This window comes from Streptomyces sp. Je 1-79 (assembly GCF_025195125.1).
Taxonomy (GTDB): Bacteria; Actinomycetota; Actinomycetes; order Streptomycetales; family Streptomycetaceae; genus Streptomyces.
Genome location: NZ_JAMGSL010000002.1, coordinates 54961 through 169203 on the forward strand (window position 1 = coordinate 54961; position 114243 = coordinate 169203).

General features: G+C 71.3%; 101 protein-coding genes and 3 pseudogenes (2 of these 104 cut by a window edge). 53 read left to right on the forward strand and 51 right to left on the reverse strand.

From position 1 onward, the window contains the following. Window positions 1-192: the 3' end of a TIGR03086 family metal-binding protein gene (locus tag M5362_RS03240; protein WP_260225752.1), read on the forward strand. It extends 396 nt beyond the left edge of the window; the window shows 192 of its 588 coding nt (coding positions 397-588); the start codon falls outside the window, past its left edge; the stop codon is at window positions 190-192. On the opposite strand, the gene M5362_RS03245 is transcribed toward M5362_RS03240, so the two are convergent. The 9 genes from M5362_RS03245 to M5362_RS03285 form a co-directional block, all read right to left on the reverse strand. Next, on the reverse strand, window positions 189-827 hold the full coding sequence (locus tag M5362_RS03245) for an aspartate/glutamate racemase family protein (protein WP_260225753.1): 639 nt from the start codon (window positions 825-827) through the stop codon (window positions 189-191). The genes M5362_RS03240 and M5362_RS03245 overlap by 4 nt on opposite strands. A gap of 423 nt (window positions 828-1250) precedes the next feature. After that, window positions 1251-2600 carry a nucleobase:cation symporter-2 family protein gene (locus M5362_RS03250; RefSeq protein ID WP_260225754.1) on the reverse strand — a complete coding sequence of 450 codons (1350 nt, stop codon included), beginning with the start codon at window positions 2598-2600 and terminating at the stop codon, window positions 1251-1253. Between the two features lie 425 nt (window positions 2601-3025). Further along, window positions 3026-4414, reverse strand: a complete 1389-nt coding sequence (locus M5362_RS03255) for an 8-oxoguanine deaminase (protein ID WP_260225755.1) — start codon at window positions 4412-4414, stop codon at window positions 3026-3028. A gap of 48 nt (window positions 4415-4462) precedes the next feature. Continuing rightward, window positions 4463-5869 carry a nucleobase:cation symporter-2 family protein gene (locus M5362_RS03260; RefSeq protein WP_260225756.1) on the reverse strand — a complete coding sequence of 469 codons (1407 nt, stop codon included), beginning with the start codon at window positions 5867-5869 and terminating at the stop codon, window positions 4463-4465. A 70-nt stretch (window positions 5870-5939) separates the two neighbouring features. After that, on the reverse strand, window positions 5940-6863 hold the full coding sequence (pucL, locus tag M5362_RS03265; protein ID WP_260225757.1) for a factor-independent urate hydroxylase: 924 nt from the start codon (window positions 6861-6863) through the stop codon (window positions 5940-5942). 5 nt (window positions 6864-6868) lie between these two features. After that, window positions 6869-7261: a hydroxyisourate hydrolase gene (uraH, locus tag M5362_RS03270; protein WP_260225758.1), complete on the reverse strand. Its 393-nt coding sequence runs from the start codon at window positions 7259-7261 to the stop codon at window positions 6869-6871. Continuing rightward, window positions 7258-7785, reverse strand: coding sequence for a 2-oxo-4-hydroxy-4-carboxy-5-ureidoimidazoline decarboxylase (gene uraD, locus M5362_RS03275; protein WP_260225759.1), 528 nt, complete (start codon window positions 7783-7785; stop codon window positions 7258-7260). Before uraD ends, uraH begins: the two co-directional genes overlap by 4 nt. A 156-nt stretch (window positions 7786-7941) precedes the next feature. Next, entirely contained in the window at window positions 7942-8280 is a 339-nt protein-coding gene (locus M5362_RS03280; RefSeq protein ID WP_260226153.1) for a helix-turn-helix domain-containing protein, read from the reverse strand. Between the two features lie 44 nt (window positions 8281-8324). Further along, window positions 8325-8573, reverse strand: coding sequence for a thiamine-binding protein (locus M5362_RS03285; protein ID WP_260226154.1), 249 nt, complete (start codon window positions 8571-8573; stop codon window positions 8325-8327). A 141-nt stretch (window positions 8574-8714) separates the two neighbouring features. On the opposite strand from M5362_RS03285, the gene M5362_RS03290 reads away from it, so the two are divergent. The 4 genes from M5362_RS03290 (at window position 8715) to M5362_RS03305 (ending at window position 13362) form a co-directional block, all read left to right on the forward strand. Further along, on the forward strand, window positions 8715-9548 hold the full coding sequence (locus tag M5362_RS03290; RefSeq protein ID WP_260225760.1) for a TIM barrel protein: 834 nt from the start codon (window positions 8715-8717) through the stop codon (window positions 9546-9548). Window positions 9549-9685: 137 nt separating this feature from the next. Then, window positions 9686-10576: a 2-hydroxy-3-oxopropionate reductase gene (locus M5362_RS03295; protein ID WP_260225761.1), complete on the forward strand. Its 891-nt coding sequence runs from the start codon at window positions 9686-9688 to the stop codon at window positions 10574-10576. A gap of 189 nt (window positions 10577-10765) precedes the next feature. Then, entirely contained in the window at window positions 10766-12223 is a 1458-nt protein-coding gene (locus M5362_RS03300; RefSeq protein ID WP_260225762.1) for a catalase, read from the forward strand. Window positions 12224-12696: 473 nt separating this feature from the next. Further along, window positions 12697-13362 carry an HNH endonuclease family protein gene (locus M5362_RS03305; RefSeq protein ID WP_260225763.1) on the forward strand — a complete coding sequence of 222 codons (666 nt, stop codon included), beginning with the start codon at window positions 12697-12699 and terminating at the stop codon, window positions 13360-13362. Here M5362_RS03305 and M5362_RS03310 read toward each other — a convergent pair. Next, on the reverse strand, window positions 13298-14500 hold the full coding sequence (locus tag M5362_RS03310; protein ID WP_260225764.1) for an MFS transporter: 1203 nt from the start codon (window positions 14498-14500) through the stop codon (window positions 13298-13300). The genes M5362_RS03305 and M5362_RS03310 overlap by 65 nt on opposite strands. 58 nt (window positions 14501-14558) lie before the next feature. Here M5362_RS03310 and M5362_RS03315 point away from each other — a divergent pair, with 58 nt between their 5' ends. Beyond that, window positions 14559-15587, forward strand: a complete 1029-nt coding sequence (locus M5362_RS03315) for an ArsR family transcriptional regulator (protein ID WP_260225765.1) — start codon at window positions 14559-14561, stop codon at window positions 15585-15587. Here M5362_RS03315 and gcl read toward each other — a convergent pair whose 3' ends face one another. Further along, complete coding sequence (gcl, locus tag M5362_RS03320) at window positions 15588-17375, reverse strand: glyoxylate carboligase (RefSeq protein WP_260225766.1); 1788 nt, start codon at window positions 17373-17375, stop codon at window positions 15588-15590. An 818-nt stretch (window positions 17376-18193) separates the two neighbouring features. Here gcl and M5362_RS33260 point away from each other — a divergent pair. From M5362_RS33260 to M5362_RS03340, 3 genes are all read left to right on the forward strand, one after another. Then, entirely contained in the window at window positions 18194-18760 is a 567-nt protein-coding gene (locus M5362_RS33260) for a hypothetical protein (RefSeq protein WP_374214409.1), read from the forward strand. Between the two features lie 113 nt (window positions 18761-18873). After that, entirely contained in the window at window positions 18874-19698 is an 825-nt protein-coding gene (locus M5362_RS03335; protein ID WP_260225767.1) for a TIGR04222 domain-containing membrane protein, read from the forward strand. Between the two features lie 22 nt (window positions 19699-19720). Then, on the forward strand, window positions 19721-20302 hold the full coding sequence (locus M5362_RS03340; RefSeq protein WP_260225768.1) for a GNAT family N-acetyltransferase: 582 nt from the start codon (window positions 19721-19723) through the stop codon (window positions 20300-20302). 14 nt (window positions 20303-20316) lie between these two features. Here the strand turns inward: M5362_RS03340 and M5362_RS03345 are convergent, their stop codons facing one another. Beyond that, window positions 20317-21900: an AMP-binding protein gene (locus tag M5362_RS03345; RefSeq protein ID WP_260225769.1), complete on the reverse strand. Its 1584-nt coding sequence runs from the start codon at window positions 21898-21900 to the stop codon at window positions 20317-20319. After that, a complete protein-coding gene (locus M5362_RS03350) occupies window positions 21897-23573 on the reverse strand; it encodes an AMP-binding protein (RefSeq protein ID WP_260225770.1) in 1677 nt (558 codons plus the stop codon). Before M5362_RS03350 ends, M5362_RS03345 begins: the two co-directional genes overlap by 4 nt. 91 nt (window positions 23574-23664) lie before the next feature. Between M5362_RS03350 and M5362_RS03355 the strand changes: the two genes are divergently transcribed. Further along, a complete protein-coding gene (locus M5362_RS03355; RefSeq protein ID WP_260225771.1) occupies window positions 23665-24588 on the forward strand; it encodes a LuxR C-terminal-related transcriptional regulator in 924 nt (307 codons plus the stop codon). Window positions 24589-24683: 95 nt separating this feature from the next. On the opposite strand, the gene M5362_RS03360 is transcribed toward M5362_RS03355, so the two are convergent. After that, the gene (locus M5362_RS03360; RefSeq protein ID WP_260225772.1) at window positions 24684-25805 is read right to left on the reverse strand and encodes a winged helix DNA-binding domain-containing protein; all 1122 of its coding nucleotides are present in this window, start codon (window positions 25803-25805) and stop codon (window positions 24684-24686) included. 147 nt (window positions 25806-25952) lie between these two features. Here M5362_RS03360 and M5362_RS03365 point away from each other — a divergent pair, with 147 nt between their 5' ends. Next, complete coding sequence (locus M5362_RS03365; RefSeq protein ID WP_260225773.1) at window positions 25953-27080, forward strand: magnesium and cobalt transport protein CorA; 1128 nt, start codon at window positions 25953-25955, stop codon at window positions 27078-27080. An 18-nt stretch (window positions 27081-27098) separates the two neighbouring features. Here the strand turns inward: M5362_RS03365 and M5362_RS03370 are convergent. Continuing rightward, window positions 27099-27431 (reverse strand): annotated as a pseudogene (locus tag M5362_RS03370) (transposase); the annotation flags it as partial. Window positions 27432-27598: 167 nt separating this feature from the next. On the opposite strand from M5362_RS03370, the gene M5362_RS03375 reads away from it, so the two are divergent. The 3 genes and pseudogenes from M5362_RS03375 to M5362_RS03390 all read left to right on the forward strand — a co-directional run bounded on the left by M5362_RS03375 (window position 27599) and on the right by M5362_RS03390 (window position 29903). Further along, window positions 27599-28003, forward strand: a complete 405-nt coding sequence (locus M5362_RS03375) for a type II toxin-antitoxin system PemK/MazF family toxin (RefSeq protein WP_260225774.1) — start codon at window positions 27599-27601, stop codon at window positions 28001-28003. A 162-nt stretch (window positions 28004-28165) separates the two neighbouring features. Beyond that, window positions 28166-28873, forward strand: a pseudogene (locus tag M5362_RS33265) (IS5 family transposase). A 496-nt stretch (window positions 28874-29369) separates the two neighbouring features. Then, window positions 29370-29903 carry a hypothetical protein gene (locus M5362_RS03390; RefSeq protein WP_260225776.1) on the forward strand — a complete coding sequence of 178 codons (534 nt, stop codon included), beginning with the start codon at window positions 29370-29372 and terminating at the stop codon, window positions 29901-29903. Between the two features lie 74 nt (window positions 29904-29977). Here the strand turns inward: M5362_RS03390 and M5362_RS33095 are convergent, their stop codons facing one another. The 3 genes and pseudogenes from M5362_RS33095 to M5362_RS03405 all read right to left on the reverse strand — a co-directional run bounded on the left by M5362_RS33095 (window position 29978) and on the right by M5362_RS03405 (window position 32206). Then, the gene (locus M5362_RS33095; RefSeq protein WP_260225777.1) at window positions 29978-30517 is read right to left on the reverse strand and encodes a transposase; all 540 of its coding nucleotides are present in this window, start codon (window positions 30515-30517) and stop codon (window positions 29978-29980) included. Between the two features lie 359 nt (window positions 30518-30876). Further along, window positions 30877-31572: pseudogene (locus tag M5362_RS03400) on the reverse strand (ISL3 family transposase); the annotation flags it as partial. A 223-nt stretch (window positions 31573-31795) separates the two neighbouring features. Beyond that, on the reverse strand, window positions 31796-32206 hold the full coding sequence (locus tag M5362_RS03405) for a hypothetical protein (protein ID WP_260225778.1): 411 nt from the start codon (window positions 32204-32206) through the stop codon (window positions 31796-31798). A 165-nt stretch (window positions 32207-32371) separates the two neighbouring features. On the opposite strand from M5362_RS03405, the gene M5362_RS03410 reads away from it, so the two are divergent. Continuing rightward, a complete protein-coding gene (locus M5362_RS03410) occupies window positions 32372-32554 on the forward strand; it encodes a DUF6381 family protein (RefSeq protein ID WP_374214398.1) in 183 nt (60 codons plus the stop codon). A gap of 143 nt (window positions 32555-32697) precedes the next feature. Here M5362_RS03410 and M5362_RS03415 read toward each other — a convergent pair whose 3' ends face one another. Next, complete coding sequence (locus M5362_RS03415) at window positions 32698-33552, reverse strand: helix-turn-helix transcriptional regulator (RefSeq protein WP_260225779.1); 855 nt, start codon at window positions 33550-33552, stop codon at window positions 32698-32700. 211 nt (window positions 33553-33763) lie between these two features. Then, entirely contained in the window at window positions 33764-34246 is a 483-nt protein-coding gene (locus M5362_RS03420) for a DUF5994 family protein (RefSeq protein ID WP_260225780.1), read from the reverse strand. A 344-nt stretch (window positions 34247-34590) separates the two neighbouring features. Between M5362_RS03420 and M5362_RS03425 the strand changes: the two genes are divergently transcribed. The 4 genes from M5362_RS03425 to M5362_RS03440 all read left to right on the forward strand — a co-directional run bounded on the left by M5362_RS03425 (window position 34591) and on the right by M5362_RS03440 (window position 36074). Then, the gene (locus tag M5362_RS03425) at window positions 34591-35163 is read left to right on the forward strand and encodes a DUF5994 family protein (RefSeq protein WP_260225781.1); all 573 of its coding nucleotides are present in this window, start codon (window positions 34591-34593) and stop codon (window positions 35161-35163) included. Between the two features lie 5 nt (window positions 35164-35168). Next, complete coding sequence (locus tag M5362_RS03430; protein ID WP_260225782.1) at window positions 35169-35378, forward strand: hypothetical protein; 210 nt, start codon at window positions 35169-35171, stop codon at window positions 35376-35378. 115 nt (window positions 35379-35493) lie between these two features. Next, entirely contained in the window at window positions 35494-35760 is a 267-nt protein-coding gene (locus M5362_RS03435; protein ID WP_260225783.1) for a hypothetical protein, read from the forward strand. A gap of 41 nt (window positions 35761-35801) precedes the next feature. Continuing rightward, window positions 35802-36074, forward strand: a complete 273-nt coding sequence (locus tag M5362_RS03440) for a hypothetical protein (RefSeq protein ID WP_260225784.1) — start codon at window positions 35802-35804, stop codon at window positions 36072-36074. A 1029-nt stretch (window positions 36075-37103) separates the two neighbouring features. On the opposite strand, the gene M5362_RS03445 is transcribed toward M5362_RS03440, so the two are convergent. After that, window positions 37104-37448: a hypothetical protein gene (locus M5362_RS03445; RefSeq protein WP_260225785.1), complete on the reverse strand. Its 345-nt coding sequence runs from the start codon at window positions 37446-37448 to the stop codon at window positions 37104-37106. Window positions 37449-38440: 992 nt separating this feature from the next. On the opposite strand from M5362_RS03445, the gene M5362_RS03450 reads away from it, so the two are divergent. The 5 genes from M5362_RS03450 to M5362_RS03470 all read left to right on the forward strand — a co-directional run bounded on the left by M5362_RS03450 (window position 38441) and on the right by M5362_RS03470 (window position 42831). After that, entirely contained in the window at window positions 38441-38797 is a 357-nt protein-coding gene (locus tag M5362_RS03450) for a PRC-barrel domain-containing protein (RefSeq protein WP_260225786.1), read from the forward strand. 24 nt (window positions 38798-38821) lie between these two features. After that, on the forward strand, window positions 38822-38995 hold the full coding sequence (locus M5362_RS03455) for a hypothetical protein (protein ID WP_260226177.1): 174 nt from the start codon (window positions 38822-38824) through the stop codon (window positions 38993-38995). Window positions 38996-39521: 526 nt separating this feature from the next. Next, window positions 39522-40766, forward strand: a complete 1245-nt coding sequence (locus M5362_RS03460) for an ice-binding family protein (RefSeq protein WP_260225787.1) — start codon at window positions 39522-39524, stop codon at window positions 40764-40766. 162 nt (window positions 40767-40928) lie between these two features. Beyond that, a complete protein-coding gene (locus tag M5362_RS03465) occupies window positions 40929-41621 on the forward strand; it encodes a DUF5819 family protein (protein WP_260225788.1) in 693 nt (230 codons plus the stop codon). Continuing rightward, window positions 41611-42831: an HTTM domain-containing protein gene (locus tag M5362_RS03470; protein ID WP_260225789.1), complete on the forward strand. Its 1221-nt coding sequence runs from the start codon at window positions 41611-41613 to the stop codon at window positions 42829-42831. The genes M5362_RS03465 and M5362_RS03470 overlap by 11 nt, the downstream gene beginning before the upstream one ends. 13 nt (window positions 42832-42844) lie before the next feature. On the opposite strand, the gene M5362_RS03475 is transcribed toward M5362_RS03470, so the two are convergent. After that, window positions 42845-43999, reverse strand: coding sequence for a serine hydrolase (locus M5362_RS03475; RefSeq protein WP_260225790.1), 1155 nt, complete (start codon window positions 43997-43999; stop codon window positions 42845-42847). Between the two features lie 319 nt (window positions 44000-44318). On the opposite strand from M5362_RS03475, the gene M5362_RS03480 reads away from it, so the two are divergent. The 4 genes from M5362_RS03480 (at window position 44319) to M5362_RS03495 (ending at window position 52876) form a co-directional block, all read left to right on the forward strand. After that, a complete protein-coding gene (locus M5362_RS03480) occupies window positions 44319-47537 on the forward strand; it encodes a BTAD domain-containing putative transcriptional regulator (protein WP_260225791.1) in 3219 nt (1072 codons plus the stop codon). A gap of 230 nt (window positions 47538-47767) precedes the next feature. Continuing rightward, on the forward strand, window positions 47768-48577 hold the full coding sequence (locus M5362_RS03485) for a DUF6585 family protein (RefSeq protein ID WP_260225792.1): 810 nt from the start codon (window positions 47768-47770) through the stop codon (window positions 48575-48577). Between the two features lie 138 nt (window positions 48578-48715). Further along, window positions 48716-50728, forward strand: a complete 2013-nt coding sequence (locus M5362_RS03490) for a WD40 repeat domain-containing serine/threonine protein kinase (RefSeq protein ID WP_260225793.1) — start codon at window positions 48716-48718, stop codon at window positions 50726-50728. Between the two features lie 90 nt (window positions 50729-50818). After that, complete coding sequence (locus M5362_RS03495; RefSeq protein WP_260225794.1) at window positions 50819-52876, forward strand: WD40 repeat domain-containing serine/threonine protein kinase; 2058 nt, start codon at window positions 50819-50821, stop codon at window positions 52874-52876. Window positions 52877-52966: 90 nt separating this feature from the next. On the opposite strand, the gene M5362_RS03500 is transcribed toward M5362_RS03495, so the two are convergent. Then, window positions 52967-54517, reverse strand: a complete 1551-nt coding sequence (locus tag M5362_RS03500) for a PQQ-like beta-propeller repeat protein (RefSeq protein WP_260225795.1) — start codon at window positions 54515-54517, stop codon at window positions 52967-52969. Window positions 54518-55444: 927 nt separating this feature from the next. On the opposite strand from M5362_RS03500, the gene M5362_RS03505 reads away from it, so the two are divergent. The 13 genes from M5362_RS03505 to M5362_RS03565 all read left to right on the forward strand — a co-directional run bounded on the left by M5362_RS03505 (window position 55445) and on the right by M5362_RS03565 (window position 68212). Beyond that, entirely contained in the window at window positions 55445-56080 is a 636-nt protein-coding gene (locus M5362_RS03505; RefSeq protein ID WP_260225796.1) for a carbonic anhydrase, read from the forward strand. A 36-nt stretch (window positions 56081-56116) separates the two neighbouring features. Beyond that, entirely contained in the window at window positions 56117-56344 is a 228-nt protein-coding gene (locus M5362_RS33270) for a hypothetical protein (protein ID WP_374214399.1), read from the forward strand. Window positions 56345-56554: 210 nt separating this feature from the next. Continuing rightward, entirely contained in the window at window positions 56555-56986 is a 432-nt protein-coding gene (locus M5362_RS03515; RefSeq protein WP_308354843.1) for an SRPBCC family protein, read from the forward strand. 23 nt (window positions 56987-57009) lie between these two features. Then, window positions 57010-57930: a cobalamin-binding protein gene (locus M5362_RS03520; protein WP_260225798.1), complete on the forward strand. Its 921-nt coding sequence runs from the start codon at window positions 57010-57012 to the stop codon at window positions 57928-57930. 456 nt (window positions 57931-58386) lie between these two features. Next, window positions 58387-59673 (forward strand): isocitrate lyase, encoded by a 1287-nt coding sequence (gene aceA, locus M5362_RS03525; RefSeq protein ID WP_260225799.1) that lies wholly within the window; start codon window positions 58387-58389, stop codon window positions 59671-59673. Between the two features lie 149 nt (window positions 59674-59822). After that, on the forward strand, window positions 59823-61409 hold the full coding sequence (gene aceB, locus M5362_RS03530; protein WP_260225800.1) for a malate synthase A: 1587 nt from the start codon (window positions 59823-59825) through the stop codon (window positions 61407-61409). Next, complete coding sequence (locus tag M5362_RS03535) at window positions 61406-62299, forward strand: 3-hydroxybutyryl-CoA dehydrogenase (protein WP_260225801.1); 894 nt, start codon at window positions 61406-61408, stop codon at window positions 62297-62299. The genes aceB and M5362_RS03535 overlap by 4 nt, the downstream gene beginning before the upstream one ends. A gap of 169 nt (window positions 62300-62468) precedes the next feature. Beyond that, window positions 62469-62654, forward strand: a complete 186-nt coding sequence (locus tag M5362_RS03540; protein WP_260225802.1) for a hypothetical protein — start codon at window positions 62469-62471, stop codon at window positions 62652-62654. A 182-nt stretch (window positions 62655-62836) separates the two neighbouring features. After that, a complete protein-coding gene (locus M5362_RS03545; protein ID WP_260225803.1) occupies window positions 62837-64105 on the forward strand; it encodes a hypothetical protein in 1269 nt (422 codons plus the stop codon). A gap of 82 nt (window positions 64106-64187) precedes the next feature. Continuing rightward, a complete protein-coding gene (locus M5362_RS03550; RefSeq protein WP_260226156.1) occupies window positions 64188-64904 on the forward strand; it encodes a response regulator transcription factor in 717 nt (238 codons plus the stop codon). Then, on the forward strand, window positions 64891-66930 hold the full coding sequence (locus M5362_RS03555; protein WP_260225804.1) for a cell wall metabolism sensor histidine kinase WalK: 2040 nt from the start codon (window positions 64891-64893) through the stop codon (window positions 66928-66930). The genes M5362_RS03550 and M5362_RS03555 overlap by 14 nt, the downstream gene beginning before the upstream one ends. 123 nt (window positions 66931-67053) lie before the next feature. After that, window positions 67054-67506: a hypothetical protein gene (locus tag M5362_RS03560; protein WP_260225805.1), complete on the forward strand. Its 453-nt coding sequence runs from the start codon at window positions 67054-67056 to the stop codon at window positions 67504-67506. A 61-nt stretch (window positions 67507-67567) separates the two neighbouring features. After that, entirely contained in the window at window positions 67568-68212 is a 645-nt protein-coding gene (locus tag M5362_RS03565; RefSeq protein ID WP_260225806.1) for a class F sortase, read from the forward strand. Window positions 68213-68279: 67 nt separating this feature from the next. Here the strand turns inward: M5362_RS03565 and M5362_RS03570 are convergent, their stop codons facing one another. Together M5362_RS03570 and M5362_RS03575 are read right to left on the reverse strand one after the other, a co-directional pair. Next, complete coding sequence (locus M5362_RS03570; RefSeq protein ID WP_260225807.1) at window positions 68280-69782, reverse strand: SulP family inorganic anion transporter; 1503 nt, start codon at window positions 69780-69782, stop codon at window positions 68280-68282. 409 nt (window positions 69783-70191) lie between these two features. Then, window positions 70192-70608, reverse strand: a complete 417-nt coding sequence (locus tag M5362_RS03575) for a hypothetical protein (protein WP_260225808.1) — start codon at window positions 70606-70608, stop codon at window positions 70192-70194. A gap of 153 nt (window positions 70609-70761) precedes the next feature. On the opposite strand from M5362_RS03575, the gene M5362_RS03580 reads away from it, so the two are divergent. Next, window positions 70762-71790 (forward strand): alpha/beta hydrolase, encoded by a 1029-nt coding sequence (locus tag M5362_RS03580; protein WP_260225809.1) that lies wholly within the window; start codon window positions 70762-70764, stop codon window positions 71788-71790. An 86-nt stretch (window positions 71791-71876) separates the two neighbouring features. Beyond that, on the forward strand, window positions 71877-72923 hold the full coding sequence (locus M5362_RS03585) for a LacI family DNA-binding transcriptional regulator (protein ID WP_260225810.1): 1047 nt from the start codon (window positions 71877-71879) through the stop codon (window positions 72921-72923). Between the two features lie 167 nt (window positions 72924-73090). On the opposite strand, the gene M5362_RS03590 is transcribed toward M5362_RS03585, so the two are convergent. From M5362_RS03590 to M5362_RS03600, 3 genes are read right to left on the reverse strand one after another with little or no spacing between them, the layout of a single operon-like run. After that, window positions 73091-73801, reverse strand: coding sequence for a sulfite exporter TauE/SafE family protein (locus M5362_RS03590; protein WP_260225811.1), 711 nt, complete (start codon window positions 73799-73801; stop codon window positions 73091-73093). Beyond that, window positions 73798-75210 carry an amidohydrolase family protein gene (locus M5362_RS03595; protein ID WP_260225812.1) on the reverse strand — a complete coding sequence of 471 codons (1413 nt, stop codon included), beginning with the start codon at window positions 75208-75210 and terminating at the stop codon, window positions 73798-73800. Before M5362_RS03595 ends, M5362_RS03590 begins: the two co-directional genes overlap by 4 nt. After that, entirely contained in the window at window positions 75207-76532 is a 1326-nt protein-coding gene (locus M5362_RS03600) for a uracil-xanthine permease family protein (RefSeq protein ID WP_374214410.1), read from the reverse strand. Before M5362_RS03600 ends, M5362_RS03595 begins: the two co-directional genes overlap by 4 nt. A 666-nt stretch (window positions 76533-77198) precedes the next feature. On the opposite strand from M5362_RS03600, the gene M5362_RS03605 reads away from it, so the two are divergent. Beyond that, window positions 77199-78602 (forward strand): short-chain fatty acyl-CoA regulator family protein, encoded by a 1404-nt coding sequence (locus M5362_RS03605; RefSeq protein WP_260225814.1) that lies wholly within the window; start codon window positions 77199-77201, stop codon window positions 78600-78602. A gap of 82 nt (window positions 78603-78684) precedes the next feature. On the opposite strand, the gene M5362_RS03610 is transcribed toward M5362_RS03605, so the two are convergent. The 11 genes from M5362_RS03610 to M5362_RS03660 all read right to left on the reverse strand — a co-directional run bounded on the left by M5362_RS03610 (window position 78685) and on the right by M5362_RS03660 (window position 89896). Further along, entirely contained in the window at window positions 78685-79812 is a 1128-nt protein-coding gene (locus tag M5362_RS03610) for an LLM class flavin-dependent oxidoreductase (RefSeq protein ID WP_260225815.1), read from the reverse strand. A gap of 13 nt (window positions 79813-79825) precedes the next feature. Further along, window positions 79826-80995, reverse strand: a complete 1170-nt coding sequence (locus M5362_RS03615) for an LLM class flavin-dependent oxidoreductase (RefSeq protein WP_260225816.1) — start codon at window positions 80993-80995, stop codon at window positions 79826-79828. Then, the gene (locus M5362_RS03620) at window positions 80992-82425 is read right to left on the reverse strand and encodes an NtaA/DmoA family FMN-dependent monooxygenase (RefSeq protein WP_260225817.1); all 1434 of its coding nucleotides are present in this window, start codon (window positions 82423-82425) and stop codon (window positions 80992-80994) included. The genes M5362_RS03615 and M5362_RS03620 overlap by 4 nt, the downstream gene beginning before the upstream one ends. Next, window positions 82422-83648, reverse strand: a complete 1227-nt coding sequence (locus M5362_RS03625; RefSeq protein ID WP_260225818.1) for an LLM class flavin-dependent oxidoreductase — start codon at window positions 83646-83648, stop codon at window positions 82422-82424. The genes M5362_RS03620 and M5362_RS03625 overlap by 4 nt, the downstream gene beginning before the upstream one ends. Before the next feature lie 47 nt (window positions 83649-83695). Beyond that, window positions 83696-84253 (reverse strand): NADPH-dependent FMN reductase, encoded by a 558-nt coding sequence (gene ssuE, locus M5362_RS03630; RefSeq protein WP_260225819.1) that lies wholly within the window; start codon window positions 84251-84253, stop codon window positions 83696-83698. Between the two features lie 96 nt (window positions 84254-84349). Then, window positions 84350-85339 (reverse strand): ABC transporter substrate-binding protein, encoded by a 990-nt coding sequence (locus M5362_RS03635; RefSeq protein WP_260225820.1) that lies wholly within the window; start codon window positions 85337-85339, stop codon window positions 84350-84352. A gap of 61 nt (window positions 85340-85400) precedes the next feature. After that, on the reverse strand, window positions 85401-86165 hold the full coding sequence (locus tag M5362_RS03640; protein WP_308354844.1) for an amino acid ABC transporter ATP-binding protein: 765 nt from the start codon (window positions 86163-86165) through the stop codon (window positions 85401-85403). Further along, window positions 86162-87217, reverse strand: a complete 1056-nt coding sequence (locus M5362_RS03645) for an amino acid ABC transporter permease (protein WP_260225821.1) — start codon at window positions 87215-87217, stop codon at window positions 86162-86164. The genes M5362_RS03640 and M5362_RS03645 overlap by 4 nt, the downstream gene beginning before the upstream one ends. Before the next feature lie 14 nt (window positions 87218-87231). Next, window positions 87232-88203 carry an ABC transporter substrate-binding protein gene (locus tag M5362_RS03650; RefSeq protein ID WP_260225822.1) on the reverse strand — a complete coding sequence of 324 codons (972 nt, stop codon included), beginning with the start codon at window positions 88201-88203 and terminating at the stop codon, window positions 87232-87234. Then, window positions 88200-88769 carry a GNAT family N-acetyltransferase gene (locus M5362_RS03655; protein WP_260225823.1) on the reverse strand — a complete coding sequence of 190 codons (570 nt, stop codon included), beginning with the start codon at window positions 88767-88769 and terminating at the stop codon, window positions 88200-88202. The genes M5362_RS03650 and M5362_RS03655 overlap by 4 nt, the downstream gene beginning before the upstream one ends. Further along, window positions 88766-89896: an LLM class flavin-dependent oxidoreductase gene (locus M5362_RS03660; protein ID WP_260225824.1), complete on the reverse strand. Its 1131-nt coding sequence runs from the start codon at window positions 89894-89896 to the stop codon at window positions 88766-88768. The genes M5362_RS03655 and M5362_RS03660 overlap by 4 nt, the downstream gene beginning before the upstream one ends. A 726-nt stretch (window positions 89897-90622) precedes the next feature. Here M5362_RS03660 and M5362_RS03665 point away from each other — a divergent pair. From M5362_RS03665 to M5362_RS03675, 3 genes are all read left to right on the forward strand, one after another. Beyond that, window positions 90623-91636 carry an amino acid ABC transporter permease gene (locus M5362_RS03665; RefSeq protein WP_260225825.1) on the forward strand — a complete coding sequence of 338 codons (1014 nt, stop codon included), beginning with the start codon at window positions 90623-90625 and terminating at the stop codon, window positions 91634-91636. 52 nt (window positions 91637-91688) lie between these two features. Continuing rightward, window positions 91689-92147 (forward strand): Rrf2 family transcriptional regulator, encoded by a 459-nt coding sequence (locus M5362_RS03670; RefSeq protein WP_260225826.1) that lies wholly within the window; start codon window positions 91689-91691, stop codon window positions 92145-92147. A gap of 365 nt (window positions 92148-92512) precedes the next feature. Next, window positions 92513-93616: an aliphatic sulfonate ABC transporter substrate-binding protein gene (locus M5362_RS03675; protein ID WP_260225827.1), complete on the forward strand. Its 1104-nt coding sequence runs from the start codon at window positions 92513-92515 to the stop codon at window positions 93614-93616. A gap of 81 nt (window positions 93617-93697) precedes the next feature. Here M5362_RS03675 and M5362_RS03680 read toward each other — a convergent pair whose 3' ends face one another. Further along, complete coding sequence (locus M5362_RS03680) at window positions 93698-94564, reverse strand: AraC family transcriptional regulator (protein WP_260225828.1); 867 nt, start codon at window positions 94562-94564, stop codon at window positions 93698-93700. Window positions 94565-94731: 167 nt separating this feature from the next. Between M5362_RS03680 and M5362_RS03685 the strand changes: the two genes are divergently transcribed. From M5362_RS03685 to M5362_RS03695, 3 genes are read left to right on the forward strand one after another with little or no spacing between them, the layout of a single operon-like run. Continuing rightward, entirely contained in the window at window positions 94732-95883 is a 1152-nt protein-coding gene (locus tag M5362_RS03685) for an acyl-CoA dehydrogenase family protein (RefSeq protein WP_260226158.1), read from the forward strand. Window positions 95884-95923: 40 nt separating this feature from the next. Next, a complete protein-coding gene (locus M5362_RS03690; protein ID WP_260225829.1) occupies window positions 95924-96709 on the forward strand; it encodes an electron transfer flavoprotein subunit beta/FixA family protein in 786 nt (261 codons plus the stop codon). Window positions 96710-96742: 33 nt separating this feature from the next. Further along, the gene (locus M5362_RS03695) at window positions 96743-97699 is read left to right on the forward strand and encodes an electron transfer flavoprotein subunit alpha/FixB family protein (RefSeq protein ID WP_260225830.1); all 957 of its coding nucleotides are present in this window, start codon (window positions 96743-96745) and stop codon (window positions 97697-97699) included. 91 nt (window positions 97700-97790) lie between these two features. Here M5362_RS03695 and M5362_RS03700 read toward each other — a convergent pair whose 3' ends face one another. From M5362_RS03700 to M5362_RS03715, 4 genes are all read right to left on the reverse strand, one after another. Next, a complete protein-coding gene (locus M5362_RS03700; protein WP_260225831.1) occupies window positions 97791-98189 on the reverse strand; it encodes a hypothetical protein in 399 nt (132 codons plus the stop codon). A 142-nt stretch (window positions 98190-98331) separates the two neighbouring features. Then, window positions 98332-99060 (reverse strand): TetR/AcrR family transcriptional regulator, encoded by a 729-nt coding sequence (locus tag M5362_RS03705; protein ID WP_260225832.1) that lies wholly within the window; start codon window positions 99058-99060, stop codon window positions 98332-98334. 108 nt (window positions 99061-99168) lie between these two features. Then, on the reverse strand, window positions 99169-99930 hold the full coding sequence (locus M5362_RS03710) for an SDR family NAD(P)-dependent oxidoreductase (RefSeq protein ID WP_260225833.1): 762 nt from the start codon (window positions 99928-99930) through the stop codon (window positions 99169-99171). A gap of 33 nt (window positions 99931-99963) precedes the next feature. Next, entirely contained in the window at window positions 99964-101115 is a 1152-nt protein-coding gene (locus tag M5362_RS03715) for an acyl-CoA dehydrogenase family protein (protein ID WP_260225834.1), read from the reverse strand. A 124-nt stretch (window positions 101116-101239) separates the two neighbouring features. Between M5362_RS03715 and M5362_RS03720 the strand changes: the two genes are divergently transcribed. Beyond that, on the forward strand, window positions 101240-101845 hold the full coding sequence (locus M5362_RS03720; RefSeq protein ID WP_260225835.1) for a TetR/AcrR family transcriptional regulator: 606 nt from the start codon (window positions 101240-101242) through the stop codon (window positions 101843-101845). Between the two features lie 89 nt (window positions 101846-101934). On the opposite strand, the gene M5362_RS03725 is transcribed toward M5362_RS03720, so the two are convergent. The 6 genes from M5362_RS03725 to M5362_RS03750 all read right to left on the reverse strand — a co-directional run bounded on the left by M5362_RS03725 (window position 101935) and on the right by M5362_RS03750 (window position 110018). Next, complete coding sequence (locus tag M5362_RS03725; protein ID WP_260225836.1) at window positions 101935-103149, reverse strand: GNAT family N-acetyltransferase; 1215 nt, start codon at window positions 103147-103149, stop codon at window positions 101935-101937. 67 nt (window positions 103150-103216) lie between these two features. Continuing rightward, window positions 103217-104353 carry an XdhC/CoxI family protein gene (locus M5362_RS03730; RefSeq protein ID WP_260225837.1) on the reverse strand — a complete coding sequence of 379 codons (1137 nt, stop codon included), beginning with the start codon at window positions 104351-104353 and terminating at the stop codon, window positions 103217-103219. Between the two features lie 43 nt (window positions 104354-104396). After that, entirely contained in the window at window positions 104397-105863 is a 1467-nt protein-coding gene (locus M5362_RS03735; protein WP_260225838.1) for an NCS2 family permease, read from the reverse strand. A gap of 251 nt (window positions 105864-106114) precedes the next feature. Beyond that, window positions 106115-108517, reverse strand: a complete 2403-nt coding sequence (gene pucD / locus M5362_RS03740) for a xanthine dehydrogenase subunit D (protein ID WP_260225839.1) — start codon at window positions 108515-108517, stop codon at window positions 106115-106117. A gap of 2 nt (window positions 108518-108519) precedes the next feature. Further along, the gene (locus M5362_RS03745; RefSeq protein WP_260225840.1) at window positions 108520-109125 is read right to left on the reverse strand and encodes a (2Fe-2S)-binding protein; all 606 of its coding nucleotides are present in this window, start codon (window positions 109123-109125) and stop codon (window positions 108520-108522) included. Between the two features lie 2 nt (window positions 109126-109127). Further along, the gene (locus M5362_RS03750) at window positions 109128-110018 is read right to left on the reverse strand and encodes a xanthine dehydrogenase family protein subunit M (protein WP_260225841.1); all 891 of its coding nucleotides are present in this window, start codon (window positions 110016-110018) and stop codon (window positions 109128-109130) included. A 384-nt stretch (window positions 110019-110402) separates the two neighbouring features. Between M5362_RS03750 and M5362_RS03755 the strand changes: the two genes are divergently transcribed. After that, entirely contained in the window at window positions 110403-112094 is a 1692-nt protein-coding gene (locus M5362_RS03755; RefSeq protein WP_260225842.1) for a PucR family transcriptional regulator, read from the forward strand. Window positions 112095-112492: 398 nt separating this feature from the next. Beyond that, the gene (locus M5362_RS03760) at window positions 112493-113281 is read left to right on the forward strand and encodes a hypothetical protein (RefSeq protein WP_260225843.1); all 789 of its coding nucleotides are present in this window, start codon (window positions 112493-112495) and stop codon (window positions 113279-113281) included. Window positions 113282-113364: 83 nt separating this feature from the next. On the opposite strand, the gene M5362_RS03765 is transcribed toward M5362_RS03760, so the two are convergent. Continuing rightward, window positions 113365-114243, reverse strand: partial view of a WD40 repeat domain-containing protein gene (locus M5362_RS03765; protein ID WP_260225844.1) — the 3' portion only. The gene runs 756 nt beyond the window's last position; the window shows 879 of its 1635 coding nt (coding positions 757-1635); its start codon lies off the right edge, out of view; it ends in the stop codon at window positions 113365-113367.

A 114243-nucleotide genomic window follows, 5' to 3' on the forward strand; every position in this document is an offset into this window, starting at 1 on the left:
GCGCGGGCGACGGCGCAGCCGTACGAGGTGAGCGAGGAGGAGCTGGCCGTGTCCAAGGCCCTGTTGACCCCGGCGGAGGACGCCCCGGCCGAGGACGGCTTCTTCGGCCCGATCGTCCCCGTCCCCGCCGACGCACCCCTCCTCGCCCAGGTGATCGGGTTGTCCGGCCGCCACCCGGACTGGCGGGCCTAGAGCAGTGTCGCGAGGCTGCGGCAGGCCGCCCGGATCGGGGCGATCACCGGGACCGTGAAGCGGGGGCGCAGGGCCTCCGCCGCCTCGCCGAGTGGGCCGCCGCCGATGACGACGGCCCGCGCGCCGTCCCGTACGACGCACTCCTGGACCGCGCGGGCCAGGCTCTCGACGAGCGCCTCCGGGTCGGCGGACAGGGCGTGGGGGTCTCCCTCGGTGAGGCGGAGGCCGGTGAAGCGGTCGCGGACGCCGAGTGCCGCCACGGCGTCGGCGATGGGGCCCGCCAGACGCGGGGTCGTCGTCGCGATGCCGAAGCGGGTGCCCCCGGCGGACGCCTCCAGGAGGGCGGCCTCCCCGATGCCCACGACGGGGACCGGGGCGAGGGCGCGCAGCTCCGCCACGCCCGGGTCGCCGAACGCGGCCACCAGCAGCGCCGCGCAGTCGCCGGAGACGAGGGCCCGTCGGCCGGCGGCGACGACCTCGGGCGCCGCGGCCCGGAGCGCCGCCGGGTCCGTGAGCATCCGCGGACCGCGCGCCACGGTCACCCCGCGGACCCGGGCAGAAGGCCCCAGCGTCCGGCGGGCGATCCCGGTCATCATCGTGGTCGTGGCCGACGACGTGTTGGGGTTGACGAGCACGACCGCCGGAGCCCCACGCCGACGCGGCCGCCCCCGGCCGCGGGGCGACGTCGCGCCGGCGCGCGTCCCGCCGCTCCCCGCGGCGTCAGCGCCCGCCACGCCGCCACCTGTCACTCCACGTGCCCATCACTCCAGCGTCCATCACACCGCCGCCCGCCGTGCCATCGCCCGGCACTCCAGCGCCCCTCACGCCGCCCGCCGCCCGCCGCCCGCCGCGCCCCCGCCAAGCCGCCCGCCGCGTCCGCCCCGCCGCGCCCCCGCCCGGACCGCGCCGGGGTGCGCCGTGGCCACGCCTCCGGGGAGTGGCCGGAGCGAGCCGTGCCGTCCCCCGTACGCCGGAGCGGGCCGTGCCCGTCCCCGTACGCACGACGCCGGTCCCCGCGTCAGACGCGGGGACCGGATCGACGGGCGGCGGGGGCACGCTCAGTGGACGTGCGCCGCCTTCGCCGTGTGGGCCTCGGAGATCTCCTCGCCCGGCTCCATGGGCGCGGTGACCGTATCCTCGTCGCCGCGCTTGCCCAGGTGGTTGAAGACCAGGTTCAGCAGGACCGCCGCGACACAGCCGGTCGAGATGCCGGAGTCCAGGATGATCTTCGCCGTCTCCGGGAAGGCGTGGTAGAACTCCGGCGCCGTGATCGGGATGATGCCGACGGCCAGCGAGACCGCCACGATCAGCACGTTGTTGTCCTTCTCCAGGCCGGCCTTGACCAGGGTCTGGATGCCGCTCGCCGCGACCGAGCCGAAGAGGACCACACCCGCGCCGCCGAGCACCGGCCGCGGGACGACCGAGATGAGCGAGGCGGCGACGGGCGAGAGGCCCATCAGGACCAGGAAGCCGCCGCCGCAGGCGACCACGAACCGGCTGCGGATCCTCGTCATGGCGACGAGCCCGATGTTCTGGGCGAAGGCGCTGCACATGAAGCCGTTGAAGAACGGGCTGATGGCCGAGCCCAGGGTGTCGGCGCGCAGTCCGGCCGCGATGGTCTTCTCGTCGGCGGGCCGGTCGACGATCTCGCCGAGCGCGAGCATGTCGGCGGTCGACTCGGTCATCGAGACGAGCATGACCACGCACATGGAGATGATCGCGGCGAGTGCGAACTGCGGGGCGCCGAAGTGGAACGGCGAGGGGAAGCCGATCACGGACGCCTCGGCCACCGGGCTGAAGTCCGTGACCCCGAACGGGATCGCGATGAGCGTGCCGAGGACGAGACCGACCAGGACCGCGATCTGCTTCAGGAAGCCCCGGGTGAAGCGCCGCAGGAGCAGGACGACCACCAGCGTGATCGCCGCGAGGGTGAGATAGGTCGTCGAACCGTAGTCCTTCGCCGCCGGGTTGGGGCCTTGGGCCCAGCCGAAGGCGACCGGCAGCAGCGAGACACCGATGAGGGTGATCACGGTGCCGGTGACGACCGGCGGGAAGAAGCGGACGAGCTTGGAGAAGTACGGGGCGGCTATGAAGCCGAGCACTCCGGCGACGATGATCGCGCCGAAGATGATCGGGAGTGCGTCGGCCTTGTCGTCCGTGGTGTCGACGATCGCGAGCATCGGGGCGACGCCGGCGAAGGTGACTCCGTTGACGAACGGCAGCCGGGCGCCGATCTTCCAGACGCCGAGCGTCTGGAGGAAGGTGGCGAGCCCCGCGGTGAAGAGGCTGGCTCCGGTGAGGAAGGTCAGTTCGGTGCCGGAGAGACCGACGGCCGCGCCGACGATCAGGGGCGGGGCGACCACACCCGCGTACATGGCGGCCACGTGCTGCAGACCGCTGGTCATCATCTTCAGAGGCGGCAGAGTCTCGTCGACCGGATGCTTCCGGTCCTCCGAGTCGGCGGCGCTTTCATCCTGTGCATCATTGCGAAACCTGGGCGTGGTGGCCACGGCGGTTCCTCCGGTCGGGTAACACGTCGGCGGTGACGTGGGTGTCTTGGAGGTGGTGCAAAGCAGGGCAGGTCGTGCGCCTCACGGTGTGCGGCTCATGAGGAAGGGGCGGGTGTCGCAGGGGCTTCGACGGAGTTCGGCAGGTCGCGCGGTACTGGGGGAACCGCTCGTGTTGGGTGCCCGGGAGGGGGACACGTCGACCGTCCGGAGGGTGCCGTACCTCTTTACGTACGGGCACCCCCCGTCCGGCCGGCCACGGACCCCGCTCGGGTCCGCGGCGACCGACCGAGGGCCGTCCCCCTCGGTCGGACTCCTTGGGGAGGTCAGCCCTGGGCCGTGATCCGGGCCAGGCGCTGCGCCTCCGCGCGCGCGTCGCGGGCGATCGCGTCCTCGTCGGCGAAGAGCAGGCGGTTGTTCTCGACGATCTGCTTGCCGTTGACGAACGAGGCCGTCACCGGGGCCGCCGCGCCGAAGACGATCGCGGTGACCGGGTCGGCGATCGACGAGTGGCCGAGGCCGTCGATCTTCCACAGCACGAAGTCGGCGAGCTTGCCGGCTTCGAGCGAGCCGATCGAGTCGGCGCGGCCGAGGACCTGGGCGCCGCCGAACGTGCCGAGGCGCAGGGCCTGGCGGGCGTTGAGCGCGGCCTCGCGGTGGACGCCGAGGCGGTTGATGAGGAGCGCGTTGCGCAGCTCGGTGTGGAGTTCGCCCGACTCGTTGGAGGCGGTGCCGTCGACACCGAGGCCGACGGGGACGCCCGCCTTGAGCATGTCCGGTACGCGGGCGATGCCGGCGGCCAGACGCGCGTTGGAGGACGGGCAGTGGGCGACACCGGTCTTCGTACGGGCGAAGGCCTCGATGTCGGAGTCGTTCATGTGGACGCAGTGGGCCATCCACACGTCCTCGCCGAGGAAGCCGGTGGACTCGAAGTAGTCCGTCGGGCCCATGCCGAAGAGCTCGTGGCAGAACTTCTCCTCCTCCACGGTCTCCGAGCCGTGGGTGTGCATGCGCACGCCGAGGCGGCGGCCGAGCGCGGCGCCCTCGCGGAGCAGTTCGGTGGAGATGGAGAAGGGGGAGCAGGGGGCGACGGCGACCTGGGTCATCGCGTCGAAGGAGGCGTCGTGGTACTTCTTCACCGTCTCCTCGGTCGCCGCGAGGGCGCCCTCGGTGGTCTCGACGGCGAAGTCCGGCGGCAGACCGCCGTCCTTCTCGCTGCGGTCCATCGAGCCGCGGGCGAGGGTGAAGCGGACGCCCATGTCCTGGGCGGCACCGATGATGGCGCCGGACAGGTCGCCGGAGCCCTTCGGGTAGACGTAGTGGTGGTCCATCGCGGTGGTCACACCACCGCGGGCCATCATGGCCAGCGAACCCTGGGCGGCGACGCGGACCATGGCCTCGTCGATGCGGGCCCAGGTCGGGTAGAGCGCGACCAGCCAGTTGAAGAGGTTGTGGTCGGTGGCGAGGCCCCGGGTGATCCACTGGTAGAAGTGGTGGTGGGTGTTGATCAGACCGGGCGTCACCAGATGACCGGTGGCGTCGATCCGGCGGACCACGTTCTCCAGGCCCTCGGGTGCCTTGCCGGCGCCGATGGACTCGATCTTGTTGCCCGCGACGACGAGGTGGCCGGAGGCGTACTCGGTGTCGTGGGCGTCTACGGTCGCGATCGCACAGTTCTCGATGACGATGCGCTCGACAGTCGAAGGTGCTGCCATGGCGGTGCTTCCTTCATTCCTCGGGGGTGGTGTGGGCACGGCAGGACCCTAGGAGGATTTGAGTGCCGGAGCCGCGTGACCGCTCCGGGTGCCGAGATGGTGGAAGAACAGATTGAGCGTGACCGCGACGAGCGCTCCGGCGCTGATGCCGGAGCCGAGCACGGTCTGTGCCCAGGCCGGGAAGTCGGCGTAGAAGGTGGGCGCGGCGAGCGGGATGATGCCCGCTCCGAGCGCGACGGCCACCAGGATGATGTTGGAGCTGTCGTCGAGTCCGGCTTCCGAGAGGGTACGGATTCCGGAGACGGCGATCGAGCCGAAGAGGACGATACCGGCACCCCCGAGGACCGGCATCGGGACCATCGACACGACCGCTCCGAGGACCGGGAAGGCGCCGAGGACCAGCAGGGCGCCGCCGGCGACGGCGACGACGTAGCGGGAGCGGACCCGGGTCAGCGAGACCACTCCGACGTTCTGGGCGAAGGCCGAGGTGGGGAATCCGCCGAAGACCGGGCCGAGCAGGGTGGCGATCCCGTCGGTCCGCAGGCCCCGGGTGATGGTCTTCCCGTCGCTCCTGCGGTCGCAGATCTCGCCGAGGGCCAGCATGCCGGCGCTCGACTCGGTCATGAGGACCAGCATCACGATGCAGAGCGAGAGGATCGCGGCGGGCTGGAACTCCGGTGCGCCGAAGGAGAACGGGCCGGGGAGTGCGGCGACGGGCGCCTCGCGCAGTGCGGTGAAGTCGGCCATCCCGAACGGGATCGCGGCGAGCGTTCCGATGAACAGGCCGAGCAGCAGGGCGATCTGCTTGACGAAGCCCTTGCCGAAGCGCTGGAAGAGCAGGACGACGACGAGCGTGAAGCCGGCGAGCGCGAGGTACTTCATCGCGCCGAAGTCGGCGGCCTCGCTGTTCCCGCCCTGGGCCCAGCTCACTGGCACGGGCATCAGGGTGACGCCGATCAGGGTGATCACGACGCCGGTGACGAGCGGCGGGAAGAAGCGGAGCAGCCGGCCGAAGAAGGGGCCGACGGCGAGGCAGAAGACTCCGGCGACCATCACCGCGCCGTAGATGGCGGGGAGTTGGTGGCCGGGGGTGCTGGTCTCGGCGATCGCGAGCATCGGGGCGATGCCTGCGGACGAGGCCGCGTTGACGAACGGGAGCCGGTTTCCGGCGAAGCGGCCGGCCCCGAGGGTCTGGAGGATGGTGGCGCAGCCGGCGATGAGCAGGCCGGCGGCGATCAGCCGGGTCATTCCGGCGGCGTCCAGGCCGACCGCCTGGCCGATGATCAGCGGAGGGGTGACGACGCCCGCGTACATCGCGGCGATGTGCTGGAGCGCGGCGGGAACGAGCCGCGAGGCGGGGAGCTTCTCGTCCACCGGGTGGACCTCGGTCGAGGTGGCCGGCGGGGTGGAACAAGGGCCTTCGGCAGGTGCCGGCCCCGTTGCGGGCTGTGCCATGGGTACGTCCCTCCGGTGGTGGCGGCCCCCGCCCGACTGCGGGCGGGCGGGGGCGGCCACGCGGTGCCGCCTAGAGGTTGGTCATGTCGACCGGGATCTGCGCCGTGGCTCCGTCACGCAGCACCGTGGCCTCGATGAGGCCGTACATGCGGTCGGCGGCGTAGTAGACCTCGTTGTCGTTCTTCAGCCCGAAGGGCTCGAGGTCCACCAGGAAGTGGTGCTTGTTCGGGAGCGAGAAGCGGACCTCGTCGATCTCCGAACGGTGGTTGATGATGCGCGAGGCCATCTGGTACAGCGTCTGCTGCAGCGAGAGGGAGTACGTCTCGGCGAAGGCCTGGAGCATGTGCTTCCTGGTCTGCTCGTAGGACTTCTCCCAGTTGGGCATCCGCTGGTCGTCGTCGGTCCAGTTGAACCGCCAGCGACCGGACACCTGCGTGGCCAGGATGCGGTCGTACGCCTCCTGGAGCGTCGTGTACTTGTCCTTGATGTAGCCCCAGAACTCCGAGTTGGTGGAGTTCATCACGACGAGGTCCTTGAGGCCGGAGATGACCTCCCACTTCTCACCGTCGTACGTGATCTGGGTGACGCGGGTCTCCTGGCCCTTGCGGGCGAAGGAGTGGTTCACCTCGTCGGAGCCGATGAACTTGGAGCTGTTGTCCGAGGTCGCGATGCGCTCCCAGGAGTACTCCTCGATCCGGATCCGGGCCCGGTGGATGGGCTCCTGGCTCGTCACGAAGTGACGCGCGAGGTGGATGCCGAACTGCTCGGCCGACTCGATCCCGTACTCCTTCGCGAAGGCGAAGACGGTGTTCTTGGTCGTGTCGGTGGGCAGGCAGTGGGCGTTGGAGCCCGAGAGGTGGACGTCGTCGAGGTCGCCGGAGAGGGCGACGGAGACGTTCAGGTCCTTGATGTGGTGGGTGTCGCCGTCCCGCGTGATCTTGACGACGCGGTTCTCTGCTTTGCCGTACTGGTTCTGGCCGAGAATCGTGGGCATGTCTGCTAGCTCCCTCGGTAAACGGAGTAGCCGAACGGGTTGAGCAGCAGCGGTACGTGGTAGTGCTCGCCCGGAGTCACCGCGAAGGTGATGGTCACTTCCGGGAAGAACGCGCCGCTGTCCCTTACGCGGGGGGCGTCCTGCTGCGCCTCGGCTTGCTTCTTGTTGAAGAAGTACGCCTCGGTCTCGAAGCCGAGACGTACGTGGGTCGTGCCCTCCGGCAGAGCCGGCAGGTCCTTGCAACGCCCGTCCGCGTCGGTGGCGGAGCCACCGAGCGTGATCCACTGCGCGTCGAAGCCGCTGCGGGCCGCGAGCGTGATGGCCACGCCCTCGGCCGGGCGGCCGATGCTGGTGTCCAGGATGTGGGTGGACACCGAGGCGGTGGTGTCGGTGCTCATGCGTTCTCTTCCTCGTTCTCTGCGCGCTCTACGAGACGGGTCAGCCGGATACGGTTGATCTTGCCCAGTTCGGTGCGGACGATCTCCCGCTCCTGCTCGGGCGCGTTCTCGATCCGGTCGCGGACCGCGTCGCGCATCTGCTCACCGGTCTTGCCGGTCGCGCAGATCAGGAAGACATGACCGAACTTGTCCTGGTAGGCCAGGTTGAGTTCGAGCATCTCGGCCTTGAGCTCCTCGGAGGCGCCGGCCATCCCGCTCTGCTCGCGGGAGGAGGTCGGGTCCCCTGCCTTCGGACGACCGATCGGCGGGTGGCCCGCCATCGCCTCGGCCAGGTCCTCCGCGGTCAGTTCGGCCATGGCGGCGTCGCTGGCGAGGAAGAGGGCTTCGACGGTGGCGTACGGGCGCTGGGCGAGAACCTTGCTCCCCCACGCCGAGCTGGAACACACCTCGTGAAGCGCGGCGACAGCGTCGCTGTCCGCCGAGGTGTTGAACCGGGTGAGGCCCGGTGTCGTACCTGAAGTCACGGGAAGCCTCCGTGGCTGTTTTTCGCTGTGCGTCGGACGGGCTGCGGATAGCTAACGCCCTCCCGCAACACCGCGTCAACACTTTGTTGAAAACTCGGTCATACAAAAGCCGCCGTCCCGACATCTGGACGACGGCCTTCGCGCACACATGATCAACTAGCCGTTCTCGGCGGCCTTTTCCCTGCTCAGGGCCGTCTCCCGGTTCAGGTAGTTGTAGACGGTGAAGCGGCTGACACCCAGTGCCCCGGCCACCGTCTCCACTCCGTGCCGGACCGAGAAGGCGCCGCGCGCCTCCAGCATCCGGACCGCCTCCTGCTTGGCCTTGCGGTCCAGCTGGGCGAGCGGCATCCCGTGCCGTCGCTCCATGGCGGCGAGAATGTGGTCCAGCGAGTCCGAGAGCTGCGGCAGCCGTACGGCGATCACGTCCTCCCCCTCCCAGGCGAGCACCACGTCGTCGGGTTCGGCCTGCTCGGGGCCGAGTATCTCCGCGCCCATCGCGTCGACCAGCGGCTTGACCGCGGCCACCAGGGGGTGCTCGCTCACGACTCCTCCCCGATGACGTTCACCTGGAGGGAGACCCGGGTGGCGCCGGCCGCCAGGGATTTGCGCAGCAGCGCGTCGACCGCGGTCAGCACCGCGTCGGAGCCGCCTTCGGCCGTGTTGCCGAACGGACCGACGTCCACCGCGTCCAGTTCGGCCGCCTGGATGACCTCACGGGCCACGACCGCGTGCTCCGGCGCCTCGTCCAGGTCGAACGGCTCGGTCGTGAACTCCACTCTCAAACGCACCATGGCCCCACGCTACTGGCCGGAAGGGCACCGACGGCAGCCCTGAGCTGCCGGACCCCTCTTGACAAGTGCGCGGCTCCCCTTGCAACATTCCGTCAGACAGAAAGTTACTTCCGCAATACGGAAGGAGCGCCGCCCCTCATGGGATACACGGACCAGCGCTTCGATGTGAACCTGTCGATCCTCTTCACGGAACTCCCGCTCCTGGAGCGCCCCGCGGCCGCCGCCGCGGCGGGCTTCACGGCGGTCGAGCTGTGGTGGCCCTGGATCGACACCGCCACCCCCGCCCAGAGCGAGCTCGACGCCCTCAAGAAGGCTCTGGACGACGCCGGCACCCAGCTGGTGGGCCTGAACTTCTACGCCGGGCAGCTGCCCGGTCCCGACCGCGGCGCGCTCTCCGTGCCCGGTGAGGAGTCCGACCGCTTCCGCGCCAACATCGAGGTGGCGGCCGACTTCGCCGCCTCGGTCGGCTGCAAGGCGCTCAACGCGCTCTACGGCAACCGCGTCGAGGGCGTGGACCCGCAGATCCAGGACGCCCTCGCCCTGGAGAACCTGGTCCTGGCGGCCCGCGCGGCCGACCGGATCGGCGCGATCCTGCTCGTCGAGACCCTGAACAAGCCGGAGTCGCCGCTCTACCCGCTGGTGAGCGCCCCCGCCGCGATCGAGGTCGTCGACAAGGTGAACGCGGCCACCGGCCTCGGCAACGCCAAGTTCCTCCTCGACATCTACCACCTGTCGATGAACGGGGAGGACGTCAGCCAGGTCATCGCCCGGTACGCCGACAAGACCGGCCACGTCCAGATCGCCGACAACCCGGGCCGTGGCGCGCCGGGCACCGGCGAGCTCCCCCTGGAGCAGCTGCTCGACGAGCTCGGGAAGGCCGGTTACGACGGCTGGGTCGGCCTGGAGTACAAGGCCGCCGACGCCGCCGCGTCCTTCGAGTGGCTCCCGGCCGAGGCCCGCGCCGCCCGCTGACGCCGGGCGGGGGCCGACACCCCCTTCCGGCCGAGCCCCCCGTGGCCCCGGCCCGGCTCCACCCGCCGGAGTCCGGGCGCCACGACGCGGGGGTCAGCCCCCCCTGACATCGCACAACCCCGAGAGGCACCCTCACCATGAGCACTCTTCCCAAGATCGCGTGGATCGGCCTCGGCATCATGGGCTCCCCCATGTCCGAGAACCTGATCAAGGCCGGCTACTCCGTCACCGGCTTCACCCTGGAGCAGGACAAGCTGGACCGCCTGACCGCGGCCGGCGGCACCGCCGCCGCGTCGATCGCCGAGGCCGTCAAGGACGCCGACGTGATCGTCACGATGGTGCCCGCCTCCCCGCAGGTCGAGGCCATCTCCTACGGCCCCGAGGGCATCCTGGAGAACGCGAAGTCGGGCGCGCTGATCGTCGACATGTCGTCGATCACTCCGCAGACCTCCGTCGACCTCGCCAAGAACGCCGCCGAGAAGGGCCTGCGCGTCCTGGACGCCCCGGTCTCCGGCGGCGAGGCCGGCGCGATCGAGGCCGTGCTCTCGATCATGGTGGGTGGCGAGCAGGCCGACTTCGACGAGGCCCTGCCGATCCTCGAGGCCCTCGGCAAGGTCATCGTGCTGTGCGGTCCGCACGGCTCCGGCCAGACCGTGAAGGCGGCCAACCAGCTCATCGTCGCCGTGAACATCCAGGCGTGCGCCGAGGCCGTGGTCTTCCTGGAGAAGTCCGGCGTGAACCTCCAGGCCGCCCTGGACGTCCTCAACGGCGGTCTGGCCGGCTCCACCGTCCTGACCCGCAAGAAGGACAACTTCCTGAACCGGGACTTCAAGCCCGGCTTCCGGATCGACCTGCACCACAAGGACATGGGCATCGTCACCGACGCCGCCCGCAACGTCGGCGCGGCCCTCCCGGTCGGTGCCGTCGTCGCCCAGCTGGTCGCCTCCCTGCGTGCGCAGGGCGACGGCGGCCTGGACCACTCGGCCCTGCTGCGCGCCGTCGAGCGCCTCTCCGGCCAGCAGGTCTGACCTCCGGTCCGACCCCAGACTTCCGGTCGGCGGCGGCGCTGACAACCTGTCCTGTCGCGCCCAGGCGCCGCCGCCGCCCGGAACACCCCACTTCACTTTCAACAAACTGTTGACGCTGGGTTCGCGGCGAATTTACGCTCCTGAACACCCCGCACAGTCAGCGGTGCAGCTCCCGTACGGAAGGTCACCATGTCGAAGCGCGTGCTTACGACCGAGTCCGGCGCCCCCGTCGCCGACAACCAGAACTCCGCCACCGCCGGCGTCGGTGGCCCCATCCTGCTCCAGGACCAGCACCTCCTGGAGAAGCTCGCGCGCTTCAACCGTGAGCGGATCCCGGAGCGCGTGGTCCACGCCCGCGGCTCCGGTGCGTACGGCTACTTCGAGGTGACCGACGACGTCACCGGCTTCACCAAGGCCGACTTCCTCTCCGAGGTCGGCAAGCGCACCGAGACGTTCCTGCGCTTCTCCACCGTGGCCGACTCGCTCGGTGGCGCGGACGCCGTCCGCGACCCGCGCGGCTTCGCGCTGAAGTTCTACACCGAAGAGGGCAACTACGACCTCGTCGGCAACAACACCCCGGTGTTCTTCATCAAGGACCCGGTCAAGTTCCCCGACTTCATCCACTCCCAGAAGCGCGACCCCTTCACGGGCAAGCAGGAGCCGGACAACGTCTGGGACTTCTGGGCGCACTCCCCCGAGGCGACGCACCAGGTCACCTGGCTCATGGGCGACCGCGGCATCCCCGCCTCGTACCGTCACATGAACGGCTACGGCTCGCACACCTACCAGTGGACCAACGAGGCGGGCGAGGCCTTCTTCGTCAAGTACCACTTCAAGACGAACCAGGGCATCCGCTCCCTCTCCGCCGACCAGGCCGCCGAGCTCGTCGGCAAGGACGCGAACTCGCACCAGACCGACCTGCTGCAGGCCATCGAGCGCGGTGTGAACCCCTCGTGGACCCTGTACGTCCAGGTCATGCCGGCCGCCGAGGCCGCGGAGTACCGTTTCAACCCGTTCGACCTCACCAAGGTGTGGCCGCACGGCGACTACCCGCTCCAGCGCGTGGGCCGTCTGGTCCTCGACCGCAACCCGGACAACGTCTTCGCCGAGGTCGAGCAGGCCGCGTTCTCCCCGAACAACTTCGTCCCGGGCATCGGTCCCTCGCCGGACAAGATGCTCCAGGGCCGCCTCTTCGCCTACGCGGACGCGCACCGCTACCGCCTCGGTGTCAACCACACCCAGCTGCCGGTGAACGCCCCGAAGGCGACCGTGGCCGACAACTACGGCCGCGACGGCCTCATGGCCACCCGCAACGGCCGGCGCACGGACAAGAACTACGAGCCCAACTCGTACTCCGGCCCCTCGCAGACCGACGAGGTGCCCTCGGCCCCGCTGGCGATCCACGGCTGGACCGGCAACCACGCGGCGCCCGAGCACGCCAAGGACGACCACTTCTTCCAGGCCGGTGAGCTCTACCGCCTGATGTCCGAGGACGAGAAGGGCCGTCTGGTCGCCAACATCGCCGGTGGCCTGTCCCAGGTGTCCCGCGAGGACATCATCGAGAAGAACATCGCGCACTTCGCCGCCGCCGACGCGGAGTACGGCAAGCGCGTGGCCGAGGCGGTCCGCGCCCTGCGCGAGGACTGACCCACGGCGGTATCCAGACCGCGTACGGCATGTGACGGGAGGTCAGGTGTCGTACGCCGTCCGGACCGACGGCCCGGATGAGGGGTGGCCGGCGGAACGGACAGCGTGAGGACCGCGGCGGCGCACGAGCCAGTGCGGTGGTAAGGGCGGACCAGGCCCCTTCTTGACCTGAAGGAAGGGATCCCCGGCCCACCCGTCGTCGCCGCCGCGGTCCCAACGCCCCACCTCCCCCGAAGACTCCGCCCGGCGGCGCGAACGTCCTGTCGCGCCAGCCTCGCACCGTCGGGCGGGCACAACGAGAGCGCGGAACCAGGTTTACGGTCCCTGGTTCCGCGCTCTTTCGCGTTCCCCCGGTACGAGAGGTCCACCGGGCGACAGCGCATCGTTTCTGCGGTGAAGATCCACACCCGCACGGGCGAGCGCACCGCGATTCGCCGCCCGTGCGCCCCTCCCCCGCCGCTATCCACTCGTACGTGATCAAGAACCTGGTGCGGGGCCTGGCCCCGCTCGCGCTCATCCTGTCCCCGCTCGCCGTGCCCTCCCCGGCCATGTCGGCGAACGTCGTCCTCTTCCCCGACGCCCTCGCCGACCTCACCGAGGCCTCCGAGGCAACGGCCGGCTTCCAGGTCTCCGCCTTCCGCCACTGGAACAACGGTCTCGACCCGGCCGACGGCTGCGACACCCGCTCCGAGGTCCTCCTGGACGAGGCCGTCGACGCCCCGAAGACCGGGGCCGGCTGCGCCCTGACGGGCGGGAAGTGGACCTCGTACTACGACGGCCAGACCGTCACCGACCCCGCCGCGCTCCGCGTCGACCACGTCGTCCCCCTCGGCGAGGCCTGGGAGTCGGGCGCCTCCGGCTGGACCGCGGCCCGGCGAGAGAAGTACGCCAACGACCAGGGCGCGCCCGGCACCCTCGTCGCCGTCACCGCCCGCAGCCAGAAGGACAAGGCGGGCCGCGACCCCGCCGACTGGGTGCCGTCGGACTCCGCCCAGTACTGCCGCTACGTCGCCGAGTGGGTGGGCACCAAGCTGCGGTGGGGCCTGAGCGCCGACAAGGACGAGGTGGAGGCGCTCAAGCTGTTCGCCGACGGACCGTGCGAGGAGACGGTCGTGGTCCGTTCGAAGGCCCCTGAGTGAGGGCGAGCGTCAGCGTGACGGCGAGCGAGGCGACGGCCAGCGCCACCATCGCCGTACGCGGTGAGGCGTACTGGCCGACGGCGCCGGCCAGCACCGCGCTCAGGCCCTGGAGGGCGAGCATGCCCGAGGTGTGCAGCCCGAGTGCGTGACCGCTCAGCTCGTCCGGCACGAGTGCCAGCAGCCGCTCCTGGTACAGCAGGCTCGCGCCGTAGCCGACCGCGGAGACGGTCACGGCCGCGAGCGCCCACGGCAGCGCCGGATCCAGCGCGAACAGCAGGAACGGGGCCGCGAGGAGGGCCTGGAGGGGAGCGGCGAGCCGGCCGCGCAGCCCGCCCGGGAGGAACCGGCCGACGATCGTGTCACCCGCCAGCATCCCGAGCGCGCCGCAGGCGAACAGCAGCCCGGCGCGCTCGGGGTCGTACGGCACGAAGAGCGACTCGCAGCCCACGATCAGCCCGTTGGGCACCCAGAGCGCGACGTACACCCGGCGGCGGGCGCGGGAGGACCACAGGCGCCGGTTGGTCCGCCAGGTCTCGGCGGCCGAGGCACGGCCGGTGGCGCGCGGGGCGCGCCGGGAGAGGCCCGTACGGGCCAGGAGAGCGGCGGCGAGATGGAGGGCCGCGCCGGTCAGGACGGTGCCGCCGGGCGAGAGGAGGGAGACGAGCAGGCCTCCGGCCGCGAACCCGGCGATCTGGCAGGCGCCGACCGCCATGTTCATCACCGAGCGGCCGAGCAGATATCCCCCGCGGGGCAGGATCTCCCCGAGCAGCCCGTAGCGCACCCCGCCGGCGACGGATCCGACGAGTCCCTGCGCGAACAGGATCGCGAAGACCGCCCCGACCGGCAGGCCCGGCACGGCCGTCGCGGCACCGCCCACGGCGAAGAAGAACGCCATCCCTGCGAGCGCGGCGCGCGGCGGGAGCCGGTCGGCCGCCGAGAGGAGCGTGGCGGCGCCGAGGAGCTGGACGAGCGAGGGCCCGAAGAGGGCGAGGGAGGAGAGCAGCGGGGAGCCGGTCCGCCGGAAGACAAGCGTGGCGAGTCCGAGGCCGGCGACCGTCTGGGCGGCGACCTGGACGGAGCAGGTGAGGAAGAGCGGGGTGAACTCGGGTGTACGGAAGAGCTCGCGGTAGCTGCGCATGCGGCGGAGTCTCCGGGGGCCCCGGGCCGGCCGGTAATGTTTCGCGGGGAGGCGAAACATGGGCTGGTGGCAGATGGACGCGGACGCGCTCGCGGGCAGCCGGTTCGTGATCTCGCCGCTGGCCGAGACCACCGCCGCGCTCCAGACGCTGGACCTGAGGTCGTCCGCCCACCCGGGCGAGCGGGCGTGGCTGGAGGCCCATCTGCCCGCCTACCGTGCCCGGTCGGCCGCCGATCCCGTCGACGCCCTGCTGGTGCGGGCCGCGCTCGGGACCACGTGGAACGCCGACTTCGTGACCCCCACGCCGTCGGCCGACGGCGAGCGGAGCTTCGAGGAGGAGCTGGTCCGGGTCCGTGAGACCCCGACCGCCGAGGCGGTGGCGGACCTGGCGGTGTCGCTGGGCGGCCCGGTCCCCGAGCCGCTGGCCTCGGCGACCGATCTGCCGTACCGGATGGCCGAGTTGCTCGCCTGGGTGTGGCGGGAGACCGTCCTGCCGACGTGGCCGCGGCGCCGGCGGATCCTGGAGGCCGATGTGCTCGCGCGCACGGCGATGCTGACCCGGGGAGGGTGGGCGGCCGCCCTGGACGAGCTGAACCCGGGCCGGACGCGCTGGCTCGGTGGCGGCAGGCTCCAGGTCAACAGCCGTGACTACCCGCCGCGTTCGGTGGCCGGCGGGCAGCTGCTCTTCGTGCCGGTGACGCCGAGCCGGGGGTGGGTGTCGTGGGAGGGGACGGAGCGGTACGCGATCGTCTACCCGTGCACGGGAGCCCTGGCCGACGCGGAGGGCCCGGCCGTCCCGACGGCCCTGGCCGCGCTGCTCGGGAGCGCCCGGGCCGGGGTGCTCGTACGGCTGGAATCCCCGCTGTCCACCAGCCAGTTGGTCGCGCTGACGGGTCAGGGTCTCGGGTCGGTGGGGCGCCATCTGAGGGTGCTGCTGGACGCCCGTCTCGTACGGCGGCGGAGGGCGGGCCGCTCGGTCCTCTACGACTGGACGGAGGCGGGCGCGGCCCTCGTGCGGGCGCAGGGCGCGCGGAAGGGCCCCCGCTCCGGTGCTCTCGGAGCGGGGGCCCGTACCTCTACGGAGTGATCAGACCTTGAGGGCCTTGATCGCGGTCGGCGCGTGGCCGGACTCCGTCGCGAGCTCCTCGAACTCGGTGACGTCGCTCATGTCGACCGTCTTGCTCATCGCGATGTTGGTGATGCGCTCCAGGATGGCCTCGACGACGACCGGGACCTGGAACTCGTCGGCCAGCTTCTTGGCCTCCTCCAGCGCCTCGCCCAGCTTCTCCGGGTCGGTGACGCGGATGGCCTTGACGCCCAGGCCCTCGGCGACCTTGACGTGGTCGACGCCGTAGACGCCGATCTCCGGGGTGTTGATGTTCTCGAACTCGAGGTTGACCTCGAAGTTGATGCCCAGACCGCCCTGCGCCTGACGGATCAGCCCCAGGTAGGCGTTGTTCACGAGGACGTGGACGTAGGGGACCTTGTGCTGGGCGGCGACCGCCAGCTCCTCGATCATGAACTGGAAGTCGTAGTCGCCCGAGAGCGCGACGACCGGGGTCTCCGGGTCCGCGGTGGCGGCGCCGATCGCGGCCGGGATGGTCCAGCCGAGCGGGCCGGCCTGGCCGCAGTTGATCCAGTGGCGCGGCTTGTAGACGTGCAGGAACTGCGCGGCCGCGATCTGGGAGAGACCGATGGTGGTGACGTAGCGCGTGTCCGGGCCGAAGGCCTTGTTCATCTCCTCGTAGACGCGCTGCGGCTTCATGGGGATGTTCTCGAAGTGCGTACGGCGCTGGAGGGTGGCCTTGCGCTCCTGCGCGGAGGCGGCCCAGGCGGAGAAGTCGGGCAGCCTGCCCGCGGCCTTCCACTCCTTGGCGATCTCGACGAAGAGCTCCAGGGCGGCCTTGGCGTCGGAGGCGATGCCGTAGTCCGGGGCGAAGATCTTGCCGATCTGGGTGGGCTCGACGTCGACGTGGACGAACTTCCGGCCCTTGGTGTACGCCTCCATGTTGTAACCGGTGTGGCGGTTGGCCCAGCGGTTGCCGATGCCGAGGACGAAGTCCGACTCCAGGAAGGTCGCGTTGCCGTAGCGGTGCGCGGTCTGGACGCCGACCATGCCGGCGGCCAGCTCGTGGTCGTCCGGGATGGTGCCCCAGCCCATCAGGGTGGAGATGACCGGGATGCCGGTCAGCTCGGCGAACTCGACCAGCAGGTCGGTGGCGTCGGCGTTGATGATGCCGCCACCGGCGACGATCAGCGGGCGCTCGGACTCCAGCAGGAAGGTCAGCGCCTTCTCGGCCTGGGCGCGGGTCGCGCTCGGCTTGTAGACCGGCAGCGGCTCGTACGTCTCCGGGTCGAACTCGATCTCGGTGAGCTGAACGTCGATCGGCAGGTCGATGAGGACCGGGCCGGGGCGGCCGGAGCGCATCAGGTGGAAGGCCTGCTGGAAGACGCCGGGGACCTGCGCGGCCTCCAGGACCGTGGTGGCGGCCTTGGTGACGGGCTTGGCGATCGAGGCGATGTCGACGGCCTGGAAGTCCTCCTTGTGGAGCTTCGAGACCGGGGCCTGGCCGGTGATGCACAGGATCGGGATCGAGTCAGCGATCGCGGAGTACAGGCCGGTGATCATGTCGGTCCCGGCGGGGCCGGAGGTACCGATGCAGACGCCGATGTTGCCGGCCTTGGCACGGGTGTAGCCCTCGGCCATGTGGGACGCGCCCTCGACGTGGCGGGCGAGGGTGTGGGCGACGCCGCCCACGTTCTTGAGCTCGCGGTAGAAGGGGTTGATCGCCGCGCCGGGCACGCCGAACGCGTTGGTGACGCCTTCGCGCTTGAGGATCTCAACGGCCGCTGCGGCGGCGGTCATACGAGGCATGGGAGGGCTCCTGCTTCGGCCAGGCGGAAACGGATGCGCCACCGGCTCGTGGGCTCGTTTCCGTATTGCGGAAGTATTGTTCTACTATGTGGAAGCAATGTAGGTCGGGGGTGCGAGGGCCGTCAAGGGAGGGGCCCCGGACGTTGGCCGAACTCCCTCCCCTCGCGTGGCGGATTGGTGGACGATGGGGGCAGGAAGACAGGGGGTTCGGCGTGGGGTTCGGTCTGGGTGACTCGGTTCCGGTGCGCTGCCCGGAATGCCTCCGTACGCAGCCGTATGCCGCACCGGTCTTCCCGTGCGCGTGCGGCACCCCGGTCGTGCCACCGGTGATCACCGGGGCGACGGGCGAACCGGTCACGCACCGCAACTGGACGGACGAGTGGGTCACGGTCCGCTGCGCCGCCTGCGGCCGCGAGGACGAATGGCCCCACCCGGAGCTGGGCTGCACCTGCGGCACGGTCCTGCGCGTCCCGGTCAGCCCGCCGGACGGCGGACCGGGCGCGGGCCGTACGGGCGGCGGCATGACGGGGCGGGGCGCGGGCGCGGGCGCCGAGGTGAGCACCGGCCCCTGGGGCACCGCGGACCCCCGCACCGGCGACGACGCGCGACCGGGCGCGGCCCTGGACCCCGGCCCGGCCACCGACGCGGGTTCCGCGCCCCCCGGGGACGGGCGTCCCGGGACGGGCCACGGGCGCGCCGCCGAGGCGCACGACGACAGGGACTCCGCACCGGGCGCCGGACCCGCACCCGCACCGGGCGGCTGGTTCACACCCAGGAGCGGCGCCGGGGGCTCCGGGGGCGCGGGCGGGACGGGCGGTGTGCCGGACGGTCCTGGCGGGACGGGCGGGGTGCCGGACGGTCCTGGCGGTCCGTATCCGCTGTCGGGGTCCGCCGAGAACCACGCCCACGCGGCCCCCGCACAGGGCGGGCCTCACCGCGCCTTCGCCGAGCGGTACCCCGCGCACATCCCGCTGCCGCCCACCGCGCCGCATCCCGCGCCGCCGAGGCCCTCGTTCCGCCCCATGACCATCCGGACCGCGCGGGACGCGGTGGCCACCTCCGCCGGGTATCTGCGCTGGCTCGGGTTCCGGGACGTCGTCCAGCCCGAGGAGCGCTCCGCGTCCGGCATAGACCTGCGGGCGCCCGGACTCGTCGCCCAGGTCGATCCGAGCACCCGCCCCGCCGCCCTGCGCGCCGTCGAGTGCCTGTGGCTGAACGGCCTCAGCAGCTCGGCGGTGAGCGTCTTCTTCTCCCTCGCCGGCTACACCCCGGAGGCCCGGTCCCGCGCCGACGAGCTGGGCATCCCGCTCTTCGTCCTGGACCTCACCGGGACGCCCCAGCCGGTCAACACCCCGGCCGACGAACTGATCACCACCGGGGCCTGAGCCGACTGCCGGTCGCCCGCCGGGCCCTCAGCTCAAAATAACCTCAGATTTCGGCCATTCACGCGTGACGATCACACTCCGCCGGGCACAACATCCTCGGGGGGTGGGGCGTCATGGGGGCGGTCATGTGGTGGTTCATCGGTGCGTCCTGCGTACAACTGCTGTGCGCGCTCGCCCTGTTGCGAACGCGCAGCCCAGGGCGGACCGAACTCGCCCCGCAGGCACTGGCGTTGCTGCGGGGCGGGCGACGGGCCGCGGTGGTCGTGGCGCTCGTCGCGCTGCACCAGCGCGGCGCGGTGGCGGCGGGTCGCAAGGGAACGATTCGGGCCAACGGAGGCCCCGGTCGGACCCGTGACCCCGTCCAGCTCGGGGTGCACAGTTCGCTGCGCCGTGCCCTGGGCCTGCGGGTGCTGGCCACGCAGCCCCGGGCGCGGCAGGCCGTGGACGCGCTGCGGGCCGAACTGGGCCGGACCGGTCTGCTCCGCCCGCACGGGCGGGTGCGCATCGCGCGCCCGCTGCTCGTGGGCGCGATGGCCACGGTGGCGGCGGGTCTGCTCGTCACGCGGCCGTCCGGCGCGGGACTCGCACTGGCGCTCGCCCTCGGAGCCGTACCGACCGGCGCGGCGCTCGCGCTCCTGTCCCTGCCGCCGACGACCCGTGCCGCCCGCCACCTGCTCGCCGGGCTCCGCGAACGCCACCCGCTGCCCGCGCACCGGCGTGAGGTGACGGACGGCAATCTGGTGCTGCTGTACGTCGCCCTCTACGGCGACCCCGCGCTCGCCCTCTTCCTCCCCCGCTTCTCGCGCGACGGCGGACTGCTGGGCCAGGGCGGCGGTACGGACGGCTACGCCACAGGCCGCGGCTGGTTCGGTGGCAGCGCCTGGAGCGGGGGCGAGTCCGGCGGGAGCGGAGGCGGCGGAGGGGGCGGCTCGGACTGAGGGCGCGCGCCATACTCGTCGTATGCGCATCCGAGCGGCCGCACCGGCCGAACTCCCGCTGCTCCAGGACATCGAGCGCGCCGCGGGCGAACCCTTCCGTTCCCTCGGCATGGCGGTCATCGCCGACGACGAGCCCCTTCCGCTGGACGTCCTGGACTCCTACCGCCGGGCCGGCCGCGCCTGGGTGGCCGCCGACGAGGCCGACCGCCCGGTCGCGTACCTGCTGATGGACGCCGTCGACGGGGCCGCTCACATCGAGCAGGTCTCCGTCCACCCGGCCGCCGGCCGCCGGGGCGTCGGCCGCGCGCTCATCGAGCACCTGGCGGCGGAGGCGGCCGAGCGCGGGCTGACGGCCCTGACCCTGACGACCTTCACCGAGGTCCCCTGGAACGCGCCGTACTACGCCCGTCTCGGCTTCCGTCCCCTCGCCGAGTCCGACCCGGCGCTCACCACGGGCCTGCGCGCCATCCAGCGGGCCGAGGCCGCCCACGGACTGGCGACCTGGCCCCGGGTCTGCATGCGCCGCGAGCTGGCCGCGGCGCCCGGCCCGCGCTCCGTGACGCCGCCCCCGTTGCGCGCCGCGACGACGGAGCCCGCCCCGTAAGGCCGCGGCCGCCGTCACCCGTAGCGGCGGCGGAGTTCCACCTTCCGTACCTTCCCGCTGACCGTCATCGGGAACTCGGCGAGGATCTCCACCCGGCGCGGGATCTTGTAGTGCGCCAGGCGGTCGCGGCAGTACGCCGTGATGTCGTCGAGGCTCGGCGGGTCCGCGGGGTCGCGCGGGACCACGCAGGCCAGGATCTCCTCGCCGTAGCGGGCGTCGGGGACACCGACGACCTGGACGTCGGCGATCTTCTCGTACCCGTGGAGGAACTCCTCGATCTCGCGCGGGTACACGTTCTCGCCGCCACGGATGATCATGTCCTTGATGCGGCCGACGATCTGGACGTAGCCGTCCTCACGCATCACGGCGAGGTCGCCGGTGTGCATCCAGCGGCCCGCGTCGACGGCCTCCGCGGTCTTCCCGGGCTCGTCCCAGTACCCGAGCATCACGCTGTAGCCGCGGGTGCACAGCTCGCCGGCGGCCCCGCGCTCCACGGTGAGGCCGGTGACCGGGTCGACGATCTTCACCTCGACGTGCGGCATCACCCGGCCGACCGTGCCCGTCCGGCGCTCCAGGTCGTCGTCGCGCCGTGTCTGGGTGGAGACGGGCGAGGTCTCCGTCATGCCGTAACAGATGGACACCTCGGCCATGTTCATCTCGGCGACCACCCGCTTCATCACCTCCACCGGGCAGGGCGAGCCGGCCATGATCCCGGTGCGCAGGGAGGAGAGGTCGTACGAGGCGAAGTCGGGGAGGTCGAGTTCGGCGATGAACATCGTCGGCACGCCGTACAGCGAGGTGCACCGCTCCTGCTGGACCGCGCGGAGGGTGGCCGCGGGGTCGAAGGACGGCGCGGGGATCACCACGCAGGCGCCGTGCGAGGTCGCCGCGAGGTTTCCCATGACCATGCCGAAGCAGTGGTAGAAGGGGACCGGGACACAGATCCGGTCCTGCTCGCTGTAGGCGATCATCTCGCCCACGAAGTAGCCGTTGTTGAGGATGTTGTGGTGGGAGAGGGTCGCCCCCTTGGGGAAGCCCGTGGTGCCCGAGGTGTACTGGATGTTGACCGGTTCGTCGCAGGACAGCGCTGCGGGGCGCAGCTCCCCCGGCGTACGGGCGAGCAGCTCGTCCCAGCTGGCGTCGTCGAAGTAGACGGCCTCCCGCAGCTCCGGGCAGTTTCCGGCGACTTCCTCGACCATCGCGCGGTAGTCGCTCGTCTTGTGGGCGAGGGAGGCGAAGAGCAGGGAGATCCCGGCCTGGCGGAGCACGTACTCCAGCTCGTGGGCGCGGTAGGCCGGGTTGATGGTGACCATGACGGCACCGATGCGGGCGGTGGCGTACTGGACGAGCACCCACTCGGCGCGGTTCACCGCCCAGATGCCCACCCGGTCGCCCTTGGCGACCCCGCTGCCGAGCAGGGCGCCGGCCAGCCTCTCCACGTCCGCGCCGAACTGGGCGTACGTCCAACGGCGACCGGACGGGACGTCGACGAGCGCCTCGCGCTCCGGCCAGGTCGCGACGGCCCGGTCGAGGTTCGCACCGATGGTGTCGCCGAGGAGCGGCGTGGAACTCGCCCCGTGGGCGTAGGACTGGGTCATGCGAGGTCCCCTTCCGCGTACTCCGTGCCCTCGCCCTTGGCCGTGCGCTCGCGCAGCTCGATCCGGCGGATCTTGCCGGAGACCGTCTTCGGCAGCTCGGCGAACTCGATGCGCCGCAGCCGCTTGTACGGGGCGAGCACCGCGCGCGAGTGGGCGAAGAGCGCCCTCGCCGTCTCCTCGTTGGGCTCCCAGCCCTCCGCGAGGACGACGTACGCCTTCGGGACGGCGAGCCGCAACGGGTCGGGGGCCGGGACGACGGCCGCCTCTGCCACCGCCTCGTGTTCCAGGAGCGCGCTCTCCAGCTCGAAGGGGCTGATCTTGTAGTCACTGGCCTTGAAGACGTCGTCGGACCGGCCGACGTAGGTGATGTACCCCTCGGCGTCGCGGGAGCCGATGTCGCCGGTGCGGTAGTAGCCGCCCGCCATCGACTCGGCCGTACGCTCCGGGTCTCCGTGGTAGCCGGTCATCAGGCCGACCGGGTCGGTGGACAGGTCGAGGCAGATCTCGCCCTCCTCGACGTCCGCCTTTCCGCTCACCGGGTCGACGAGGGTGACCCGGAAGCCGGGGCTGGGGCGGCCCATCGAGCCTTCCTTCAGACGCTGGCCGGGGCTGTTGGAGACCTGGACGGCGGTCTCCGTCTGCCCGAAGCCGTCGCGGATGGTGACGCCCCAGGCCCGGCGCACGGACTCGATGACCTCGGGGTTGAGCGGCTCGCCGGCCGCCACGACCTCGCGCGGCGGGCGGGCCATCTGCGTGAGGTCGGCCTGGATCAGCATGCGCCAGACGGTCGGCGGCGCGCAGAAGCTGGTGACGCCGTTCCGCTCCATCTCGGCCATGAGGCGTGCCGGGTCGAAGCGCGTGTAGTTGTGGATGAAGACGGTCGCCTCGGCGTTCCACGGCGCGAAGAGGTTGGACCAGGCGTGCTTTGCCCAGCCGGGCGAGGAGATGTTCAGATGCACGTCGCCGGGTTTGAGCCCGATCCAGTACATGGTGGCGAGATGGCCGATCGGGTACGAGGTGTGGGTGTGCTCGACCAGTTTGGGGCGGGCGGTCGTGCCGGAGGTGAAGTAGAGCATCAGCGGGTCGTCGCCGCGGGTGACGCCGTCGGGCTCGAAGCTCCCGGACGCCTCGTACGCGCCCTGGTAGGAAACCCAGCCGGAGTGCTCGCCGCCGACGACGATCCGGGTGTACTCCCCCGGGACGTCGTCGAACTTGCCGGTGTCCTCGGCGCGCACGATCACGTGCCGGGCCCGGCCACGCTCGACCCGGTCCCGGAGGTCGGCGGGGCCGAGGAGCGGGGTGGCGGGGATGACGACGGCCCGCAGCTTCATCGCGGCGAGCGCGGTCTCCCACAGCTCGGCCTGGTTGCCGAGCATCACGATGATCCGGTCACCAGCCCGTACGCCCTGGGCGCGCAGCCAGTTGGCGGCCCGGTGGGAGCGGGCGGACATCTCGGCGAAGCTGACCCGGGTCTCGGTGCCGTCCTCCTCGACGATGTGGAGGGCGGTCCTGTCGTTGCCGGCCGCGATGACGTCGAACCAGTCGAGGGCCCAGTTGAACCGGTCGGGGCGGGGCCAGGCGAATCCCTCGTAGGCCGTCTCGTAGTCCTCGCGGTGCTGGAGCAGGAAGTCGCGGGCGGCCCGGAACCTCTCCGTCGCGCTGGTAGCCGTCATGTGTCCTCCTCGTTGCGGGACCGGTCACCGACATCGTGTAATCAGTGACCCAGGTCTCACTACCCCCGTTCGGGGGTGAAGGAGTGGTCCCGTGCCTGAGCGGATCGAATCGGTGGAGTTGCGGGCGGCGCTGCTGCGGATGCGCCGCACCACCGGGCTTGAGGTCGTCTTCGGCGGTCTGCTGCACGACGGACGCCGGCTGCGGATCGCGGAGCTGAACGGAGCGCTGACCCCCGCCCTGCGGGGGCTCGCGATCTCGACGGGCAGTGGCCTGGGCGGGAAGTGCCTGGCGCTGTCGCGGCCCTGCGCGGTCGTCGACTATCCGTCGGCGCGGCACATCACGCACGAGTACGACGGTCCGGTGTCGGCGGAGGGGCTCCGTTCGGTGATCGCGGTGCCCGTCGTCGTACGGCGCAAGGTGCGGGGGGTGCTGTACGGCGCCCTGCGGGACGCGCGGCCGCTGGGCGAGCGCGTCCTCGACGCGGCGGTGGCGGCGGCCCGGGACGTGGAACAGGCGCTGGCCGTACGGGACGAGGTACGGGACCTCCTCGCGGCCTCTCCGGGCACGGGGCGCACGGGGCCAGGGCGGGCGGCGGGCCGGGGGGCGGGGCAGGGCGCCGGACCGGGCGGGGGGCCGGGCCACGGACCGGGCGACGGATCGGGACCGGGCGTGGGGCCGTCGTGGGAGGAGGTCCGTCAGGCCCACGGCGAGCTGCGCGAACTGGCCCCGCGGATCGCGGACCCGGAGCTGCGGGCCCGGCTCCTGGCGGTGTGCGGCCGTCTGGAGACGGCCTCGGTGCGGCCGGAGCGCCCACCGGGCGTGTCGCTGACGCCGCGCGAGCTGGACGTCCTGGCGGCGGTGGCGGCGGGGGCGACGAACGCGACGGCGGCGGAGCGCCTGGGGCTGCGTCCGGAGACGGTGAAGGGCTACCTCCGCTCGACGATGCGCAAGCTGGGCGCGCACACGCGGCTCGAGGCGGTGGTGGCGGCGCGGAGGGCGGGGCTGCTGCCGTAGAGGGGGCGGGGGCGGTGGAGGGGGCGGGTGCGGTAGAGGGGGCGGGTGCGGTAGAGGGGGCGGGTGCGGCTTCCCACGCGGGCGGGGCGGCGCCGCTACGCGTCCACCACGCCGAACTCGACGTCGAACGGCACCCCTTCCGCCGCCATCACTCCCGTTCCCGCCATCCGCTCCGCCTCCTCCGTCAGCTCGGCGCGCTGGGCCTTGGTGGTGCGGCCGAAGGGCTGGATGGTCATCGTCGCGCGCTCCTTGGTCTCTTCCAGGCGCCAGAGCCCGGCGACGAGGCCGTCGAGGAGGAAGACGGGGAAGGCGATGTTCACCTTCCAGGAGCGGTTCCTCGCCTCGGCGGAGACGACGCGGCCGCGGTCGGCGTGGGAGAGGAGGAGGTTGTCGTACTCGGGGAGGAAGCGCGGCGGGGCAGGCGTGTCCGCGTCGGGGCGCGGGGCGTCCGGGAGGTCGAAGAGTTCGGTGCCGTGCTCGTCCTGGAAGGTGAGGAGGCGGGGGCGGAGGCGCTCGAAGGCGTCACGGAGGCGGGTGAGGCCGCACCAGGTCTGCATGTCCTTCACGGAGGCGGGTCCGAAGGCGGCGAGGTAGCGCAGCACGGTGTCGTCGGGGGCCGGGGCGGGTTCGGCGGCGCGGCCGAGCCAGGTCTCGGCGGTGGTCAGACGGACCTGCCCGCTCCGCCGCCAGAGGCCGCGCGGGGTGACCTGGACGAGCGGCAGGAGGCAGCGGGCGGCGACCGAGAGCGACTGCGGATCGGCGTCGGGCCAGTGGACGAGGAGGGCCTCCCGGATCTCCTTGGGCGTGCGGGGCTCCTCCTCGACGAGCTCGCGGGAGAGGGCGGCGAGGCGGGCGAGGTCGACGCCGTCGAGACCCGTGCGGAACATCTTGAGTTCGCGGTCGCGGGCGGCCTGGACCAGGGGCCGCAGGGTGAGGACGTCCTCGGCGGTGTGGGTGTGGATCGTGGAGCGCAGGGTGACGATCCGGGCTACCTCGCGGGACTCCATGAGGTCGGAGAGGTGCGCGGGCCGGAAGCCGGCGAGCCGGGCGGCGAGGGCGTGGTACGGCGGTCTGGTGTTCTGCGCCTGGAGCCCGAGGAGGTGGGAGACGGCGTCCTTGGCGGACATCGCGGCGGGCTCCAGGAGGAGCTGCCGGGCCAGCGTGGCACGGCCCAGCGCGCGGGTGGAGAGGACCGGGTTCGTCGTCGTGGAGGCCATGGGGGCACGCTACTCGGGCTTGCGGACAGTTACGGTCCGCAATGCGGCTGGAGGCTGTGGGTCCGAGGCCGCCGCGCCCGCGTGATTCACCCCGTATATCCTGCCCGGGAGGCCTGACCGATCTTGCACACGGAGGTGGACCCCACGATGTCGGAGCGTCGCCCCCGAGCCGCCTGGCGCCGCCAGCCGGAGCCGCCGGCCCCGCCGCGCCCGGAGCCGGAGCCGCCCCGGCCCGGGTCCGTACCGGAGGACCGGCCGAGCGTGGTGCAGGCCACGCTGTACCGGGACGGGCGCAAGGTGTCGTCGCCGGCGACGCTCGCCGAGACGTTCCGGCAGCTGCGGGAACACCCGGACGGCATGGCGTGGATCGGCCTGCACCGCCCGACGGAGTCCGAACTGCACTCGCTGGCGGGCGAGTTCGACCTCCACGAACTGGCGGTGGAGGACGCGCTGGAGGCGCATCAGCGCCCCAAGCTGGAACGGTACGGAGACACTCTCTTCGTCGTCCTGCGGGCCGCCCGCTATCTGGACGCCCAGGAGGAGGTCGACTTCGGCGAGCTCCACATCTTCGTGGGCCAGGACTTCGTGATCACGGTCCGCCACGGCGCCGCCCCGGACCTCTCGGCGGTCCGCCACCGCATGGAGGAGGACCCCGACCTCCTGGCCCTGGGCCCGGAGGCGGTCCTGTACGCGATCCTGGACGCGGTCGTGGACGGTTACGCCCCGGTGGTGGCGGGCGTCCAGAACGACATCGACGAGATCGAGACCGAGGTCTTCGGCGGCGACCCCGCGGTCTCCCGCCGCATCTACGAACTCTCCCGGGAAATGGTCGAGTTCCAACGCGCGACGCGCCCCCTGGTGGGCATGCTGCACGGCCTGATGGCGGGCTTCGCGAAATACGGCACGGACGAGGAACTCCAGCGCTACCTCCGCGACGTGGCGGACCACGTCACCCACACCAGCGAACGCGTGGACGGCTTCCGCCAGGCCCTGACGGAGATCCTGACGGTGAACGCGACGCTGGTGACGCAGCAACAGAACGCGGAGATGCGGGCGTTGGCGGAGGCGGGCTTCGAACAGAACGAGGAGATCAAGAAGATCTCCTCGTGGGCGGCGATCCTGTTCGCCCCGACGCTGGTCGGCACGATCTACGGCATGAACTTCGACAACATGCCGGAGCTGCACTGGGCCGGCGGGTATCCGTTCGCGATCGTGCTGATGGCAGTGGTGTGTACGAGCTTGTACGTGATCTTCAAGAAGCGGGACTGGCTGTAGGCGAGCCCTCCGACATCTTGATCGAATCCTGCCCGCGGTGCCGGTGTCCTGGCGCTGGACGCCGACCGTGCCGGTGCCCTTCTTCACGTCCCCGGTCTCGTCGACCACCAGTACCGCCTGGTCTTCGTGCACGTGGTCCACCACGTAGTCACACACATCGTCGCGGACCCGGTCGGCGTCCCACTTGGCCCGGCCGAGCAGATGCTGCATGCCGTCCGGGGTCCTCTCCCCGGCCCATTCGGCGATGGTCCAGCAGTTCTTGCGCGGCAGGTCCGACAGCAGTCCGAGCACCAACTTCCGGACCCGGAACTGGGGTTCGACCCGTGTGAACCGTCCCGCTATCCGGCTCATCAAGCCCTCGAACGCCTCCTGCCAGCGGGCAGGGTCTACGCTGTGACCTACGACCACCGCGCGATCGTTTGTCTTCACACACCGATGATCAACGGGTGGCCGGCCCCGACTCCACAGCGCGTCGGGGTCGCGCAGCGTCCGCCCGCCGTCCTGTGCCAGGAGGAGATGTGCAACGTGGCGAAGTCTGGTGGGCGGAGTTCGACGAGCGGCGGCCGGTCGTGCTGCTGTCGGGAGACGACGCGTCCGGGATCCGGGTGATGCAGGTCGTCGCTCGCGCGGGTGTCGACATCACCGGTCTGGGCGTCGAAGTGGCGGTAGGCGCCGTGGAAGGACTGCCCTTTGAAGGCGTGCTTCGGTTCGCGTTCCCGCGTCCGGGCTTTACCCCTTGCACGTGGCTGACGACCGTGTCCCGGGACGACCTGATCGAGCGGGCGGGCGCCCTGTCCTCCGCGAAACTCAGCGAGATTGAGAACGCCCTCCGCCTCGGTGAGGAGGCGAAGGAGTGGACCCCGGCGACGACCGCGAAGCTCAGCGAGATGAGGAACGCCCTCCGTCTCGGTGGACTCGGGTAGGCGGAGTAGGAAACGAACGCCCGCGACGGCGTGGTCGGTCTCGTCCAGATGATCGACGCTGCCAGCTGCCTCCTCGGCGCCCCTCACGATCGAGATCACGAACTACGGCTGGAGTGCAAAGGCAGGGTCTTCAAATGATCGTCGCTGGTGGATCATGGTGTCGTGATATGTCGCCGTGAACTGCCCGATGCTGAGTGGGAGTTCGTCCGGCCGTCGCTGCCCGCGTCGTTGCGGGGGGGGGGCGGAAGCGGCTGGACGACCGCAGGGCCCTGAATGGGATTGTGCGGAAGTTCCGCACGGGGACGGCCTGGCGGGACGTGCCCGAGCGATACGGTCCATGGGCCACGCTGCATACGCGCTTTCGCAGATGGGCGGCGGACGGGACGTTCGACCGGACGCTGCGGGCCGCGCAGGCGAAGGCGGACGCGGCGCGGGACACGAGTGGCTGGTGTCCGTCGATTCCACGATCGTCCGGGCTCACCAGCATGCGGCGGGAGTCCGAAAGGGGGCTCCGCGACCCGGCCCCGGCCGGTCCAGAAGCGGTCTGACCGGGGCGGCCCCGCACCCGGCCCGATCACGTCCTGGGCTCCAAGGACTACAGCTCGAAAGCGATCCGCGCCTGGCTCCGCCGTCGGGCATACCGCACACGATTCCCGAGCGGGCCGACCAGGTCATCAACCGGGCCCGGCGAGGCAGCCGCGGTGGCCGCCCGCCGGCCTTCGACCGTGAGGTCTACGAGCACCGCCACGTCGTGGAACGGTGGCTTCAACCGCCTGAAGCAGTGGCGTGGCATCGCCACCCGCTACGAACAAAATCGCCCAGTCCTACGAAGCAGCCGTCACCCTCGCATCACTCCTGATGTGGGCGTGACATTTGACGACAGTACCTAGGGCCTGTGAGCGCCCGCACCCGGTCTCCCTGTTGTTGACCGCGCTTCGGGAGGCTGGGGCGGACGAGCAGGCCGAAGCCCTGACCGCACGGCTTCCCGCGGTGGGCGTGTGAAGCCTTCAGCACGATTCAGTTCAGCAGGATCAGCGGCCGCGCGACATTCCGATTCGGACGTGAACCTGATGGGAGTCGGTCACGCCATGGTCGTGGGAGGACCTGGAATAGCCCTCACGTGCGGGTTGTCGACGGTCATGCAAGACCGGAACGTCACAATCGACTATGAGAACCGCGCACACTGCGACCAAGTGAGGCTGCACCCCAAAGCTCGACGAGCGCGTGAAGCACTGGTTCGGCAAGGTGACGGTCGCGGCCCGGCCGGAATGTTCACGAGTTTCGGTTCTGGCTCACTTTCCGTGGAGGGCTGACTGAGTGTGATGTCAGTGGCGTGTGGTGAGATGGCCGGACTATGTGGTCTGTCGTGAACGACTCTGATCGAGTGCAGTGGCACTACACCCCCTTCGAGAGCGTGGGCCCGCTCCGATTCGGCATGAGTCCCGAGGAAGCCGGCGCCGCGATGGAGTTGCAGGGGTTCACTGGAACTGCCTCCTCCATGCACCAGCGACACGGCGCCCTTGTGCTCCAGGCCGCCTTTCGCGAGATGACCGCCCCGGCGTACGTAAGAGCGGTCACCGTCTACTACAGGGAATCCGGCGGGCTGGCCTTCGTAGTCGTCGACGCACTGTGTGGACCACTGGTCTCGATGGACGGGCTGCAGTTGGTTGGGCGGGTGCCTTCCGAGCTGACGGACCAGTTCCACGATTATCAGGAGGGGCGCGGCATGAGCCCCATGATCTCTGTCGAGGGTGATGCGGCGTCGGACGAACTCGGGATCATGGTGCGCGCGCAACGAGCTGGCGACATCCTCTTGTCACGACCGGTCTTCGCGCGATTCGACGGCTGGGCTCACACCGTGCATGACTGCGTCCCTAGGGACGAGTGGACTGTCCGCTGACAATGCCGCGACTTCAAGCGGCGCACCGGCAGAGGACTGGGTCAGTGACGCCCTATACGCCCTGACTACATGCTTCACGAGTAGAGCAGGACGCGTTTGCGGAGGAGATGAAAGCCAGCCCGGCCGAACATCTGGCGCTTGAGCATCTTGATCCGGTTGACGTGGCCTTCAACGACCCCGGAGCTCCAGGGCAGGGTGAGGCCGGCGATGACCGCATCGCGGTCACGGTCGATGCCTGCGGCCAGGGTGTGGAGGCCGGGGAAGTCGTCGCGCCGGACGGCATCGAGCCACTGCGGCAGCCGTTCGCCCTGGCGCTCAGTAAGCATCTGACCGAAGGAGCGGACGTGGCCGGTGAGAGCGTCCAGTTCAGGACAGTGGACCAGAACGGCCTTGAGCCGAAGGCGCTCCGTCTCGGTGAGGGTCTCCGGCCGGCGGAGGATCCATCCGGCGACGACCCGGGGTGACGGTGGCCGAGCCGTGACGGGGCCTGGCGAGAACCGCTTCTCCCGGAAATAGGCACGAACCCGCTGGTAGCTGCCCTGATAGCCGAGTGGCACGATCTCCTCCCACACGGTCCAGGCGTTCGTGCAGCCCTGGTTCCAGCGGTCATCCACAGGTAGGGCTTGAAGGCGTCGAGTTTGGATGGTCGGCCCTGCCACTGCCCCTGGAACAGGTCCTCCGGGGTGGCTGCGTCGGCGAGGAGCTTGACGGTGCGGGAGGTCATCCGGAGTTGGCGGCCGATCGCCCTCCGGCTGAGCCCGGCGGCCAGCAGTTCGTGGACGATTGCGTGGTTCACACGGGTGCGGTCAGCGAAGCGGTGTCCCCTTGGCCAGGGCCAGCCGGGGAGGTCTTCGAGCTTCTTCTGCTCGGGGGCGGGCTGGGCGGGAGCCGGCGCCAGGACCTGCAGGCATCCTCGGTGGTCTGCGACGCACCGCTCTGCGGCCTCGCTCAGGTTGTGCCAAAGATGCCACCTGTCCGCGACCTGCACCGCTTGTGGTGCCCCGGCCGTGGCGCCTTCGGCGGAGAACGGTGCCCGATCGCGGCAGACCACCTCCACCCCGGGTCGTTTCGCGAGCCAAGCGGCCAGGCTGGACGCCTCCCGGTCAGGCAGTAGGTCCAGTGGACGCCGGCTTTCGACGTCGACCAGGGCCGTCCCGTAGTGACACCCTTTGCGGGTCGCGTACTCATCGACGCCGACCACCCGCGGGGCCGGAACTTCGGGGTCGGGTAACGCTTCGACCAGCCGCAGCACCGTGCTGCGGCTCACGGACACGCCGAAGACGCGCGCCAGGCGGGCCCCGGCCCGACCGGCGAGCGCGAGGCCGACCGCGGCCAGCGTCGACCGCAGGCGTTCGGTTCGCCGGCCGTAGCGACGGGTCAAGCCCGGCAGCTGTTCGGCGAAGGTCCGCCGCCCGCACGAGATGACCGGGCAGAGGAACCGGCGAACGTGCAGACAGAGAGCGACCCGTCTGCCTCCGCTGGGCACATCAGCGGGAAACCGCAGGTAGGAGCTGTGAATCCGCCGTGACCAGATGCCGCATCCGGGACAGATAGCCCCGGGCGCCGTGCTTCGGGCCTGTATGTGTACCGCCTCGTCGTTCACGGCGACAGACAGCACCGCCACGTCGGCGATCGACGGGAACAGCAACTCCTCCAGCCGGAGCACCATTTCTTCCACGGGCCGAACTGTCAGCTACACCGCACCCGGTACGGGCCAGTTCCGGGCAACTTCTCCAGGGCTCACTCGCCCGAAGCCCGTCACTCATCGTGCGTGGTCCACGGAAAGTGAGCCAGAACCCGAGTTTCGACAGCGCCTGGGCCGGCTGAGACGTTCCCCGTTGACCAAGGACGCCGAGCTAGTAGGGGACCGGGCAGGATTGCGCCGCGTTGCGCTACGAGTACACCTGCCACCAGCGGTCCGCCTCAGCGTGAGCCACGGCGGCGTCGTACTGACTCGCGTCGAAGTGGAGTTCCGGCGAGGGGTGGGGCTTGGGAGTGTGCGCCGCCCACGGAACCTCCCAGTCCGACCACAGCACGATCTCCCCGAACCGCTGCACAACCACGGCCAGGTAGCCGCAGCAGCCACCGGTGCAGTCCGGTTCCCCCAGTTCCAGACGGCGCGCCTCGCCGGTCGCCCGGAGAGGGCTGGGGCGGCCGGCCGGCAGCGCGTCAGCTGCGTACGGTCCGCGGCCGCCTTCGCCGACCGCCTCTTCCACCACGTCCTCGCCGTTGACCCAGAAACGCAACTGGGCAGGGTACCGGGGCCCCGGCGGCAACACCTTGATCTCCAAACGATCGAACATCAGACCACCCTACGGGGCGCGCTGACGCCGGCGCGCGGCCCAGATTGCGCGGTACCTCAGCCGCGCGAAACTGTCCGAACGGACGACGCCTCAAGGGTCGGCCTCCGAACCGGTACGGCAGATGACCGCCTGGGATGCGCGCACCCGGGGCGCTGATTGGCCGGTGTGACCCGCCTACCGAGGGATGTCGGACAGCCGAGGGAGTGGATCACGAGCGTCGCGGAGGAGTTTGATGACCGTGTCCGGCAGATGCGCGCCAAGGCGCCGGAGATGGAAGAGGAAGCGGAGCAGGCCACGGACCCGCACGAGCGTCAGCGGTTGAAGGACAAGGCCCGCCGACTCAAGTAGCAGAGCGACCGGGCGAGCAGCGCGGGTACCGACCCCGTGTAGCGGCGCCCTGCTGACCGTGCGGGCGTGCGTGGGCGGCTACCCCGGTTTCTCTCTGGTGCGCGTGGTTGTCGTCGTCACAGCTCGGCTCTTCGGCCCGATGCTCATGATGTATAGAGCTTGATGGTCTCGGCGATGAAGTGCCGGGTCTGGTCGGGGCTGAGGGCCTGGGTCTGCAGGTGTGCGTACGTCACGCTGTAGTGCCGTACGTCGGACGGCTTCTCCAGGTAGAGGTCGCTGGTGAACTTCGCCAGGTACACCACTGCCTCGCGGCTGTCGGGGAACCGCAGGAGGGAGAACTGTCCTGAGAGCCCCGGGTGAGCGCCCGCCGTGTGAGGGAGGGCCTGCACAGTGATGTGAGGCTCGGTGCTCAGTGTGTGCAGGTGTTCCAGTTGCTCGCGCATGATGTCCCGGCTGCCGACGACGCGCCGCAGGGCTGATTCGTCCAGGACCACCCACAGACGAAGGCGATGGGCAGGGTCGTAGATCCGGTGCTGACGGCGAAGCCGCACCTTGAGGCGCGCGGCGGCTTGTTCGACAGTGACCAGGGGGATCGTTTCCTCGATGACCGCGGCCGCGTAGGCGGGAGTCTGTAGAAGATCGGGAATCACCATGGGCTCGCAGGTATGGATGGAGGCGGCGGCCGTCTCCAGATCGACATACACGCTGTGGGGGATGTCGCCGTAGGCGTGCCACCAGCCTTGGCGGCCCGATTCCCTGGCCAGCTCCATCACGGAGTCGACGACATGCTGCTCGGTGACGCCGTAGAGCTTGCACAGGTCGCGCACGTCGCGGGGGCTGACGGCACGCCGGCCGGTCTCCATGTGACTGACCTTGGCCTGGGAAATCAGCAGCTGCGCCGCCACCTGCGTGCCGGTCAGGCCGCTGGCCTTACGGAGCCGGCGCAGCTCCGCTCCCAGTCGTCGTCCTGTGACGGTGGGGTTGTTGTTCGCCGCCACGGGCGGTGTACCTCCGGCTCAAAGCACTACGTGAGCCAGCAGGTTGGCATGCAGCACCGGCTGATGATCATGCGCCGCGCCGCCCGGGCCGGCGCCGGGGAAAACGGATTGTGACGATGTAATTTGCCGTTCGATGGCGCCCCGTGGAGAGCAGAGCTCCGCGCAGATGGCGGCCGTCCTCTCGTAGCGGGTGGCGATGCAGTTCACCGGGTCAACTCGGGGGATTCGGGCCGGGAACGGGGGCGATGAGGATCTGTGCCGCCGAGGTGATGTTCTCGGCGTCGACCGCACGGGCCATCGCCACGCGCGCCGCATCGGCTGTCGTGCGTGGCGGGACGACGAGCAGCGCGAAGTGATCGTTCTCGCCGCGGGTGATGAGCACGGTGTCGTCGTCGACGGGGAAGGAGTCGAGGCGCACGACCCGGTCGTCGACGACCAGGCGGGTGGGGACCTTCTCCCAGGCGCCGGCGTCCAGGCCGACCCGTGTGATGGGGCCGAGGTGCGTGGTGAGCGCCTGGATCAGGGCGGGCAGCTCGGTCGCGATGTTCCGGGAGCGAGGCCACCAAGCGCCGTCGAGGACCCCTTCGCGGGCGGGCGTGGTCTGAAGCCGGAGCAGGGCCGTGCCGGGTTTCACCGCTCGGTGGATCTCGTCCGGAAGGAGCTTCGAGGGGGTGGGGGTGTCGGATTCGGCCATGGTGGTCCGCCTGCCTGCGCGGGGCGCCGACGCCTCTTGGCCGACGAGATACCGCCGTGCTTTCACCGTACTCTGCGCGCCCTCGGTGGTGTCCGGGCGCCCTCGACTCTGCGCGCCCGTCTGCGCGCCCGCGGTGGTGTCGCCCGCGGTGGTGTCCGGGCGCCCTCGGTTCGGGCGCGTCCCGCCCGATCGGAAATCGCCTGGTCAGAACGGCTCGCCCGACCACGGGGCGGAGTACGCTGAAGGTACCGGGAGTACCTCGAGCACCCGCTCCCATGCGGACGTCGTTTCCGGCGATCAAGACACTGGGCCGCCCTCGGGCGGCCCGGGGACGGGTCCGCGACATGACCACGACTGTCGACCGCGGAGCGCCCGGCCTCCTTGCGCCCCCTGCCCCGGTACGGATTTCACTTACCCCCAAGACCACACTTGTCGGCCAGTTGGACGGCGCCTGGTGGCCCCATTCGCGCGGCCTCGAAGCCGAACTCCCGCCGCTCGTCGACGCCCTGGCAGAGCCCTGGGGGCGCATCACACGCGTCACCGTGAACCCCACCCGCTGGCCGGTCATCCCGCACAAGGTGCCCGTCACCGGGCACACCGTGCACGTGGGCTGGTTCACCGAACAGGATCCCGACAAGATGATCCTGCTCTCGTACTCTGTCGGACGCTGGGATCTGCTGGTGATCCCGCCCGAGACCGAGCCCGCCGCCGCGGCCCGGCTGATGTCCGCCTCGACGATCCCCGGAAGCATCCTGACGGCCGAGGGCCTGCTGGCAGCAGACGCCGTCATAGGCGGCGCCGTCGCCGCGAGAAGCCGGGAAGACGCCTGGGAGGCCGAGGGCGGTGCGGGTATGTCACCCCCGGGGCGCCCGATGGGACAGCGGATCAGCACCGCGCACACGGACTCGGCGAGGTGAGAAACGTGGAGACCATCATCCTCATCGCAGTGATCGCCGTCATGATCGCCCTCGGTATGCGCCTGATCCACCTGCTCAACGCCCAGCACGACGCACGCATCGCGGCCTACCACTTCAGCGACCCCCTGCCGGGCATCGGCCGGCGCAGCCGCAAGCACGACAGGCGAGCACCATCGGGCTCCGACCACGGCGACCGCGGAGACGTCGGCTCCTGACACAGACCACTCCTCCGACCGAAGGCCGCGGGTGGGGCACCCGACACCCGGGACAACCCACCCGCCGGCCTCTCGCCTCAACGCTCGACCCTCAACCTGAACGGAACACGCTGCCTTGGCCCCCACCGAGCACGAGACCCTGCCGCAGGCTGGACGCGCTGACATCCGTATCGTTGCCGCCTCCCCCGAAACCGCCCGCACGGTCGCCGCAGTACTACGCCGCTGCTTCGCCGGCACGGAACAGCGCAGTTGCCCGGCGTCCGAAGGCGGCACCCGGCTCCACCTCACCGTCGACACCGAATCCGTCGCCGAACCGTCCCGCTCGTGGCTGCCCACCAGCGGGCCCCTCACCGGCGTCGGCACCCACGCGGACGAAGTCTGAGGAACGTCGGCCCCAGCTCCAGCGCACGAGAGGACGCGGTCATGGCAACACTGCACGAGCGGCAGGCGTACCGCGAACGGGTCCTGGCCGCCCTTTACGAAGCCACCGAAGGCAACCGTCTCCTCGGAGTCCCTGGGCAGAAGCTGCGGAACGACCTGCGCATCCCCGAGGAGGACCTGGCCGCAGCCTGCACCTACCTGGCCGGCGAGGGCTTGGTCACCGTCGACTGGGAACCGGGCAACACACCCGCGATGGTCTCCCTGACCCACCAGGGAATCCGGCGCATGGAGGCAGAAGAGGAAGAGCGCGGCTGAGCACACGGTGACGTCCGCGACCAGTCCCGCCGCGTTTGTCGGTGACGGCGCACTGGAGCCGGCACTGACCTGCGTTGCCCGAGGCGGGATCGCGCCGCGTGTCGTGTGGTTCCAGACTGTCAGGCGGCTGGGGCGGGACCGTGGAGAGTCGGGCGGTGCCGTCGGCCCGGCGCATGCGAACCGCGGTTGCGGCTTGCCTCGACCACTGCGGTCCCCGTGCGCGCCCCGCGTCTCTTCGCTGCTGCCCGCGTCCCTCCCATTTCATCGATCACACTTCGCGGTCCCTTGGTTCTGCAGCCTCAGGCAACCTGCCCCTCAATCGGTAGACATCGTGGCAGGCCCCCCAGACCAGGCGACGTAACAGGGCGGAGAAGCATCCGAGACGAGCAGCCCTCCATCGAGTCCCGGAAGTCGGCAGGCGAGTAAATCTCCGGAGCCTCGCACATGCGCGGCCGCGTACCCTCCTCGCTCCTTCCTTCATTTCGCTGACCGTCCTGGCGCGAGTGCGGGATATACATCCATAGGGGAGAAGAGCGTTCCACGTCCGTCGGGCGGGATGAGCCAGGAAAGCCCGGCCACCCTCCGGCCAGGGTCGGGCACGGCCAACCAGGTCCCGGTTGTCAGATACCGAGCGGCCCGCTCCAACCTCGTTGCGGGGCTGCCTGGAGTCATCAGGAGCACGAGTTCCTGACGTCTGCTGTTGCGAAGCACTGGGCCGGTCGTTGGCTGCCCGCAGCGGGTGACAGCGTTGAGCAGGTGGTGTCCCAGCGTCTCCGGGACGGCCAAGGCGTCCCAGAGTCGCCCCGCAGGCAAGAGCACCACACCCCGTTCGCTCAGTCTCCACTCACGCAGGCACACGGTGGGGTCATCACAGGCAGAAGCCAGCCACCGCGCCGAGCACAAAGAGGGAATCATCTGCTACCTCGTTCCTGGGATCAGCCGACGAAGTGGCTGACTATCCCGGTTCAAGTGCGACCTGGGCAGGGAGGCGGAGCATGGCGGATGCAATCGGCCGACTCTTGTGATGTGTCAGGGGGTGCCAAACCTGTTGAGCCATCGGCGGAGAGTGCTGTGGGTGGTGTCGTCCAGCGTGCACAGGGCCTCGATGGCATCGAGGTCGCCCGGCAGGGGCGCGATACCTGCCGTGGTGAGAGCGGCGTGCAGCTCCAGCCGGCGGCGGTCGGCCGGCTCCAGACGAATGGACAGGCGGCTCGAGGGCTCAGGCGCCGGGAGCGGGCAGTCGCCGAACCCTGCGGAGCCACGAGCCGTCGACGTCTCCTCGTACCGGTCGTCGATGAACACGGGAGGGAAGCGGTACGGGTCAAGATCCAGCAGGGCGGTCGGAGCCGTGGCGAGAGCCTGAATCCCAGTCATGAGTGCCTCCTCAGTCGTCGTACAACTGCGGAGAACGACAGCACGCGGAGTGAGGACGGTTGCGGCACAAGGGGACATCCACTCGGATGTCCCCTACTCCATCTCGTCACAAGAGAGATGACCCGACGGATGCGGCACGGGCTGCGGTCCGTAGAGGCGCTATCCCGGAGCCTGCGGCGGGTTTTTCACGATTCGTGGCAGGAGTAGTTGTGCCGAGGCCGAGGTAGGCGGTCCGTGAGGCGTTGGCGCGTGGTGGCTCCGTGTGACCTGGTGGAGTGGCGCGTACAGGACGGTGACGTCCTCTCCGGCGACCCGGTAGAGGATGCGAGTGCCCGGGTCAGCCGACGCCCTCAACAGCGGGCCCTGTAACGACACGTGCTCCCCCAGCCCAGCCACACCGTCACCACCAGCCGTAGCGACGACCCGACATAGAGGGAGCGGGGCACCCAGCCGCCCATCGTGCATCCCGCGCCCTCGGCCGGGGCTGCGGCATACGCACCCGACCCGGTGCTGCGAGCTGCGGCGGCGTCCCATCTGTGCGGGCACCGGCCCGCCGTTCAACCCGTTCCCGCTGGATCTGTCCCGATCCGGACGTTCTCATGAGCACCACAACCTGCTCCGGCCGCTGCCGTACGGCGGCCTGGAAAGAACGCGACGGGAAGGTCCGCCAGAGAGCTCGCCGCGTAACGGCTATGCGATGTGGTGACCCACCCGCCGACGGGCCCGACGGCTGTCCAGGTTGGGAAGCTCACGCGGCCCCGACACCAGGCGGGAATCGGAGCCGCGGACCGGGCGGGCCCGACGTGGGGGGCCAGACCAGTGCACACGTCCCCCACCAACGCCCCCCACTGCCAGGACACGGTTCGTCAACCGGCGCACGGCCCGCGGGGTCGCCGATGACGCAGGACCTCCAGGCTGGTGCGGGCGGGCTTTGCGAGGCAGGCTGGAGAGTGCACCGGAACCGTCACACCGCCACGCGAAGGGAACCGGGGATGATCCAGATCGCGGATATCCGAGAGTGGCGTACCCACGACGTCGTCGACGCCGGAGGCCACAAGATCGGCGTGCTCGAGGCGGTCTACGTAGACACCAGCACTGACGAGCCCGCCATGGTTACTGTCCAGGTCGGGCTGCCCACCCGCCACCACCTGGTCTTCGTCCCGCTGACCGGCGCGATCGCGGGCCCCGAGTACGTCAAGGTCGACTACGACAAATCGCTGGTGAAGAATTGCCCGGCGATCGGCATGGACGACGTCCTGCCTGCCGAGGACGAGGCTGCGGTCTTCGCACACTACGGCCTGCCCTACCAGCCCGGCGTGAACGGTGAACGACAGCTCGCCCGCCGCTGACCGGCCCATCGAGGAGGTGGCTGCGTGATGACGCTCTTCCTGGTCCTCGTCATCGTGGCGATCGTGCTGGGCATCATCGGCGTCGTCGCCGAAGGACTGCTCTACATGCTCATCATCGGCATCGTGGTGCTCGTCGCGGCCCTGTTCTACCTCGCTCTGCACCTGCGGAGCTCCGGCCGGCGCCGCCCGCTTCGTTGAGACGCGGGGCGCGAGGACGGGACTTGGTTGGGCCACGGCCGGTCTGGCGGGTATAGGCCCCCGCGCCCGGGAGACGATCGAGCACATCGTGCAGGCGGTCCGTGACGTGACGACGCGGCTATCCGCACCCTGCTGACTGATCTCGATATGCACACTCCCCCTCGCACCCTTCCGAAATGTGTTGACCACTGACCGGCACGCCCGCCCTGCGGGTGGTTCGCGAGATCACCTGGCTGGCGGCACTTCCCCACGTAAGGGGGGGCCGGCTCATGGCGGGCGGGCCAGGATGCCTCATCAGGATGAATCGAGCTCTGTCCATTCGGGGGGCATGTCGGATGATCGGCAATATGAATCCAATATCTTCACCGCGCCTTGCATCGCCGAACATCTATTCATTCCCCCTCTGCCTCTGTTCACTGTGGGGGCGCGTATTTTTTCTGCGTAATATGCCGCGGTAGCAAGAAACCCTTCCGGGCGATCGGTAGAGCCCGGTACGCCACGGCTCCCCACAGAAATTGGCCTCTCGATGAAGCGGAAAATCTTTCAAGCGGCTCAGCGTCGCACTTTGTCCGGCTGGTTGGCCTCGGCCGTCGCCGTAACGGTTTCCACCGTGATGGTCGCCGTAACGCCGACGCAGGCACTGGCCATCGCGACACCCGTACCTCTGGGCACCACCGCCAGCTACTCCGTCCTGGCAGGTCAGGGAGTCACCAATACCGGCCCCACGGTGATCGACCACGACCTCGGGACGCACCCGAACCCTGCCATCACCGGATTCCCGCCCGGAATCGTGCTCGGCGCAGTGCACCCTGCGGACGCTCAGGCACTTCAGGCCAAGAGCGATCTCGTCGTGGCGTACAACCAGGCAGCCGGCCAGGCCCAGGACTTCGCGCTTCCGGCAGGAATCGGCGGGGGCCAGGAGCTGCTTCCGGGCGTCCACACGGCAACATCGGGTGTCGGGCTCACCGGTGATCTGGTCCTGAACGCCGGGGGAAACCCCAACGCGGTCTGGGTGTTCCAGATTCCTGAAGCCCTGACGACGGCGTCCAGCAGCCGGATCCTGCTCACGAACGGCGCCTCGCCGTGCAACGTGTACTGGCAGATCGGAAGCTCGGCGACGCTCGGCACCACTTCTACCTTCGTCGGCACCATCATGGCTCTGACCTCGATCTTCGCGAACCAGGGGGCGAGCGTCGAGGGCCGGGCGCTGGCCCGTAACGGCGAGGTGACGCTCAACAACAACAGGATCTTCCTCGGCGGGTGCGCCACCGGTGGAACGACGACCGGCACGACCACGGGAACGACCACCGGCACCACGACCGGGGCGACGACCGGAACGACGACCGGCACCACGACCGGGACGACGACGGGTACGACCCTGGGCCTCATCGGCGGCAGCCTCATCGGCGGACCGAGCGTCGGCCTCGTGAGCGGCGGCACCTCGGGGAACATCTCCGGCAACACCTCCGGGAACACCGCGGGCAACACCGCCGGTAACACCACGGGCGGGGACACGTCGGGCATCACCGCCGGGAACACGACCGGCGGAGCCGTCACCGGCGGGAACGGCGGCAAGCCGGAGCACGGCGGACCGGGTCATGGCGGACCGGAGCACGGCGGACCGGACCAGGGCGCGCCGGGTCACGGTCACGACGAGGGACCCGGTAAGCCGGGCCACGGCCATGACGGCCACGGCGAGAAGCCGGACGGGCACTACGGCTACGGCAACAAGCCCGCGGGCCTCGACGGTCACGAGGACCACGAGGGCTAGGCAGCAGCCTGCACGAAGCCCGTTCATCGGATGACGGCGCACGGCGGAATCCTCACCGAATCCGCCGTGCGCCGTCGGTGAGAGGCGCCGCGACCTCAGGCGCAAGCAACACATACGAGAAAGCCAGGGTGGGCGGTGTCGAGCGGAATTGAATCAGCGGCCGTGAAGGAATTTCAGCAGTCAGATTCCGACCCGGTCTCCCCGCCACGTCCTGACGGAGCGGGCACGCCGGACAGGCCGGCCACGGGTGCCCGCGCCCTGAAGGCGGGGCTGTACACGGCCGTGGTCCTGTGTCTGATGACGACCTTGGTCCATGTCGTCGTGGTGTTCCTGCACGTGGCTCCGTCCAACCCCGTGTCGAAGCGGTACAGCACACAGGTCAACGGCTGGGTCTACCCCCTCTTCGAACAGAATTGGCGGCTCTTCGCCCCGGACCCCGACTCCTTCAACCGGCAAGTCCTGGCGAGAACCGCACACACCGACTCCAATGGATCGCTACGGGTGAGTCCCTGGTTCGATCTCGCCGCCGTGGACAATTCCGCGGTCGAACACAGTGCATTTCCGAGCCACACGGCTCAGAACCTTCTGCGTCGCGCCTGGAGCTCCTATGTCGAAACACATGGCGGGAGCGACACGGCGCGCTCGGAGCGGGCCGTGATGCTGCAGAAGTATCTGAGCAACATCGCCACCGACCGCGTCGCCGCCCACAACGACCGCGGAACCTTCGAATTCATTCAGCTCCGGGTCATCACGCTGCCGATCGCCGCGCCCGGCACACCCGCCGGGAGCCCCCCTCCGGCGCCCACCGAGAACCGACTCCTGCCCTGGTGGAAGGTGACCCCTCATGGGAAATGAGCAGATCCCCCAGCTCTCCTCCACGGGCACACCGCACCGGCCCGCCGGCCACGAGACTTCGCTCGCCGGCACGGCCCGCCGGTGGCTTCTCGACCGGATCGGCGCTCTGTGGGCACTTCTCACCGGCCGGCCGGTCTCCCTGTACGCCGCCTCGGTTCTGCGCATCGGCTACGGGCTGATCTACCTGATCTTCCTGCTCCGCGAATTCCCGCACCGTGCCGAGATCTGGGGCCCCGACTCGCCCTGGACGCCCGGGCTGGCAGCACAGCTCTTCGACCAGACGGGCTGGAACAGCTTCCTGATCCTGTCCGAGAGCCGCGCCTACTTCGAGCTCTGCTACGTGCTGGCTCTCGTCACGTCCACGCTCTTCACGCTGGGCTGGCGGACCCGCGTCATGTCCGTCCTCTTCGCCGTCGTGGTGACCTCGTTCCATGCACGAGCGATCTTCATGACGGACGGGGGCGACAACCTGGTCCTGCTGATGGCCCTGTACCTCGTCCTCACCGCCTGCGGACGCCGCTGGTCCCTGGACGCACGTCGCGACCGGGTCAGGGCGGCACGGGCGGGCAACACGCCGAAGCCGGTGAGGAACGCCTACGCACAGCACCTCCGGGACGCTCGCGTCACCTTGACCACGGTGGTGCACAACTGCGCCATGTTCGTCATCGCGGCGCAGGTCTGCTTCCTCTACGGGTCAGCCGGCCTGTACAAGGTCCAGGGCCAGACGTGGGGCGGCGGCACCGCTCTCCACTACGCGCTGAACCTCGAACTGTTCCAGCCCTGGCCCGCGCTCTCCCACCTCGTGGACGCGTACCCGATGGCGATCGCGATCACCGGCTACGTGACGGTGCTCCTGCAGGTCGCCTTCCCGTTCGTGCTCTTCGGCAGGCTCAAGTATCCCGTTCTGACCGTGCTGCTGGGCATGCACATCGGTATCGCCGTACTCATGGGGCTGCCCCTCTTCTCCGGCGCGATGATCGTTGCGGACGCCGTGTTCCTGCCCGACCGCTTCTACACGTTCCTGCCTCACCTGTGGCGACGCGCAGCGCGGCGGGCAGGCATGTACCGGCCGGCACCCGGGAAAGGAGCAGGACCTGCATCCGTACCCTCGCAAGGCAGGCCCGGCGTTCCCGACCCGAAGCATCGAGCCACTTCGGCAGGGCAGAAGGACACGGCGCTCGCTACCGGGCCCGCGTCCGACCCGGGCTGAGAGACAGCGGACGTCAGAGAGCGCAGAGGGCGTCGATGGCAGCGTTGGTCAGGTTCGCCACTCCGGCCCCCGCAGGGCCGGCCATGTTGTACTGGTTGGTGGCCACAACGGCCTGGGCGCCGTCCTCACGGGTGAGGACGGCGGTGTAGTAGCCGTAGATGGCGCCGCCCTTCGTCCAGACCTTGCCGCAGGTGCCCGGGCTGTTCACCACTTCGTGTGCGAGCCCGAAGGACAGGTTGGACTGGTCGGGGTAGGGGACGAGGGTCTTGAGCTGAGCCATCATCGCCGGGGAGAGCAGGGTGCCGTCGAGCAGCGCTTTGTGGAGAGCCGCCAAGTCGTCCAGGGTGGACACCATCGCGCCCGCCGCACCGGAGAACTGGACGTTCAGGGTGGTGACGTCGACGTAGGGGCGCTCGCCCCAGTGGTAGAGGGGAACGGCGTACCCCCGGACGTGGTTGCCGTACAGCTTCGGATCCGACGTCGGGTAACTCGTGCCGGTGAGGCCCAGTCGGTCGATGATGCGGGTCTGCACCTCGACAGCCGGCTCGTTGCCCGTCACCGACTTGATGATCATCCCGAGCAGGATGAAGTTGGTGTTGCTGTACTTGACACTCGTGCCAGGCGTGAACAGCGGCGCTCGCTGCATGGCCAGCTGCACCAACTGCGCGGGCGGGAAAGCCTTGTTCGGGTTGTTGTACGCGTCGACGGTGACCCTGTCGAGGTACTCGGGCACGCCTGAGGTGTGGTTCAGCAGCTGGCGGATCTTGATCTTCTTGCCGTCGTTGCCGTTCCCGGTCACCACGCCCGGCAGCCACCGGTCCACGGTGTCGTCGAGGGACAGCGAGCCCTGGTCAGCCAACATCATCGTGACGGCGCCGATGAACGGCTTGGTGTTGCTCCCGATGCGCACCTGCGCCTTCGGGTCCGTCGGCGTCCGGGTGGCCCGGTCGCCGACACCCGCTGCCAGGTACTGGCTCGCTCCGTCCTTGCGGAGCAGCGCCGTGGCACCCGGGTACCCGGCAGCGACTGCCGCATTGAGTCCATCCTGCATCACCTGGTCGGCGGTCTGGGCCGGCGCACCGTGAACCGGCCCGGCAGTGGTGACCGTGAGCGCGACCGCCACGGCCACGGCCGCTCCTACCTTGCGAGTGAGCAACGAAACAGCCATGGGAATCTCCTTGGTTATCGGACGAGACCGCGTCAACCTGGCGAGGCACCTACGAGGGCGCAAGCGAAAATCCGGCGCCACCATGAGCCCCCTTACGGCGATCCCACGCCGTGGTCGAGCTGCGGCGCTGACGCCGGTTCTGTCGGATCGGTCGCGGCTCGTGGGCGCCGGGCGGTGAAGGTGCGGGTCCCTGACTGCACGGCTCTCACGGGCCTGACAGACTCTGTCGTGGCACTCTGCTTTTCCGATGAAGTCCTGTTGAAGCAATGGGGCTTCCGCGGCAGGCAGGCACTGTACGGACGGGGCATGGGGATTCGGCGTGAGCGTGGAGTCATCGGGTACGGGTACTGCCGATGCCGGGGGTGAACTGCAGATCGATCTGCTCGGGTCGGTCCGGGCCCGTCGCGGCGGCGCGTCGCTGGTGCTGGGCCCGCTGCGACGGCAGGCGGTGCTCGCCGCTCTGGTCCTGCGCTCGCCCGACTTCGTGACCTACCAGCAGCTCCTGGACGACGTCTGGGGGGCCTCTCCCCCGGGCACCGGACACCGGGTCTTGCCGAGCTATGTCTACGCGCTGCGCAAGACTCTGGACGGGCCGGGCACCGAAGGGGACCGGTCGGTGATCCATGGGCAGCGCGGCGGCTATCGCCTCCTGCCCAGCGGGGTCCGGACCGACACTGCCGAGCTCGCCAGGGAGGCTGGGAGGGCCCAACGGGCGAAGGCCGCCGGCGACCTGGATGCCGCACTCGATCATGGCAGAAGGGCCCTCGGCCTGTTCCGTGGGGAGCCTCTGCCCGGTCTGCCAGGTCCGCTCGCCGTTGCCGAACGACAACGTCTGGTCCGGCAACGGCGCGCGCTGCTCCAGGACCGGGCGGAGTGTCTGGTGTTGCTCGGTGACTACCCGGCTGCCTTGGACACCCTCCTGTCGGCGCCTCTCTCACAGCCGCACGATGAGCCGCTCGCCGCCCTGCGGATGCGTGCCCTGTACGGCAGCGACCGCCAGGCCGAGGCGCTCTCCGTCTACTCCGAGACACGCCGCCGGCTCATCGACGAGCTGGGCGTGGAACCCGGCGAGGAGCTGCGCCGCGTACACCAGGCCGTCCTGCGCCGGGACGATCTGACGTTGCTCGGCCGGACCGTCCACCCGCGCCCAGCCGCAGCCTTCGCCCCTGAACGAACTGCGCCCCAGGACCCCTCGCCCGGGCGCTCGGCCTCCGGTGGCCGAGACGGCCTCCCCGGCGGAACCGACCAGCCTCACGATCCCGCCGGGTCCGATCGCAGTGACCTCCCCGGCGGAACCGACCAGCCTCACGTTCCCGCCGGGTCCGATCGCAGTGACCTCCCCGGCCGGGCCCGCCCTTGGCGCCGTCGCAACGAACTTCCCGGCGACATCGCCTGCCTGGTCGGGCGTGAAAAGGAGCTCGCCCTCCTCACCACCCCCGTGTCGCCGGACGCGGTCTCCGTGATGACGGTCGATGGCACGGCGGGCGTGGGCAAGACCGCCTTGGTGGTGCGTGCCGCCTGGACGCTCGGCGACGCCCACCCCGACGGGTGTCTCTTCGTCGACCTGCACGCACACGGCGCCGCCCACGAGAACGTCACCCCGCAGCGGGCCCTGCGCCGGATGCTGCGTGCGGTTCGCGGCGAGGACGACGCCCTCCCGGACCTTGCGAACGGGACTCACGGACCCGACGACGCCGGAGATGCCACAGACAACCTGGCAGATCTCGTCACGGCCTGGCGCGCCGCCACCAGTGGCCTGCGGCTGCTGCTGGTCGTGGACAACGCACGCAGCGCCGAGCAGGTGCGTCCGCTGTTGCCGACTGGACCGGGCAGTCGGGTTCTGGTCGTCGGCCGTCAGCGTCTGACCGGCCTCGACGCCGACCTGCGGCTCACGGTGGAGCCGCTGGGCACGGGCGCTGCCGTCGGCCTGCTCCGCGAGCTCGTCGGGGAGTTGCGGGCCGACGGGGAGCCTGAGGCGGCGCGTGAACTTGCCCGGCGGTGTGGCGGTCTGCCCTTGGCACTGCGGATCGCGAGTGCCAGGCTGCAGAGCCGCCCGTCCTGGACCCTGGCCTTTCTCGCCCGCCGGATGTCCGACGACGCGCACGGCCTCGCGGAGCTGCGGGCCGAGGATCGCAGCGTGGAGGCCGCCTTCCGGGTCTCGTACGACCAGCTCGGCCCGGAACTGCAGCGAGGCTTCCGCGCGTTGGGAACGAGCCCCACCGCCCGCTTCGACCGGCTCACCCTCGCCTCGATGCTGGGCGGCTCTCACGAGGAGGCCGAGGATGTTCTGGAGGATCTGGTAGACGCCAGCCTGTTGCAGCAGCCGCATCCTGGCCGATACCGGCTGCACGACCTCGTCAAGGCGCATGCGCGGCGCGTGGCCGGCGAGGCCCCCGAAGAAGCCGCCGCCGACCGCGACGCTGTTCTGCACCTCTACACCGCGGCGGGCCGCATGGCCAGCGACTGGGGGCCCGGCGGCTTCCCCGCACTCACCACCGGTTCGGCCGACCCCAGCTCGACCGACGGTTGTTCGCCCTTCGCCGGGTGGCGGGAGGCGTCGGCGTGGCTGAGCTCGATGGGTGGCGAGCTCGTCGATGTCGTGGCCTTCGCAGCCGCAGGCGGCCACGCCGACCACGCGTGTCTGCTCGCAGAAGCACTCGTCGACCACCTGGCCGGACACGGTCACCACCACGAGTGCCGTACCGCCCTGGAACTCGCCCTGGCGTGTGCGGATGCCGCCACCGATCGACGGATGCCCGCGGCGCTGCGCAACTGCGTGGGTCTCCTCGACGTCTACCAGGGGCGGTTCCGGCAGGCAGGAGCATGGTTCGCCGAGGCCCTGCAATACAGCCGCGCGCGGGGCGACCTGCGAGAAGAGGCACGCGCAATCGCCGGGACGGGCATCGTGCTGGGGCAGTCGGGAAACACCGAGGAGGCGCTTTCCGGCCTGTACAAGGCAGTAGAGCTGGCGGCCGGCCTCGCCGACGACTGGCTGACCGGGGTGTCCCACTGCAACATCGGCTCCATCCATCTCCGGCTGGGACGGCACGAAGAGGCGCTCTGGCACTACAGCACCGCCCTGGCACTCGCGGAGAAGAACGGCCGGCCCAGGACGATCAGCAGCACCCTGTGCTTCGTGGCCGAGGTCGAGCTGGCGCTCGGCCGGTACGAGGTGGCCACGAACCTGCTGAGGCGGGCCGCGGGGCTGGCCGGCGAGGTCGAGGACCTGCCGCTGCGCGCGGCGACCCTGTCACGGCTGGCTGCCGCGGAGCACACCCGAGGCGACCTGGGCTCGGCCGTCGACCTCCACCACAAGGCACTGTCGACGCTCACCCCACACACGAGCACATGGCTGGAGATGGGGGTCCGCATCCGGCTCGGCAGCACCTACATGGCAACGGACCGTCACACCGACGCACAGCAGGAGTTCCGGGCCGCCCTTGCCCTGCCCGGAGCCGGCGACCACGCCCACGAATACGAGATGGCACGAGACGGACTGGAAGCCTCCCGTCCGGAGACCCACCGGCCAGGCTCCTGACAGCACGCCTGACGCTTCCGAGAGACGACGTGCCGCGACACGACCACTGACCGGCCGGCAGCCTCGGGCGCCTTGCAGGCGCGGCGAGGGTCCGGCCGCGGGATTCATGCTCCCTGCAGCACGATTTCAGCGCCGGAACATGGGAGTGCCCCAGAGTGACACTCGAGTGCGGAGTTGTGGACCCACCACATCACCGTGGCGACGACGGGACACCCGGGGGTAGGGACGGCATGACCGGATCAGGCACGGCTGCATGGCTCGGCGCGAAGCAGGCCACCTATGTGGCCAGACGCCCGCCGTGGGCCGGGTACGTGCTGGGCGGCATCATCCTCGTCGGCGGAGGCACACCGCTGCTGATCACGATGGCCGTCGCATTCGGCGCTTCGATACCGCTACTGGCCTTCTCACTCATGTACGTGGTGTTCGGATGGATGCTGATCGAAAAGATCAAGCTGGCCCGGCGCGGCAGGAACGCGCGGCTCGACCTCTTCCAGCACGGCGCGGTAGTGACCACCCACGACGGAAACGCCCACACCTTCGGCTGGGACTCCGTCCAGGTCCACCAGGACGTGCTCCACTCTCGGAAGAACGGCATCACCGAATCCAGCTACGTCTACACGCTGATCGGTGAGGACGGCCTGGCCCTCACCATCGGCGATACCCGAAGGACGTCTACCTCCCGCTACGCAGGCATCGTCACCCATGTACAGGGAGCGGAGTTCACCGATCCCAAGAAATGGGGGCCGGCCATCGTGCAGGCGGTCAGCGAGACCCAACTGCGCCGCGCCCTGGAAGACGTGGCGCACGGGCAGGAACTCACCTTCAACACGGTCAGGCTGAGTCTGAACGGGATGGAATTCAAAGGGAAGACCCTCCCGTGGACCCGCATACGCGAAATGCGGCCCGTCAACGGCCGGCTGCATGTCAAGGAGGACGGCCGGCGGCTCCTCGCGATGGACGTCCCGGTGTCATCGATACCGAACTTCCCCGTCTTCTACACCGTGGCCACGAGACTGCACGAAGCCGCACGGCAGTCCTGAGGCCCACAGGCAAGAACATCGCGGCCATCACCGATGGCGGGCAGATGGGCTTCGTCGACCAGGCCAGCGGTTTCGTGCATCCGAGCGTCGTTGAATTCCGCATGTGATCAGACAGATATCTGGGAGATTCGCGTAGCCATGGTGGAGCCTCTGGCCTCTTCGGATCCCCGGCGCATCGGCCCGTACCAGCTCGAAGGGCGACTCGGCGCGGGCGGCATGGGGCAGGTCTTCCTCGGAGCATCGGCGGCCGGACGCAGGGTCGCGGTGAAAGTCATCCGGCCGGAGCTCGCGGCCACCTCTCAGTTCCGCGCGCGATTCGCCCGCGAGGTCGAGGCGGCACGGCGGGTGGGCGGATTCCACACCGCCCAGATCGTCGACGCCGACCCTGAGGCCGCATCGCCCTGGCTGGCCGCCGAGTACATCCCGGGCCCCACGCTCCAGCAGGTCATCGCCGCACAAGGCCCGCTCCCTCCCGATGCCGTGCTCCGCCTTGGCGCCGGAATCGCCGAGGGCTTGGCCGCGGTCCACAACTGCGGTCTTGTGCACCGGGACTTGAAGCCCGGCAACGTCATACTCGCCGCCGACGGCCCGCGCATCATCGACTTCGGGATCGCGCACACCCCCGACGCCGGGCCGATGACACACACGGGCACCGTCATCGGCACCTACGCCTACATGTCGCCGGAGCAGATCCGCGCCCCCGCCCAGGTGACCCCCGCCAGTGACGTCTTCTCACTGGGCTCGGTGCTCACCTTCGCTGCCACCGGCCGGGGCCCGTTCGACGCGTCGACCGTCCTCGCGATCATCCACCGGGTCACGAGCGAGGCGCCCGTACTCACCGACATCGCCGTGGGCAGCCCGCTGCACGCCCTGGTCTGCCACTGCCTCGCCAAGGACCCCGCCGAGCGCCCGCCGACCTCCGAGGTCCTGCGCCGGTTGGCTGTCACAGCCCCCGCCGCACCTCCTGTACCGGCCATGCCTCCGGCGATTCCCCCGCTTCCGGCCACAACTCCCGTCGACGGCCGTCCGATCCGGCGCCGCTCCGTGCTGTTCGGCGGGCTTGCCGCCGCGACGGCCGTGGCCGCCGGGCCCACCGCCTTCGTGCTGTGGCCGAAGGACGCACCACCCGCCGAGCCGAAGGACGAGCCGAAGGCGAGCAAGAGCCCCGACCGAGACATCACCAGGCCCGTCGGCGAACTCAAGGGCCACGAAGGGAACATCGAGAGCCTGGCGGTCAGCCGGGACGGAAAGTTCCTCGCCACGGGCGGCAACGACACGACGCTGAAGCTCTGGGACCTCACTGCGCGCCGCGAGAAGGCAACCTTCGAAGGCCACACCGATGCCGTCTGGGCGGTGGCCTTCAGCCCCGACGGCTCCACCCTGTACTCCGGCGCCCTCATGGAGCTGTTCGCCTGGGACGCGAACAGCGGGGCCGCGAAGAAGAAACTGGCTGCGTACGAGAGCGAGGACGACTTCGTCAAGTGCCTGGCCGTGAGCCCGGACGGCAAGACCCTCGCCGTCGGCGTCGGCGGCCGTATCGAGCTGATGGACCCGAGCACGGGCCGGGTCCGCGAGACGCTTGAAGGGAGGGCGGGGAGCGTCGCCTTCAGCCCGGACGGCAAGACGTTCGCCAGCGTCGCCGGCCAATCCGACAAGAGCGGCATCCGATTGTGGGACACCGCGACCGGGCGCTTGCTGAAGACCCTGGGCGGCGGTGAGGAGGAGAACTACTCCGAGGTGTCGTTCAGCCCCGACGGTGAGACCCTCATCGCCAACGGCCCCGGCGTCCAGCTGTGGGACGTGGCCTCCGGAAGACTTGCCAGAAAGCTCACCGACCAGCACGAGCACCTCGACAGCGCGGCATACCGGCCCGCCGACGCCGGGACTTCGGGCAAGGCGATCGTCGTGGGAGGCGGCCGCTTCGTGGAGACCGAGAAGACCGACACCGTCGGTCGCACGGTCAGCGTCTGGGACGCGGACAGCGGGAATCTCGCCACCACCTTGGTCGTCGGCGATCCGAAGACCCCGATGCGGGCCTACATCGGCCGCCTTGTCTTCACCCCGGACGGCACGACTCTGGCGGGTGTGTGCACCCCGGCGCCCGACGAGGACGGAATCGAGCCGTCGGTCCAGCTCTGGAGGCTGCCGTAAGCAGCAGCGCCAGAGAGACCACTCAAGCCACCGCCTCACTCTGCCCCCTCTGATCCCTTTGATCCTCCTCGCACCGGACGGAACCTGCCCATGGACGCACTCAGGCCCGACGATCCGCAGTGGGTCGGCCCCTACCGCCTGGACGGACGGCTCGGCGAGGGAGGCATGGGATCGGTCTTTCTCGGCACGTCGCCGGGCGGTCGGAAGGTCGCGGTCAAGCTGATCAAGCGAGAGCTCTCGGCGGCCCCGCAGTTCCGGGAGCGGTTCGCCCGCGAGGTGGACGCGGCGCGGCGCGTGGGCGGCTTCCACACCGCGCAGGTGGTCGACGCCGACCCCGAGGCCGCGTCCCCGTGGCTCGTCACGGCGTTCATCCCGGGCCCGACGCTGTATGAAGTCGTCGCCAAGGACGGACCGCTGGATGCCACTGCCGTGCGGCGGCTTGGTGCGGGGCTCGCGGAAGGGCTCGCCGCGATCCACAAGTGCGGCCTTGTGCACCGGGACTTGAAGCCGGGCAACGTGATCATCGCCGGCGACGGGCCGCGCGTCATCGACTTCGGTATCGCCCGCGCCGTGGACGCCAGCTCGCTCACCGCGACGGGCACGGTCATCGGCACCTACTCGTACATGTCACCGGAGCAGATCCGCGCCGACCGGGCGGGAACGGCGAGCGATGTGTTCTCGCTCGGCTCGGTACTCGCGTTCGCCGCGACAGGTCGCGGGCCGTTCGACGCGCCCACGCTGATCGAAATCGTCCAGCGCATCCTGGACGAGGCGCCCGCGCTCGACGGCATCGACGACGGTGCGCTGCGGGAGCTGCTCGCCGCGTGCCTGGCCAAGGCTCCCGAGGCGCGGCCGGCCGTCGATGAGCTGCCCGGGCGGTTCGCGACACGTGCAGCCGCCGGCGGGGGTGGGCCTGTGGGGCCGGGGGCGGTGGGAGCCGGCCCCGTAGACCCTCGTATCTCCATGCTTCCCGCGGGCGCACCCGCGGCTGCCGTGTCCCCACAGGCGACCCACCCGCCGACCGTCACCGCAGCCCCCAGTACGCCGCCACCGGGGTTAGGGCCGGGGAGCACCACCGCCGATGCGGGCGAGCGGCCCCGCCCGGGCGGGCTGTCGCGGCGTACGCTCCTGTTCGCCGGGCTCGGGACGGCGGCAGCCGCCACGGCGGTCGGGGTGCCGATCCTGCTGCGTCACCACGACAAGGCAGGCAGATCGTCCGGCGCCGGCGATAAGCCCGGCCCCGCGCCGGGCACTTCGAAGCCGGACAAAGCCGAAGAGGTCATTCTCCTCAAGGGACTCGAAGACGGGCGGGCGCTCGCCTTCAGCGAGGACGGTCGGCAGCTGTACGGCGCCGACAAAAGCACCATCTGGCGCTGGAGTCCGAGCACTGGGGCAGGCGACGCGGTCCACATCGGCGCCCAGAAGTACCTGCAGGACGTGGTGTTCAGCCGGGATCTCAGCTTCCTGGTCAGAGCGGAGGAGGGCAGGGTCCGCATCTGGGACACGACCACCGGCAGGATTGTGCACACGTTCACGCTGTCCACCCAGAGTGGCACGAGCCAGGAGGGCTGGCCAGGGGGCCTGGCGGTCAGCGCGGACGGTAAGAGGCTGGCCGCGAGCACCGGGGAGGGCCTGCACCTCTGGGAGCTGCCGTCCGGCAAGCACACGGCCGTCTCCCTGAGCGAACCCGGCGGCCCTGTGGCGTTTCGGGGCGACGGTGAAATGCTGGTCAGCGGTTGGAACTCCCTGGAGACCCTGACCTCCGCGGGCAAGTCCACCGGCACGGTCAAGGACGGCCGCAACGCCAAGGTCGCCTTGTTCAGCCCGGACGGGAGCCTCCTCGCCTACGGGCATGGCGGCGGCCATATCGTGCTGTGGAACACCGAATCCCGCTCGGAGGTCATCCGGTTCAAGGATTGGGCCACGACCCTCGCGTTCCATCCGGAGGGGCGCCTCCTGGTCAGCGGCGCCGGCTCGACCGTCCAGGTGTGGGACACGGTCGCGGGGAAAGAAGTCGGCAGCTACGAGTGTCCCGGCCAGGTCAAGGCGGTGGCTGTCAGCCCGGACGGCAAGACCGTGGCGATCGGCCTCAGCATGGCGATCACCATGGAAGCCAAGGACTCGGTCCTGCTCTGGCAGATGCCCTGACGTAGCCGGGGACCGGACTCGGAAGTAGAGGAGCAGTGCGTCGTAGGAGGTGTCGTCCTCGACGACCGCCGGCGGCATGACGCGTCGATGTCAGGGAGCGAAGGACAGCATGCGGGGTTCGTGCTGGGCGTCGTCGCCGTTCAGCCCGGCGGGCGCGATCACGAGCCGCTCACCCACGTAGGCGTTCTCGCCGACGACCCCCATCCCGAACTCGACCCTCGCGGTGGACGCGGGGAGCCGCAGCACGTCCTTGATCGTGTCCACGCCGCCGGGACCGACCCGGAAGACCCGCCCGGCCTTACCGCTCGTGCCGAGCTGGTAGACGATCCCCGTCCTGCCCGGTCCGACGCGCAAGGGGTAGTAGCCGTAGGAGGTCCCGTCGGACTTCACGCCCCAGACCAGTTTTCCGGTGCCGAGGTCGTAGGCGCCGACGCGGTCGGTGCCCCCGAGCAGCACGAGGCCTCCGCCGACGACGGCCTCCCGGCAGGACTGGACGTTGGCGCTGGTGTCCACGGAGTCGCCGCAGTGCTTGAACCCCTTCGGCCGGGGATCGATGGTCCTGCGGGCCTTGCCGTCGGGACCGAGGGCGACGACCCGCCAGTCCTCGGCGTGGGTCTCCCTGTGCGCGGTGGTGATCACGGCCGGTGAGACAGAGAGCACCTGGCCGATCCTCAGGCCCGGCTCCGTCCGGTAGCGCCAGCGAACCTTGCCCGTGGCCGGGTCGATCTCCCGGACCTGGTCGTACGCCTTCTCCAGCGCGCTGATCGCGCAGTGGGCGACCACGAGGAGCTTGCTGCCGCCCGCCATCCTGGCGGGGTAGCACTTTCCGGGGTTCTCCATGGGGATGTCGTACAGCTTCCGTCCGTCGGCTACCTGGTACGCGGCGGCCTTCATGCTCTGGACGATCGCGACGGTGCCACCGCTGATCGCGCTGTCCACGATGATCGTGTCGTCCCCCGCGCCGGTCTCGGTCAGCTTCTTGTGCCAGCCCGCTTTACCGGTGCGCAGGTCGATCATCCGGAGCTGGTTGCACCGGACGCCGCTCCAGGCCTCGACGTTCTGCAGGACGATGACCACTTTGCCGTCGGGGGCCGGGTTGACCGGGGTCTCGCAGACGGGGGTCGGGAGGTCGACGCTCCACAACTGGACGCCGTCGCTGAGCCGGTGGGCGACGACCCTCTTGTAGATCGCCTGGACGGCGGTGTCGCCGACGATCCAGAGGTCCTCGGTCGGGATGTTCCGGCGGGGCAGGTCGGTGCGGTCGTCGACGATCCAGGCGCTCGCCTCGCCCGCCATGCGGCGCTGCGCGATCTCCGCGGTGGTGGGTATGCGGGTGGGCGAGGGGGTGGGGCGGGCACTCGCCGTGGGCGGCGCCGTGGTCGGCGGGGCGCCGCTCTCCGAACCGGCACCGTCCTGCCCGGCGCTGTTCGATCCCGCACGGTCCTGTCCCGAGCGCTCACCGACGGCGTACACGCCGGCGCCGGCGAGCAGCAGCACGGCGAGGGCCACGGCGGTCACCGGCCACCGCCGGCGGCGCGGGCGGGGCGGCGGCGGGCCGTAGCCTTCGGGTGCGTACGGATTGTCCGGTACGGGCCAGGCCGGCGGGCGGTGTTTGTACCAGGGCTCGTGCGACTGCGACATCCGGGTTCCCTATAACGATGCGGGCGGCCTCCCCGTTGGTACTGGCATCCGGGGAGCTGTTCTGAGCAATGGCTGGTGCGGTCTGGTCCGTGGGGGCGGCTGGGTTTGCTTCCTTCCGGCGGGGCCGGCTGCGACCAGTTCGACGAGCCGGGTAAAGCCGAAAGGAGACGACGACGCGCGCAGGAAGACGGCGGAGGTCTGGCCGCCGTCCTGGTCGAGGGTCGATCACGGCTGAGCCGGGCGCGGCATCCGTCCGCCGCTCGCTTCCGTCACCGCGCCATACCGCGGAGCTTGCGCGGGACGGATCGGCGACGACGAGCAGGACGGCGAGGGCCGCGATGCCCGCGAGCGATGCCCATGGGAGCGCCAGATCCCCGGGGGGAGGACGGGTGGGTGGCACGGCAACGTTCCATCGTCCGCCGCCGCGGGTCGGCGAGAGACCGGATGCTCCGCCGGCATGAGACACAGTGACTGACCTTTCTCGATGACAAACCGCCGGGCGAACCACGCTGGGGCGTCCACACCGCACTGGCGCGGCGGGGCCCGAGGCGGGGCGCCCCGGGGCCCCCGGGCCTCGCCGCCGAGTCGGGTTGCCGACCGGGCCCTCCCCGCCCTCGTACGGACCTGGCGGGAAGGCGCAGCAACCTTGTCGTGCAAGGCCGACCACAGGCCTGGCAAACTCTGGTGCAACGCGCTGCTCTTCCGATGAAGTCCTGTTGAAAGGCCGGCGGCTGCGACAGGGGAGCGGCAACTGGTGGGCCTTGGGCCCGCTCCGGCGGCCGGAGCCGGCGAGACCGCAAAGCGCCAGGCACACACAACCCGTTCGTCCGCACTGACCCCGCGTGTCGTGCACGCGGAGCCCCGCCACAGGAAGCCACGCGCGCCCCCTCTGATGCGTGGGCCGGGGCCTCCTCTTAAGCTGCCGTCATGCCGAGAACTTCACCCGCCGTGGCCTTCGACACCCTCCTGTCGGGCAACAAGCGCTTCGTAGCCGGGGCGCCCGAGCACCCCAACCAGGACGCCGCCCGCCGTACGGAGCTCGCTCCTGGGCAGAACCCCTTCGCCGTCGTCCTGGGATGCTCCGACTCGCGCCTGGCCGCCGAGATCATCTTCGACCAGGGGCTCGGGGACCTCTTCGTCATTCGTACGGCCGGTCACGTCCTGGGCTCGGAGGTGCTGGGCAGCGTGGAGTACGCGACCAGTGTGCTCGGCGCCCGCCTGGTCGTCGTTCTGGGACACGACTCCTGCGGCGCTGTCGCGGCCGCCCGCGCGGCCGTGGACGAAGGCTTCTCCGCCCGCGGCTTCGTCCGTGACGTCGTCGAGCGCGTCACCCCGAGCGTCCTCGCCGCCCGCGCGGCCGGTCTGACCTCCGACAGCGACATCGTGGACGAACACATTCGCCACACGGTCGACCTCCTGCTCGACCGCTCACGTCTGCTCTCCGAGCAGGTCGAGGCAGGGGAAGTGGCCGTCGTGGGCCTGGGCTACCAGCTCACCGAAGGTAGCGCACGGGTGGTCACGTCACGGGGCGACGTCATGGGAGGCGACGAAGCAGGCTCCTGACGCAGCACTCCGACCGCTCCGAGCCGACGATCCGCGGTGGCCGACCTCCGCGAAGCCGTCTCGGCGATGCGCCAAGGCCGCCTCGTCGCCCTCCCGACGGACACCGTCCGCGGACTGAGGGCCGACGCCTTCGACCCACGGGACAGGGCGACGGCCCGGCAGATGCTCGGTGATTTCGTCTTCGCCTGCCCCCACGGCGACGAAGGCGGCCTCCTCGCCGACCGTCGGCCTGAGCGGCTCGGCCCTGGGCTTCGTCCGTGCTGATGGCGGTGGTGTGCACGAGTCTGTACGTCGTCTTCAAGCGGAAAGACTGGCTGTAGGAGTCGGGCTCGACGACAGGGAGGGCCCCGGTCCGGCGAGTTCGACGCAGTCGTCCTGCGCGCCCGCATCCGCACGGAGCCCTTCCGGCGAAGAGGTGGGTGGAGTACGCGCGATGCGGCAGGGCCGACGCTGGAGGTAGGCGCAGTGATCACGGTGACACGGAGCATTCTGCTCGCCGCCCCGCTCGACGAGGCGGTCTCCTATCTGGAGGACTTCGAGCACACCGAGGAGTGGGATCCCGGCACGGTGCGCTGTGTCCGGGTCGACGAAGGGCCCCTGCGACCAGGGGCCACCTGGCACAACACCTCACGCTTCCGCGGGCGTACCACCGAGCTCTCCTACAGACTTGAGGTCAGGGAACCCGCACGCCTGGTGTTCGTAGGAACGAACGCGACGGTGACCGCGAGGGACGAGATGCTCTTCGAGCCGGCCTCGGCCGAGGAGACCCTACTGCGCTACCAGGCGTCCTTCCGGTTCAAGGGCCTGGCGAGACTGGCCACACCGTTCCTGAGGAACGAGTGCGAGCGGCTCGCGGACGAGGTCGCCGAGCGTCTGCCGTCCGCTCTCGCGGAGCACAGCCGCTGACGGGCCCGGCGTAGGGTCGGAGTATGCGTATCGTCTCGCTCCTGCCGGCGGCCACGGACCTCGTGGCCGAGCTGGGGCTCGTGGGCCGTCTGGTGGGCCGGACGCACGAATGCGACTGGCCTCCGTCGGTCATGGCGCGGATCCCTTCGGTGACCTCCGCCGGGTTCTCCGACGCGACGCTGACCAGCCGCGAGATCTCCGACGCGGTGGGCGGGTCGCGGCACTCCGGCTCGTCGCTCTACACGCTCGACACCGAGGCGCTGGCCGCCCTGGCCCCCGATGTGATCCTGACTCAGGACCTGTGCGACGTGTGTGCCGTCTCGTACACGGCGGTGTCGCGGGCCGTACGGGTACTCGACGCGGACACCCGGGTCCTGAGCCTGGAGCCGCGCACGCTGGAGGACGTGCTCGACTGTCTGCTGCGGGTGGGACGGCTCCTCGGCGTGGAGGAGACGGCGCTCCGGCGGCACGCCGGGCTCACCGCCCGGCTGTCGGCGGTCCGCCGCCGCACGGCCGGTCTTGAGCGTCCCCGGGTGGTGGCCGTCGAATGGCTCGACCCGCTCTGGCCCGCCGGTCACTGGGTCCCGGAGCAGATCGAGTGCGCGGGCGGGCTCCCGCTGCTCGCCTCGGCCGGTGAACACACCCGGCCGATGGAGTGGGACGCCGTGGTCGAGGCCCGTCCCGATGTGCTCCTCGTCCTGCCGTGCGGGTTCGCCCCGGAACGAACGCTGCGGGAGCGGCATCTGCTGACGGGGCAACCCCGCTGGGCGGAGCTGCCGGCGGTGCGCCGGGGAGCCGTCTGGGTCCTCGACGGTCCCGCCTACTTCAACCGGCCCGGACCTCGCGTGGTCCGGGGCGCGGAGGTTCTGGCGCACGTGCTGCACGGGGAGACGGTGGGGGCTCCCGTCACCCCGGGCGAAGCCCTGCGGCTCACCACGGACTGACCCCGCCGGCCGTCCTGTTCCGGCTCGGGCTCCGGCTCCGGCTCGGGCTCCGGTCCCGGCTCCGGCTCGGGCTCCGGTCCCGGCTGGCGCGTACGCGACGGGGCAGCTCCCGCCCTCTCGGCCGACCGGCCGTTCGCGGGCTTGGCAAGATTCGCAAAATGACGCCTGAAGATGCGCAGATCTTGGCAAGCGTCCACGGTTGATGACACTCAGTGCCGCTGCCAGAGTCTGGGGTGCGGCCCGCCGGACCCGACAGGTCCAGGGCGGATCGGGACCCGATTCACGCCCTGATTACGGTAGTTCCAGTCCATACCCACCCAGGATCGGCGCAGATTGCTCGCTACCGCCCCGTCGCGGCAAAAGCGGGCCGCACTCTACGAAACGACACGCAGTGCCATGCCCTTGGCAGAACTGGCGGCATGGGCAGGCGCAAGGCTGAAGGAGACGGTGACGGTCATGGCAGACACGAACACGACGGCAGCGGCGGCGAAGCTGGCCGAGCGCTGGGCGAGCGACCCCCGCTGGGCCGGGATCGAGCGCACGTACAGCGCGGAGGACGTGGTGCGGCTGTCCGGCAGTGTCCATGAGGAGCACACGCTGGCCCGGCGTGGTGCCCAGCGGCTGTGGCGGCAGCTGCACGAGCGGGACTACGTCCACGCCCTGGGTGCGCTGACCGGCGGCCAGGCCGTGCAGCAGGTGCGGGCGGGCCTTCAGGCCATCTACCTCTCGGGCTGGCAGGTCGCCGCCGACGCCAACCAGGCCGGGCACACCTACCCGGACCAGAGCCTCTACCCGGTCAACTCCGTTCCCCAGGTGGTACGTCGGATCAACAACGCGCTGCTGCGTGCGGACCAGATCGCGACGGCCGAGGGCGGTTCGGACGGCATCGACTGGCTCGCGCCGATCGTCGCCGACGCCGAGGCCGGCTTCGGCGGCCCGCTGAACGCCTTCGAGCTGACCAAGGCGATGATCGCGGCCGGTGCGGCCGGCATCCACTACGAGGACCAGCTGGCCTCGGAGAAGAAGTGCGGCCACCTCGGCGGCAAGGTCCTCGTGCCCACCGCCCAGCACATCCGGACCCTCAACGCGGCCCGCCTCGCCGCCGACATCGCCGACACCCCGACCCTGGTCATCGCCCGTACCGACGCCCTCGCCGCGAACCTGCTGACCAGCGACGTCGACGAGCGGGACGCCCGGTTCGTCACCGGCGAGCGCACGGCCGAGGGCTTCTACCGGGTCCAGAACGGCATGGCCCCCGTCATCGCCCGCGGCCTCGCCTACGCCCCGTACGCCGACCTCATCTGGGTCGAGACCGGCACCCCGGACCTGGCGCAGGCCCGGGAGTTCGCCGAGGCGATCCACGCCGAGCACCCCGACCAGATGCTGGCGTACAACTGCTCGCCGTCCTTCAACTGGAAGGCGGCCCTCGACGACGACCAGATCGCCAAGTTCCAGCGCGAACTCGGCGCGATGGGCTACCGCTTCCAGTTCATCACGCTGGCCGGCTTCCACTCCCTCAACCACGGCATGTTCGACCTCGCCCGCGGCTACGCCGAGCACGGCATGACCGCCTATGTCGACCTCCAGGAGCGGGAGTTCGCCGCCCAGGCCCAGGGCTTCACCGCGGTGAAGCACCAGCGCGAGGTCGGCACCGGCTACTTCGACCTGGTCTCCACCGCCGTCAACCCCGCCTCCTCCACCACGGCGCTCGCCGGGTCCACCGAGGAAGAGCAGTTCCACTAGTCCGCCCCCGCGGCAGCCGCCGATCCGGCCCTCCGGCCGGCCGGCGGTTCCGCCCCCACCGGCATCCGACCGGTTCGCGTCCCGGCCGAACGGGGGCCGGGCGGCCGTCTCCGCCCGCCCCCGTTCACCCCGCAGCTCAGGAGAGTTCGATGACCACCAGCGCCCCGACCCGTCAGGTCCGTGTCCTGGCCGCCCCCGGTGGCCGGCACGACGAGATCCTCACCCCCGCCGCCCTGGACTTCGTCGGCCGGCTCGCCGACGCCTTCGGTGAACGCCGGCAGTGGCTCCTGAAGGAGCGGCGCCGTCAGGCCATCAGGCTCGCCACCGGCTCCCCGCTCGACTTCCCCGTCGCGACCTCGGCCGTACGGAACGACACGTCCTGGCGGGTCGCCCCTCCCGCCCCCGGCCTGACGGACCGCCGGGTCGAGATCACCGGCCCGCCCGACCGGCGCATGGCCGTCAACGCGCTCAACTCCGGTGCCCGGGTGTGGATGGCCGACTTCGAGGACGCCACCTCCCCCACCTGGGGCAACGTCATCGGCGGCCAGCTCACCCTGATCGACGCCATCGAGCGCCGCATCGACTTCACCACACCGGAGGGCAAGGAGTACCGCCTCGGCGAGAACGCCGCCACGATCGTGGTCCGGCCGCGGGGCTGGCACCTCGACGAGGAGCACCTGGAGTTCGACGGCCGCCCGGTCGCCGCCTCCCTCGTCGACTTCGGCCTGTACTTCTTCCACTGCGCGCAGCGCCAGATCGACGCCGGACACGGCCCGTACTTCTACCTCCCCAAGCTGGAGAACCACTACGAGGCGCGGCTCTGGAACGACGTCTTCGTCCTCGCCCAGGAGCTGCTCGGCATCCCCCGCGGGACGGTCCGCGCCACCGTCCTCATCGAGACGATCACCGCCGCCTTCCAGATGGAGGAGATCCTCTACGAGCTCCGCGAGCACAGCTCCGGCCTCAACGCCGGCCGCTGGGACTACCTCTTCAGCCTGATCAAGACCTTCGGCCACCGCACCGACTTCCTGCTGCCCGACCGGGCGAAGGTCACGATGACCGCGCCGTTCATGCGCGCGTACACCGAACTCCTGGTGCGCACCTGTCACACGCGCGGCGCCCATGCCATCGGCGGCATGGCCGCCCAGGTCCCCAGCAAGGACCCGGCCGCGAACGAGGCCGCCCTCGCCAAGGTCCGGCTCGACAAGGAACGCGAGGCCGAGGACGGCTTCGACGGCTCCTGGGTCGCCCACCCCGGGCTCGTCCCCGTCTGCCGCGGCGTGTTCGACGGTGTCCTGGGCGAGCGGCCCGACCAGATCCACCGGACCCGTGGCGAGACGACGGCGGCCGATCTGCTCTCCGTACGGCGGATCAGCGGTCCGCCGACCGAGGACGGCGTGCGCACCAACATCGCCGTCGCGCTGCGCTACTTCGACGCCTGGCTGCGCGGTCAGGGAGCTGTGGCGCTGTACGGGCTGATGGAGGACGCCGCCACCGCCGAGATCGCGCGGGTCCAGGTCTGGCAGTGGCTGCGGCACCGGGTGATCGACCGCGAGACCGTACTGCGGCTGCTGGACGAGGAGTTGGCCGGGCTCGGCGCCGAGCACCCGTGGGCGGCTCTCGACGAGGTGCGCGAGCTGTTCGAGAGGACCGCGCTCTCGGCCGAGCTGCCGCTCTTCTTCGCTCCGGACGCCTACTCCCGCCACCTCGTGCGCGGCACGGAGCCGCTGGCATGAGCGCCGCGGACATCCGGCGCGTCGGTGTCGTGGGCGGCGGTCAGATGGGCGCGGGCATCGCGGAGGTGTGCGCGCGGGCCGGACTCGACACCCTGCTGTGCGAGGCGACCGGTCCCGCGGCGCTCGCGGCGCGCGAGCGGATCGCCGTCTCCCTCGAACGGGCGGCGCAGCGCGGCAAGCTCGACCGTCCGTCCGCCGAGGCCGCGCTCGACCGGGTCACGGTCACCGCGGAGCTCGTGGACCTCGCCGACCGGCAGCTGGTGGTCGAAGCGGTCACCGAGGACGCCGCCGCCAAGACCGAGGTGTTCGCCGCCCTCGACAAGATCGTGGCCGATCCCGAGGCCGTTCTCGCCACCAACACCTCCTCCCTCCCCGTGATGCGCCTGGGCATGGCCACGGGCCGCGCCGACCGGGTGATCGGTCTCCACTTCTTCAATCCCGTGCCGGTCCTGCCGCTCGTCGAGGTCGTCACCACCCTGCACACCGCGCCCGAAGTGGCCTCCGACGTGGTGGAGTTCGCCACCCACACCCTCGGCAAGACCGTCATCAGGTCCGGCGACCGGGCCGGCTTCATCGTCAACGCCCTTCTCGTTCCCTATCTGTTGTCGGCGATCCGGATGACCGAGTCGGGTTTCGCCACGGCCACCGACGTCGACCGGGGCATGGAACGGGGCTGCGCCCACCCGATGGGCCCGCTCAGGCTGGCCGATCTGATCGGGCTCGACACCGTCGCCTCGATCGCCTCGTCGCTCTACGAGGAGTTCAAGGAACCGCTGTACGCCCCTCCCCCGCTGCTGTTGCGGATGGTGGAGGCGGGCCTGCTCGGCCGCAAGAGCGGCCGCGGTTTCCACGCATACGACCGGGTGGAGAGACCCGGTGGCTCGGGCTGAGGACCCGGGAGTCACGGGAAGCACCGGGTGAGGGTCCGGTGCCCCGTACCGGAGGGGCGGGAGGCGCGGAGGGCGCCTCCCGCCCCTCCGTCGGTGCCGGGGAGCGCGGGGGCCTCCCGCCCCTTCCCGTCAGTGGCGGGGAGCGCGGGGGCCTCCCGGCCTTCCGTCGGTGGCGGGAGCCGACCCCGTCACCGTCCAGGGCCCGGACGGCCTGCTCTTCAAGAAGAGGCTCTTCACCTGGGGTCACGACGTCACCCGGAGCATCTCCGTGAACGGGACGCCGACGCCCGTCGGCGGCTGCCAGTTCGAGATCGAGAACGGCGACCAGGTCGCCTTCACCTGGACCTCGTTCTGACCTTCGCTCCCTTAGAGCGGCCCGGCTCTCCGCATCCCGGGCCGCCCGCCGGAGATCGTCGGACCATCGGGCGCACCTGACCGGCGATCACGCGCCAGGGATGACGCACGGGTGCCTTTCGTGACCCGGTGGCCGACTGGTTGAGTCGGAGACAGGTGTCGATCACACGGGGAGCAGAGCCGATGCGCGAGCGCGAGACCAGGGAAGCGGCCGGGGCGAGGCAGGGCCGGGGAGCCGTCCGTCACCCCGTCGAGGACGGGAGTGCGACGCGCGGCCTGGCGGGGCTCCAGGGGAGGATGGGCAACACCGCCGTCGTGCAGTTGCTGCGCCGGTCCGGTCATCCCGGCGCCCGGGACGCCCTCATGCCCGCTCCGGCCCCCTCCCCCGCCATGGACCGCACGGCCTCGGAGTCCCACGCGACGGCATCCCCGCAGGCCGCCCCGCAGACGGCCGTCCAGCGTGCGGTCACCGTCGGCGGCAGCGCGGTCGCCGACCTCGCCGAGCTGATCGCGTCCAACGGACTGGACGACCTCGTCACCGACACCGGCCGACGTGTGCTGGCTTATCTCGGCGATCCGCGGGTCAAGGTCGATCTCGCGGTGCAGGACGCCGACTACCTGGTCCTCGAAGTCGGCCGGATCGCCGCGATGATCGACCTGATCCATTCGATCAACGGCAGCGGGATCCTCGGCCGCAGGACGCTCGTCGGCCAGGACATCGCCCACACCGGGTCGAACGACCTCGGCGACACCACGGCCCTGGCCGTGAACGTCCTCGACAAGAGGGGGACGGAGGATCCCGACCGGATCCGGGGCGTGGTGAACCAGTCTCTGACCCAGCCCGACAACGGCAGCTTCAGCGTCGCGATGGAACGCCCGCGCAAGGAGGACATGATCCTCCGGGAGATCGACGAGCTGACGGAGGGCCGGCTGAGCGAGAGCGAGCGGCAGCAGATCGCGCGGGACGCGATGGGCGACGCCTCGCTGGTCAAGGCGCTCGAGAACATGAAGAAGGGGGAGAAGCTGGAGGAAGCCCGGGCGGAGGTGGTGGCGCGGTTCACGTCCCTGCTCCAGGAGCGGACGCAGAACACCGCGATGGCGATCGTCTCCGCACCCGGCCAGGACGTCGCGAACCTCGCGCCCGGCGCCCGGACCTACGAGTCCGACGTACCCTCCGACCGCCTCGCCCCCGGAGGAGCGGGCGGGTTCACCTCGCTCGTCCTGCCGCAGTGGTTCGAGTCGTACGGTCCGCTCCTGATGGACCGGGACTGGCCGCAGGGCGTCACGCTGGGCTTCGCCGGCAACAAGCAGATCACCGCCCACTACAAGGCCAGGGGCCGGGACTGGCCCGTCACGGTCGACGCTCCGGACTACGCTCCCGAGATCGAACGGCAGCTGCGGCAGTTCCAGGTGATAGCCACGCACATCCTCAAGGCGGCCGGGGGCGCCTAGCCGGTGAGGAGGCCCGGCGGGCTCGCGGCTGATCGAGCGGATGTACGCATCGCCTACGATCGGCGGCGTGTGCGCTGACGTGATGGTTGCAGAGGACGACGAGAAGCAGGCTGAGCTGGTCAGGCGCTATCTCGAACGGGAAGGTCACTCGGTCACGGTCGTGACCGACGGCCGCGCGGCGTTGGACCGGGTGCGGCAGCGCGAGCCCGACCTGCTGGTGCTCGACGTGATGATGCCGCGCACCGACGGGCTCGACGTCGTACGGGTCCTGCGCGGCGAAGCCCGGGACCTGCCCGTCCTGATGCTCACCGCCCGGTCCACCGAGGACGATCTGCTGCTCGGGCTCGACCTCGGCGCCGACGACTACATGACCAAGCCGTACAGCCCGCGCGAGCTGATGGCGCGGGTGCGCACGCTGCTGCGCCGTACCGGCCGAGGGGGAGCGGGAACGCCCGCCGCCGACGACGGCCGGGGACTCTGCGTGGGCGGACTGCGGGTCGACGCCGACCGGCACGAGGTGAGCGTCGACGGGACGCCCGTGGAGTGCACGCCCGGGGAGTTCCGGATCATCGCCGCCCTGGCCGCCGCGCCGGACCGGGTCTTCACCCGGCCGCAGCTCCTCGAGGAGTTGCACGGCTTCGACCGCTACGTCAGCGAGCGCACCGTGGACATGCACGTCATGAACCTGCGCAGGAAGATCGAGCCGAAGCCGCGTACCCCGGCCCGCCTGCTCACCGTCTTCGGCGTCGGATACAAGCTGACCGACCCCGCGAAGGGCGCGCGGCGTGCGACGCCGTAGCCGCGCACCGCGTCCCGCCCGCGGTGGCGCGCGCTCGCGACTGCCCCTGCGCAAGAGCCTGCTGGGGCGCTTCCTCGGTGTCTTCGCCCTGGTCGCGGCGTGCTCCGTCGCCGCGACGGCGTGGATCGCCTCGCAGGCCACGTCGGGAGCTCTCAAGCAGGAGCAGGGGCAGTCCCTGGCCGACGACGCCCGCATCTACGACGCCCTGCTCGGCTACGCGGCGACCCATCCCCGCTGGGACGGCGTGGACGGCACGGTCCAGGAGCTGGCCTCCCGGTTCGGGCGCCGGATCGCCGTCACGACCCAGAACCGCGGGCCGCTCGCCGACTCGGCCGGCGGCTCGGGCCCGCAGCTTCCCACCCGGGCGTCGGCGGTCGTCGACCCGCTGTCCGTGGACAGCGCGCTCGCCGGCGCCCTGAGCGCCCGCGACGACTCGAAGGCGCCGTGGGAGCCCGGATCGGGCGCGGCGGGCCGTATCGACGCACGGGCCGTCGGCCCCTTCCGTCTGCCGCCTGCGGAACGCCGTGAACTGCGCGAGAAGGCCGATCGGGTCGCGGCCTGCCTGCAGCGGCAGGGCGAACGGAACGTCGAGGTGACGGACGGTCCCTCAGGGCGTCCGCGGATCAGCCAAGGCAGCGCGCCCACCGGCCGGGTGGAGTCGTACACATGCTCCTCCATCGGTTTCGACACCCCTACGAAGACGGAGGCCGAGGCCCTCGAAGCCCTGACCAGGCTCGCCAACGCCTGTCTGAGCCGCCAGGACCGCCCGGCCGTCACCCTGAACCCGGACCTGACCTGGCCGGGGAGCGAGCGGGCCGGGCCCGTGGCCACCCCCGTGCCCGGCTATCCGGGCGAGCCGAGCGAGCGGCCCGCAGCCGTGGCCGACGCCTCGGCCACACCCGTACCCGCGCCGACGGAGCTCGACCGGTCCGCCGACGAGGCCATCGGCTCCTGCGTGAACACGGCGCGACGCGAACAGCTCAGCTCGTACGTCGCCCAGCCGGCGTTGCTCTTCATCGGCGACCCGGACCGGGGCAGCGTTCCCGGCTTCGACCTGTCGGCGGCGAACACCGCGCGTATCGCGGGCGCCGCCGCGCTCGTCCTCGCCCTCACCATCGGCGTCTCGGTCCTCACCGGCCGCCGTCTCGTGCGCCCGCTCCGCGCGCTGACCGGTGCGGCGCAGCGGATGAAGGACGGCGCGGAGGCCACTCCGGTACCGGTCCCCGCCGATGACGAGATCGGTCAACTCGCCGCTGCCTTCATGGAGTTGACCGAGCACCGGGCGCGTCTTGAGGCGCAGCGCAAGGCGATGGTCAGCGACGTGGCCCATGAACTCCGTACGCCGTTGAGCAATATCCGGGGCTGGCTGGAGGCCGCGCAGGACGGTGTGGCCGACACCGATCCGGCGCTGATCGCCTCGCTCCTGGAGGAGGCCGTCCAGCTTCAGCACATCATCGACGACCTGCAGGACCTCGCGGAGGCGGACGCCGGAGCGCTGCGCCTGCACCCGGAGCCGGTCGACGTCGCGGACCTCCTCGGCCATGTGGCCGCCGCGCACCAGGCCGAGGCCGAGCGCGCCGGTGTCACGCTGCGCGTCGAGGTGCCCGAGCCCGCGCCCGCGCTGACCGCGGATCCCGTACGGCTACGGCAGGTCGTCGGCAATCTGGTCTCGAACGCGGTCCGTCACACCCCGCGCGGTGGCCGTGTCGATCTGCGCGCGTACGGCGCGGGCGTCGACGGCGCCTGCGACGGGCCGGTCTCCGAGGTCGTCGTGGAGGTCGCCGACACGGGCAGCGGGATCGCCGCCGCCGATCTGCCTCATGTGTTCGAGCGGTTCTGGCGGGCGGAGAGGTCCCGCAGCCGGCGCACCGGCGGCAGCGGTCTGGGCCTCGCGATCGTGCGCAAACTCGCCGAGGCCCACGGCGGTTCGGCCACCGCCGCCTCGGCCGAAGGCCTCGGCTCGACCTTCACGCTGCGCCTTCCGCCGGGCACCCGGGAGGCCGCGGACCGGCACGCGAAGGTCTGACGGCAAAGCCACAGGCTGCTGACAGCTTTCTGACAAGTTCTCGTGAGCATGGCGATCACCGGCCGCCCGGGCGAACCACGGCGCGGGCGCCGGCCGTTTCCGTACCGAAGGGGAGCAACAGCCATGCCGTCCCACCGCAGCCCGTCCCGGCGCCGTCGCAGCCTGCGCGCCGCCGCCCTCACCACCGCCGTGTTCGGCGGGGTGCTTCTGACCTCGACCTCGGCGTTCGCGTCGGAGAAGCCGTCCGCCGCGCCGTCGGAGGCGGCCGCCGCCCCCACCGCGAGCGCCGCCGACGCCACCCCCGCGCCGCGCCCCGACCAGTCGAGCCCGGTCGTCGAGCGGACCCCGTCGGAGCGGGCGGACAGCTCCGCCACTCCCGCGCCGCGCCCCGCCCCGGACCGCACCACGGGCGAGCTGCCGGCTCCCCGTGGCGGTGTCGCCGCCGGTGAGCGCGCCGCCGACCCGAGCGGGGACAGCGCCACCGCCGTCGCCGGCTCGGTCGCCGGCGCGGCGCTCCTCGCGGGCGCCGGCACCGTCCTGCTGCGCCGTCGGGGCGCCGCCCACCGCAACGACTGACCGCATGTGCCGGGGTGCCGTCGGCAGCGTCGGCACCCCGGCCCGGCGCCCGGGGAGCCCCATGACCCGCACGACAGGCCGGCGTTCGCGCGCGTGGCCGACATATGCCCGCCCCTTGCTGCTGTGCCTCGTCGCGACCACGGCCGTCGGCGCCTGCGCGACCGACGGCGCGGGCGGCACGGCGACGACCGGTCCCCCTCCGGCGGCGACGGCAGGACGCACTCCGTCCGGCGATCAGGACACGACCCGGGCCGGGGAGACGGAGACGTCCCCCGCTCGGGTGTCCATCCCGTCCCTCGGTATCGACAGCGATCTGATGAGGCTCGGTCTCCACGACGACGGCACCGTCGAGGTACCGCCGGCGGAGAAGGGGATGACGGCCGGGTGGTACACCGGCAACCCCCGGCCGGGAGAGCCGGGGGCCGCGGTGATCATCGGCCACAACGACACCCGCTTCGGCAAGGCGGTGTTCCACGACCTCAAGCGAATCCGCAAGGGGGCGACCGTCGAGGTACGCGACAGCCGGGGCGGCACCGTGCGCTTCACCGTCACCGCGACCGAGTCCGTCGCCAAGGACGCCTTCCCCACCCGGAAGGTCTACGGCGCCACCAGGGAACGCTCGTTGCGACTGATCACGTGCGACGGCGCTTTCGACGCGGCCGGGCATCCCGTGGACAACCTGATCGTCTACGCCGTCGCACGCTGACCTCGGACCGGGTTACGCGGACGGGCTGCTGCCGGGTCGCGCAGTGGATGCAGCCGCCGCTCTCGGGTCAGTGGCCGGTGAGTTCGCCGGTGAGTCTGCCGTGGAGGTCCGCGCTCGGGTCGTTCAGACCGGTGATCTGCACGGTCTTGCCACGCTGGGCGTACTTCGTCTCGACCGTGTCGAGCACGGCGACGGCCGAGGCGTCCCAGATGTGGGCGGCGGAGAGGTCGATGACGACCCTGTCGGGGTCGCCCGCGTAGTCGAACCGCCCGACGAGTTCGTTGGCGGAGGCGAAGAACAGCTCGCCGGACACCCGGTAGACCACACCCGTACCGTCGTCGTCCCTGACGGCGGTGATCTCGGCGAAGCGGGCGACCCGCCTGGCGAAGATCACCATGGCGGTGACCGAGCCGGCGATCACGCCGACGGCCAGGTTGTGGGTGACCACGACGCACACCACGGTGATCACCATGACGGCGATCTCCCCGAGCGGCATCCGCCTCAGGGTCTTCGGGGCGATGGAGTGCCAGTCGAAGGTCGCGAAGCACACCATGACCATGACGGCGACCAGTGCGGCCATCGGGATCTCGGAGACGACCGGGCCGAAGACGATGCACAGCACCATCAGGAAGACGCCGGCGAGGAACGTGGACAGGCGGGTACGGGCGCCGGAGACCTTCACGTTGATCATCGTCTGGCCGATCATGGCGCAGCCGCCCATGCCGCCGAAGAAGCCGGTCACGATGTTGGCGATGCCCTGGCCGACCGACTCCCGCGTCTTGCTGGAGTGGGTGTCGGTGATGTCGTCGACGAGCTTGGCCGTCATCAGCGACTCCATCAGGCCGACGAGGGCCATCGCGAAGGCGTACGGGGCGACCAGGACGAGGGTGTCCGTCGTGAACGGCACGTCGGGCAGACCGGGCACCGGCAGCGAGGACGGCAGGGCGCCCTTGTCGCCGACCGTCGGCACGGCGATCCCGGCGGCGACCGTGATCGCCGTCAGGATGGCGATGGAGACGAGCGGGGCCGGGATCACGGTCGTGACCTTCGGGAAGAAGACCATCAGGAGCAGGCCGCCGACGACGAGCGGGTAGACCGCCCAGGGCACGTTCCGCATCTCCGGCACCTGGGCCATGAAGACCAGGATGGACAGCGAGTTCACGAAGCCGACCATCACCGAGCGTGGGATGAACCGCATCAGCTTCGCCACTCCGAGCACGCCGAGGATCACCTGGAAGACGCCGGCCAGGATCACGGCCGCCACCAGGTATCCCAGACCGTGCTCGCGGTTGAGCGGCGCGATGACGAGCGCGACGGCGCCGGTGGCGGCGGAGATCATCGCCCGGCGGCCGCCGAAGACCGCGATGGTCACGGCCATGGTGAAGGAGGCGAACAGACCGATCGCCGGATCGACCCCGGCGATGATCGAGAAGGCGATCGCCTCGGGGATCAGCGCCAGACCGACGACCAGCCCGGCCAGCACCTCGGTACGCCAGACCTTCGGGTCGGTCTGCCATTCCGGGCGCAGCGCGCGCGACCAGGCGGCCGGGGACACAGCGGATGAGGACAAGGAAGCGGACACCTGTCGTAGCTCGGGCACACCCACGCGGCGGGGCCGGGCGTACGGGTGGACACGGAGGGGCCGGGGCGGCACCCCGCGGTCGGCCCGCGCGGCGGCGGACCGGAAGTCGAGGAGACGGAGGACGGAGGACGGGCGGAGCCGAGGCGGTGACGAAACCGCGGCGGCCACGGAGCCGGGCGGCTCAGGTCCCGGTGCGGAGCGTCACGGCGGGCAGACGGCGGCGGTCGGCGTCAGGGGCTCGCGCACGCTCTCTCCTGCGGAAGTCGGACCTTCGGCGGGCAGCAGGACGCGCCCTCACGACCGGCGATCCTACCGTGCGGAGCGCGACGGGCCGGTCCGCGAGGCGCGGGGACCGCGGACGCGGACGACAGACCCGCAGGTCAGGAGCGGGAAACCGTCACGATCCGGGCGGCCGGCTCCACGGGGTCAGCCGACGGTGCGCCGCGCGGGCGTGGACGAGCCGGGCGATGACGGTTCCCGTGCTCGCCGCCGTCAGGAGGCACGCCAGGCGGCCGAGATCGTAGGCGGCCTCCCAGGTGAGCTCGCCGATGGGCGCGGTGGCGTAGGCGTTGAGGATCAGCCAGCAGAGCAGGGCGGTGCCCGGGGCGGCCGCGAGCCGGGCGCCCGTGCTGACCGCCGCCACGGCCAGGGAGAGCGCGATCAGGTCGAGGGTGGGGTCGCCGTGACCGTCGAGGAAGTTGAGGGAGAGGACCAGGGCGAAGGCCAGGAGGGCCGACACGGCCCAGATCGAGGGGGTCGCCGCGGGGTCCGGCACGGGGCGCGGACCGGAGCGGATCCGCATCCATTCGATCATGCAGCGCCTCCTCACGCACCGCCCCTCCGTCGGGGCCCTGGAGAATGATGCACCACCGCGGCGAACGCGCCGCCGGCCGGTTCACCCGTGCCCGCGACGCCCGGTACGCGCCGGAGCGGGTGGGCGGCCGCACCGGGTGATTGACTGGGTCGTATGGACCGTGCGCAGGAGTTCTCCGTGCCGTCGGGGCCCGGATCAGACCGGACGACATGGGGTGTGCCGCCCTTCGACCCCGAACTGAGCGTCGTGCTGGAAGCCTTGGGGGACGCGGCGAGGGAGTCGGTCACGCCGGAGAACCTCGCCGCCCGCCAGGAGAGCGCCGCCGTGTCCCGGCCCAGTCCGACCGTCGAGGAGCTCCGGGCGGACGGCCGCTTCGAGGTCGAGGAGCTGCGCGTGCCAGGGGCTCCCGGTGCCCCGGAGGTCACGCTGGTGAGCGCGCGGCCCGCGGGGATCACACGACCGCTGCCGCTGCTGTACTACATGCACGGCGGCGGCATGATCATGGGCAACGCGGGTTCCGTCCTTCCGCAGGTGCTCCGCGACTGGGCGCTCCCGCTGGAGCTGGCCGTCCTCTCCGTCGAGTACCGGACGGCACCGCAGACGCCCTACCCCGGAGCGGTCGAGGACTGCTACGCCGGTTACGTCTGGGCGGTCGAGCACGCGGAGCGTCTCGGCGTCGACGCGGACCGCGTCGTCGTCGGCGGAAAGAGCGCCGGCGGCGGACTCGCGGCCGCCCTCGCCCTGCTCGCCCGGGACCGGGGCGCGCCCGCTCCGATCGGGCAGCTGCTGCTCTGCCCGATGCTCGACGACCGTGGCGAGACCTTCTCCAGCCATCAGCTGGCTGACGCCGTGATCTGGAACCGGACGTCCAACACGACGGCGTGGCACGCCCTGTTGGGAGACCGCTACGGCGCTGCCGACCTGCCGTCGTACGCGGCCCCCGCCCGCGCGGAGGATCTCTCCGGGCTGCCCCCGGCCTACATCGACGTCGGCTCGGCCGAGCTCTACCGGGACGAGGACGTGGCCTACGCCGACGCGATCTGGCGGGCCGGAGGCGAGGCCGAACTGCACGTGTGGCCCGGCGCGTTCCACGGCTTCGACACCTTCGCACCGGATGCCGTGCTCACCCAGGACGCCCGCGCCGCCCGTCTCCACTGGCTCCGGCGCGTCCTCGCCCGGTAGAGACGCCGGACCACCGGCGCCCCTGGCGGCGGCATCGGCGAAGATGGTGGGGTCCCGTCCTCATCACGCGAGGAGCGTCAGCGCAGATGCCCACTTCCGGTGCCGGTCAGCGGCCGCCGACGATCGCCGATGTCGCGCGGGTCGCCGGGGTGTCGCGTACGACGGTCTCGCACGCCCTCAACGGGATCGGCAAGGTCGATCCCCGGACCCGGGAGCGCATCAGGCAGGTCGCCGGCGAGCTCGGTTACCGGCCCAACCTGCGCGCGCAGCGGCTGCGGCGCGGTCAGGCGAAGGCCATCGCGCTCGCCTCGTCGATGCCGTTCGCGGTCGCCGGAGGACCGTCCCGGCTCGGTTTCTACATGGAGGTCGCCGCGGCCGCCGCCGAGAGCGCCCTGGTGCACGACTACGCGCTGGTGCTCGTGCCTCCCGTGCAGTCGGGTTCCGCCCTGTACTCCGTCGACATCGACGGGGCCATCGTCGTGGAGCCGGACGTGGACGACGTGGCCGTGGCCACCCTGAAGGAGCGCGGTCTTCCGTACGTGGCGCTCGGCAGGCCCGTCTCCCCGGACGAGGACGTGCCGTACGTCGACCTGCGCGGCGGGCTCGTCGCCGAACTGCTCCTGGCCCACGTGCGCGAGCAGGGGGCACGGCAGCCCGCCCTGATCGTCGGTTCCGGTTCACGGCACTCGTCGGTGGACGCCCTCGCCGCCCACGCGCGGGTCGCGGAGGAGCAGGGCTGGGCGCCGATCGTGGCGACGGCTCCGGAGTCCGGCGGTGAGCAGGCCGGGTACGAACGGTGCGCGGCCCTGCTCGCCGAGCACCCGGAGATCGACGCGGTCTGCGCGCTGGTGGACGCCTTCGCGGTGGGCGCGGTGCGGGCGGTCCGCGACAGCGGGCGCACGATCCCGGACGACGTCATGGTCGTCACCCGGTACGACGGTCTGCGCGCCCGTACGTGCGAACCGCCGCTGACCGCCGTCGACCTGAACCTGGACCGGGCGGCGGCCGTGGCCGTGGAGCTGCTGCTGGGCCGGCTGCACGGCGACGCCGCCGCCACCGGGGTGGTGGCGACGGTGCCGGAGCCGCGGGTGATCGCCCGCGCGTCGTCGCTGCGGGGCACCGCCGGGCGGTAGCCGGTCGGGACCGCCGTCGCCGAACGGTACGCGGGCCGCCGGCCCGGGTGCCCGGGCGGGACCCGCCGTCGCCGACCCGCACCCGGGCCGCCGCCCTCGGGTGCCCGGGCATCCGAGGGTCCCCCGCCCACCCGCGGGCGCCCGAGTTCCCGGCCCGTACCGGCGGTTCAGATGCCCAGGATGAGGACCACCCCCGAGACGAGGGCGAAGACCAGCACGAACACGCGCATCCGCCGCGCGTCCAGCCGGTGGTGCACCAGGCGGCTCAGCCACGCCCCTACGGCGATCGCGGGGAGCAGCGCGCATGCCCACCCGAGGTCCGCGGGCTCCCCCTCCCCCGTCGCGAACAGCAGGAGGAGCGAGGCGACTTCGCCGACGAGGAAGCACGCGGCGACGGTGGAGCGCAGCTCCGCGGGCGGCCGGTGCTGGTAGACCAGCGCCAGCGGTGGGCCGCCGACCCCCGTCGCGGTCTCCGTGAGGCCGGTCACCGCGCCCGCGCCCACATAGGCGGCCCGGCCGGGTGTGAAGGCGGGGGCGGCCAGGCTCGCGACGGCGGCGAGCACGGTGGCGAGGCCCACGAACAGCCCGAGACTGCGGTCGGGAATCAGCAAGAGCAGCGCCAAGCCGCCCGGCGTGGCGGCGAGCCGCGCGGCGGTGATCCAGCCCGCGCCGCGCAGATCGAGCGAGGTCCGTTCGCGCCAGGTGACGTACGCGTTGAGGGGGATCATCGACGCCAGGACGAACACCGGGAGCAGGCCGGGATCGAGGATGCCGGCCACGGGAGCGACGATCAGGGCGAAGCCGAGCCCGCTGCTGCCCTGGACGAACGCGGCGACGGCGACCGTGACGGCGAGCACCGCCAGTGTCTCGGTGGTCACCGCGCCGTGCTCCCTTCCCGTGCCGCCGTGGAGGTGGGGTGTACGCGGGTGATGGCGGCCCTTTCCACGGCCGCGCGCGCGAGTTCGGCCGCCCGGCTCACGAGGGCGGGGCCGTCCCAGTCGACGGGCCGGCCGTCCCGCATGCGCAGACGTCCGTCGACGAACACGGCGGTGATCTGGTCGCGGTTGCCGCGCCGTACCAGCTCCCAGGGCAGGTCCCAGGAGAGCGCGAGTTCGGGGTTGGTGACGTCGACGAGGAGGAAGTCGGCGGCCATGCCCGGGGCGATCGTGCCGGTCCGCGCGCCGAGCCCGACGGCGTCGGCGCCGCCTCGGGTGGCGTGCTCCAGCCAGGTCCAGCCCGCGCCGCAGGAGGAGTCGCCGGTGGCCAGCCCGTACGCGAGGCGCTGGGCGAACTCCGCCGCCTCGGCGAGCCGGAATCCGTCGCCCCGCGTGCCGTCCGTACCGAGGCCGAAGCGGACGCCGCGCTCGGCCATGGCGGTGGCGGGGGCGACGGCGTTCCCCTTCCAGGCGCTGGCGACGGGGTTGTAGCTGACCGCCGTCCCGGTGTCGGCGAGCAGGGTCAGCTCGCGCGGGGTGAGCAGGGTGGCGTGGGCGGCGAGCAGTTGGGGGCCGAGGGCGCCGATCCTGTGCAGGTGCTCCAGGGGGCGCATGCCGTGCCGTACGAGGGAGCGTTCGACGCCGGCCAGGTGTTCGTTGACGTGGATCTGGACGACGGCCCCCGACTCGGCGGCGAGGCGGGCGGTGCGCCGGAGGGTCTCCTCGGTGGCGGCCTCGGGGATGGAGACGGCGAGGGAGGCGTGGACCAGCGGGTCGCCGTCGTAGCGCGCGAGGTGCTTCGCGGCGCGCTCCAGGACGGACGGTGTCCCGGCTTCGTCGGCTCCGTCCGCGTCGTTGCAGACGAGCCCCAGTACGCAGCGGATGCCGGCGTCGCGGGCGGCGGAGGCGACCACGTCGACGTCCACGTCGGCGCGGGTTCCGGCGTCGGCGACGGTGGTGAAACCACCGCGCAGGGCCTCGTACGCGGCCAGCTTCGCTGCCACGTAGGCCGATTCCTCGTCCAGCGCGCCCTCCAGCGGCACCCAGACCCTGCGGAAGATCTCCGACGGCTCACCGAAGGCGAGCGCGGAGCCGAAGCTCTGCGTCAGGTGGTGGTGGGCGTCGACGAAGCCGGGCATGAGGACGTGGCCGGGAAGGGGTACGGGGGCGAGGTGCGGATGCGTGCGCACCAGCTCCTCGGCGGGACCCACGGCGCGGAAGGCGCCGTCGGCGACGACGACCGCGTGGCCGTCGGCCGGGCCTTCGGGCACCAGGACGGCGTCCGGTACGAGGAGGAGGGGGCCGCCGTCGAGAAGGGGGCCGTGCAGGAGGTCGGGCGTGAGCGGGTTCATCGGTCGCTTTCCGTACGGGTGGTGGCGCTCGGGCTCGTCCTGGTCCGGCCGGCGTCTGCCAGGCGGGCCATGACGCCCGGGCGGACGTGGTGGAAGAGGATGTTGAGGACGGCGGCGACGAACGCGCCGACGGCGACGCCGCTTTCGAGGAGGATGCGGACGTTCGGAGGGAAGCCGCCGTACACGCCGGGGACGAGGATCGGCAGCAGGCCGAGCGCGAGGGCGACCGCGCAGACGAAGGTGCTCGTGTGCTTGTCGAGGTCGGAGCGGCCGAGCATCTGCACGCCGAGCACGGTGATCACGGCGAAGACGACCATCGCGGTGCCGCCGACGACCGCGGACGGGATGACGCTGATCGCGCGGGTCACGGGCGCCAGGAACCCGATGACGACGAGGACGACGCCGGCGGCGGCGGTCACGAAGCGGCTGCGTACGCCGGTGACGCGGACGATCCCGATGTTCTCCCCGCTGGTGACCATCAGGGGCAGTCCGAAGAACCCGCCGAAGAGCGAGGTCAGCGCGTCGCCGCGGACGGTCTTGGGGACGTCGGTGCGCCTGTCGATCTTCTTGCCGACGGCTTCGGCGTTGATGACGGTCTGGCCGGTCGCCTCGGCCATGGAGGCAAGGCTGTAGAGCATCAGCGGCAGCGCGGCGACCAGGTTGAACTGCGGTGAGCCGAAGGGCATCAGCTGCGGCACGCCGAACAGGCCCCCGTCGGCGGCCCGGCCGAGGTCGACGGTGCCGAGGAACGCGGCGAGAGCGGTGCCGGCGAGGAGTCCGAGCATGACGGCGAGTTGGCGCAGGATGCCGCTGAAGAGCAGGTAGAAGGCGACGGTGAAGCCGATGGTGGCCAGGCCGAGACCGAGGTTGACGGGGTCGGCGAAGCCGGGCTGGCCGGGCCGTCCGGTGACGAGCACCGCGCCGACCTTCACGAGGTTGACGCCGACGATGACGATCATCGTGCCGATGACGAGGGCCGGGAAGAAGGCCAGCAGCCGTGAGAAGACCGGCAGGACGACGAAGTAGAAGGCGGCGGTGAGGATCACGGCGCCGGTGGCCGTGCGCAGTCCGTGCTGTTCGGCGATGGCGAGGAAGAGGATGAGCGGCGCGCCTCCGGGCAGCATCACGAACGGCAGCTTCGGCCCGAACTTCCAGGGGCCGAGCGACTGGATCAGGGACCCGACCCCGGAGAGCACGAAGGCCGCGGAGAGCAGGTTGACGGTCAGCGCGGGGTCGAGGCGGAGGGTGGCGCTCATGAGGAAGATCGCCGAGATGGGGGTGGCGGCCATGACGAGGACGTGCTGGACGCCGAAGAGCAGGATCCGGCCGAGGGGGCGGGACTCGTCGACGGGGTGGGGCGACGGCACGGGGTGGGACTCGTCGACGGGGTGGAGCGGCGGCACGGGGTGGGGCGGCGGCACGGGGACGGCTCCCGACGCCGGCGCGGACGCGGGGTCCGCTGTCGGCGCGGACGCGGGGTCCGCTGTCGGCGCGCGTGGGGGGTCGGGCTCAGGTGCGGGTTCCTGCGCGGGTGCGGGTGGTTGCTGTGCGGTGCCGGGCTCGGTCTGGCGGGGACTGGACACGTTCGGGCTCCGTTCGGGCGTTGTGGCACGCTCGGGTTTCAGCCGCGATCCGGCCCTGGACGGAGAGCCAAATCGATTTGGCCAAATCGATTTGGCCGCCAGTATCGAAGCGCGGAGGGGGAGCGTCAAGGGGTACGGCACGAAAGCGCCGCCCGCTGGTGAAGGGCGAGCGGCGCACTGACAGCGGCCACGGCCGCGGCGGCGAACGCCCCTTCCCGTGGCCGTCGTGTCAACGCTGCGACGGACGGGCGGGACGCGTCGGTCCGCGGTACGGCCAGGAGTTATCCGCGTCTCGCGGTCCCGTTCTGCCAAGCCTGCGAACCTTGGCGACCCCGCGGATCCGCGTAGGCTGACCGCCGTGTCCGGCGAAGGGCACTGCGGCTGTCCGGGCGGAGGAGGAGTGCGGTGGCCAAGACGTACGCAGGTGCGCGGCTGCGGCGGTTGCAGGAGGAACGGCGGATGAGCCAGGTCGAGCTGGCCCGCGTCCTCGGCATCTCACCGAGCTACCTCAACCAGATGCAGCACGACTCCCGCCCGCTCACCGTCCCCGTACTCCTGCGGCTGACCGAGGTCTTCGGCGTCGACGCCTCGTTCTTCTCCGAACGCGACACCAGCCGCCTGGTGGCGGACCTGCGCGAGGCACTGGCCGGCGAGATGGCCGAGGCCCGGGTCACCCCCTCCGACCTGACCGAGCTCGCCAACCGGATGCCGGCGGTGGCCTCCGTCCTGCTGGACCTCGGCCGGCGCACGCAGCTGCTCGCCGAGCGGCTCTCCGACGCCACGGACGGCAGGGACCACGAGGCGGCCGCCCCACGCTCGCCGCACGAGGAGATCCGGGAGTTCTTCTACCGGCGCCAGAACTACCTGCACGAGACGGACCTCGCCGCGGAGGGCGTCGCCCGCGAGATCGGCATCCGGCCCGGGGACGTGGTGCGCGCCCTGACCCAGCGGCTCGCCTCGGCCCACGGGGTACGGCTGGCGGTGGACGCCGACCGGCTGCACCGCTTCGACGCAGAGGCACGCGTCCTCCACCTCTCCAACCGGCTCAGGCCCGGCCAGCAGGCCTTCCGGATGGCGACCCAACTGGCCCTGCTCGAATACGACGAGGAGCTCGACCGGCTCGCCTCGGAGGACTTCGCGCCCGACTCCCCCGCGCACGCCCTGGCCCGGATCGGGATCGCCAACTACTTCGCGGCGGCGCTGATCCTCCCGTACGGCGCCTTCCACACGGTCGCCGAGGAGTTCCGCTACGACATCGAACGCCTCACCGACCACTTCGGGCTCGGTTACGAGACGGTCTGCCACCGCCTCAGCACCCTGCAGCGGCCGCGGCTGCGCGGGGTACCGTTCTCCTTCGTCCGGGTCGACCGGGCCGGCAACATGTCCAAGCGGCAGTCCGCCACCGGCTTCCACTTCTCCCGCGCGGGCGGCACGTGTCCGCTGTGGAACGTGTACGAGGCGTTCGCCTCCCCCGGCCGCATCCACGTCCAGGTGGCCGCGATGCCCGACGGACAGCGTCATCTGTGGACCGCCCGCGCCGTCACCCGGCACCGCGGCGGCTGGGGCGAGCCGGGCAAGACCTTCGCGATCGGCCTGGGGTGCGAGATCCGGCACGCCTCGCGCCTGGTGTACTCCGACGGGCTGGACCTCGACAACGCGGCGGCGGCCACACCGATCGGGATGGGCTGCCGGCTCTGCGAGCGCCTGGACTGCCCGCAGCGCGCGGTCCCGCCACTGGGCCGTGCGCTGGCCGTGGACGAGAACAGCAGCACCTTCGTCCCCTACCCCGTCGCCGCCCCCTCCTCCTGAAGCCGCCGCCCTCCCGGAGCAGCCGCCCTCCTGAAGCAGCCGCGCGCCGCTCGCGCGCACGGGCGCCGGAGACGGTGCCCGCTCAGCGGCGGTGCCACTCCTCCGCCAGGAGCCGGTAGGAGCGCACCCGGTCGGCGTGGGCGTGGGTGATGGTGGTGATGATCAGCTCGTCCGCGTCCGTCGCCTCCCGCAGCTGTTCGAGCTGGTCGGCGACCCGTCCCGGGGAACCGACGAACTGCGTGTCGACGCGGTCGGCGACGAGCGTCAGGTCCGCCTCCGTCCAGTCGTGGTCGAGGGCCTCGTCCGGGGTCGGGAAGGGGATGGCGCCCTCGCCCGTGCGGATGCTGCGGACCCACAGGCCGTAGCCGGTGGCCAGTTCGCGGGCCGTCTCGTCGTCCTCGGCCACCACCACGTCCGCGGAGACGCTGACGTACGGCTTCTCCAGGTCGTCGGAGGGCTGGAACGCGGCGCGATAGGCCTCGGCCGCCTCCAGTACGGTCGCCGGGCTGACGTGGTAGTTGGTCGCGAACCGCAGCCCGTGGCGGCCGGCGGTGTCGGCGCTCGTGCCCCCGCTGCTGCCGAGGATCCAGACCTGCACGTCGGCGCCCTCACCGGGGACGGCGTGCGCCTCGATCCCGTCCGCCGAGCGGTAGTCGCCGCGCAGGAGCGCGAGGATGTCGTCCACCTGCTCGCCGTACTCCTGCGGCCGGGCGCCGGGCTGGTGCAGCAGCTCGTGCTGGACACGGAAGCGCGGCGAACCGATCAGGTGCTCGAAGGAGAACCGCGGCGGGATCCTGAGCCCGTTGGGGGTCCGTCCGCCCACGACCGGCGTGGTGGTCGGCCGGGGACCTTGCGCCGCTCCGGAGGGACGCCCCCCCGACCGGCCGAGCCCCAGGTCGAGTCGGCCGGGGTGCAGGGCGTCGACCAGCCCGAACTCCTCGACCGTGGACAGGGCGGTGCGGTGACCGAGCAGCACCGCCCCGGATCCGATTCTGATCGTGGAGGTCGCGGAGGCGGTCAGGGCCAGGACGACCGCGGGAGAGGCTCCGGCCACGCCCGGGTTCAGGTGGTGCTCGGCGAACCAGTACCGGCTGTAGCCGAACCGCTCGGTCTGCCGGGCGAGATCGACGGTGTTGCGGAGCGCCTCGGCCGCCGTGGAGCCGGACGAGATCGGGACGAGGTCGAGGACCCCGAGCGGGATGGCGGGCATGATCGGGTGCTCCTCAGCGGTCGGTGGGCGGTGGTACGGGGACGGCTACGGGCGGCGCCGGGGGTTCGGTCGCGGGGTCGCGGTCGGACGCGGGGCCCGGGCCGGACGCGGGATCGGGGTCGGGGTCTGCGAGGACCGGGGCCCAGGGGAACGGCGGGTCGGGATAGGCGCGTCGGAGCACGGGCGCGATGTCCGACTGGAAGCGCTCCAGCGAGGCACGGTGCTGGCGCTCCGTCAGCCCACCCGCGTCGGCCTGGAGATGGAGCACGCTGTGGCCGAACGCCTCGTGGTACCGGCCCACTTTGTCGATCACCTGCTGCGGGCTGCCGATGAGCGCCGAACTCCGCTCGACGAAGTCCTCCAGGGTCGAGAAGACCGGCTCGACGCCCAGCTGCTTCTGGAACGCGAGGTTCGCCTGGAACACCGGGCGGTACGCGGCGACCGCCTCCTGCGAGGTGCGGGCCGTGTGGAAGCCGGCCGTCCCCGCGCCGACCACGGCCCGGGCCGGGTCGTGACCGTAGTGCTCCCAGCGCTCCCGGTAGTGGCGGACGAGCGCGGCGTACGGCTCGATCGGGTGGGTGACGTTGGCCGAGAAGAGCGGATCGCCGTAGCGGGCGGCGAGATCGACGGACTCCCGGCTGGTCGCGCTGCCGTGCCAGACACGGACGGGGCGCTGGAGCGGTCTCGGCCACACCTCGGCGTCCGTCAGCCCGGGCCGGAAGCGCGGGGCGGCGGTCACCCTGTCTTCCCGCCAGATCCGGCGGAAGAGCTCGTACCCCTCGGCGTTGCGCTCCCACTGGTCCTCGGGGGTGACGTGGAACAGCTCCCGCTGGGCGGTGCCGTTGCCCTTCCCGATGATCAGGTCGAGCCGTCCGGCGGACAGATGGTCCAGGGTCGCGTAGTCCTCGTACGCGCGCACCGGGTCGAGCAGGCTGAGCGTGGTGACGGCGGTGAAGAGCCGGATCCGCGAGGTGAGCGCGGCGATGTGGCTGAGCACGACCGGGGGCGAGGAGGAGATGAACGGGCGCTCATGGCGCTCGCCGACGCCGAAGCCGTCGAATCCGAGCTCCTCGGCCAGCAGCGCGTTGTCGATCACCTCGCGGAAGCGCTCGTACGTGGGCTTCCTGACGCCGGTCACCGGGTCCGGGGCGTGCACGATGAGGGTGATGGCGAGGAACTTCACGACGCGGCCCGCCGGTTCTCCGCCTTCCGGCGGCTGTCGGGGTGCGCGAGGCCGAGGTGGTCGCGGAGCGTGGTGCCCGTGTAGTCGTGGCGGAAGACGCCGCGCTCCTGGAGCAGCGGGACGACCGTGTCGGCGAACCCGTCCAGGCCGCCGGGGGTGATGTGCGGGACGAGGATGAAGCCGTCGGCGGCGTCCGCCTGGACGAAGGCGTCGATGGAGTCGGCGACGGTGGCCGGTGAGCCGACGAACGACTGGCGGCCGGTGGTCTCGATGACCAGTTCACGGATCGACAGGTTCTCCGCGACGGCGCGTTCGCGCCACTGCCTGGCGACCGCGATCGGGTCGCGGTACATCCGTACGCTCGCCCGGCCGCGGGCGATGGTGTGCTCGCCGGGATCCGGGTCGATGTCCGGGAGCGGACCGTCCGGGTCGTAGCCGGAGAGGTCGCGGTTCCAGACCTGTTCCAGGTACGCGATGGCGGTCTGCCCGCTGACCTGCTGACGTCGTACCTCGTGCGCCAGCTCCCGCGCCTCGGCGTCGGTGTCGCCGAGGACGAACGTGGCCGCCGGGAGGATCAGCAGCTGGTCGTGGGTGCGACCGTGGCGGGCCAGGCGCCCCTTGACGTCGGCATAGAAGGCGCGCCCCGCGTCGAGGGTGCTGTGGCGGCTGAAGATCGCGTCCGCGTCGGCCGCGGCGAACTCGCGTCCCTCCTCGGAGTCGCCGGCCTGGAAGATCACGGGGCGGCCCTGCGGGCCGCGGGGGACGTTGAACCGGCCGGCGATGTCGAAGTGTTCTCCCTGGTGGACGAAGGCCCCGGCCCGCGCCTCCTTCAGGAAGATTCCGGCCTCCGGGTCGGCGACGATCTCGTCGCCGCGCCAGGAGTCGAACAGCTCGTTGGCCGTGGCCAGGAACTCCTTCGCCCTGGAGTAGCGCTGCTCCTGCGGGAGGAAGCCGCCGCGCCGGAAGTTCTCGCCGGTGAAGGCGTCCCAGGAGGTGACGACGTTCCAGGCGGCGCGCCCGCCGGACAGGTGATCCAGGCTGGCGAACTGCCGGGCCACCTCGTAGGGCTCGTTGAAGGTGGAGTTGATGGTCCCGGCCAGACCGAGCCGTTCGGTGACGGCGGCGAGCGCGGACAGGACGGTGAAGGTGTCGGGGCGTCCGACGACGTCCAGGTCGTAGATCCGTCCTCCCTGTTCGCGCAGCCGCAGTCCTTCGGCGAGGAACAGGAAGTCGAACTTGGCGCGTTCGGCGGTCCGGGCGAAGTGGACGAAGGAGCTGAAGTCGATGTGGCTGCCGGCCCTCGGGTCGCTCCACACGGTGGTGTTGTTGACGCCGGGGAAGTGGGCGGCCAGATGGATCTGCTTGGGAGGCCTGCCCGAACCACCCTTCGTGGTACCGCTCTTCGTGCTGCTCGTCGTCGTGCTGCTCATCGTCGTGCTGCTCCCGCGAGTCGGACGGAGGTATGGCGGTCGACGGGGCGGGCGAGCCCGAGCAGCCCGCGCAGGGTGTCCGCCTCGTAGGCGCGGCGGAAGGCGCCGCGGCGCTGGAGCTCCGGCACCAGGCCCCGGGTGATCCGCTCCAGGTCCTGGGGGATCGCACCGGGGCGCAGCCGGAAGCCGGTCAGGCCGGCCTCGCGCCACTCCAGGAGCAGCTCCGCCAGCTGCCGGGGCGTACCGGCGAACACCGTGGCGTCACTGGTGTACGGCTCGCCCGCGAGGGCGTCGAGGCGGGCCCTGCGGTCCTCGGCCGCCGCGCTGTCGGTGTCCAGGAAGACGACGAGGTCGCCGAAGACGTGCACCGTCTCCTCCGCCCGCCCGGCCTCGGCCTGGGCGGTACGGATCTCGGCGACGGCGGCCCGGGCGTGGCCGGTGTCGCGCGGGGTGACGTACCCGACGTCGGCCGAGCCGCCCACGAGCCGGTACGGGACGCTCCCGTGGGCCAGCGCGCTCACGACCGGCTGTCCCTGCGGCGGACGGGGGGTGATCGACGGTCCTCTGACCTTGAAGTGCCTGCCCTCGAAGTCGATGGGGTGGAGCTTGTCGCGGTCGACGAAGCGCCCGGTGGCGGCGTCCCGGATCTCCGCGTCGTCCTCCCAGCTGTCCCACAGCCGGCGGACCACCTCCACGTGGTCGGCGGCCTCTTCGAAGAGCTCGGCGATCAACTCCCGTCCCGCCGGGGTGTCGTGGTCCTCGGGGCGGAGCGGTGGGAACGAACGGCGGCCGAAGTGCGCCGCCTCGTCCGGCCGCCCGGACACCTGGATCCGCAGGCCCGCGCGGCCGTTGCTGACGTGGTCCAGGGTGGCGACGGCCTTGGACACGTGGAACGGCTCGGTGTGGGTGGCGATCACGGTCGGCACGAGCCCGATGTGCCGGGTGAGCGGTGCCACCCGGGCGGCGACGAGCACCGCGTCGAGTCGGCCTCGGACCTGGTCGGTGCGGTCGTCCGGCTCGGTGGGGTCGGAGGACTGCGGGCCGAGGGCGTCCTCGATCGTCACGAAGTCGAGCAGGCCGCGCTCGGCTTCGTGCACGAGGTCGGCCCAGTAGCCGGGGGTGAGCAGGTCCTGGGGCCGGGCGCCGGGCTCGCGCCACGCGGCCGGATGCCAGCCGGCTCCGTCGAGCGCGACGGCGAGATGGAGTGGAGAGGGTGCGGACACGACGAGGGTGCCTTCCTGATCGACGGTACGGGGCGTGCTCCCGGCGCTCAGCCGGCGGCCGCCAGGAGTGCCGTACGGCTGCCGAGGGCTGCGGAGAACCGGTCGACGACCTGCGCGAGGCCCTCGGCCGCGCCCGGCGCGACGGTCAGGGTGCCGTCGGCCCCGGCCGCGATGTCCTTGTCGAGCGTGAACCAGCCCTGGACGATGTGCCCGGCCCCCATGGAGCTGAGGACGGGGCGGAGCGCGTAGTCGATCGCCAGGACGTGCGCCGTCGTCCCGCCGGTGGCCAGCGGCAGCACCGTCTTGCCCTCCAGGGCGTACTGCGGCAGCAGGTCGAGCAGGGACTTCAGCAGACCGGAGTAGGCGGCCTTGTAGACGGGCGTGCCGATCACGACCCCGTCGGCGCGGGCGAAGAGCGCGGTCGCCTCGACGATCGCCGGGTGTCCGAAGTCGGCGCCGAGCAGCGCCTCGGCGGGGAGGCTACGGACGTCCAGCGGGACGACCTCGTGCCCGTGGGCGGCCAGGCGCGTGTCAAGGTGGCGCAGCAGTCGGGCGGTACGGGAGGTGGCGGAGGGGCTTCCGGAGACGGAGAGGACGGTGGCCATGGCGGACCCTTCGGGGGCGTGGGATTGCGTCGGGCCGGTGGGGGTGTGCGGGGCGCCGGGCCGCTGGAACGCGCCCGGCCCCCGCACACCACGGGGCTACTTGTTGGTCCTGGGCAGGCCGGGCGGGTTGATCTCGGAGCTGGTCACGGCCTCCTCGGAGAGGCCCCAGCGCTCCAGGACCTTGGCGTACGTGCCGTTCTCGATGACCTCGTCGAGCGCGGCGGCGAGCGGCTCTGCCAGGCCGCTGCCCTTCTTGGTCGTGGCGGCGATGAGGCCCTGGAGGGTGGCGCCGGCGCCGGAGTACGTGCCCACGACCTCCGTCTTCCCGGTGGTGGCCGCATGGTAGGCGGCGGTCGGGTTGGGGCCGAGGTAGATGTCGATCCGGCCGGACTGGAGGGCGAGGTAGGTGTCGCTGTCGTTCTGGTAGTACTTGATGTCGACCGGCTTGCGGCCTGCCTTCTCGTTCTCCTTGCTCCACTCCACGAGCAGCTTCTCCTGGTTGGTGCCGCTGCTCACGGCGACGGTCCTGCCCGCCACGTCCTCGGGTCCGTCGACCTTCAGGCCGCTGCCCTTCTTCGCCTCGAAGCCCAGGTTGTCCTCGCGGTAGGTGGCGAAGTCGTACTTCTCCTTGCGCTCCTCGGTGACGGTGATGTTGCTGAAGCCGACGTCGTACTTGGCGCTGTCCAGGCCGACGAAGATGTTCTCCCAGGAGACGGTGTTGATCTTCAGTTCGAGACCGAGCACGTCGGCGACGAGCGAGGCGATGTCGGTCTCGACCCCGATGACGGTCTTGTTGTCGGTGGCGTAGAAGGTCAGCGGCGCCGCGGAGCCGGACGAGTCGACGATCTCCAGGGTGCCTCTCTCGCGGATCTTCTCCGGGACCTTGGCCGCTATGGAGTCGACCTTGGCGGTGGAGACGCGGTTCTGGTCCGGGCTCAGGTTGATCTTCGTCGTGCCGCCCGACGCGGCCGCGACCTCGGTCGTGCCGCCGTCGGAGGGGTTGCCGCAGGCGGTGAGGCCGAGCGTGAGGGTCAGGCCCAGCGCGGCGGCGGTGGCGGTGCGGCGGCTGAGCGAGGTGGTGGACACGGTGGTGCTCCTTGCGTCTGGAAGGGGTCGGAGGTGGAAGGCGATCGGGAAGCGGCGGGGGTCAGAGGACCTTGGAGAGGAAGGCGCGCGTGCGCTCGTGCCGTGGATCGTCGAGTACGGCGGCGGGCGGGCCCTGCTCCACGACGAGACCGTCGTCCATGAAGACCACGGTGTCGGCGACCTCGCGGGCGAAGCCGATCTCGTGGGTCACGACGATCATGGTGGTGCCGGTGCGGGCCAGGTCCTTGATGACGTCCAGGACTTCACCGACCAGCTCGGGGTCGAGCGCGGAGGTGGGCTCGTCGAAGAGCAGCACCTTGGGTTCGAGGGCGAGCGCGCGGGCGATGGCCACCCGCTGCTGCTGGCCTCCGGAGAGCTGGCGCGGGTAGGCGTCGGCCTTGTCGGCGAGGCCGACCCGGTCGAGGAGTCGTCGCGCGGTCTCCTCGGCCTCCTTGCGCGACCGGCGCAGCGCGGAGACGGGCGCCTCGACGAGGTTGCCCAGGACGGTCAGGTGCGGGAAGAGGTTGAAGTTCTGGAAGACGAACCCGATGTGGGTGCGCTGCTTCAGAACGTCCTTCTCCTTCAGCTCGTACAGCTTTCCGCCGGAGCGGCGGTAGCCGATGAGCTCGCCGTCGATGGCGATCCAGCCGCGGTTGACCTTCTCCAGGTGGTTGACGGTGCGCAGCAGCGTGGACTTCCCCGAGCCGGACGGCCCGAGGATCACGGTCACCTCGCCGGCCCGCACCTGGAGGTCGACGCCGCGCAGCACCTCCAGCGGACCGAAACTCTTGTGGACGCCGTGGACGTCCACCATCACCTCACTCATCGGCTGCCTCCCAGGGGCTTCAGGGGTACGACGGGCTGGTCGCGCCGGGCGGCCGCCGTCCGCAGGTCGCGGACGAAGCGCCGGGCTCGCTGGAGCGGCGTGGGCGGCGGGGTGCGGTTGCTCCCCCGGGCGAAGCGGCGCTCCACGTAGTACTGGGCGACCGACAACAGGGAGGTGAGGACCACGTACCAGGCGGTGGCGACGAGCAGCAGTGGGATGACCCGTCCGTTGCGGCCGTAGACCACCTGCACCTGGTAGAACAGCTCGCCGATCGCCATCACGTAGACCACCGACGTGCCCTTGAGCAGGCCGATGATCTCGTTGCCCGCGGTGGGCAGGATGGCGCGCATGGCCTGCGGGAGCACGATCCGCCGGATCTGCCGCAGCCGGGGGATGCCGAGCGCGGCGGCGGCCTCCAGCTGTCCGTGGTCGACGGCGATGACGCCGCCCCGGACGATCTCGGCGGCGTACGCGGCCTGGTGCAGCGTCAGTCCGATGATCGCGGCGCCGATGGTGCCGATCAGGCTGTTGCTGTCGACGGACCAGAACACCGGCCCGAACGGGATGCCGACGCCCAGCCGCTCGTACAGGGCGCTCAGGTTGAACCAGAACACCAGCTGGACGATCATCGGGATGGACCGGAAGATCCAGATGTAGGTCCATGCGACGGTCTGGAGCACCGGGCTGCGCGAGAGGCGCATGAAGGCGAGGACGGTGCCGAGGAGGAAGCCGAGGACGGTGGCGTAGGCGGTGAGCTGGAGCGTGACCCAGACGGCCTGGACGATCGTCTCGGACAGGACGTAGGCGCGGAACACCTCCCATTCCCAGACCGGGTTGGTGGCGAGGCCGTGGATGAACTGGGCGACCAGCACGGCCACGGCGACGGCCGCCGCCCAGCGCGCGTAGTGGCGGGCGGGGACGACCTTGAGCGCGTCGGTGTCGTCCTTGGCGGGCGGTGTGAGGGAGCCCGCGCGGGCGTCCGTTACGGCGGTGGCGGAGGCGGAGGCGACCGCCGTGGCGGGGTGGGTCGCGGGGTCGGTGGTGAGTCCCATCGTGGCGGTCCTGCTCAACTCTTCACGTGTTCGGGTGGGTTGATCCGCGAGGTGTCGATCGCGGACTCGGTGGTGCCCCACTTCTCCAGGATCCGGGCGTACGTCCCGTCCTTGATCAGCTCGTTGACCGCGGCCTGGAAGGCCTGGGTGAGCGGGGAGCCCTTCTTGAAGGCGAAGCCGACGTCGAGGCGGTGGAACTCGCCGAGGAACGTGGTCCTGGACGCCGGCTGCGCCGCCTGGTGACGCAGCCCGTTGATGGTCGACATGATCACGTCGATCCGGCCCTGCTGGAGCGCGGTGAGGGTGGCCCCGTTCTCCGCGTACACCTGCACGTCGTACGGCTTCCTGCCCGCCTTCGCGCACTCCCCCTTCCGCGCGGTGAGGGTCGCCTCGAAGGTGGTGCCCGCGCCGGTTCCGATGTTCAGCCCGCAGAGCTGGGTGAGGTCGGTGACCTTCGTGCCGAGCGCGGTGTTGCCGGTCTTGACCGCGAAACCCTGGCCGTCGTTGATGTAGGTGACGAAGTCGATGGTCCGGAGGCGTTCGGTGGTGACGCCGAAGTTCCCGGTGCCGACGTCGTACTTGCCGCTGCCGAGGGCCGGCAGGATCGTCTCGAACGAGGCGTCCTGCCGCTCCAGCTTCAGCCCGAGGACCTTGGCCACCGCGTCGGCGAGGTCGATGTCCTGGCCCGCGGGCGCCTTGTCGGCGCCGTTCGGGTAGTACGCGCCCGGCGGGAACCCGACGGAGGTGCCGACCCTCAGCGTGCCCGCCGCACGGACCTCGTCGGGCAGCAGGGCGGCGGCGGTGTCCACCTTGCGCACGGCGGCGACCGGGTCGTCGGTCGGCGCGGCGGACGCCCGGCCGCCGACGGCGGTGGCGTCAGCGGTGGAGCCGGAACCGCAGGCCGTCACCGCCAGCACGGGCAGCAGGGCCAGCGGGACGGCGATGCGCAGACGGGTGCCGGTCGCGCGTATCGCGGGGAGGTTCACAGGACGGCGGCCTTTCCGGTGTGGTGCGGCGGGAGGTCGTTCTGGGGGTGGTTCTGGAGGTCCTTCTGGAGGTGTTTCTCGAAGGGCAGCAGGCGGAGGGTCTCCGGCTCGGCCTCCGTGTCGAAGAGCGGCGTGTAACCGGTGGCCAGGTAGAGGCCGCGGGCCTCCGGCTGGCGCGGGCCGGTGGTGAGGAAGATCCGTCGGTAGCCGCGGGCGCCCGCCTCTCGCTCCAGTTCGGCGACGACTCGGCGGGCCAGTCCGCGCCGCCGGTGGGCGGAGTGCGTCCAGATCCGCTTCAGCTCCGCCGTGTCCGGGCCGTGGCGGCGGAAGGCGCCGCCCGCGACGGGCTCGCCGCGCTCCAGGAGCAGGAGCAGGAGACCGCCGTGCGGCTCGGTGAACTCCTCGTCCGGGTAGCGGGAGAGTTCGGTGTGGGCGTCCGTTCCGTAGCGCGTGGAGTACTCGTCGCCCAGTTCGCGCAGCAGCGGCTGCACCCTCGGGTCGGAGACGGCCACATGAGCGACCGCCAGTTCACTGTCGGTGACGGGTGGTTGGGTGACGGCGGTCATCCGTTCACCGCCGCCAGGGTCTGATGCGCGCCTCGGGCCGCGCGTTCGGCGTCCCGCTTGGCGACCTCCTCGCGGACGATCGGGATCACGTACCGGCCGAAGTCGATCGCGTCGTCCAGAAGGTCGTAGCCGCGGGCCGAGAGGATGTCGACACCGAGGTCGTAGTAGTCGAGCAGCGCCTGGGCGACCGTCTCCGGGGTGCCGACCAGGGCGTTGGAGTTGCCCGCGCCGCCGGTCGCGGCGGCCGTCGGGGTCCACAGCGCCCGGTCGTAGCGCTCCCCCGCCTCGGCGATGGCGATCAGCCGCTGCGAGCCGGTGTTCTGCGGCGCGTCGCTGCGGTGGTGCCGTACGAGACCGGACTCGCGCCGCGCCCTGATGGCGCCGACCGTGCGGTGGGCCTTCTCCCAGGCCAGCTCCTCCGTCGGGGCGATGATCGGGCGGAACGCGACCTGGACGCGCGGTACGTCGGTCCGGCCGGCGGCCTTCGCGGCGGCCTTCACCTCCTCGATCTGGGCGGCGGTCTCCGCCAGCGGCTCGCCCCAGAGGCAGTAGATGTCGGCCTCGGCGCCGCCCGCCGCGTACGCGGCGGGCGAGGAGCCTCCGAACGACACGTCGGGGCGGGGCTGTTGGACGGGGAAGACGTCGCTGACGAAGTCGTGGAAGCGGTAGTGCTCGCCCTCGTGGTCGAAGGGCTCGTGGGTGGTCCAGATCTTCTTGACGATGCCGATGTACTCACGGGTGCGTGCGTAGCGCTCGTCCTTGGTGAGGGTGTCGCCCTCGCGGCCCTGCTCGTGGTCGCTGCCTCCGGTGATGAAGTGCACGGTCAGCCGGCCGCCGCTGATCTGGTCGAGGGTGGCGAAGGTCTTCGCGGCGAAGGTCGGGTAGGAGACGTTGGGCCGGTGGGCCAGCAGGATCTGGAGCCGGTCGAGTCTGCTCGCGATGTACGCCGCGGCCGGCGCGGGATCCGGCGAACCGGAGCCGTAGGCGAACAGCACCCGGTCCCAGCCGTGGTCCTCGTGCGCCCGGGCGAGCCGGAGCGTGTACTCCTTGTCGAAGGCGTCGCCGGAGCGCGGGGTGGTTTCCGAGCCGTCGTGCGTGGCGGCGATGCCAAGGAACTCCACTGGCATGGGAGATGGCCTTTCCTCAGGTCTTCGGGGCCCGGGCCGCTGGGCCGCCGCGTGGACTGCACACGGGCACGCCGGGGCGGCCCTCGGTGCGGCCGGGTGCGGCGGCGCTTCAGGGTGCGGGAGAGCGGGAGGATGGAGAGGTGTGATGACGCCGGGGCAGGGGCCTCGGCCGAGGTGGGGCGGCGGCAGCGCGCGTCACGTCACGCAGGACCCCCGCTACGCGACCGCACCCGCGGGCGCGGCGAGCGTGAACGGCGGTGCTACGAAAGGGGAGAACGGCCCGCGACGGGGGCACCGAAGGAGGGAAGGGCCGGTCGGACGGCCCGCTGCCGCGTCAGGCGCGACACGCTGCGGACCACACGCGACCGAAGTCGATGTGGTCGCGGGTGACCAGGCGCTGATCGGCATCCATGCGACCCATTGAGCAGTACATCTCGCTCCTCGTCAACCATGTACCGGCCTCCGGAGCGGAGTTGGGCGGTTCCTTTGCGTGGTTGACACAATCGCGCCGCGGACGCCTACGATCGGTCCCGGACCGGCTCCGCCTCGCGCGGCCGCCGCCCCCGCCGCGTTGAGGGACGCGGCGCGTGTGTTGACGTCGTCACCGAGGCCCACCCGACCCGCCCGTGACCGCCCCGTGCCCGTGCGCGGTCCACGAACGACCTCCGCCGCCCCGCCCGGGCGATCTCCGTCGCGCCCGCGCCTCCCTCTCCAGGAGACCCTCTGATGGTCCCACCGTCCGGCACCGCCGACCCAGCCGTCGCGTCCGTCGACCCCGCCGGCTCCGCGATCTCCTCCTCCGCCCCGCCCGAGCGACGCCCGAAGGCCCCCGACGGCGTGGGCAGGGGCGACGACCGTGATCTGCCGCCGATCGTGCCGCGCCGTCGCGTCGGCCGATGGCTCACCGCCGCCGCCGCGCTGCTCGTCTTCGCGATGGTGGTCCACTCCGTCGTACGCAACCCCGCCTTCCAGTGGGACGTGGTCGGGCGGTACTTCACCACCGCCGCCGTGCTCGACGGGCTGCTGCTCACGCTGTGGCTGACGGCCGCCGTGATGGTGCTCGGCTTCCTCCTCGGCATCCCGCTCGCCGTCATGCGGCTCTCCGGCAACCCGGTCCTGGGGAGCCTGAGCTGGGGGTTCGTATGGATCTTCCGGTCCACCCCGCTGCTGGTGCAGCTGCTGTTCTGGTTCAACATCGGCGCGCTGTACCCGACGCTCGGCCTGGGCATCCCGTTCGGACCGCAGTTCTTCACCGTCCAGACGGTGAACCTGTTCGGCCCGACGCTCACGGCGGTCATCGGACTGACGCTGCACGAGGCCGCGTACGCCGCCGAGGTGGTCCGCGGCGGCATCCTCTCCGTGGACGCGGGACAGACGGAGGCCGCCCAGGCGCTCGGCATCGGCAGACGGCGCACCCTGCGGAAGATCGTCATTCCGCAGGCGATGCGCTCCATCGTGCCGACGGCCGGGAACATGCTGATCGGCACGTTGAAGGGCACGAGCATCGTCAGCGTCCTGGCCGTGCACGACCTGCTGTACTCGGTGCAGCTGGTCTACAACCAGACCTACCAGGTCATCCCGCTGCTGATGGTCGCCACCCTCTGGTACGTCGCGGTCACGACCGTCCTCAGCACGGCCCAGTTCTACGTCGAACGCCACTACGCGCGCGGCGCCGCCCGCGCCCTGCCGCCGACGCCGTCGCAGCGGCTCCGGACCCGGCTGGCGCGAGCACGCGCGTGAGCGGGGCGCACGCGGCGGCTTCCGGGCCGGAGCCGTACGGGATACTGACCCCATGCGGATCTCAGCCAGGGCGGACTACGCGGTACGCGCCGCACTGCAACTCGCCGCGTCACGGTCCGACGACCCCCTGAAGACGGAGGCCATCGCCGAGGCCCAGGACATCCCGCACAAGTTCCTCGAAGGCATCCTCAACGACATGCGCCGGGGCGGTCTCGTCGTCAGCCGGCGGGGCGGCAACGGCGGCTACCGCCTGGCCAGGCCGGCCGGGGCCATCAGCATCGCGGACGTCATCCGCGTGGTGGACGGGCCGCTCGTCTCGGTGCGCGGGGTCCGCCCTCCGGACCTGTCCTACACGGGCCCCGCCGAGTCACTGCTCCCGCTGTGGGTCGCCCTGCGCTCCAACGTGCGCGAGATCCTCGACGGCGTCTCGCTCGCCGATGTCGCGTCGGCCGAACTCCCCGCCGGGGTGTCCGCGTTGGCCACCGCCCCGGACGCCTGGGTCAATCCCTGACCCCTCCCACCAGGGTGTTCTCAAAGAGCGAGACAATCTCGTCCAGCATATGAAATCCCTCTTGGGGTGTCCGCGACCTTCTGCCACGATCCCTATCAACCAGGTAGGAGAACTAGGGATCCGCGAGGGGGTGGCCACCATGCGAAAGCTCGACAGCACAGACCGCCGGTCGCTCCTGCTGACCTCCCGTCGCCACATCGACCTCGGCCACGCGTCCAGCGCCATCTGTCGGCCCGCCTGAGACCGTCCGCCCTGCCTGCACCGCAGCTTCGGCGCCTCCACCCGCGAAGGCCTTCCCGCCCGCGGGCTTCACGTCCCGTACGTCGTCACGTTCCCGCTCACCCAGCCTCCGAGAGGACACCTCCGTGTCTGCCGCAAGACCGCTCACCACCACCCTGCGCAACGTCGTCGCCATCGCGGCGCTCCCCCTCCTGATCGCTTCGTGCGGCTACGGCTCCGACGCCAAGAGCGACGAGAAGAAGGTGGCCGCCGAGGGGAAGAAGCTCTCGGCCGACACGGTCCGGCTCGGCTACTTCCCGAACCTGACGCACGCCACCGCCCTGGTGGGCGACCAGGAAGGCATCCTCCAGAAGGAGCTCGGCGGCACCCAGCTGAAGGTCTCCACCTTCAACGCCGGCCCCTCCGAGATCGAGGCGCTGAACGCCGACTCCATCGACATCGGCTTCATCGGCCCCTCCCCCTCGATCAACGGCTACACCAAGTCCAAGGGCAAGAACCTCCGCATCATCGCCGGTTCCGCCTCGGGCGGTGTGAAGCTGGTCGTGAACCCGGCGAAGATCAAGACCCTTGACGACGTCAAGGGCAAGCGGATCGCGACGCCGCAGCTCGGCAACACCCAGGACGTGGCCTTCCTCAACTGGATCTCCGAGAAGGGCTGGAAGGTCGACGCCCAGAGCGGCAAGGGCGACGTCTCCGTGCTCCGTACGGACAACAAGGTCACCCCGGACGCCTACAAGTCGGGCTCCATCGACGGCGCCTGGGTCCCCGAGCCCACCGCCTCCAAGCTCGTCAGCGAGGGCGCCAAGGTCCTCCTCGACGAGTCGACGCTCTGGCCCGACAACAAGTTCGTCATCACGAACATCATCGTGTCCCAGAAGTTCCTCACCGAGCACCCCGACGTCGTCGAGGCCGTGCTGCGCGGCTCGGTGAACACCAACAAGTGGATCAACGCCAACCCCGAGAAGGCCAAGGCCTCGGCCAACGCCAAGCTCAAGGAACTCACCGGAAAGCCGCTCGGCGCGAAGGTCATCGACGGCGCCTGGCCCTCGATCCGGTTCACCAACGACCCGCTCGCCTCGACCCTCCAGGCCCAGGCCGACCACGCCGTCAAGGCCGGACTCCTCAAGCAGCCCGACCTGGTCGGCATCTACGACCTGAAGCCCCTCAACAAGATCCTCAAGGCCGCGGGCGAGCCCGAGGTCTCCGACGCCGGCCTCAGCGTCAAGTAGCTCCCCGGCCGTCCGGCCCGGCCGGCCGTCCACGGGTCCACCGCGACCCGAGGGCGGCCGGCCGCCGTGCTCCCCGCCCCGCTACGAGGCCGTGCGCTCCACGGGGATCCAGAGCTCCGCCTCCGCCGTCGCCCCGTCCCGCGCCACCTCGACGCGCAGGATCTCGGGGCCCGGCCTGCTCCGGTACGGGTTCGAGGGGAACCACTGGGTGAAGACGTCCCGCCACAGGTACTGGAGCGCCTGCGGGAACGGGCCGGAGTTCTCGAAGACCGCCCATGTCCCCGCCGGGACGTCCAGGGCGTCCAGGTCGTCGGGCACCTCCGCGCTCGTCACCACGCCGTGGTAGTAGTCCAGTTCGGTGCCCTCCGCGCGGCTCGGGTCGAGCTGGTCGCTGACCCCGACGATCCCGGCCGGCTCCTGGTCGGACAGGGCCGCGACGCGCCGCAGGGTCTCCGGGCCGATGCCCCGGATGAGGTCGGCGATCGCGGGATTGATCCCCTCGTGGACGAGCGGGACGCGTGCCGTCCTGCCCGCCACCCGGAACGCCTGCTTCTCCACGATCCGGTACTCCATGGTGCTGCTCCCTTCGACGACGAGTCGGAAGGACATCCGTGGCTGGGAGCGCAGAGCCGCCCCGGTCCGCCGCGCCTCGCCCGGCCCCACGCCGTGGACGGCGCGGAACGCGCGGGCGAAGGCCTCGCCCGAGCCGTAGCCGAACCGCGTCGCGACGTCCAGCAGCGTCCGCCCGCCGGCGAGCACCTCCGCACCCGCGACCGTCATCCGCCTGCGCCGGACGTACTCCGACAGCGGCATTCCGGCCAGCGCGGAGAACATCCGCCGCAGGTGGTACTCCGACGTGACCGCGATCCTGGCGAGATCGGCGGAATCGATCGGCCCGTCGAGATGCGCCTCGATGTGCTCCATCGCCTGGTTCAGCCGCTCCAGCACCACGGACTCCTTCCCTTTCGCCCACCACGCTAGGAAGGCCCCACCCTGCCGCACCCGACTTCTCGTGCCCGAATCGGTCGGGTCGCGCGGCGCCACTGGCGCCTGTGGCACTGAGTGTGTTTTGCTGAGGGTACTCAGTGCCACAAGCCTTAGGGGAGCTCGCCATCATGGGCAAGGACTTCGACCTGTATCGCCTGTCCGAGGAGCACGACATGCTCCGGGAGACGGTCCGCGCGCTGGCGGAGGCGAAGATCACGCCGTTCGCGGCGGCGGTCGACGAGGAGGCCCGGTTCCCGCGCGAGGCGCTCGACGCGCTGGTCGCGGCGGATCTGCACGCGGTGCACGTGCCGGAGTCCTACGGCGGTGCCGGCGCGGACGCGCTGGCGACGGTGATCGTGATCGAGGAGGTCGCCCGCGCGTGCGGTTCGTCCTCGCTGATCCCGGCCGTGAACAAGCTCGGCTCGCTCCCGGTGATCCTGTCGGGCTCGGAGGAGCTGAAGCAGAAGTACCTGGGGCCGCTGGCCCGCGGCGAGGCGATGTTCTCCTACTGCCTCTCCGAGCCGGACGCCGGTTCGGACGCGGCCGGGATGAAGACCCGCGCGGTCCGCGACGGGGACTCCTGGGTCCTCAACGGTGTGAAGCGCTGGATCACCAACGCCGGCGAGTCGGAGTACTACACGGTGATGGCCGTGACCGACCCGGAGAAGCGGTCCAAGGGCATCTCCGCGTTCGTGGTGGAGAAGAGCGACGAGGGCGTCTCCTTCGGCGCTCCGGAGAAGAAGCTCGGCATCAAGGGCTCCCCGACCCGCGAGGTCTACCTCGACAACGTCCGCATCCCCGCCGACCGGATGATCGGCGCGGAGGGCACCGGCTTCGCCACCGCGATGAAGACCCTGGACCACACCCGGATCACCATCGCCGCCCAGGCCCTCGGCATCGCCCAGGGCGCCCTCGACTACGCCAAGGGCTACGTCAAGGAGCGCAAGCAGTTCGGCAAGCCGATCGCCGACTTCCAGGGCGTGCAGTTCATGCTCGCCGACATGGCCATGAAGCTGGAGGCCGCCCGCCAGCTCACCTACGCCGCCGCCGCCAAGTCCGAGCGCGTCGACGGTGATCTGACCTTCTTCGGCGCGGCCGCCAAGTGCTTCGCCTCCGACGTCGCGATGGAGGTCACCACCGACGCCGTCCAGCTCCTCGGCGGCTACGGCTACACCCGCGACTACCCGGTCGAGCGCATGATGCGCGATGCCAAGATCACCCAGATCTACGAAGGCACCAACCAGGTCCAGCGCATCGTCATGGCCCGCAACCTCCCGTAACCGTCCGCCACCCGCTTGACCGCTTGAAAGGAGCCAGGCCGTGACCCTGAGGATCGCTGTCTGTGTGAAGTACGTACCCGACGCGACCGGCGACCGCGGTTTCGCCGACGACCTGACGGTCGACCGCGACGAGGTCGACGGCCTGCTGTCGGAGCTGGACGAGTACGCCGTCGAGCAGGCGCTGCGGATCTCCGAGGAGTCCGACGACGCCGAGGTCACGGTCGTCACCGTCGGCCCGGACGACGCCAAGGACGCACTGCGCAAGGCGCTGTCGATGGGCGCCGACAAGGCCGTCCACGTCAACGACGACGACATCCACGGCACCGACGTCATCGGCACCTCCGCCATCCTCGCCAAGGCCCTGGAGAAGACCGGTTTCGACCTGGTCCTCTGCGGCATGGCGTCGACCGACGGCACCATGGGTGTGCTGCCGGCGCTGCTCGCCGAGCGGCTGAGCCTTCCCCAGGTCACCCTGCTCTCCGAGGTCACGGTCGAGGGCGCCCTGGTCAAGGGCCGCCGGGACGGCGACGCCGCCACCGAGCTGCTCGAGGCACCGCTGCCCGCCGTCGTCTCGGTCACCGACCAGTCCGGCGAGGCCCGCTACCCCTCCTTCAAGGGGATCATGGCCGCCAAGAAGAAGCCGGTCGAGGAGCTGGACCTGGACGACCTCGACATCGACGCCGACGAGGTCGGTCTGGCCGGGTCCTGGACCCTGGTCGAGTCGGCCACGGCGCGCCCGGCGCGCACCGCGGGCACGATCGTCACCGACGAGGGCGACGGCGGCAAGCAGCTCGCCGCGTTCCTGTCCTCCCAGAAGTTCATCTGACCCGCCGTCACTATCGTTCAGGAGCAAGGAATCATGGCTGAGATCCTGGTTCTCGTGGACCACGCCGACGGTGCGGTCCGCAAGCCGGCGCTCGAACTGCTCACCCTGGCCCGCCGGATCGGCGAGCCGACGGCCGTCGTGCTGGGCGCCGGCGAGGCCGCGGCGTCGATCGCCGCCACGGCCGGTGAGTACGGCGCGGCCACCGTGTACGTCGCGGACGGCGCCGAGTTCGCCGAGCAGCTCGTCGTACCGAAGGTCGACGCGCTCACCCAGATCGCGAAGGACAAGGGCGTCGCCGCCGTCCTCGTGACCTCCTCGGGCGAGGGCAAGGAGGTCGCCGCGCGCGTCGCGCTGCGCCTCGGCTCCGGCCTGATCACGGACGCCGTGGAGCTGGAGGCGGGTGACGAGGGCCCGGTCGCGACCCAGTCCGTCTTCGCCGCCTCCTACCAGGTCAAGTCGCGGGTCTCGCACGGCGTGCCGGTCATCACCGTCAAGCCGAACTCCGCCGCCCCGGAGGCCGCCCCGGCCGCCGGTACGGTCGAGGACGTCACCGTCGCCTTCACCGGCAACGCGGCCACCGTCGTCTCGCGCACCCCGCGCGTCTCCACCGGCCGCCCCGAGCTGACCGAGTCCGCGATCGTGGTCTCCGGCGGCCGCGGTGTCGGCGCGGCCGAGGGCTTCGCGGTCGTCGAGAAGCTCGCGGACTCGCTCGGTGCGGCCGTCGGCGCCTCGCGCGCCGCCGTCGACGCCGGCTGGTACCCGCACTCCAACCAGGTCGGCCAGACCGGCAAGCAGGTCTCGCCGCAGCTGTACGTCGCGGCGGGCATCTCCGGCGCGATCCAGCACCGCGCGGGCATGCAGACCTCGAAGACGATCGTGGCCGTGAACAAGGACGCCGAGGCCCCGATCTTCGACCTGGTGGACTACGGCGTGGTCGGCGACCTCTTCGAGGTCCTGCCGCAGCTGACGGACGAGATCGGCGCGCGCTAGCCGCTCCGGGCTCTCGCCCGTACGGACGAAGAAACCGGCCCGGTGGCACTCTGTGCCACCGGGCCGGTTTCCTGTGTCGCCCCCGCGGGGGTCAGATCCAGCCGTCGAGGGGGACCTCTTCGCAGAGCCGGACGACCGGCTCGTGACCGGTCAGGACGCCGTGGGCGGAGAGCCTGACGCGTACGCCGGGGCGTACCGCGTGCGGGGGCCCGTCGACCCGGCACCGTACGACGAAGCCCTCGGTCATGTGCACCGGCCACAGGTCGTTGTCGGCCGCGGCGACCCCGCGGCGTACGGAGATCACGCCCTCGCCCTCGCTGCGTTCGGGAGCGAGGTCGGTCGACCCGCAGGTCGGACAGAGCAGGCGCTGGAAGGTCGTGGTGTGGCACCAGCGGCAGAGCTGGTAGTAGAGCTCGGCGTCCTCGGCCGATTCCTCGGCCCGGACGGCTGTGCTCCCGTTCCTCAGTGCTACGGACCCGGTGTGGAACACGATGCGTTCTCCTTGCACTCGGCGGCTCGACCGTGCATGGAGCAAAGATATGGCACTGAGTGCCATCAAATAAAGACCTGAGTTCCCTGAATTGACGATACTGAGATCCCCTTGAGATCAGCGGAGATCGTCACGGCGTCTCTCAGCTCTCGCCGAGGCTCGACTCCACCTCGCGCACCACGCGCCACATCGGCGTGGACCGCTTGGTGATCACCACCACGACGTCCTCGGCCTCCTCGCTCCGGGCGGCTCCGGAGCCGGCGGCGCCGCCGTCGCCGTTCCCCTCGCTCCAGGTGCTCCGCACGAAGTCGAGGGCCCGGTCCACCTCGGCCAGCGGGTCGCCCTCGCCGCCGGAGCGCAGCCAGTGGCGCAGCGTGTGGTTGTGCGCGGCGACCACGGCGGCCGCGACCACGTTGGCCCGCAGGGTGCCGTCGCGGCGGTCCGCGTAGCGGGTCCGCAGATAGTCGCCGAGCGTCTTCTCGTACCGCCAGACGACCGAGAGTTCGTACGTCCGAAGGCCCGTCACCTCGCGGGTGAGGCGGTAGCGCTGGACGGAGAACGTGGGGTTCTCGGCGTACATCCGCATGACGAGGCGGGTGGCGTCGCAGACCCTGACCAGCGGGTCGTCGGTGTCCGCGCTCGCGGCGAGGAACTGGGTCATGTCGGCGAGGCTCTGCTCGTGGTCGGGGAAGACCACGTCCTCCTTCGACGGGAAGTACCGGAAGAAGGACCGCCGGCCGACCCCGGCGAGGGCGACGATGTCGTCGACGGTCGTCTGCTCGTACCCCCGCTCCAGGAAGAGCTGGAAGGCCGCGGCGATGAGGGAGTCCCGCATCGCGGGCTTCGCGGAGTTCGTCGAGGCTGTTCCCATGGCCCGAACCTAACATCCGCCGGGCGAGGCCGCGGCACTTGGTGCCAGCAAAATCCGGCACCAAGTGCTCTCTCGCGCTACGGGAGGCCGCTCAGGGGGTACGGGAGGTCAGCGGGCCGCCATCCGCAGCGCGCCGTCCATCCGGATCGTCTCGCCGTTCAGGTAGTCGTGCTCGGTGACCATCGTGACGAGCCTCGCGTACTCCTCCGGGCGGGCCAGGCGCTGCGGGAAGGTGACGCTCGCGCCGAGCCCGGCGCGGATCTCCTCGCTGAATCCGGCCATCATCGGGGTGTCGACGATGCCGGGCGCGATCGTGACGACCCGGATGCCGAACTGCGCGAGGTCGCGGGCGGCCGTGACGGTCATCCCGGCGACGCCCGCCTTGGAGGCGGCGTACGCGATCTGTCCGACCTGGCCCTCGAAGGCGGCGATCGACGCGGTGTTGACGACGAGGCCGCGCTGTCCGTTCTCGTCCGGCTCCTGACGGGCGATGGCCTCGGCGGCCAGCCGCATGACGTTGAACGTCCCCAGCAGGTTGACGTTCAGGACCGCGCGGAACAGGTCGAGGTCGTGCGGGCCCTTGCGGCCCAGGACGCGGGCGGAGGGGGCGATGCCCGCGCAGTTGACGGCGAGTCGCAGCTCCGCCCCGTCGGCCTCGATCCGGGCGAGCGCCTCGCGGACCGGCGCCTCCTCGGTGACGTCGGCCGCGAGCAGCGTGACGCCCTCGGGCAGCGGACCGGCGGCGGCGACCGCCTTGTCCAGGTCCAGGCCGTAGACCGTGGCGCCGCGGGCGGCGAGTGCGGCGGCGGTGGCGGCGCCGAGACCGGATGCGGCGCCGGTGACGAGCGCGGCGGAGCCGGCGATGTCCATGGAACTCCTCGAAACGTCAGCGGGAAGGGGGCGTCAGCGGGCGAGCTGGCGGCTGATGACCAGCCGCTGGATCTGGTTCGTGCCTTCGAAGATCTGCATGATCTTGGCCTCGCGCATGTAGCGCTCGACCGGGAAGTCGCGGGTGTAGCCATACCCGCCGAGGACCTGGACGGCGTCCGTGGTCACCTTCATGGCCGCGTCGGTGGCGGTCAGCTTGGCCACGCTGGCCTGGCGGCTGAAGGGGCGGCCGAGGTCGCGCCGGCGGGCCGCGTCGAGGTAGGTGGCGCGGGCCGAGTCGACGGCGGCGGCCATGTCCGCGAGGAGGAAGCCGAGCCCCTGGTGGTCGACGATCTTCCGGCCGAAGGTGGAGCGCTCGTTGGCGTACGCGACGGCGGTGTCGAGCGCGGCCTGGGCGAGGCCCGTGGCGCAGGCGGCGATGCCCAGCCGCCCGGAGTCGAGCGCGCTGAACGCGATCTGGAGGCCCTGGCCCTCGTCCCCGATGAGCCGGTCGGCGTCGAGGAGGGCGCCGTCCCAGTGGGCGGAGGTCGTGGGGACGGCCTGGAGCCCCATCTTCCGCTCGGGGAGGCCGAAGGTGAGGCCCTCGGTCTCGCCGGGGGCGAGGAAGCAGGAGATGCCGTGGCCGCCGGGGGCGGTGCGGGCGAAGAGGGCGTAGAACCCGGCCTTGCCGCCGTGGGTGATCCACGCCTTGTTGCCGGTGACGCGGTACGCGCCGCCGTCCGGGCCGTCCACGCGCTCGGCCTTGCAGGACAGGGCGGCCGCGTCGGAGCCCGCCTGGGGCTCGGAGAGGCTGTAGCCGCCGATGGTCTCGCCGGCGAGCATCGCGGGGAGCCAGCGCTCCTTCTGCTCCGGGGTGCCGAAGGAGTGCAGGGGGTGGCACGCGAGGGTGTGGACGCTGGTGGCGACGGCGACGGCCGCCCAGCGCGCCGCCAGCTCCTCCAGGACCTGGAGGTACACCTCGTACGGCTGGCCTCCGCCGCCGAACTCCTCGGGGTAGGCCAGGCCGAGCAGCCCGGCCCGGCCGAGCGTGGCGAACAGACCCTCGGGATAGGTCTCGGCGGCCTCGTGCTCGTCCACGCGGGGAGAGAGCTCCTTGTCGGCGATCTCCCGGGTGAGGGCGATGAGGTCCGCCGCCTCGGGGGTGGGAAGCAGGCGGTCGACATCCATGGCGACTCCAGTGACACTCAGCACCGTTGTAACGGTACTGGGGGCGGTACGGCAGTACCGTTGAGAGTAGCGCAGAAGGGTGACGCCGTAACCCCCGGAACGGGCCGACCGGCATACTGTTCGGGTGATCGAGACTCCTGTCACCGGCGCCCCCAGGCAGTCGGGCCGCGGCGCGGCCCGCCGTTCCGCCCTCTTCGAGGAGCTGGTCGCCCTCCTGGTCGGCGAGGGGTTCGCCCAGCTGACACTGGACGATCTGGCCGCCCGGCTGCGCTGTTCCAAGCGCACGCTCTACGGCCTGGCGGACAGCAAGGAGCAGCTCGTCAGGGCGGCCGTCGTCCACTTCTTCCGGCGCGCGACCACCCGCGTCGAGGCGGTCCTCGCGGCGGAGCAGGACCCGGCGGAGCGGCTCGCCGCGTACCTGCGGGCCGTCGCGGCCGAGCTGGCCCCGGTCTCCCCGCAGTTCTTCGACGACGTCGCGGCGTTCGAGCCGGCCGCCGAGGTCTACGAGCGCAACACGCGCGCGGCGGCCGGACGGGTGCAGCAGCTCATCGAGGAGGGCGTCCGCGCGGGCGTCTTCCGCGAGGTCCACGTGACCTTCGCCGCCGACGTCATCACCTCGGTCATGGTCCGCATCCAGCAGCGGCAGGTCGCGGCGGCCACCGGACTTGCCGACGCGGAGGCGTACGGACAGCTGGCCGAGCTGCTTCTCAACGGCCTGCGCAGGAACTGACCGCCCGGGACGAGACGTCCGGGCCCTGCCCGGATCAGCCCGGATCCCCGTACGGCCCGGCCGGAACCGGATCCCCCGTACGGCCGGGACTAGAAGCCGTCGTCGGTGTGCGGCAGGCGCGGTGTCCGCAGCGCGGCGTCGAGCGTGGCCGCCGCGCCCGGGGTGTGCTCCTCCACCAGGCCCGCGGCGACCAGGTCCACGACCTTCGTACCGCCGAGGTAGCAGGCACCCAGGTCCCGTACGCCGAAGGAGAGGTCGACCGGGTCGGCGGTCGGCTCGTGGCGCGCCCCGTCCGGGCCCGTCGTCAGCCGGAAGCGGCCCGAATTGGTTGGCAGGCGGCTGTCGTGGACCTCCAGGACGAGGTCCGCCGCCGCGGCCCAGCTCCGGGCCGTGAGCGCCGCGCGGACGTCGACGAGCCGCACCCACAGCGCGGGGAACTGCCCCGTGACCCGCACCTGGTCGCGGTCGGCGGCGAAGAGCAGCAGGGGGTCGTCGACGGGCCTGCCCCAGGCACGGACCGTAGCGGTCAGGTCGATCGAGGCCAGATAGCGCCAGAGCGCGGCGGCGACGGCCGGGGTGTCGGCCTCCACCTCGTCGACCCGGACCACGCCGGCCGTGCGGGCCTCCTCGTTCTCCCCCTTGGTGCGGTAGACGGCGTACCCGGCGACGGGATCGCCGAGCACCACGACCCGGGGCGGTGACAGCTCGTCGTCGTCCTCGTCCTCGTCCCGCAGCCACTCGCCGGCCCAGCGCGCCTCGTCCCGCGCGTTCCGGCCCGCCCGGAGCGCGCGTGTGGACTCGAAGTACGGGCCGACGACGACCGGGGCGTCGGCCGGTTCCACCAGCCGCAGCGGGCGCTCGTCCGGGTCGATGCGCAGCGCGAGGGGGCGCCGGGAGTCGATCTCGACGGTGACGCCCCGGGTGGCGGCGCCGAAGCCGAAGCGGCCGTAGATGGCGTCCTCCGACGCCCAGAGCGCGGCGAGCGGCGTCCCGCGTTCCTCGTACCGCCGGAACGCCTCGGCGATCAGGGCGGAGAGCACGCCCCGCCGACGGTGGGTCGGGGCGACGGAGACGTACGTCAGGCCGGGACAGGGCAGGTCGCCGCCGGGTACGGAGAGGGTGAAGGGGAAGGCCGCGAGGAAGCCCACCAACCGCTCGCCGTCGTACGCGCCGATCCGTTCGCAGGCGAGCAGCAGCTCGCGCTGGTGCCCCCGCTCCTCCTCCTCGGGACGCTCATGGAAGACGAGGTACGCGAGGTCGAGGGCACGGTCGAGATGCACTTCGGGTACGTCACGAATGTCCATGTTCAGGACAGTAGTGGCGGCCGGGCGGGGCCCGGTCGGCGGGTCGCCCGGGGTGATCCACGCCGTCTCAGGCGACGGAACCTATCCGGCCGTCCGGGGCGCGCGGGCCGTCGTGGTGGATCGGGGTGTGCGCGCCCGTCAGGGAGGTGCCCCTCCCGCCGCGGCGGTTGGCGACGATCTCGGCGGCGATGGAGAGGGCGGTCTCCTCCGGGGTGCGGGCGCCGAGGTCGAGCCCTATCGGGGAGCGCAGGCGGGCGAGTTCGATCTCGGTGACGCCGACCTCGCGCAGGCGCTTGTTGCGGTCCTCGTGGGTCCGGCGGGAGCCCATCGCGCCGACGTAGGCGACGGGAAGCCTCAGGGCCGCTTCGAGGAGCGGGACGTCGAACTTGGCGTCGTGGGTCAGCACGCACAGGACGGTCCGTCCGTCGACCTCGGTCGACTCCAGGTACCGGTGCGGCCAGTCGACGACGATCTCGTCGGCCTCGGGGAAGCGTGCCGGCGTCGCGAAGACGGGCCGGGCGTCGCACACCGTGACGTGGTAGCCGAGGAACTTGCCGACCCGGACGAGGGCGGAGGCGAAGTCGATGGCGCCGAAGACGATCATGCGCGGCGCGGGGACGGAGGACTCGACCAGAAGGGTGAGCGGCTGTCCGCAGCGGCTGCCGTCCTCGCCGATCCCGACGGTGCCGGTGCGGCCCGCGTCCAGCATGGCCCGGGCCTCGCCGGCCGCGGTGCGGTCCAGCTCGGGGTGGCCGCCGAGGCCGCCTTCGTACGATCCGTCGGGCCGGACCAGGAGTGCCCGGCCCATCAGGTCGGAGGGTCCGGAGACGATCCTGGCGAGGGCCGCAGCCTCCCCCGAGACGGCGGCGGCCAGGGCGGCGGGGAAGACCCCGCCGCGGACCGGGGTGACGAGGATGTCGATGATTCCGCCGCAGGTCAGGCCTACGGCGAAGGCGTCCTCGTCGCTGTAGCCGAAGCGCTCGACGACGGTCTCGCCGTCTTCGAGGGCCTGTTGGCACAGCTCGTAGACCGCGCCCTCCACACATCCTCCGGAGACCGAGCCGATCGCCGTGCCGTCGCTGTCGACGGCGAGCGCGGCACCCGGTTGCCGGGGCGCGCTCCCGCCGACCGCCACGACGGTGGCGACGGCGAACTCGCGTCCCTGCTCGACCCACCGGTGCAGCTCTTCGGCGATGTCCAGCATCTCGAAACTCCTCGATGTGTGTGTGGAGGGCGACGGTGCGGCGTCAGCTGACGCCCAGCCAGCTCTCGATGGGATGGATCGCGAAGAACACGATGAAGATCGCGGTCAGGCCCCACATGAAGGCGCCCACTTCGCGTGCCTTGCCCTGCGCCGTCTTGATCACGGCGTAGGAGATGACGCCGGCCGCGACACCCGTGGTGATGGTGTACGTGAACGGCATCAGGACCACGGTGAGGAACACCGGGATCGCGACGGAGCGGTCGCTCCAGTCGACGTGCTTGGCGTTCTGCATCATCATCGCGCCGATGACGACCAGGGCCGCGGAGGCGACCTCGGCCGGCACGATCGCGGTGATCGGGGTGAAGAAGAGACAGGCCGCGAAGAACGCGCCGGTGACGACGGAGGACAGACCCGTACGGGCACCTTCGCCGACGCCGGTCGCCGACTCGACGAAGACGGTCTGGCCGGAGCCCCCGACGCCGCCGCCGATGACACCGCCGGCACCGTCGATGAACAGCGCCTTGGACAGGCCGGGCATCCGGCCCTGGGAGTCGGCGAGCTTGGCCTCGGATCCGACACCGATGATCGTGGCCATGGCGTCGAAGAAGCCGGCGAGCACCAGGGTGAAGATGATCATGGTGATCGTGATGTAGCCGACGTCGCCCCAGCCGCTGAAGGACACTTCGCCGATGAGCGAGAAGTCCGGCGTGGAGACGGCGCTGCCGCTGAGCTCCGGCGGGCCGGAGAACCAGGCCTTGGCCGGCAGGTCGCCGACGGCGTTGACGATGGCGGCGATGACCGTGCCCGCCACGATGCCGATCAGGATGGCGCCGGGCACGTTGCGGGCCTGGAGCGCGAAGATCAGCAGCAGGGTGAAGGCGAAGATCAGGACCGGCCAGCCGGCCAGCTCGCCGGCCGGGCCGAGGACGACCGGGCCACCGCCGGGCGAGGGGTTCTCGTGGACGAAGCCGGCCTTGACGAAGCCGATCAGCGCGATGAAGAGGCCGATGCCGATGGTGATCGCGTGCTTGATCGCCAGCGGGATCGCGTTCATGATCATCTCGCGGAGGCCGGTGACCACCAGGAGGCAGATCACCGCACCGTAGGCCACACACATGGCCATCGCCTGCGGCCAGGTCATGACGGAGATGACCTGCGAGGAGAGGACACCGGAGACGCTGAGCCCGGCCGCGAGGGCGAGGGGGACCTTGCCCCAGAAGCCCATGAGCAGGGTCGTCGCCGCGGCGGCCAGAGCGGTCGCCGTGATGAGCGCGGGCTGGCTGAGGACGTTGCCGTCCACATCCTTGCCGCCGAGGATCAGGGGGTTGAGCAGGAGAATGTACGCCATCGCCATGAAGGTGGTGACGCCGCCGCGGATCTCCGTCGCGACGGTTGATCCTCTCTCCGAGATGTGAAAGTACCGGTCGAGCCAAGAGCGGCCGGCGGGGACGTTCGAGCCGGAGCCCGCGTCCTCCGAGGCGGTCTTGGGCTCCACTGACGACTGGGTCATGGGGCCTACTCCCAAGGTTCAAAGGGGCACCCGCTTAAGACTTTCCGAAGGTCAGACATGCTGCGGGATTTGGGATGCTGCGTGGGCTGCACGACCCGGGGGACGGCCCGAGACGAACTTTGCTGAATCGGTTGTTCGGTGGTGCTGGTGCTGCCGGTGGTATCGGTGAGCGGTGATACCGGGGGTTTTCTCCGGGCGGAGCGGGCTGGGAAGTGTGACGTTCCTGGGAGGCACGCCCCGCCCGGAGAGTCCTAGAGGGTGCCGGTGAGCGCCTCGGGGCGGACCGGCGTCTTGTTGAGCTCCAGGCCCGTCGCGTTCCGGATCGCCGCGAGGACGGCCGGGGTGGACGACAGGGTCGGGGCCTCGCCGAGTCCCCGCAGGCCGTACGGCGCGTTGGGGTCGGCCAGTTCGAGTACGTCGACCGGGATGGTCGGCGTGTCGAGGATCGTCGGGATCAGGTAGTCCGTGAAGGAGGGGTTGCGCACCTTCGCGGTCTTCGGGTCCACGATGATCTCTTCCATCACCGCGACGCCCAGGCCCTGGGTGGTTCCACCCTGGATCTGGCCGACGACGGAGAGCATGTTGAGCGCCTTGCCGACGTCCTGGGCGGTCGCGAGCTCGATGACCTTCACCAGGCCGAGCTCGGTGTCCACCTCCACCACCGCGCGGTGCGCGGCGAAGGTGTACTGGACGTGGCCGTCGCCCTGGCCGGTGACCAGGTCGAACGCGACGGTCGGGCGGTGCCGGAACTCGTGCTCCTGGTCCACGGCCTCGTCCTCCAGGACGTCGGCCAGGTCCGCGAGGACCTCGCCGCCGTCGGTGACGACCTTGCCGTTCTCGAGCAGGAGCTCGGCGGTGGCCCACGCCGGGTGGTACGAGCCGAACTTGCGGCGGCCGATCTCGAGGACGGCCTCGCGCACCTTCTCGCAGGTGTTCTTCACCGCGCCACCGGTCATGTACGTCTGCCGGGAGGCGGACGTCGAACCGGCGGAGCCGACCTGGGTGTCGGCCGGGTGGATGGTCACCTGGGTGACACCCAGCTCCGTGCGGGCGATCTGGGCGTGGACGGTGACACCGCCCTGGCCGACCTCCGCCATGGCCGTGTGGACCATCGCGACGGGCTCGCCGTTGATGACCTCCAGGCGCACACGGGCGGTGGAGTAGTCGTCGAAGCCCTCGGAGAAGCCGACGTTCTTGATGCCGACCGCGTAGCCGACACCGCGGACGACGCCCTCGCCGTGGGTGGTGTTGGACAGACCGCCCGGCAGCGCGCGGACGTCCGCCTGCTCGCCGGCGGTGAGCCACTGCTGCTCGGGCGGCATCGGGCGGGCCTTGACGCGGCGCAGCAGCTCGGCGACGGGCGCCGGCGAGTCCACGACCTGGCCGGTCGGCATGATCGTGCCCTGCTCCATGGCGTTGAGCTGGCGCAGCTCGACCGGGTCCATGCCCAGCTTCGCCGCGAGCTTGTCCATCTGCGCCTCGTACGCGAAGCACGCCTGGACCGCGCCGAAGCCGCGCATCGCGCCGCACGGCGGGTTGTTGGTGTAGAGCGCGACGGCCTCGATCTCGACGTCGTCGACCACGTACGGACCGGCGCCGAGCGAGGAGGCGTTGCCGACGACGGCCGGGGAGGCCGAGGCGTAGGCGCCGCCGTCGAGCACGATCCGGGCCTTGAGGTGCGTGAGCTTGCCGTCCTTGGTGGCGCCGTGCTCGTACCAGAGCTTCGCCGGGTGGCGGTGCACGTGGCCGAAGAAGGACTCGAAGCGGTTGTAGACGATCTTGACCGGCTTGTTCGTGGCGAGCGCCAGGAGGCAGGCGTGGATCTGCATCGACAGGTCCTCGCGGCCGCCGAAGGCACCGCCGACGCCGGAGAGCGTCATGCGGACCTTCTCCTCGGGCAGACCGAGGACCGGGGCGATCTGCTTGAGGTCCGAGTGCAGCCACTGGGTGGCGACGTAGAGGTCGACACCGCCGTCCTCGGACGGCACGGCGAGGCCGGACTCCGGGCCGAGGAAGGCCTGGTCCTGCATGCCGAAGGTGTACTCGCCCTCGACGATCACGTCGGCCCGCTTGCGGGCCTCCTCCACGTTGCCGCGGATGATCGGCTGGCGGTGCACGATGTTCGGGTGCGGGACGTGACCGGAGTGGTGGTCGTCGCGGCCCTCGTGGATCAGCGGGGCGTCGGCGGCGAGGGCGGAGGCCTCGTCCGTGACGACCGGCAGCTCCCGGTAGTCAATCTTGATCTTGGCCGCGGCGCGGCGGGCCGTCTCCGGGTGGTCGGCGGCCACGAGGGCGACCGGCTCACCGTGGTGACGGACCTTGCCGTGCGCCAGGACGGGCGTGTCCTGGATCTCCAGGCCGTAGTTCTTCATCTCGGCCGGCAGGTCGTCATAGGTCAGCACGGAGTAGACACCGGGCATCGCCAGCGCCTCGGAGATGTCGATGGAGACGATCTCGGCGTGCGCGACGGTGGAGCGCAGCGTCTGGCCCCACAGCATGTCCTCGTGCCACATGTCCGAGGAGTACGCGAACTCGCCGGTGACCTTGAGGGTGCCGTCCGGGCGGAGCGTCGACTCGCCGATGCCGCCCTTGTTGTGCCTCTGGGTGACGTTCGTCGGCGTGCCCGCCGGAACGGTGCGCGTGTTCTGCGCCATGGTCAGACCGCCTCTCCCTGACGGGCGGCCGCGAGGCGGACCGCGTCGAGGATCTTCTCGTAGCCCGTGCAGCGGCAGAGGTTGCCGGAGAGGGCCTCACGGATGTCCTGGTCGGACGGGTCGCTCTGACGCTCCAGGAGCTCGTCGGCGGCGATCAGCAGACCCGGGGTGCAGAAGCCGCACTGGACCGCGCCGGCGTCGATGAACGCCTGCTGGATCGGCGAGAGCGCCAGCGGGTCGCTGCCGGCCTCACCGGTCTGCGAGTCCGCCGGCTTGGCCTGCCACTTCTTGGCCGAGTCCAGGCTGGTGCCGCAGCCGCCGGTGCCACAGGCACCGCCCGGGTGGGCGTCCTCGCGGTGCTGGGAGTAGTCCGCCAGACCCTCGACCGTGACGACCTCGCGGCCCTCCACCTGACCGGCCGCGACCAGGCAGGAACAGACCGGGACCCCGTCGAGACGGACGGTGCAGGAACCGCACTCGCCCTGCTCGCAGGCGTTCTTGGAACCGGGAAGACCCATCCGCTCACGCAGGACGTAGAGAAGGGACTCGCCCTCCCAGACGTCGTCGGCTTCCTGCTGACGGCCGTTGACCGTGAAATTGACGCGCATGGTTATGCAGCTCCCTCAAGCGTGCGGCCGGTGCCCCGGTACTGCTCCCAGGTCCAGCCGAGCTGGCGGCGGGCCATGATTCCTACGGCGTGGCGGCGGTACTTGGCGGTGCCACGGACGTCGTCGATCGGGTTGGCGGCGCCCGAGCACAGGTCCGCGAACTGCTTGGCGATCGACGGGGTGATGATCTTGCCGCTCTCCCAGAAGCCGCCCTCCTCCAGCGCCGCGTTCAGGAAGGCCTCGGCCTCCTTGGCGCGGATCGGGGTCGGCGCGGCCGAACCGATGCCGGTGCGGACCGTACGGGTCTCCGGGTGGAGCGCCAGGCCGAAGGCGCAGACGGCGATGACCATCGCGTTGCGCGTGCCGACCTTGGAGTACTGCTGGGGGCCGTCCGCCTTCTTGACGTGGACGGTCTTGATGAGCTCGTCGGGCTGCAGCGCGTTGCGCTTCACACCCGTGTAGAACTCGTCGATCGGGATGAACCGGTTGCCACGCACCGACTCCACCTCGACCTCGGCTCCTGCGGCGAGCAGCGCGGGGTGCGCGTCACCGGCCGGGGAGGCGGTGCCCAGGTTGCCGCCGACGCCGCCGCGGTTGCGGATCTGCGGAGAGGCCACGGTGTGCGAGGCGAGCGCGAGGCCCGGCAGCTCGGCCCGCAGGTTCTCCATGATCTGGGTGTACGGAACGGAGGCGCCGAGGCGGACGTTCTCCTCGCCGACCTCCCACTCGCGCAGCAGCTCGATACGGTTCAGGTCCAGGAGGTACTCGGGACGCCGGTGGTCGAAGTTGATCTCGACCATGATGTCGGTACCACCCGCGATGGGCACGGCCGTGGGGTGCTCGGCCTTGGCGGCGAGCGCCTCCTCCCAGCTGGCGGGGCGAAGGAAGTCCATGGTGGCTCTCTTCTTGTGCTTCTAGTGATCGGGGGTCGGTCGGTCTTACGGGCCCGGGGGGACGGCCGGCCCTCGACTTCGAATTCATGTTCACGTGCTGTTAACGCGATGTGTGGCCTAGTACACAAGGCCTGCCCGCCGGGGTGCAGTCACCGAAAACATGAAGGAGTTGGCTGGTGACCTTGTTCGTCTTGTAGATTCGAACGAACGGCGGTACTCGGCAACCTCGCCGTTTCCCCCTGGAAACGGCGGCACCAGGCGACCGACGACAACGCGACAGTCCGCGGATCGCCGGACACGCCGCCGCCCCCGGGGGAGCGCGAGGGGCGAGTACCCACGAAAGTGACAGACGAGTGACGGACGAGAAGGAACGGCGGCAACGAGATGCGGCTGCGCGCACTGCTGGAAACCGACGCGCTGGGGCTGCGCCTGCTCGGCGGTGAGGACGAGCTGGACCGCACCGTCCGCGGCGTGATGACGACGGACCTCAAGGACCCCAGCCGGTACCTGTCCGGCGGCGAGCTGGTCCTCACCGGCCTCGCCTGGCTGCGGGAGCCCGAGGACGCCGAGCCGTTCGCCCGGATCCTGGCCTCCGCGGGCGTGGCGGCGCTCGCGGCCGGCGAGGCGGAGCTCGGGGACATCCCCGACGATCTCGTACAGGCGTGTTCTCGCCATCGGCTGCCGTTGTTCGCAGTCAACGAGACCGTTGCATTCGCGACGATCACCGAACACGTTGTTCGACAGGTGTCCGGCGAACGCGCGGGCGACCTGGCGGCCGTCGTCGACCGCCACCGGCGGCTGATGACCTCCGGGCCGGCCGGCGGCGGGCCCGAGGTCGTCCTGGACCTCCTCGGCTCCGACCTGGACCTCCGGGCCTGGGTCCTCTCCCCCACCGGCCGCCAGATCGCCGGCGCCGGAGAGCCGCTGGAGGCCGGGCTCGCCGCGACACTGGCCGGTGAGCACCTGGCCGCGGCCAGGACCGGACGGCGCGGCCCACACCGGCTCAGCGCCGCCGGAACCACGTACTCCCTCTTCCCGATCCGCAACACCGGGCGCGGCGCCGCGCCCGCCGCGCGCGACGTACGGGAGACCGTCCTGTCCGACTGGCTCCTCGCCGTCGAGGCCGACGCCGGCGACTGGCCGGCCGCCCGGCTCGACCTCCTCCAGGGCGTCACCCAGCTGATCGCCGTCGAGCGCGACCGGCGGGACGCGGCGCGCACGGTACGGCGCCGGCTGGCGCAGGAGGTCCTGGAGCTGGTCCAGACAGGGGCCGCGCCCGCCGAGATCGCCGCCCGCCTGCGGGTCGCCGCCCCGGTCCTGCTGCCGGGCCTGGGGACCGCCCCGCACTGGCAGGTCGTCGTCGCCCGCGTCGAGTGGGACCAGGAGGGCGGGGCGGGCGCGGTGGACACCGGCCCGGTGGCCCAGGCGCTCCTGGAGGAGATCCTCGTCGACCCGGCGACCGTCGGCGCGGACTCCGCCGACCGGATCGCGGTCGCGCACCACGGGGACGAGGCCATCGCGCTGGTACCGCTGCCGGCGGGCCCGGTGCCCGACAGCGAGGACGAGGGCACCGCCCACGTCGGGCTGCACGCCGACGCGCTGCTCGCCGCCGTAAGGGACCCGCTGTCGTCCGGTCTCGCCGACGACGGACGCCTCACGCTCGGCGTCAGCGCGGCCGTCCACTCGGCGGAGGGCCTGCGCGGCGCCCTGGAGGAGGCCCGGCACGCCCGCCGGGTCGCCGCCGCCCGCCCCGGCCGCGTCTGCGCCGCGGGGCACCACGAGCTCGCCTCGCACGTGCTGCTGCTCCCGTTCGTCCCCGACGACGTCCGCCGCGCCTTCACGGCCCGGCTGCTCGACCCGCTGCGCGACTACGACCGCCGCCACCGCGCCGAGCTCATCCCCACGCTGGAGGCCTTCCTCGACTGCGACGGCTCCTGGACCCGCTGCGCGACCCGTCTTCACCTGCATGTGAACACCCTGCGCTACCGGGTGGGGCGGATCGAGCAACTGACGGGCAGGGACCTGTCGCGTCTCGAGGACAAGCTGGACTTCTTCCTGGCGCTGCGCATGAGCTGACCCTCCGGGGCACGCCGGCGGCCGTCCGCACACGGGCGGCCGCCGGCCGGACGTCACCCGTTCGGCCCAACGGGGTCGCGGGGCCTCGGCCGTCACCCGAGGGGACCTCACGGGGTTCATCTGTTCGGGGGAATCCGGGACCTGACGGCACGGAAGGTGTCGACGCCCTGGCCCGGGGGGGTGCGCGGGGCCCCGGTGGCGCCCGGGGCAAGGGCGGAAGCGGATCACGGCCGCCGGTGAGCGACGCAGAACGCACGCGTCCGCATAGCGGTCAAGGTCCAGCACTTGTGAAAAGTTTCACCTGACCCCTTGGCCAGCGCCACGCGTTCGTGCTGAGATGCGGGCTAACTCAACAGCTCAATGGCGCGCTCGGGGAGGGCAATGTGGCGGATACCGCCATGTCTGGTTCCGAAACAACGGGTGGCGAAGATCCGTCCCACGGCTACGGCGGGGCGACCCCGATGGAGACGGCGATATGGCGTCTTCGCTCGCGCGGCTGCTGGACCGACGCGGCCGCCCTGCTCACGCCCCGCGCGGCGGAACCGGCGGTGGCACTGGAACGGGCGGCCCTCCTGATCGAGCGCTGTCTCTACACCGAGCGGGGGTGGGCGGAGGCCGAGGAGGCGCTACGGGCGGCCGAGGCCGTGGCCCGGACGGACGAGGAACGAGGTGCCGCCGCGTGCGAACGCGGCTATCTGGCCTACGCGTCGACGCTGCTCGGCGTACGCGACCGGGCCGACGAGGCGACCGCCGCGCTCGGGCGGGCGGCGGCGCTGATCGGCCCCTCGGCCGAGGGGCGGCCGCTGCTCGACTACCGGCGCGGGCTGATCGCGCAGAACATCGGCGACTCGCCCCAGGCCGCCCGCGCCGCCTACCGTCGCGCCCACGCGGGCGCGACGGCCCAGGGGGACGACCTGCTGCTCTCCTCGACCTGGCGTCATCTCGCCGGACTCGCCCTGCAGGAAGGTGAGTTGGCGGAGGCCCGGCACGGATTCGCCGAGTCGCTCCGCATCCGCGAGGAGCTCGGCTACCTGGTCGGTACGGCCCCGGCCCTGACGGCGCTCGCGAACACGGAGACGGAACCGGAGGCGGGGCGCCTACGGGCCGAGGCGGCGCGCCTGTTCCGCCTCCTGGGCGGCGTACCGACCTGGCTTGCGGCCCAACTGACACCTCGGCCCGCGATCTGACGGACCGTCGTAGCAGACCCTCAGGGGCCGGGTGGACACGTCCGCCCGGGTCCCTGAGGGTTTCGCGTCACGGTGACGTACCGTCACTTCCGGTCGTGGGCGGCCCGGTCCAGGCAGAGCAGCCCCTCGTCCATCCCCACCACCAGCGCCCCGTCGGGGGTGAGGGCCACCGCGCGGACCGGCGGGCCGGGGCGGAAGGTGAGGCGGGTCCGGGTGTCGAGGTCGTGGAGTTCGACGAGGCCGTCCGCCCAGGCGATCGCGAGCGACGGGCCCTCGGCGCTCTCCGTGGCGTGCAACGACACGACCGCGGACCGGCGTTCGGCGACCGGCGCGGGGTCCGGGTCCCGGCCCGGGATCCAGCGGCGGACCGTGCCGTCGAGGCCTCCGCTGCACAGGAAGGGCGTGGCCGTGCCGACCGCCGTCACGGCCGTCACGCGACCGCTGTGCAACGCGGCCTGGTGGATGCCCGTCAGGCCGAAGGCGTGGACGGAGCCGAGCCGGTCCCCCACCACCACCGAGCCGCTGATCGCCGCGAGTGCGGTGCCCGGGTGCCGGGTGAGGGTGGCCGCGACGGCGGTGGTGAGCCGTTCCAGGTAGGGCGCCCGGGGCTCCGGCCCGGGAACGGGCTGGAGCCGGCCTCGCTCGTCCAGGAGCAGGACCGTGCCGTCCGGTGCGGGCGCGAGCGCCTTGACCCGGCCGCCCGAGGGGGTCCGCAGCGGCTCGCCCGCCGGGGTCGCGTCGGCCGCGCCGAGAAGCCGTACGGCGTCCGTCGTACCCGCGACGAGGAGTCGGTCGCCGATCGCGCCGAGGGCCGTGACCGGGCCGGGCCAGGGCGGGGTGAGGTCGCCCCGCACGCGGGTCCAGCGCAGGCGCCAGGGGGCGTCGGCGGCGAGGGCGAGCAGCGTGGGGCGGAGCCGGGGGTCCGCCCCGTCGCCGAGCGCGCCGAGCAGGACGAGGGCCCG

Bases quoted from the DNA above. Each gene is read 5' to 3' on its own strand.
- M5362_RS03250 (WP_260225754.1), bottom strand. From the start codon at position 2,600: ATGATGACCAGCGGTCTGCAGCACGTGGCCGCCATGTACGCGGGTGTG.
- M5362_RS03255 (WP_260225755.1), bottom strand. From the start codon at position 4,414: ATGGCAGCACCTTCGACTGTCGAGCGCATCGTCATCGAGAACTGTGCG.
- M5362_RS03260 (WP_260225756.1), bottom strand. From the start codon at position 5,869: ATGGCACAGCCCGCAACGGGGCCGGCACCTGCCGAAGGCCCTTGTTCC.
- pucL (WP_260225757.1), bottom strand. From the start codon at position 6,863: ATGCCCACGATTCTCGGCCAGAACCAGTACGGCAAAGCAGAGAACCGC.
- uraH (WP_260225758.1), bottom strand. From the start codon at position 7,261: ATGAGCACCGACACCACCGCCTCGGTGTCCACCCACATCCTGGACACC.
- M5362_RS03280 (WP_260226153.1), bottom strand. From the start codon at position 8,280: ATGGGCGCGGAGATACTCGGCCCCGAGCAGGCCGAACCCGACGACGTG.
- M5362_RS03290 (WP_260225760.1), top strand. From the start codon at position 8,715: ATGGGATACACGGACCAGCGCTTCGATGTGAACCTGTCGATCCTCTTC.
- M5362_RS03295 (WP_260225761.1), top strand. From the start codon at position 9,686: ATGAGCACTCTTCCCAAGATCGCGTGGATCGGCCTCGGCATCATGGGC.
- M5362_RS03300 (WP_260225762.1), top strand. From the start codon at position 10,766: ATGTCGAAGCGCGTGCTTACGACCGAGTCCGGCGCCCCCGTCGCCGAC.
- M5362_RS03310 (WP_260225764.1), bottom strand. From the start codon at position 14,500: ATGCGCAGCTACCGCGAGCTCTTCCGTACACCCGAGTTCACCCCGCTC.
- M5362_RS03315 (WP_260225765.1), top strand. From the start codon at position 14,559: ATGGGCTGGTGGCAGATGGACGCGGACGCGCTCGCGGGCAGCCGGTTC.
- gcl (WP_260225766.1), bottom strand. From the start codon at position 17,375: ATGCCTCGTATGACCGCCGCCGCAGCGGCCGTTGAGATCCTCAAGCGC.
- M5362_RS03335 (WP_260225767.1), top strand. From the start codon at position 18,874: ATGGGGGCGGTCATGTGGTGGTTCATCGGTGCGTCCTGCGTACAACTG.
- M5362_RS03340 (WP_260225768.1), top strand. From the start codon at position 19,721: ATGCGCATCCGAGCGGCCGCACCGGCCGAACTCCCGCTGCTCCAGGAC.
- M5362_RS03345 (WP_260225769.1), bottom strand. From the start codon at position 21,900: ATGACCCAGTCCTACGCCCACGGGGCGAGTTCCACGCCGCTCCTCGGC.
- M5362_RS03350 (WP_260225770.1), bottom strand. From the start codon at position 23,573: ATGACGGCTACCAGCGCGACGGAGAGGTTCCGGGCCGCCCGCGACTTC.
- M5362_RS03360 (WP_260225772.1), bottom strand. From the start codon at position 25,805: ATGGCCTCCACGACGACGAACCCGGTCCTCTCCACCCGCGCGCTGGGC.
- M5362_RS03365 (WP_260225773.1), top strand. From the start codon at position 25,953: ATGTCGGAGCGTCGCCCCCGAGCCGCCTGGCGCCGCCAGCCGGAGCCG.
- M5362_RS03405 (WP_260225778.1), bottom strand. From the start codon at position 32,206: ATGTTCGATCGTTTGGAGATCAAGGTGTTGCCGCCGGGGCCCCGGTAC.
- M5362_RS03420 (WP_260225780.1), bottom strand. From the start codon at position 34,246: ATGGCCGAATCCGACACCCCCACCCCCTCGAAGCTCCTTCCGGACGAG.
- M5362_RS03425 (WP_260225781.1), top strand. From the start codon at position 34,591: ATGACCACGACTGTCGACCGCGGAGCGCCCGGCCTCCTTGCGCCCCCT.
- M5362_RS03440 (WP_260225784.1), top strand. From the start codon at position 35,802: ATGGCAACACTGCACGAGCGGCAGGCGTACCGCGAACGGGTCCTGGCC.
- M5362_RS03445 (WP_260225785.1), bottom strand. From the start codon at position 37,448: ATGACTGGGATTCAGGCTCTCGCCACGGCTCCGACCGCCCTGCTGGAT.
- M5362_RS03450 (WP_260225786.1), top strand. From the start codon at position 38,441: ATGATCCAGATCGCGGATATCCGAGAGTGGCGTACCCACGACGTCGTC.
- M5362_RS03460 (WP_260225787.1), top strand. From the start codon at position 39,522: ATGAAGCGGAAAATCTTTCAAGCGGCTCAGCGTCGCACTTTGTCCGGC.
- M5362_RS03470 (WP_260225789.1), top strand. From the start codon at position 41,611: ATGGGAAATGAGCAGATCCCCCAGCTCTCCTCCACGGGCACACCGCAC.
- M5362_RS03475 (WP_260225790.1), bottom strand. From the start codon at position 43,999: ATGGCTGTTTCGTTGCTCACTCGCAAGGTAGGAGCGGCCGTGGCCGTG.
- M5362_RS03485 (WP_260225792.1), top strand. From the start codon at position 47,768: ATGACCGGATCAGGCACGGCTGCATGGCTCGGCGCGAAGCAGGCCACC.
- M5362_RS03490 (WP_260225793.1), top strand. From the start codon at position 48,716: ATGGTGGAGCCTCTGGCCTCTTCGGATCCCCGGCGCATCGGCCCGTAC.
- M5362_RS03495 (WP_260225794.1), top strand. From the start codon at position 50,819: ATGGACGCACTCAGGCCCGACGATCCGCAGTGGGTCGGCCCCTACCGC.
- M5362_RS03500 (WP_260225795.1), bottom strand. From the start codon at position 54,517: ATGTCGCAGTCGCACGAGCCCTGGTACAAACACCGCCCGCCGGCCTGG.
- M5362_RS03505 (WP_260225796.1), top strand. From the start codon at position 55,445: ATGCCGAGAACTTCACCCGCCGTGGCCTTCGACACCCTCCTGTCGGGC.
- M5362_RS03520 (WP_260225798.1), top strand. From the start codon at position 57,010: ATGCGTATCGTCTCGCTCCTGCCGGCGGCCACGGACCTCGTGGCCGAG.
- aceA (WP_260225799.1), top strand. From the start codon at position 58,387: ATGGCAGACACGAACACGACGGCAGCGGCGGCGAAGCTGGCCGAGCGC.
- aceB (WP_260225800.1), top strand. From the start codon at position 59,823: ATGACCACCAGCGCCCCGACCCGTCAGGTCCGTGTCCTGGCCGCCCCC.
- M5362_RS03535 (WP_260225801.1), top strand. From the start codon at position 61,406: ATGAGCGCCGCGGACATCCGGCGCGTCGGTGTCGTGGGCGGCGGTCAG.
- M5362_RS03545 (WP_260225803.1), top strand. From the start codon at position 62,837: ATGCGCGAGCGCGAGACCAGGGAAGCGGCCGGGGCGAGGCAGGGCCGG.
- M5362_RS03550 (WP_260226156.1), top strand. From the start codon at position 64,188: ATGGTTGCAGAGGACGACGAGAAGCAGGCTGAGCTGGTCAGGCGCTAT.
- M5362_RS03560 (WP_260225805.1), top strand. From the start codon at position 67,054: ATGCCGTCCCACCGCAGCCCGTCCCGGCGCCGTCGCAGCCTGCGCGCC.
- M5362_RS03565 (WP_260225806.1), top strand. From the start codon at position 67,568: ATGACCCGCACGACAGGCCGGCGTTCGCGCGCGTGGCCGACATATGCC.
- M5362_RS03575 (WP_260225808.1), bottom strand. From the start codon at position 70,608: ATGATCGAATGGATGCGGATCCGCTCCGGTCCGCGCCCCGTGCCGGAC.
- M5362_RS03580 (WP_260225809.1), top strand. From the start codon at position 70,762: ATGGACCGTGCGCAGGAGTTCTCCGTGCCGTCGGGGCCCGGATCAGAC.
- M5362_RS03585 (WP_260225810.1), top strand. From the start codon at position 71,877: ATGCCCACTTCCGGTGCCGGTCAGCGGCCGCCGACGATCGCCGATGTC.
- M5362_RS03595 (WP_260225812.1), bottom strand. From the start codon at position 75,210: ATGAACCCGCTCACGCCCGACCTCCTGCACGGCCCCCTTCTCGACGGC.
- M5362_RS03610 (WP_260225815.1), bottom strand. From the start codon at position 79,812: ATGCCCGCCATCCCGCTCGGGGTCCTCGACCTCGTCCCGATCTCGTCC.
- M5362_RS03620 (WP_260225817.1), bottom strand. From the start codon at position 82,425: ATGAGCAGCACGACGACGAGCAGCACGAAGAGCGGTACCACGAAGGGT.
- ssuE (WP_260225819.1), bottom strand. From the start codon at position 84,253: ATGGCCACCGTCCTCTCCGTCTCCGGAAGCCCCTCCGCCACCTCCCGT.
- M5362_RS03640 (WP_308354844.1), bottom strand. From the start codon at position 86,165: ATGAGTGAGGTGATGGTGGACGTCCACGGCGTCCACAAGAGTTTCGGT.
- M5362_RS03645 (WP_260225821.1), bottom strand. From the start codon at position 87,217: ATGGGACTCACCACCGACCCCGCGACCCACCCCGCCACGGCGGTCGCC.
- M5362_RS03655 (WP_260225823.1), bottom strand. From the start codon at position 88,769: ATGACCGCCGTCACCCAACCACCCGTCACCGACAGTGAACTGGCGGTC.
- M5362_RS03660 (WP_260225824.1), bottom strand. From the start codon at position 89,896: ATGCCAGTGGAGTTCCTTGGCATCGCCGCCACGCACGACGGCTCGGAA.
- M5362_RS03665 (WP_260225825.1), top strand. From the start codon at position 90,623: ATGGTCCCACCGTCCGGCACCGCCGACCCAGCCGTCGCGTCCGTCGAC.
- M5362_RS03670 (WP_260225826.1), top strand. From the start codon at position 91,689: ATGCGGATCTCAGCCAGGGCGGACTACGCGGTACGCGCCGCACTGCAA.
- M5362_RS03685 (WP_260226158.1), top strand. From the start codon at position 94,732: ATGGGCAAGGACTTCGACCTGTATCGCCTGTCCGAGGAGCACGACATG.
- M5362_RS03695 (WP_260225830.1), top strand. From the start codon at position 96,743: ATGGCTGAGATCCTGGTTCTCGTGGACCACGCCGACGGTGCGGTCCGC.
- M5362_RS03705 (WP_260225832.1), bottom strand. From the start codon at position 99,060: ATGGGAACAGCCTCGACGAACTCCGCGAAGCCCGCGATGCGGGACTCC.
- M5362_RS03710 (WP_260225833.1), bottom strand. From the start codon at position 99,930: ATGGACATCGCCGGCTCCGCCGCGCTCGTCACCGGCGCCGCATCCGGT.
- M5362_RS03715 (WP_260225834.1), bottom strand. From the start codon at position 101,115: ATGGATGTCGACCGCCTGCTTCCCACCCCCGAGGCGGCGGACCTCATC.
- M5362_RS03725 (WP_260225836.1), bottom strand. From the start codon at position 103,149: ATGGACATTCGTGACGTACCCGAAGTGCATCTCGACCGTGCCCTCGAC.
- M5362_RS03730 (WP_260225837.1), bottom strand. From the start codon at position 104,353: ATGCTGGACATCGCCGAAGAGCTGCACCGGTGGGTCGAGCAGGGACGC.
- M5362_RS03735 (WP_260225838.1), bottom strand. From the start codon at position 105,863: ATGACCCAGTCGTCAGTGGAGCCCAAGACCGCCTCGGAGGACGCGGGC.
- pucD (WP_260225839.1), bottom strand. From the start codon at position 108,517: ATGGCGCAGAACACGCGCACCGTTCCGGCGGGCACGCCGACGAACGTC.
- M5362_RS03745 (WP_260225840.1), bottom strand. From the start codon at position 109,125: ATGCGCGTCAATTTCACGGTCAACGGCCGTCAGCAGGAAGCCGACGAC.
- M5362_RS03750 (WP_260225841.1), bottom strand. From the start codon at position 110,018: ATGGACTTCCTTCGCCCCGCCAGCTGGGAGGAGGCGCTCGCCGCCAAG.
- M5362_RS03755 (WP_260225842.1), top strand. From the start codon at position 110,403: ATGCGGCTGCGCGCACTGCTGGAAACCGACGCGCTGGGGCTGCGCCTG.
- M5362_RS03760 (WP_260225843.1), top strand. From the start codon at position 112,493: ATGTCTGGTTCCGAAACAACGGGTGGCGAAGATCCGTCCCACGGCTAC.